Here is an 83,152-nt window from a genome sequence, read left to right as displayed (position 1 = left end):
CGGGTGCGAACCCGAGTTGTTTGGCCAAGGCCGCCACCGGAGCGGTCGCGTCCTCGTCGTCGCTCGACAGAAAGACGACCCGGTGCACGCCCTCGACGATCGGATCGGCAGCCAGGGTGGCCGCAATCAGGTGATTGAACCCTTTCACGAATTTGGCGCCGGTGAACGCCTTCGCGACGAAGGCGGAGGACGGGAGACCGTCCAGCTCTTCAGGGACTGGAAACGCGTTCATCGCGTCGATGACCGTCTTGCCTTTCCAACTCGGCAGGACCTTCGCAACCTCGCGATGCTCCCCGAACGGGACCGCCAAGATGATTGTGTCGGCCTCGAGTGCATCCCGCAGCGACTTGGCGACGACCGTGGGTCCAATCGCCCGAGCCTGCGGCGCCAGCGCCTCGGGCGGCCGGCGGCTCGCGACGGTCACGTCGATGTTTTTACGGGCGAAGGCGTGGGCGAGGGCCTGGCCTATCTTACCGAATCCTACAATTGCGTAGCTCATAATGCTTCTCCGATCCGTGTTGGTATTGATTCCCCGGCCTTCAACGGCGCTGGGTTATTCGTTCCGCTGTGTGGCGACCTTTGCGTGGTCGTTCCACCATGGACACGCTAGTTCCCGCCGGTCAGCCGCTTCCCGCGATCCGGCGCGATTTCAGATGGCCGAGAAGCCGCCATCGACAGACAACTCCACCCCATTCACGAAGCTCGAATCGTCGGAAGCAAGAAACAGCGCGGCCGTCGCAATTTCCTCAGGACGCCCCATCTTTCCCCGCGGGATCAGGGATTCGAACATCCGCTTCCCCTCCTCGTCGAGAACTTGGTCCTGCATCGGTGTGGCGATCGGCCCCGGGTGCAGCACGTTCACCCGGATATTCCTTCCCTTCAGCTCGTTGAGCCACCCGCGTGCGAATGCGTGCAACGCCGCCTTGCTCGCCGCATACACGCTGTAACCAGGAAAACCTTTCACCGAAGCAACTGATCCGGTCATGAAGATCGATCCGCCATCGTTGAACAGCGGCAACGCCTTTTGCACCGTGAACAGCGTGCCGCGCGTATTCAGGCCGAAGGTCGCATCGAAATGCTGCTCGGTAATCTCGCCCAGTGGGACGGCTTCGCCCGTGCCGGCGCTCGCATACAGGACGTCGATCTTGCCCTTTTCCCGCTTGACTGTATCGAACAGGCGGTCGAGGTCATCGAGATTGGCCGCATCGCCGCGCACGCCGGTCACGTTCCGGCCGATCAGCTTGACGGCCTCGTCCAGCGCCTCCTGTCTCCGGCCCGTGATGAAAACATAGGCGCCTTCTTCAACGAACCGCTTGGCGCTCGCCAGCGCCATGCCGCTCGATCCACCCGTGATGACTGCAACCTTACCCTCAAGCTTTCCCATGACTTCTCCTTTCGTGGTGTCGGGACAGCATCTGCCTCCGAGAACCTCGAAATGGGTCCGCCGGCGTCAGGTGTTGAGTGCGGAAGCGCGCACATCGGTGGTGCGAAATCGATCCGGCTGGACGACTGAGGCCAGCCGCGACGATCGGCGTCCGCCGTTCGAAATTGGGCCGCGCTCGTCGACATAGGCTATGATGACCGCCCGTACTGCTGTTCGATGTGTTAAATACGGGCTTTGGAAGGCGCACCGCGCGGTGCCGGATTGCACCATGATCGACTGGGATGACGTTCGCTACTTTCTTGCCGTCTCGCGCGGAGGCTCCGTGCGGGCTGCCGCCGAGCGCCTCGGTGTGAACCACTCGACCGTGCTGCGACGCGTCGCCCAGCTCGAGGAACGCCTCGGGGTGCACATGTTCGAAAAGCTGCCTTCGGGCTACCGCCTGACGGCTGCGGGCGAGGAGGTCCTCGAGTTCGCGGACCAGATGGAAGTGTCGTCGCACCTGCTGGAGACGCGCGTCTTCGGGCGCGACCAGAGCGTGCGCGGGCTTCTGCGGGTGACGCTGGCACCGCCCCTCGCGACACACCTGCTCATGCCGGATTTCGCCGATTTCGCGCGTCTGCATCCGGACATCGAGATGGAAATCTTGTCGTCCGGCGAGCTGGCAAATCTGACCAACCGGGAGGCCGACGTCGCGATCCGCGTCGTCTACGACCGCAAAACCCTGCCGCTCAATCTTCACGGCCTGAAGGGACCGGAGCTGTTCGGCGGCGTCTACATGTCTCGCGATCGACTAGCCGCGTGGCGTGCGGGCGCGCCTGATCCCATCCGGTGGATCGTCATAAGCATTCATGGCATCCCGGATTGGGCCAGCGAGGGTGAGGTTCGTACCACGGGGGTTCCGTTCAGGACCACGGACGGCGAGGCGCAGATCGTTGCAGTACGGCAAGGGCTCGGGATGACGACACTGCCGTGCTTCGTCGGAGATGCCGACCCCCTACTGGTGAGGGTGCCGGGCACCGACCTGCACATGTACGGAACGCTCTGGCTTCTCACACAGGGGGAGACACGCAAGACGAAGCGCGTGCGGCTCTTCACCGAGTTCGTATCCCGCAGGCTCGCCGCGTACGCGCCGCTTCTCGCGGGACGGTCCTTATCGCGTGACTGACGCGCGGCAGGTAGCCGATGGCGCTGTCTCGAACGTACCGCTGTATCAACTTACGCAGCCCGATGTAAATCTCGGGACGGACTCTGGTTGTAGACTGCCTCGTGACCGTCTTTTTCGTCTTAACGGTTGAAGATAGAAGAGTATCCCTGCCACGGGCGATGCGCGGAAAGCGACGCTGTGACCGGCAGGTGTCACAGCTTTCCTACTCCGGTGTGCTGGCTTTTTTTCTGCGCCGAATAGTGTGCGACTGCGCAACGGCCATTTTCAACTCGGGTGTGATCTCCAACGGCGCATTCTCTGCCCCATGTGGGTTCTGTAGCCCCTGGACCTGGACGGTCGGAAATGGGAGTTCGATGCCCTGCTCTTTGAAGACTTGGCGGAGGCGTACATAGAATTTGCGTTTCATACCGAAGGCGCCTCCCGGTTTGGTTGTGGCCTTGACCCTCAATACGATGCCGTATTCGCCGAACTCCTGTACGCCCTGCATCTTGATCGGGTCGAGCACCCAGTGTTTGAACTCGGGATCTTCCGCCAGTTCGAGGCCGATCCGCTTGATCAGCTTGCGAGCGAAGTCGATATCGGTGTCATAACCAACGGTGATGTTGAATTTGTCGATAACCCAGTCACGACTCTGGTTCTGGACTGCCCCGAGTTCACCGAAAGGTATCGTGAACAGCGGACCACGATGGTGGCGCAGCTTCACCGAGCGCAGCGAAAAGCTTTCCACAGTACCCTTGTAATTGCCCGATGAAATGTATTCGCCGACACGGAACGCATCATCGAGCAGGAAAAACACGCCTGAAATGACGTCCTTGACGATGGTTTGTGCCCCAAAGCCCACGGCGACGCCGACGACGCCAGCGCCGGCGATCAGCGGGCCGATCTGGATACCCAGCGAGGCGAGCATCATAAGCACCGCCATCACGATGATCGATGCGAGCAGAATGTTCTGGAGGATCGGCAAGAGCGTGTGCAGCCGCGCCTGCTGCGGATCGAGGACCGGGACATCCTCGTCGCTGATCACAGGGTGCGGTGTTTCGATGCCCAGCTTTCGTTCGATCAAAGCTTTGATGATCGACCAGCCGAAATCGGCTGCTAGGGCAATGACCACGACATTGACCAAGCCGCGCAATATGAACGTCGTCGTCGTATCGCTGTCCCGCATGGATTGCATGTCCAGACCCCAGACACGTGCGAGAAAGTAAGCCGCCGCCAAGATGAAAATCATTCGGATTGCGCGATCGATGACAGCGATCGTCACCGCCGGGATCGTAGGCCGGCCGACATCTTCCGAACCTGGTCGCAGAACGAAATTAACCCCGCGCTGCGTCATCACGATTGCAAAAGGCAGGAAGAATGCGGCGAAGGTAAACCAGAAGTATGTATAAAGGCCGGCGATGCGCTGCAGGAACAGGACGACGAAATAAGCAGTCAATAGCCATGTCGCTTCCGTGTGACCGATGTGGCGCGCACCGTCTCGCTGCGTTCTTGGCCGACGCCAAACCGCGAGCAGCAGGAGCACCAGCAGCACGAAGTCGGCGCCCAGTGACAGGACCATCATTCCGTCCTGATCGATGCCGAGACCTGGCAAGAGGATAAACGCGGCGCCGAAGAAGGCGAAGACGCCGACGATCCGGGGTAGCCAATAGGACCAATGGTCAGCCGCTTCGTTGGTGATCGGCAAAGCACGAACCTCGACGGCATTCTCGACATTCATGAAGGAAGGGACGAGCATGGCCATGACGTACATGCGCACACCCCATGTAACGACTGCCGCCATCAGAAATGTCAGTACAATCTCGCGGATAAGCATTGGCCAGTCGAACAACATGAACGCGCCGGCGCTGCCCAGTGCGAAAGAGACGATCAGCATGCTGGAATAAAGCATGCGACCACCAATCTTCTTGGCTCGCCCAATCGGCGTATCCTTCGGTTGCGCGATAATCCAAAGACGAAATGGACGGGTGAACTTGAACGTTGCCCAAGTGAGTGCCAGGCCGGCAGCGATGAACATCGCAATCAGCACAAATACGGCGGCTGACCCCTTGCTGGACATATCCTCCATCGTCTCTGCCCGAACGCGCGCGAACTGGCCTGGCAGCAAGGGCAAAGTTCGCACGATTCTTTCGATATGATGCCTGATCCCATCAAGCGTCGAGGATGCCATCGTATTCATCTGGCCGGGTGCGGCCACGGCGCCGGACGATGCGTCGGTCGGCGAAGCTCCTGTCTCGGCAGGCGCTCCCGTTGACCCGGCGTCCTGATTTCGCTGTTCGGCCACCCAGGCCTTCACTGATGGATCGTCGAGAAGCTCGAGCAGCTGTTTGACCCTTTCAGGCGGGGCGGTCGCCGGCGCCTGCGCCTGTGCCTGACCTGTCAACAAAAGGGCGATCCCAAAGACGAGCGGCCTGGCAATCAGGGCAAACATCGCAGTCAGGTCTCCGAGACGCCGTGCCAGGCGCGCCAGGTTCCTGGCCCCCAATCGTCGAATGATGCGTGGCATCGTGCTGTTAACCTTCCGGTCAGATCGGCTAGCAACGACATCTATGTCCGTTGTTGCCCTACCTTGAAGAAACCGATGTTGCGGTGCAAGACGTCATCGTTTCGACCCAGACCGTTACGCCGGGTACTTCGCGGTGTCTACTTAGCCGCCGGGGGAGGGCATTCCGACCTAGGCCCAGCCTCCAGCCGTTATATGAACTGCGCATCCGTGATGCTGGGCGTAAAAGACCCGGCACCAGGATCCCCCAGGCCAGAACGCGTATGCCGCGGTGGGCATCGCCGACCGAGGCTATGTGATGGAAACTGGGCGCATGACCGTGCAGGGAAGAACGATGGCGACGTCAGATATCAGGATCCGATTTCCCCCGGGAGCCGCCACATTCGCACACGACCTGTACCACGCAATTCCGTTTCCGCGAGTGGGTCGCAAGCAAAATTTGGTCCAAGCAGTTTGTGAGTTGCATCCGAAATACGGATTTCATCGGGCTCCGCGGACGTTTGGATACGTGCGGCGAGATTAACGGTGTCGCCCCATAGGTCATAGGCAAACCGCCTTGTGCCTATGACGCCCGCCACGATTGGTCCTGAGTGAATTCCAATTCTGAGTCTTATCGGTTCTCCTGCGAAGCGTTCGAGCTTAACCGCCTTCCGCAGTTCAAGTGCATAGTGCGCAAGGGCTTCCGCATGATCGGATCGCGCGGCGGGCAGGCCAGCGACCACCATCACACAATCGCCGATTGTCTTGATCTTTTCGCAGCCGTATCGCTCCGAGAGCAGATCCGCCGCCTTGAAGAAGTAATTTAAAATAGCGAGCGTCGTCACGGCTCCGACGTTCCGCGCTCTTTCCGTAAAACCGACGATGTCGGCAAAAAGCACACTCACCTCTGCGTAGTTGTCTGCAATTTCTTCGTGCGCTTTTAGCCGCTCCGCGATAGACGCCGGAAGAATGTTGAGGAGCAGGGCTTCGGCGCGCTGGTATTCACGCGACAATCCCTCTTGGCTCGCCCTCAACGCCTCGTTCATCGATTGTAATTTCTCGTTGAGTTGACGCTCCCTCTCTTGCAGGAGCGTCATTTCATAAGCCTTCTGTTGAAGTCGCTGCCTATTGTCGCGTTCGGCAGTGGCGTCAAGAAAGAGCAGCCACACGCAGGCATTGTCAGCAAAAAGATGGAGGTCCGCGACACGCCCGCTGGGCAGTTCGACCATGGCCATATGATATGGAAGCTCCGGGCAGGGCAGCAAACCTTCCATGAATTCAAGCTGCTCGGCAACAGGCTTACCTATGCGAACTGATGAGAGTCCGTAATGTTTAACGTTGCCGCCCTTCGCAGCTATGCAAAGCTGGGCGTCGATTTTCAGATATGCGACGGAGCGCTCGTTGTAGAAGAAATCGTAAATCCAGCTTCTGACTTCTCTTGGCAATTCATGCATGGTCTATTTTGCGACCATCGAAGCAAGCTGACGAAACGCATCATCAACATGTTCACCCGAAAGCGCACTTGTTAGATAGATTTGCCATCCAAGTTGCCTCAGTTCGTTAATTTCACTATCCGATATTGCCCACCGATCGGCCAGATCGGATTTGTTGAGCAGCAATACAAACGGCATAGCGCCGAATTCAGCCTCGGCCCGCTCGCGCAACGTGAGCGCCACGGCGAGAGTGGCGGCGCGGGTTCCATCGACGACAAGCACGAGCCCGCTCGCACCTCGCACATAGCTGACGCGGAATGAGCCGATATCGTCTTCGCCGGCCAAATCCCACAAAATCAGATCCACGGTTTTGTCCGGGAATGCGACACTCTTCTTGTCGATTTTCACTCCCACCGTGGTCAAGTAGGTTTCTGAAAAGATGCTTTGCACAAACCTGCGAACCAGACTCGTCTTTCCGACAGCGAACCCGCCCAACATGCAGATCTTCTTTTGCAATTTCCTGGGCTCCGCCCTAGTGGAAGTTTACCGTAACCGAAACTCTGCGGTTGGCGGAGTTCCCCGTTCGGCTATTTTCAATCTCCGCTGGCTCAAAGGTGCCCGCGCCGCGAACCAAGAGCAACTCCGGATCGACGCCGCGCTTCTTGAGAAGCGCACGAACTGTTTCCGCGCGCGCGGCGCTGATCGACAATTTGGCCGTTTCACGGCCCGTCTCGTCCGAATGGCCGGTCAACATGAACTGTGCTGTCACGCCTGCGTTGCGGGCGTCCTTGGCCAATTGCTTCAACTGATTCGCCAAATTGTCGAGAACCGGCAGTTGCTCTGGTCCCGGTACAGCCTTGCCAGAATCGAAGAAAATGTTGACCGCTTGAATAGCCTCCCTCGAATGAGTGAGTTGCGGAGGGGTCAACTCACGCAGCTCGGAGATTTCTAGAGAGAGTCCGTCCGCGGACAGCTGTTGGGCGGCGACCCGCGCCCGATCTATCCATGCGGCAGGAGCCTCACCCTGGGCAACAATGCGATCCTTGATGATCATAAGCCGAACCGATTTCGGCGGAGCCAGCGACGCCATCAGCCGCTTCAGCACGAACTTCGGATCAAGGCTTTGATAGAATTGCCACTGTGAATGAACGCGAGCAGGATCGACCCCTGTTCCGGACAGCAGAGCCTGCGGGTTGGCGGCCTGCGGGTCTCTCAGGCCGGAAATATAGAAATGTCCGCCCCTCACCGTTTGTTGGGCGACGATGATTCCCGCTTGGGCCTCCAGTCGCGACACATAAGTCTGCCAGTGCTCCGCCGCGCGTGCTTCGGGGCTCACATCACGAACCTTGGAGATGTCGAATTCCGGTCCGCCTGCCGAAAGCTGTCGGGCCGCTGCGCGCGCCCGATCTATCCAGGTGTCGGGAGCCTCACCCTCGGCAACGATGCGGTCCTCGACGATCGAAAGCCGAACTGATTTCGGCGGGGTCAGCGACACCATCAGCCGCTTCAGGACGAACTTCGGATCAAGGCTCTGATAGAATTGCCACTGCGAATGAACGCGGGCGGGATCGACCTCCGTTCCGGACAGCAGAGCCTGCGGGTCGGCGGCAAGCGGGTCTCTCAGGCCGGAAATATAGAAATGTCCGCCCCTCGCCGTTTGTTGGACGACGATGATTCCCGGTTGGGCCTCCAGTCGCGACACATAAGTCTGCCAGTGCTCCGCCGCGCGTGCTTCGGGGCTCACATCACGAACTCTGGAGATGTCGAATTCCGGTCCGCCTGCCGAAAGCTGTCGGGCCGCTGCGCGTGCGCGATCTATCCAGGTGTCGGGAGCCTCACCCTCGGCAACGATGCGATGATCGACGATCGAAAGTCGTACTGAATCCGGCGGAACCAGCGACGCCGTTAGCCGCTTCAACACGAACTCCGGATCAAGACTCTGATAGAATTGCCAGCGTGAATGAACGCGGGTTGGATCGACCTGCGTTCCGGCCAACAGCGACTGCGGGTCGGCGGCAAGCGGGTCTCTCAGGCCGGCAATATAGAATTGGCCATCGCGCACCTTTTGTTCGGCAACGATGATGCCCGGCTGGGTCCCCAGGCGCGACACATACGCCTGCCAGCGTTGCCCGGATTGCCAGGAAAGAAAGAACCAACCGCCTGCGGGAATCAAAACCAGCAGGACTGCAGCCACTACCAGCCACGGAAATCCCTGGTTTGATTCCTCCTGCTTCAGTTCAACGCAGGTCTGCAACTGCGTCTCTACGCCGGCCAACTGCGAACTGTCGCCGTCAAACTGCTCTAGAGCCTGTGAGTATTCATCATGGATGCGAAGCAATACATCGCGAATTATTTCATGTAATTCCTCCGGCGGATTTCCCCGGATCACCGCAACCAGGGTCGCAAACGGTCCAACTTCCGACCAGAGACGAAGCTCTCCGAAACGAATAGTGTCCAGGCCGCTCTGTTCTTTCTCGTTAAATGAGTCTTTTACAAAATCCTGAATTGCACTAAGCATCGAAGAGATCAGTTGAGGATCTTCGCTGGTTGCGTTTTCGGCAGTTACATGCTTGATCAAAAGCCCGGAATTGCGGTGAATGAGAAAGGCGTGTTCTACACGATAGACAAGAGAATGCCTGAGAACAACTTCTGAGAAGCTTGCCCCCGTTCTCCAAGCTTCAAATCTCCACTTGAGCCCATGCCAAGTAAATATATGTCTTAAAGTTTCATTCAGCGACTGAAAGGTTTGGTCGATCTTTTCGCCGATCGACTTGCGAATAGCCGGCAGAAACACCGGGTATAATATATCCGTCAGCGTGCGCGGGCTTTTCTGGATGGACCGTTGCACAGCCCTCTCGACAGCCGGCGCAAGGGCCTCTCCGAGTTGCGCATGAAGCGCACGTGCGGCTGCACTGGGGAGAACGCTCCCCAGTGCAGCCGCAAGCTGCTCGGGTTCGTCGAGCAGGTGCGTAACTCGTGAAAGCTCCGAAATTTCGCGACCGACCAGCAACTGGCGAAGCGTTTCCATGCGAGGATCGGCGGTTGGGATTCCGTCGAGACGCGCACGATAGTCCGGATCAACGTTCCGGGCAATTTCGATCAAAAGGCGAGCCAGAGCCTCGCGATCAATCTCTGTATCGTTCGAAGCTGCTCTTTGAGGAAGGCTGATTGGGTCGACGGTCGACGTCAAGTTCCGATCAACTCACTTTCCAGGTACGCTCCGAGTTGCTCTTGCTGCCGACGGGATCCTGATTTAGACATTTTGCAACCTCGACAAACAGGCCAGCCAAAAGATTTCGGTCGGTCTTGACATTGCCGAGATCGGAAAACATTTTCTCCATCAGCATCTGAATGCTTTCATTCTTTTGCTTGATTTCCTCACGCAGCAAATGGTCGTTTCGATTTATCCGGTCCGCAACTTCGCGCTCAAGCTCGCTCAACTGATCCGACAACGCGCGCACCTGCTTTTCAAGCGCCTGATTTTGCTCGCGAAGATTCCGGTCAATCTCCTTGTCGGCGTCGGCTCGCGCGTCTTTTTCGTTCCGCAATTGCGCGGCAAGCGAGTCGACCTGCTTCTTTGCATTTGACTCGTACATTTCAAGATTGCGCTTGGCCTCGGATTCGACATCCTTGAAGCGCTGCAAGACCCGTTCTTCAAGCTTGGAAAAGCGGCGGTCATAGTCCTGCATCTGGTTGCCGAACAGCAGATCACGTATCTTGTCGACACCTACAGCGTCGCCGGGGGCCCCGCTCTCGCGAGCCTGGCCCGCCACGAAGGTCAGCCCGTTTCCGTCTGCATTACTTATCAGATTTGCGTCCGCTTTATTTGCCGAAGAAGCGGTACTCGAAGATTCCTTGGCCATCCCATGCCCCTTCTTTTGAACATTGTCACAGCGCTAATTTAGCAACTGATAAACATGTCAGCAAAATAGCCGACCCGCAAGCCGGAATCTTCTCGGCTTAAGTCGTTTCGTGCGTCCCCATTCGGGTAGATTTGGACATGCGGCTCGATCCGGATCAGCTTACGCTCGCGTCTCGCCCGCGATCATCTTTTTGCAGATGAAATGCGGGAAAGGAAATGCCGCGGCGCATCGGCCTCAGTCTAAGCCGTCGGGCATGCGCGCTTGCCATTCGGCCTGTCTTCAAGTCTTTTTCGCCTGCCTCTAATTCGCCCCGATCTTGACAGGGCAGTGCTGCCAGCCGATGCCGTCATCCGGTTTTGACATTCGCCGACTCTTGCCGAAGAAAACGAAAGCTCGATGATCCAGGACAATGCTACCGCAAGGCGGTGTGGTACCGATGCTCAATGCCGAGCAAACCGTCGGCGCAACGCTTGTCGGCATCCGCCGGCAGACCTACCAGATACTGGATATAGTCGTGGTAGACGATGGGTCGATGGACTGATCGGCGTCGATTGTGACGGCCTATGCCGAGAAAGATCGACGCATCTTGTTCTACCTTCGAACCGGGCGCGAGTAAGACGGCGTGGCGCCTAATCCCTTGGTTTCAATCGTGGTTCCTGCGCACAACGCGGAGGTAACGCTGGCGCGCGCACTCGATTGCCTTCTCGATCAGGAAATAATGGACTGGGAGGCGATCATCGTCGACGACGCCTCCACGGACCGCACCCCCGCGATCATCGCCGGTTATGTGGAGCACGATGCCCGATTTCGGACGTTAAGCTCTTGCGCGTACAGCGCCGCCGGCGCGCGCAATAGCGGGATTTCGACAGCGCGCGGCCACTGGCTCATGTTTTTGGATGCGGACGATTGGGTGGATGCCAGCTTCCTTGCGAAAATGCTGGCCGCACTTGAAGCAGCGCCCGATGCGGTCGCCGCCTATTGCGGTTCTCGGCGCGTGATGCCCGATGGCGAACTCACCCCGTCGAGCATCGCAACGGAGGTTGCGATCCAGCCCTTCGAGACATTCGCCCGCCGGTGTGCCATCGCCATTCACGCGCTGCTGGTCGACCGGGAGACAATTGTCGAGTTGGCCGGTTTCGATGTGTCGCTGCGCACCTGCGAGGACTGGGATCTGTGGCAGCGCCTCGCACGTCTAGGCAAAAATTGGGTGATGGTCGACGCGCCGCTCGCTTTCCATCGGGTCAGCCCCAACTCGCTCAGCCGCAATTCGACGCAGATGCTGGCAGATGCGGAAATCGTGATCGCCCGCGGTTTTTCTGCTGATCCCAGGGTCAAACACCCAGCATCGGGTCACGCCAATGGAGCAATCGAGGCGAACGGCCGCACCGCTTCCGAAGCACTCGCGTGGTTCGCGTTGTGGAACGCCGCATCGGATTGCGGCTGCGGCTCGCGCTCGATCAACCCGCAGTCCCTGCGCGCGCTCCCGCCAGGACGTAAGTGGGCGCGTGAGATCGCCAAGGTGGTCTTCGATGGCCTTATGGCAGGAAGCCTATCGGTGCCAGCGCAATTGGCTGCCAAGTGGGACAGGTTCGGCGGCTCCCTCACCGAATTAATCATCGAACTCGGCAAGGTCTGGGACGATCCCGTAGCGGGTCGCCGCGTCCAGTATCACCTCGAGCAAATGCTTCTCGACTTCGACGATCTTGCCGCGCCGCGCAAACTGGCGCGGACACTCGGCATTCGCGTCGACGCTCGAAATCCGACCTCGATCGAGCTTCCGGAAGGAATCGATCAAATTTATGCTTATCTGATGATGGATGGCCAGATCGAGGCTTTCGTACAGTTCGGCGTACTCGGGAAAGTGACAAGGCGTCATTGGACTGAGTTGATCCTGAATTTCGTGCCCCCTGAGCGGCTTATGCACAGTGCCGCGCCGCTTGCGAGGCGATCACCTGTACATGCACCGCAAAAGGGCGTCGGTGCCGACAAGTCAGACATGTTTGCAGCCGAGGCATTGTTGTCCATAGCGGGACGCCGGTCTGATCGGGACAGCCATTTCGGCAAACTCGCGGGATTGGCCGCGGAAGCGCAGGCGCTGGTTGGGTCGAGCGCCGAAACTAAAGAGCCTCTTGCAGCGCCGCGCCGTGCACGGGCCGCGGATGGGCACGACAATGATCGCACGTCTTTCTGGAATCGCCATTTCGCGACCGAGGATCCCTGGAACTACGGCTCGCCCTATGAGCAGGAAAAATATGAGCGGCAGCTCGAAATTTTGCCTGTCGGTCCCATCGGACGGGCGCTTGAGCTGGGCTGCGCGGAGGGCCACTTCACGCGTCAGCTGGCGCCGCGGGTGGGCCATTTGACCGCAACCGACATCTCCGCCGTAGCCATCGGGCGGGCGCGCGCGCGATGCGGCGATCAGCCGAACGTTGAGTTCGGCGTACTGGATTTCTCCGCCGACACGCTGCCGGGTGAGATGGATCTGATCGTCTGTTCGGAAGTGCTCTACTACCTGGATGATCTCGCCGAGTTGCGGCGCATCGCCAAAAAACTCGTTGAGGCGTTGGCGCCTGGCGGCAGTTTCATCAGCGCACACGCGTTCGTGCTACGTGACAATATCGAAAGGACGGGCTTCGACTGGAACACATTCGGTGCACAAGCGATCTCAGAGACGCTGGCAGCGACCGACGGCCTCGTCCTCGAGCAATCGATCCAGACCGAGCTCTACCGCATAGACCGCTTCCGCCGCCTGTCACCAGGCGACGTGGCGACGGAACCGATGATTGATCACGTGCCAATCCGCGCGCCCGTCGAAATCGGGGTCGCGCGGAAAATCGTCTGGGGCGGGGCGCGGGCCTTGCGCCGCGACGTCGCACGTAGCGAGCGGCGACAGCGTATCCCTGTCCTCATGTATCACAGCGTCTCCGATGAAGGTCCAGCCGCGCTCGCCCGTTTTCGGCTCACGCCCGCCGCATTCGCCAGCCAGATGGCATGGCTGCGCGCCAATGGCTTTCACGCGATTAGGTCCGAGCAGCTGGAATGGTTCATCGCCAACCGTCAGCCTTTCGTTGGCCGCCCAGTGCTCATCACCTTCGATGACGGCTTCCAGAACTTTGCCGACCATGCCTGGCCGACCTTGCGCGCGAACGACCTGACCGCGGAAGTGTTCCTGGTGACGGACCTGGTGGGTGAAAGTGCACAGTGGGACGCCTACAGTGGCCCGCCGACGCAGCTTATGGACGCCAGGACAGTGCGACGCCTCGCCGGCGAAGGTGCGTTCTTCGGAAGCCATCTGGCGACGCATCGCGCGATCGATGGTCTGTCGAGCTCTGACTTGGCCGCCGAACTCCTGCGCTCTCGTATGTTCATCGAACGGTGGACCGGTCGGCCAACCACGGCGTTCGCGGCACCCTTCTCGGTCACCGACCGACGGCTTGGCAGGCTGGCCAAGGAGTGCGGCTATCGGATCGGCTTCGGCGGCAGACACGGGCCGGCGGACCTCGATTGCGATCCCATCGACCTTCCGCGGATCGAGATTCGCGGGGATCGCTCGCTCGATTACTTTGTTGCCCGTATCGAGGCCGTGCTCGAATGAACGGTGAGCTTGTCAGTGTCATCATTCCCGCTCACAATGCGCAAGATACAATCGACGAGACGCTCCGCAGCTGCGCGCTCTTTCGAGATTGTTGTTGTTGACGACAGCGTTCTGACGGTTGGAAGGGGTGCTGTCGCAGCCACCCCACGATACAGGAGCCATCCACAGAGGACATCGCTAGTCCAGAGGCGACAGAAAGCATTGCCAGGACCGTACATTCTGGCTCGTCGAGGCCAATGTTAGATTTGTAACAAATTGGTTCCGCTTTTTGTTCAGTGCCGCGCCCGTTTACCTCGTTCGCAAGTCTATTGGGCCACTTGGGACACGGCTGACATCAGCTCCTGCGGGCTTGGCGCCCCAAACATGTATCGCCCGCCCTCTGGAACCTCCGTGAAGCTCCAGCGGACGATCCCCTGCCGATCCAGTAGGAACTGACCGACCAGTTGTCCGTGTCCCGTTGCCATCATCTGCTCGTCGGCTTCGGTCAGTTCGTAATGGTCCCTCTTATTAAGGATTTCGCTGGCCGCAATGGGGTCCATAGGACCGGGCAACTCGCCTGGTATATCGACCCGCATATCCTTTGCCGCTGCCATCGAGACCTTGTACGGCCAGTTCGTCTCGTTTTGGGTGAATTCGAGATTGGGCAGTCCAAAAGCACGATGTGAAGCGCGTTCAGGGTCGGAGGCCGCAAGCAGATTCGGCATCGGATGGTAGCGGAAATAGAGACGCGCCCGTTCGATTGGCGTGTTGACCACCGTCAGGCTCTCCACGCCCTTTTCGCGCAGCTCCGGATCAAGCCGCGCCTGGGCGGCGATATGGCGCCGGCAAAACGCACAATGCAGACCTCGAAACAGGCCGACCAGCACCGGCTTTTGGCCGCGAAAGTCGTCAAGCGCGATCTTGCCTTCCTGGGTAATGGCGTCGAGTATCAAGTTCGGCGCACGGTCGCCCGGTTGAAGCGGTACCAAGTCACTACGCGCGGACATTTTCCACCTCCAACCCCGGCTAGTCGAGAAAAGGCAGCACCACAAGCGCTTCCGGGTCGAGCCCGTGCTGGGCGCATATACCCTGCGCCAGGGAAAAGTAGCGTTCGGCCTCGGCCAGATTGTCGAGGTCGAGATTAAGCGTTGCAAGACCATCATAGCACGGAAACAGCAGTTGGGGTTCGCCCGTTTCGCGGGCTACGTCCAGTGCTTCGTGGAACAAGCCAACCGCCAGCTCCGGACGCCCGTTGCACTGGTGGATCTGCCCAAGCACGATCAACGGCACCGGCAGGTGCTCGCGCTGGTCGAGCGCCCGGTCGATCTCGATGGCCTTCTCGGCAGCAGGTACGCCCTCCGTTGGACAGCGATCCGTGAAAGTACAACAAGCGACCGCCAGATTGGCGAGGAGGCGCGCCTGGAAACCCAAATCACCAATATGGCGCGCCACTTCAAGACCGCGCCGACAGACCTCCATCGCGTGCGCCGGATCGATGGTCGTGTAAAGCACGCCGAGATTGGTGTAGCCGCGGCAGGCCGCGCCCAGTAGACCGGCGGCTTCGGCCAATTCAATGCTATGCTCAACCTGACGCACGGCCTCACGGTTTCGCCCAAGGCGAGCCAGCGCAACAGCCTTGGTATTGAGTGCCTCGGCGGTCACAAGGGTGGCATCACGCCCTACCTCGGAGACATGCTCCGTTGTCAGAGTGCGTACGCAATCCAGCGCCGCGTCTGCCCATTTTGCCGCGAGAGCGTGATCTCCGCTACGGAACGCCTGTCGGCCACGTTCTTGCCAGAGATGCGCCTGCTCGATCGGGGCATCCGCTCCATCGAGGAGCGCTGCCGCTTCAGCATAGCGGGATTCTGCGTCGTCCCGCTTGCCGACGTCCCAGAGCAGCCGACCGATCTTGCGTAAAACTCGCGCCGACGCGACGCGATTGGCCGACTCGCGGTATACCTGCAACACCGTTTCGTAATGGTGGTGCGCGATCTCGCGGCGGCCTGCCGGGCCGCTCAAATCGGCAATGCGCTCTGCAATTGCCAGTTTGAGCGGTGTTTGCCCGATCGCGCCCAACGCAGTCAGTGCTCGCTCGTAGAAACGAAGGGCGTCGTCGTTGGCGTATATCATGCGAGCGCGATCGCCCGCCGCCTGCAGGTAATGCGCGCCCTTCTCCCGCTCGGCGCTCTGTGCGAAATGATGACCGAGCACGGTCAAATCCTCGAGCCGCTCCGGCTTGTCGCCGCACAGTTGCTCCAAGGCAGCTCCGACCCGCCCGTGGATGTCGGTCCGCCGTTGCAGGAGTAGATTCTGGTAGATCACGTCCTGCAGCAATGTTTGCGTAAAGCGGTAGCTTTGCGACGAGACCGAGCCTGATCCGGCAACTTCCTCGATGATTTCCGCATCGCAAAGCAGTTCGCAGCCGGCTTCGAGCCGGCCGGGGTCGGTTGTCACAGTTTTCAGAAGTGTGGCATCGAAGCGCGGGCCGATTACCGCGGCCTCCTGGGCCAACCGGCGCACCTCTTGGGGCAGCCGGTCGACGCGGGCAAGCAACATTGCCTGGATAGTGGCGGGGATGCCGGTTGCGACTTCGCCTGCCACAGTCCGCCATCGCTGGCCCTCTCGCATCAGTACACCGCGATCGATAAGGCCGCGAACGATCTCCTCTAAAAAAAGGGGGTTGCCGCCCGCGCGCTCGAGAATCTGGTCGAGAAGCCCTCCTGCGGAGTTTACCCAGCTCTCGCCGAAAAGCGCCGCCAGCAGGCTGCGTCCGTCATCACTGCTGAGCGGCGGAAGCCTGAGCGCTGTGTGACTGACCCGACTTGAGTCGAGCTGGTCGTTATCCGGCGCCGGACGATGCGTGACCAGCAACATCAACCGCGTGCGCTCCAACCTGTCCATCACGAAACGTAGTGCCTCAAGCGACACGGCGTCGGCCCAGTGCAGGTCTTCGACGACAATCAACAGCGGCGACAACGCAAGCCGCCGTTCGATGATTGTGCGGACTGCGTAGAGAATTTGCCGCCGCAGCTGCTCGGGTTCGACATGCTGCAAGGTGGCATCGGGGTCGCCAAGGCCGAGCACATGGTAGAGCAAAGGCATCAGCCGCTTCGCCTCCTCGCCCTGCAGGCCGAGATCGGTAAGCAAGCCTGCGAGCTTCCCCCGCATTTCGTCCCCATTGTCGTTTTGCATCATCCCGGCAGCGCTGCGCACCACTGCGCCCAAGGCGCCAAATGATTGTTCGCCCAGCGGTGAGCACGTGGCCAGCCGCACGGCGACGTTGCGAAAACGATCCTCGTCGCCGACGCGGGCGACGAACTCCTTCACCAGCCGCGATTTCCCGATACCGGCTTCTCCGACGAGGCGGACGAGTTGGGCCGAGCCGCTGCACGCCTGGTCAAGGCTCGCCATCATTCTACTGAGCTCCGCACCACGACCTATCATCGGCGCACTGAGGCCGAGCGCCTCGAGCCCACGCGCTGCACGCGGCGTCGCAAGCGGTGCATCCAGTCGATGGACGAGCACACTGCCAGCCTTGCCGCGAAACACGACATCACCCAGCGACTCGTAAGAGAAGGCATGCCGGGTCAGTCTGTGAGTGAGCTCGCCTACCAGCACCTCACCCGGTGCGGCCAGCGATTGCAGGCGTTGCGCCGTATTCACTGTGTCGCCGGTCACCGAATAGGATTTGGCGGTGCCGATGCCCAATCCGCCAGTAACGACCGGACCAGTGTTTATGCCGATGTGGAGCAACAGAGGCGAGCCGGAGTGGGGGGTGCTTTCGCCGAGCCGCGCCGTCCGGGCGATCATGTCGAGAGCGGCGCGAAGCGCACGTTCGGGATCGTCCTCATGCGCGACCGGCGCACCGAACAACGCGAGCAGTGCATCGCCGATGAATTTGTCGACGAAACCACCAAAGTTTCGCACGGCCGCCGTCAATTCCTTGAACAGTTTGTTCTGCAGCGCTTGCATGACCTCGGGGTCGAGCTGCTCGCTGAGCGTCGTGAAGCCGCAAAGGTCGGCGAACAGGACCGTTACCGTCCGGCGATCGGCGTCAGAGAAGGGATGCAGCCCTTCTTCGCTTTCGATGTCCGGAAGCATCGATGGAGTTCGAGAAGGCGGCACAATGGTCCGGCTTGGTGTCGGAGCAGGCCGTTCGACGACTTTTGCGGGCGCACCGACGTTTGCCCCACATTTCGGACAAAACTCGAAATCAGGTGCGCAGGGGTAGCCGCAACTGGCGCATGGCACGGGCTGGCGCCTGCCACACCTCGGACAGAAGGCGTAACCGCCCTCAACCTCGAAACCGCAGCCCGAGCAGTCCATCGAACAAGACCTCACTAGAGGCCGTCCCGGCGTGACCTCGCCACGCACTTCACGGCCAGGCTATTCGCAAGGATGCACCGATAGTCGTCGACCGGCAAGCGGCAGCGCAAATGGGCATCGAGCGATCAGTGTGGGTCCGGTGGCAGAGCGCTGCGGGCAGGCATTGTTGAAGGCGCAATAGTTGTCGGATCCGCGAACGCCGCCGAGACAGCCGCGCTTGCCGAAGGGGCTGTCGGCTCTGACGGGATTGGCGTAAGCTACAGTTAAGGGGGTGCACACATGCACCGCATCATCGCCATGGCGATCTTAGTTCTCGCGGCCGCGTTCAGCTCCGCGCGGGCGGAGGTGCTGATTGGGGTTTCATCTGCGATGACGGGACGGCTCGCCTGGTTCGGCGAGCAGGCGCAGCGTGGCGCCGAGATGGCCGTGGCCGACATCAATGCGACGGGTGGCGTACTCGGCCAGCAGATGAGGCTCATCACGGCCGACGACTTCTGTGATCCCGAGCAAGCGGTCGCCGCAGCCCAGAAACTGGTGGGTGATGGTGTGGTGCTCGTCGTCGGGCACTACTGCTCTGGAGCCTCGATCCCAGCATCGAAGGTGTACGAGGCGGCGGGCGTTTTGCAGATTTCACCAGGATCAACCAATCCGCTGTTGACTGAACAAGGCCGCGCCAACGTTTTTCGAGTCATTGGTCGCGACGACACGCAGGGGATCGTGGCCGGCAACTACCTGGCCGAGCATTGGAGCAACAGCAAGATTGCGATCCTTCATGACGGCACCACTTATGGAAAGGGTCTTGCTGACGAGACTCGAAAACAGCTGAACAAGCGCGGCGTAGTCGAAGCGATCTACGAGGAATACACACCCGCGAAGAACGACTATTCGGCCGAGATCGCTGCGCTAGAGGCTGCGAACATCGCCGTGGCATATGTCGGCGGATATCATGCCGAGGTCGCACTCATGGTTCGCGCTGCGCGCGACCGCGGCTACACGGTTCAGCTAGTCTCAGGCGATGGCATGGCGACCGAGGAATTTGCTTTGATCGCCGGCCCCGCGGCTGAGGGTACCCTCTTCACGTTCCCCGCGGACGCTCGCCGAAATCCCGAAGCCGCCTCGGTCGTCGAGCGGTTCCGGGCTGAAAACTTCGAGCCCGCAGGCTACACGCTGCTCAGTTACGCCGCCGTCCAGGCCTGGTCGCAGGCAGTGGACAAGGCCGGCTCACTAGAGCTCCAAGCCGTGATAGCGGCGCTGCGCGGCAATCAATTTGATACTGTGTTGGGCCGTATCGACTTTGACAACAAGGGCGATCTCACGAGCCAAAACTGGGTATGGTACGTCTGGCGAGGTGGAGAGTACGTGCCGGTCGAATAAGGACCGCCGATGCCGTCGCCGCTTGAGACAGCTGATGGAGATCGAGTTAGCTGGACCGTTCAGAGCTATGTGTCGCCGTTATGCTTGAACGCTTCGGCATACGTGGCCGTCTGTTGCTCGCTTTTTTCGGCATCAGCACCTTCGCCGTACTCGCGACAGCGGCCGCTCTCTATGCCTTCCTCCAGGTAGGAGAGGTCGTCGACCGCATCACCAAGGATCGGGTACCGTTGGCGCTCGCGTCCCTCCAGCTGTCGCGCCAGGCAGAGCGGGTAGCCGCCTCTGCGCCCGCCGTACTTACTTCGACCAGCAAAGCTCAGCACGGCGAGGTTTCCGCCGCGGTCGGGGTCGAGATGACGCGCCTCGAGGAACTGCTTGCCGCACTCAAAGGTGCCACGCTTAGCACCGCGGTGGTGGCTGAGATCGAGGCTGCAGTTCTTGGTCTGCGGCGCAACCTCAACGCCCTCGACGACCTTGTTGTCGCCCGCCTCACAGTGGTGGCGCGCAAAGAAGAACTGTTACGCCGCTTGTCGGCTACGACAAATGCAAGCCAGCGTCTTGTGGCGCCCGGTATCCTCGTGATGAATTCCAAGCTCCAGCAATGGCAGGCGGTTACAGCCGACACGTCGCTCGCGCCGGATCGCGGTGCGGCGGCGGCGGCCGACCTGGTCCAGGCAATTGCGGCCTACATTCCGCAGCAGAAAGCGCAGCAGGAGATATCGGCGGTCAATGACGTGCTGGTCAAGACGACGGACGCGCCAACGCCAGACGATCTGACGTTGATCCTGTTTCCGCTGCGCCGGTCGCTCGCCGTTCTCGACACGGTTTCCACCGAGATCGACGAGAGGCTGCGAACCCGTTTCCAACAGCGGGTCGGCGAGTTCAAGGCATTGATCGACGGCGGGAACAGCATCCCGAAGGCGCGCAAGGACGAGCTAGCAGTGCTCGCAGAGGGCGAAAAGCTTCTGGCCGAAAACAATCGGCTGTCGCGCAGTCTCACCGCTGCCGTCGATCGCCTGGTCGCCGCGGCAGACCGCGAGATCACCGCGTCCGGTCTCGAAGCCGCGACGGTCCAGCGCTACGGTACCGGAGTTGTCCTTGGCTCCGCCTTTCTCACCCTCTTGAGTTCCGTTCTGGTTGTCTGGCTCTATGTCGACCGTAGCCTTCTCGCCCGTCTGGGAGAGGTGAGCCAAAGCATGTTCGCAATCGCCGGCGGCGATCTTCGTGCGCCGCTGCCTGCCGCGGGCCGCGACGAGATCGGCCGGATGGCCGAAGCGCTTAGGCTCTTCCGGGACACCGCAGTCGAGGTCGAGGAAAAGAACCTGCGCGATGTCGCTGAGGCGCGCCAACGGCTCATCGATGCGATCGAGAGTATCTCCGAGGGATTCGCGCTGTACGACGGGGAGGACCGGCTTGTCCTCAGCAATAGCCGCTACCGCGAACTGCTCTACAGCGACCTTGCGATCGAACTGATGCCCGGCACGACATTCGAGCACATTATTCGCCGATCCGCTGAGCGCGGCTACATCAAGGATGCCGAGGGGCGGCTCGAGGAATGGGTCGCCGAGCGGCTCTCCCGGCACCGCAACCCAGGCGAACCGTGGGTGCAGCGGCGAGGCGACGGGCGATGGATCATGATAAGCGAGCGGCGGATCACCGCCGGCGGCACGGTCGCGGTCTATTCGGACATCACTGAGCTGAAGCAACGAGAGGAGAACCTCGCAGAGAAATCCACGGCTCTCGAGGCGCTTTCCAACAAGCTGGCCAAATACCTGGCGCCGCAAGTGTACAGCTCGATATTCGCCGGCCGCCAAGACGTTAGAATCGCCAGCCAGCGGAAGAAACTGACAATATGCTTCTCCGATATCGCCGGCTTTACCGAGACCACTGACAAAATGGAATCCGAGGATCTCACCCAGCTCCTCAATCACTATCTGACGGAAATGTCGAAAATTGCTTCGGATCACGGCGCGACGATCGACAAATATGTCGGCGACGCGATCCTGATGTTTTTCGGCGACCCTGAGACGCGCGGCGTCAAGGAGGACGCGCTGGCGTGTGTGCAGATGGCTCTCACCATGCAAAAGCGGATGAGCGAACTTGCCGAAATCTGGCGTGACATTGGAATTGAGACACCGCTGCGCTGCCGCATCGGCATCCATACCGACTACTGCACTGTCGGTAACTTCGGCAGCGAGGACCGGATGGATTACACGATAATCGGCGGCGCCGTGAATCTCGCCTCGCGCCTGGAACAGGAGGCGCCACCGGGGACCGTCCTCACTTCCTACGAGACGTTTGCGCAAGTGAAGAACACGATCGACTGTGAGGAGATGGGGCATGTCCAGGTCAAGGGGATCGCCTATCCCGTCGCCACCTACCGCGTCATCGATCTGAAGGCCAATCTAGCCGGCGCTTGTCACGCCGTTCGAACCGAGCTGCCGCACTTCAGGCTGGAACTTGAACCGGAGCTGATGTCCGCTGACGAGCGTGACGATGCCGCCACTGCGCTTCGAGACGCGCTGGATCGGCTTTCCCACAAGCCCGGGCAGTAGGGCTTGGTTCACAACGACCCTTCCATGGACGCAAGGAGTAGGATGTGGGACGCAGCTTATTGGCGCTGTCGATGCGAAGGCCACAGAACGGTCGCGGTCAGTCTTTGAACTCGGGCGGAACGTCCGCATCGGAGCCGAGACTTAACATTCACGGCATCACTGGCAAGGTCCGGATATGGCGCAAGTTGCCCGTTCCGGGGCGCCGCCTTAAACGGCAAAGTTTGACCCAGAGCGGCCGCTCGGCGTGACAGTGTCGAACGTCCGAAAGCATGATAGAGCAGTCATTGCCGATTTCGAACTCGCTGTGGACGGGTTCCGCAAGGCCGGTGTCGTGCAATGACAGGTGAGGCCATGTCAGGTCAGGCCTTGAACTGCAGACGGCTCTCAGGCAAGCCATATGACTGTCGAGGCGGAAGCCGTCGTCGAAATCCCAAAACGCATCAGCGTCAAGGAAAGCGGCCGGACCAGACGCCAGAGGCTCACCGATAGTCGCCGTCGCTTGCGGTTGCTCACCAGAAAATCAACCTGAAATAAGGCTTGAAGTGAGGCTCAGGTCGGCTTGATCTCTGCCCGGCCGATCTTGCGCCATCGGGCGTTTTCGCGAACCAGTTTCAGGTCGTCGGTCGTCTCGGCAAATGTCCACAAACGGTATTGTCGGAGCAGGTCCGGGAAGAGCGCCCCTTCCGGCAGGCCGGCAAGCTGCTCCCGGACCGAGATCTTTTCATCGATGACCCGCATGCCCCAGGCATTTTCCCGAACCTGCAGCTCAGCGGCCAGATCGCGCTCTTCCGGCGCGTTTTCGTCTAGCACGGCCAGAAGGATCGAGTGGAAAAGCGCTACATAGCCAATCTGTCTCAGGCCGCCCACGACCCGCACGCGCGGCAATATGGCAAGGACGAGGAACGTCAGGAACAAGTTCGGCAGCAGCACGCCGTCCAGCAGCCTCTGCTTGAGATGCAGCCGCTCGAACGGGATTAAAAGACCATGCGGCCTGTCAGGCTCGATCAGGTGCCCGTTCTCGAGGACGAGCTTGCGCACGCGCTCCTCGCGGATGCCCCAGAAATAGTCCGTGGCATTGGGCAGGAATCTGCCAAACGGGCTCGATGCGGCCTCTTGCAAGGCATGTTCGAGACGCTGGCGTCTTGCGGGTTCAATGAGCAGCCTGGAAAGAAGGCTGCCGTCATGTTCTAGATGCCGTGCCATGGCAGCCGCGGCGAGCCGATCATCGATGAAAACCGGCAGGGCCATGCCGGCACGATCCCAATTGGCGACCAGATCCTCGTTGAGGGCTGTCAGCGCATCGGCGGCGGTTCCAAACACCTTGTCCTGGCTGGCAAGCAGTGTGCCCAGCCAGCGGCTGGCATCCGTTTCATCGCCCACCGCCTCAAGCGCGCGCTTGTTGAGGGAAACGGGACCGGCCACGCAGGCGCTTTTGCGGCACAGTTTGTGGCGCCCGATGCCAAACAGGTTGACCTTGTCGTCGCCGACATCGAGCCATCCCGGCCCCTCCCGGCCAATTGTCTCCATGGTCATCGTCGTTCCCATGAAGCCGAAGAAGGCCGACAGCCCGTTTTCGACCGCGCCGAGCCAGGCAAGCAGGAGGGCATCGAAGGTGATCCGGTCCATCAGAAGCAGGCAGTGCAGGCCGGACTGAATCACCGGTCTGTACTCGAACTCGTCGAGGGTCTTGCCGATCTCGTCAGGCTGCATCATCACACCAAGGCGCTGATGCAAGACTTCGCGCAGGATCGATCGGGCAGCGATCGCCGGGGCCGATGCAGGCCTTGCCACCGGCCGCCACAGATGGCGGGCGTAATCGGAAACCGGTGCATTCCAGTTCTGCTCGATGTCGCGCACGACCTCCGGGCAGAGCAGCGACAGCACAGCCAGAATTTCCACCGGAGGCGTAGGCGTTGGGTCAAGGACGGCGGTCATTGGTCCCGTCTAGCCGCTTGCGGTGCAAACGCCAAGGGAGACCAGACTTGCTGGATGCGGCCGGCCCACACATAGATCGTCAACTCGATCAAGATGGTGTGAGCCGAAATGACCGTCTCCTACGGAGTTCTCCATAAGCAACCGCCTGTTCGCCGACTCGGCACGAATTGTTAGGTTGGCTAAACAGTTAAGGCCAAACCAGCGGATCTTAAAACCGCAGGCGGGCCATGCTCAGGAGGTCGTGGTACTGCCCGTCGGTAAAGCCGGCCTTCACATGCCGGCCTTCGACCTCAAAGCCGTGGCTTTTGTAGAGACGGAGGGCGGGTTCGTTGTCGGCATAGACGGTCAATTCGACCCGCTTCAGGGCGCGCCAGTTGTCGGCTACGTCAAGCAGCGCGCCAAGTATGGCGGAGCCGATACCTTTGCCGACAAAGGCATCGTCAAGGCCGATATTGATCTCGCCGATATGCGAACGGCGCGGCGAACCCTGCACGACCAGGCTGCCATGGCCGACGACCTTGCCGTCCAGCTCGGCAACGATCCAGGTGGTTTCCTGGCCGGACTTGGCGATACGCCGCGCCACCTGCTCCACCATCTCGAAAGGCATCCTGAGCGTGCCCCAGCGGAAGCCCGGCATGTTGAAGATAGCGCAAAGCGCCTCCGCATCGCTTGGCCGGACGGACCGGAGCTGCGGCTGGATTTTCTCGGAGGGTGGCGAGGTCGTGCTGGTCATGGCGTTCCCGGCGAAGGCAATCGGCCCGGTACGATGCACCGGACGTCACCTGAAAATCCAGCCGTCTCTGCAACCTATGATGCCGATTGCGAGCTAAAATACCGGGAGGCGGCGTAGAGTTTGAAGACGCCGCTGATGCCGATCCAGCCGAAAAGGACGAGCCAGCACAATGTCCCGGTCGCTGTCCAGTCGATCCGGTGCACCGCAGCGTCGGTGATGGCGACGCCGAGGATGGCAAGCAGGCCAACCAGAAACTGCGCCAAGCCGAGCACCAGCAGTTCCTCGCGCGGCGCGCTTCTCCAGACCAGATATATACCGCCCGCACCGGCGAGGAAGACGGCGCTGTAGACCTGAGCGTGGAAGGCATCGATCGGCCATGGCCAGATGCCACTGAATGTCAGGGGAAACAGCAACAGGCCGACGCCATAGAGCCCAAGGATCGCGGATTCCGCCGGCATGTAGCCGCGCCATGCGGGATTTAAGGTCACGCCTTTTGCAGAAGGACGGGCCCTGGCCCGCCACAGGAACAGCCCGGATACCGCGACCGAAGCAAGATAGACCAAAAACCACAGCCAGGGCGCTTTGCGCTCGAAGTTGAAATAACCGAGATTGATGAACGAAGCCACCGACACGATCACGGTGAAGATGAAGGCCATGACGAGCACGAGCCTGCCGGGCGACCAGCGATTCCAGACCAGCAGCGCCGCCATCACGACCATTTCGGCGGTGTAGAAGCCACCGAGGAAGCGCGCATTGAACGGCGTGACGGCCCAAGGCCAGCCCGGTTTGACCAGAACAGGCACGAAAAACAGGCCGGCGCCTACGATCAGGACGATGATGACCACCGCAGAGAAAAGGCGCAGGGCCGCGGGAAATGGCGGGTTGTTGGATGTCGGCATGGGAGAAAATCCCAAAGATGAATGCTCCATGGACCATCATAGTGCTGCTTGCGGCCGGTGAAAATCCGCCGAATGGAAATTGGACGGTCACCAGGCTTATCCATTCGAATGGCCGTACGATCTGTTTCGAAGTAAGATGGAGCACTCGGACCAAAGACCGGTCCGGTCAACCCGCCTCGGGGCGCATTTTCCGGAACCTGCACGATGAACGAAGCTCAGGATCTGTTCTCGCTTCTGCGACAATCGGCCGATGTCGATCCACAGGCGATCGACGCGATCAAGCGAACCATCGCGGAGGGCGAGGACCGAGAACTTTGCCGCATCAATGCGCCAGCCTTCGCCAGCAAGCATGGCCTCGACGAGGAGCGCGCCATAAGCGCCTTTCTCCATGCGGCGCGGGTGGGCATCTTCGACATTTCCTGGAATGTTCTGTGCCCCGGCTGTGGCGGCGTGCTCGACACCAACGCCACGCTGAAAACCCTGCAGAAGGACGAATACACCTGCGCGCTGTGCTCCGAGGGCTATTCGCCCACCCTCGACGAGATGGTCGAGGTGACATTCACCGTCAGTCCCCGCGTGCGCAGGATTGCCGCCCACAATCCACACGAATTGCCGGTGGCGGAATATTTCCGCCAGATCTACTGGGCGTCCGGCGTCGATCTGCCGGAAGAGGATTTCGCGGAAAAGATGGAAGCGTTCTCGCTGGAGGATATCGAGCTTGCGCCCGGTGAAAAGGCGGTTCTGCCCATACAGCTTCCGTCCGAATTCATCATCGTCTTCGAGCCGGTCACCCATTCAGCGCAGTTCATCGACGGGAAGGGCGAACCAACAAAGGAGCGCCGGAGCCTCTCTTTGGCCTTCGACCGCGACCATGTCCAGAACCAGACGCTGGAGATGCAACCCGGCCCGTTGCGCATTTCGCTGGAAAACAGGACCGACACCCGCGTGCTGCCGACGGTCTTCATAGCCGGCCAGGCATTGCATGATTTCCTGGGAAAACGCCGGCCCTTCCTGACCGCCAAGCGCCTGCTCACCAACCAGACATTCCGCGATCTCTATCGCACGGATACACTCGACATTAACCAGCGCCTGAAGATCACCAGCCTGACGTTCCTGTTCACCGACCTGCGCGGATCGACCGAGCTTTACGAGCGGGTGGGCGACCTTTCAGCCTTCGATCTCGTGCGCGTGCATTTCCAGGTTCTGCACGAGATCGTCGCAGCGGAGGCAGGCGCGGTAGTGAAGACGATCGGTGATGCGGTGATGGCGACCTTCGTGACGCCTGATCGTGCGATTGCTGCCGCCCTCAGGATGCGCGATGCCATGCGTACGCTCAACGACAAGAGCGGGCGCGAGGATCTGCTGCTCAAGATCGGAGTCCACGCCGGCCCCTGCATTGCTGTGTCTATGAACGACCGACAGGACTATTTCGGCCAGACGGTCAACATTGCTTCGCGGGTCCAGAACCTTGCCAACGCACAGGCGATCTTCGCCACTCGGGCGGTGGTCGACGACAATCTCACCGCCGATCTGTTGCACAGGAAGGCGCTGACGCCCGTGCCCCACGAGGTCTCGCTGCGCGGCATTGAGCGGGAGATAGCAGTATATACGATCCCCTGAAGGCTTGGCCCCTGAAGATTTGGATCGTCTCGGCCCCTCACACGCGCCTACAGATAAAATAACGATCGGCGGGCACCGAAGGCGGCGGCGGGAGGCGTTGCAACTGCGGATGATCTAACGGCATGCCGCTGACCGCGATGCCGCCGACGCGAAGCAGGCGCGCGGTCAGATCGGGAAGCCAGGTAAGGGTCACTGCATCGCGATCTTCATAGCCAGTGCCGATGTCGGCATGAACAAGAGCGGCGTCGATGCCAATGAACCTGCTCGCGGTCTCGCGTATTTCGCCGAGCACGAGATTTTCCGCTTCGGGAATTGAGCTGGCGTGTGCGGCAAGTGCGCGGTCGAACGCTACGATCCGGCGTCCGGGCAGGCGCTCGCGCAGATGGTGGAACGTCCGGCCATTGCCGAGGCCGAGCTCGAGCACAGGCCCCTCCATTTTCGCCACCTCGGCGCAGACATGATCGAGTATGTCGCGCTGTGCGGTCATCCTCCGGATGAAACTGTCGAGGCGACTCATGTGCGATTGTATGTCCTGAACCAGTCCACGAAATCAACTGCCCCCGACCAGAGCGTTTCGCGGCTGAAACCCGACGCCGACGTGTTAAACCCAGATCGAGTCTTGCCGAGGCGAACGATGAACATTGCAACAAGCGAACAGGCCGCTGACAAGGACCATACCGGGTCGAGTCGGCGGCACGGCGCGCGGCGGAATAGCGATCTCACTTGTAGGGGTCTGCGGCGTCCCGCAAGCCGTCGCCGAGGAAGTTGAACGCCAAGATGACGAGAATGACGGGGAGCATCGGCAAAAGCAGCCATGGATAGAACGCGATGACGCTGACGCTGCGCGCCTCGGTGAGCAGGATGCCCCAGCTGGTTATCGGCGCCCTCAGGCCGAGCCCGAGGAAGCTCAGCGCCGTCTCGCCCAGGATCATGCCGGGTATGGAGATCGTCGCCGTCGCGATCAGATGCGACATGAAGCCGGGAATGAGATGCCGCCCGATGATGCGGCTGCTTCTGGCGCCCATCAATTGCGCGGCCAGAACGTAATCCTCCTCGCGCAAGGCTAGAAGCTTTGAACGCACGGCCCGCGCCAGTCCGGTCCAGTCGAGCAGCCCGAGGATGACGGTGATGCCGAAATAGATCAGGATCGGACTCCAGGTTATCGGCATGATCGCCGCCAGTGCCAGCCATAGCGGAATGCTGGGGATCGATTGCAGAACTTCGATTATCCGTTGAACGATCAGGTCGAAGATACCGCCGTGATAGCCGGCCAGTCCGCCGATGACAATGCCGAGCAGGAAGCTGAAACTGATGCCGACGAGGCCGATTGTCAGTGAAATGCGTGCACCATAGATGATGCGCGAGAGCACATCGCGCCCCAGCCTGTCAGTGCCCGCCAGAAAGAGCTGGCCGTTTTCGGCAGGACAGACAAAATGCCTGTCACCTTCGATCAGGCCCCAGAACCGGTAACTGTCGCCCTTGCAGAAGAAACGGATCCGCTGAACATCATCCTGTTTCTCGATGTAGTTCCGCTTGAGCGTGTCCATATCCAGCGTCATCTGACGGCCATAGACGAACGGCCCGACGAGCTGGCCGTTGTGGAACAGGTGCACCCGCTGCGGCGGTGAATAGATGTAGTCCATGTTGCGCGTGTGCAGATTGTAGGGCGCCAGGAACTCGCAGATCAGTATCCCGAAATAAAGCGCCGCCAGGAATATGCCGGATATGACGGCAAGCCGGTGCTTCCGGAATTTCCACCACATCAGCCGCAACTGCGACGCCTGAAAGACCTTCGACTGCTCCGGCGTCATCACCTCGACCGACTGCAGGTCAAAGGGCGCGATGGAAACGTAGTGTTGCAGTGGGGCACCCGGAGCGGGCAGCGGCGATTGCGTGTTCATTTGGTGCTGCCGCCTTGCAAACGAATTCGCGGATCAAGTAGCGCCAGCGCCAGGTCGGAAATCAGGACGCCGATGACCGTCAGGAAGGCGAGGAACATCAGGAACGACCCTGCCAGATACATGTCCTGGCTTTGGAGCGCCTTGATCAGCATCGGCCCGGTCGTTTCCAAAGACAGCACGATCGCCGTGATTTCGGCGCCGGAGATGATGGCCGGCAGGATAGAGCCGATGTCTGAAATGAAGAAATTGAGCGCCATGCGCAGCGGATATTTGACCAGCGCCCTGAAGGGATGAAGGCCTTTGGCGCGCGCGGTCACGACATATTGCTTATGTAGCTCATCGAGCAGATTGGCGCGCAGCCGCCGGATCATACTTGCCGTGCCCCCGGTGCCGATGATCAAGACCGGGATCCAGAGATGGGCGAGGATCGACTTCGCCTTGGCCCAGCTCATCGGCTCGCCGAGATATTGCTGGTCCATGAGATGGCCGATGGACGTGCCGAACCAGATGTTGGCGAAATACATCAGGATCAGCGCCAGCATGAAGTTCGGAATGGCAAGGCCGAGAAGGCCGAACAAAGTCAGGCCGTAGTCGCCCCAGCTGTATTGATGCGTGGCGGAGTACATGCCGATCGGAAAGGCTATGAGCCAGGTAAAGATGATCGTGACCAAGGAAACCAGCACGGTCAGCCACATTCGGTCCCCGACGACGTCGCGAACCGGCAGCTCATATTCGAAGGAATAGCCGAAATCGCCGTGCAGCATCCCGCCGACCCAGTAGAAGTAGCGAATGACCGGTGGCTGGTCGAAACCATATTCCTTGCGCATCATCTCGATGCGATCGGAATCCACCGCTTCGCCCTGAGCCCGAAGCTCGGCAACATAGCTGTCGAAATAGTCGCCTGGTGGAAGTTCGATGATCGTGAACACCAGTGCCGATATGACCAGCAGCGTTGGAACCATCACGGCGATGCGCCAGACAAAATATCGAAGCACGCTCAGGACTCTCCAAGCCAGAATGTATCCGGCATGTAGACACCGAAATAGGCGGTCGGGTCGTAGCCGTAGAGCGCCTTGTCAGGCAGATTGCGCAGCCGCGAGGACGCCAGAATCGGCTGATGCGTTCCGTTCACCGTGCCGATCGAAAACACCTGATCGGTATAGATCGACAGCATTGAATTCCAGATTTCGGCGCGCTCCGTGGCTTCGGTCGATGCGTTCCAGCGCTTGAGTAAAGCCATCAACTCGACCACAGGCGGAAGATCGGGCGCTTCACCTACCTTGCCATGAGACAAGTAGTGAGCACCCCAGAGCGGCCATTGCAGCTGGTCGTCGACGGTGGGGGCCAGTTGGTACGGGTTCATGTCGGCGGTCGGTACGCCATTGTCGATGCCCGACCACATCGACATCACGATCTGGCCACCAAGCGCGCGGCTGCGGAAGATGTCGCGCTGCGAAGTCCGGATGAACAGGGCGATGCCGATCTTGCGCCAGTGATCGGTGATGAGCTCGAGCGCGTCGGTTTCCAGCGTGCTTTCGCCGGCCGTTTCCACTACGAGCTGCGCCGGGCGTCCGTCGGGAAGTATCCGCAGGCCGTCATCGTCACGCGCCTGAAGCCCGACCTCGTCGAGCAGGGCATTGGCCTGGTCGGGATCATGGGCGACCCAGGCTTTCGCGAATTCCGGCCGGTAGAGCGGGCTCTCCGGCAGGACCGTATCGGCACTTTCCTGCGCCAATCCGTAGAACACAGCCAAATTGATCTCGCGCCTGTCCACAGCGAGCGAAAGTGCGCGGCGCACTCGCACGTCACGAAAAAGGCCACGCCACACCTGGTCGGCACAATTCAGATTGGGCAGCAGCGCCAGCCGCGAACCCTGTGTGCGTTTCCAGAGATGCATCTTCACAGGGTAGCGCTTCTCCGCGTCTTTCAGGAAGGAGTAATCGCTGAAGTCAATTCCCATACATTGCAGGTCGCTCTCGCCCGCACCGGTCTTGGCGGAGATGATCGCCGACGAGCTGACATTCATGACGATCCGGTCAACATAGGGCAGTTGCCGGCCATTCTCGTCTATTCGATGAAAGAACGGGTTGCGCTCGAAGACGAATTGCTCGGCCGGCGGCTTGGTCCGGTTCTGCCAGGGATCGAGCGTCGGCAGTTCCGGGTTCTCCGGGCGATACTGCCGCGACATGCGGATATGCAGGAGCGTCCATTTCTGGGCCCGGTTCTCCTTCATTAGGCCGGCGAGCCGGAATGGATCCTGGTATTTCTTGTGGAACTGCTTGAGATAGGCGGCTGGCAGAACAAGCGATATCGGCGAAGCAGCGGCGAGCTTGGGCAGGAAGTCGGGATTGGGCGCATCCCAACTATAGCGGACCGTCGACGGATCGACGATCTCGAAGCGTGGCGGCTTGCCATCCGCCAGCAGGGCCGGGGCGAGCCCGCCTTGCGAAAGCTCATCGTTCAGCCAGACATCTTCCCAGCAATAGCGAAAATCCTCCGGCGTCAGCAGGCTACCGTCAGACCATTTATGTCCTTCCCGTATCTTGAAAGTGAAGACACGATCATCCGCTACATCGAAACTTTCGAGAATGTCGGCTTGCAAGTTAAGCTTTTCGTCATAGCCGACCAGGCGAGCGTACCCGTAGATCGTCATCATCCGGATATCTTTCTGGCTGCCGATGATCGTGCGCAGCGTGCCGCCATACTGGCCGGGCTGCCGACCCATCGCAGCGAGATTCAATGCGCGCGGGCGCTTGGGCAGGCGTTCGGCGAGGGCCGGCAGCGCCCTGGCCTTCAGCTGCGGCTGAAGAAATTCCGGCTCCAGATCGCCGGCGCGCAACGTGCCCGGCAGAAATGCCGAAGCCATGAGCCCAAGGACGGTGCGCCGGCTGATCAATGGCGTAGCTCGCTGACATCGGCCGAACGTCGGGCCAGCACGAGGTGGCCGCCGCCAAGATCGAGCGGCAACAGCATATCCTCGTCGCCCTCGTCGCGGAATTGCGGTCCCCATGCGCTGGTGTCGGAAGCGCCGCTGAGCTTCAGCGTCTTGAAATCCATCGGCCTGTCGAGATCGGGGAAAGGTACTGCGGCGACCAGTGAGCGCGTGTAGGGGTGGATAGGTTTCCTAAGCAGAATTTCGCGCGGCGCGAGCTCGACGATACGCCCGCCGCACATCACCGCGATGCGGTCTGCCATGTAGTCCACCACCGCCAGGTTGTGGGATATGAACAGGTAGGTCAGGCCCAGTTCCTTCTGCAGGTCCTTCAGAAGGTTCAGAATCTGCGCCTGGACAGAGACATCGAGTGCCGAAACCGGCTCGTCGCAGATCAGGAGTTCAGGTCCCAGCGCCAACGCGCGCGCGATGCCGATACGCTGACGCTGCCCGCCGGAGAAACTGTGCGGATAACGCTTTATGAAGCGCGGATCGAGCCCGATTGCCTGCATCAGGCTCTTGACCGTGGCGAGTCGGGACGCGGCATTGCCACGTTGATGGATTTCCAGCGGCTCGCTCAAGATGTTCTCCACCGTCATGCGAGGTGAAAGCGACGAAACCGGGTCCTGGAAGACCATCTGGATTTTCGCGCGCAGCAGGCGCAGGGCGTCTCCCTCGGCTTCCAAGACGTCGATCGGACCATCGCGGCCGTTGAAGATCACAGAGCCGCCGCTAGGGGTGACAGCCCGCATGAGGATCTTGCTGACCGTGGTTTTGCCGGAGCCGCTTTCGCCGACAAGACCCAGGCACTCACCCCGCCTGATATCGAAGCTCACGCCGTCCACGGCGCGAACAGGGGTTTGATGATCTCCGCCGAACCATCCGGACTTGCGGATCGTGAAGGTCTTTGTCAGATCGCTGACCGACAGCAGGATGTCGTCCGGCCCCTTCGATGCCAGCGCCGTCTGCTTGCCGAGCAGGTTCCCGACATTCACCGGCACCTCGCGGAGCGCCTTTAGCCTTTCGCCAGGCTTCAGGTCGAAATGCGGAACGGCTGCCATCAGGCCCTTCAGGTAAGGGTGACCTGGCCGGCGGAATATCGCCTCCACAGGTCCCGCTTCCATGATCTCGCCATGGTACATGACCACCACCTCGTCGGCGACATTGGCGACCACGCCAAGGTCGTGCGTGATCAGCAGCATCGCCATGTTCAGCTTCGTCTGAAGCTCGCGCAGCAATTGCAGGATTTGCGCCTGGATGGTGACGTCCAACGCCGTCGTCGGCTCGTCGGCGATCAACAGGGCGGGCCGGCAGATAAGCGCCATGGCGATCATTGCGCGTTGACGCAATCCTCCCGAAAGTTCAAAGGGATACATGTCATAGGCGCGCTTGGGGTTGGGAAAGCCGACAAGGCCGAGCATTTCCTTGGTCAGCGCCTTGCGCTCCACCCGAGCCATGGGCGTATGAATCTGCAGGGATTCGCTGACCTGATTGCCAATCGTGTGCAACGGCGACAGCGATGTCATCGGCTCCTGAAAGATCTTGCCGATGCGGCTGCCTCTCAACGCCCGGATTTCGGGTCCGTCACGCGGCATTTGCAGGATATCCTGCGTCGTGCCGGGCTTTTCAGGATCGGAAAACAGGATACGGCCGCGGACATGGGCTGTGTTCGGCAAAATGCCCATAACTGCCTGGCTGAGAACCGATTTTCCGGAACCGGACTCGCCCACAAGCGCGGTAACCTTGCCGGGCAGGACGCGAAGATTTGCACGCCTGACGGCATGCAACGGTCCCCCTATAATGGCAAAAGAGATGCCAACATCCTCGATCCGCAGCAGATCAACGCTCGAATTCATTCTCACACCAGCCCCACTCTGGCGGCCTGCCGGTCGGCAGGCCCAGAAAAGCGAGACTAGCGCATTGCCAGCCTAGAGCAACTTGGATTCGAAACGGTCGCCAGTTCCCCGGCGGAACCGGCGACCGGACTGCATACCAAAGGCGTTCGGATCAGATCGTGACGGTTACTGGAGCTTCCTCGGGTCGCCCGCCGACAGCCGCGCGGCATCGCGATGAAGCAGCATGACCTGCTCGGCGTCCGATATTCGGTCGTAAATCGGCTCCAGCGCACCGTCTTCATCGAGTGCAAGAGCACCCGACAAATCGGGTGAAAGCACCGTCAGCTTCTGCTTGATGCCCGCCAGTTCCTCCTTGCCGAGCGTCAGCCAGTTGTTGGCGCTGCAATAGCCGGCGAAATCTTCGCTGGCGAGAACGCTGTGCGAATATTTCTTGGTCAGGGTCTGAAGGCGCTGGACCTCGTTTACAGCCGAGCCGAAGACAGAGAATGTGAGCCGGTCGGAAAGCCCGACATTGCCGAACATCACATTGCCGACATGCAGGCCGATACCGAATTTAATGTCGCCCAACCGCTGCTCCTTTCTGCGCAGATTGAGATCCATCATGCGCCCGGTGGCCTTGTGCGCTGCCGCAAGGGCAGCCCGGCAGGCGATCTCGGACTGCGCACGGTGCCTTTCGCAAGGGTAGACGGCAATGAAGCCATCCCCCAGGAAACTCATGATCTGCCCGCCTCTGCGATTGAAAGGTGCAGCAATGGCATCGAAAAACTGATTCAGCGTATCGATATAGATTTCGCGGCCGGAGGTTTCGGCAAGCCTTGTCGACCCGCGCATATCGGCCATGACCAGTGCAGCCCGGATTGTGTCGCCCTCGCCGCGCTTGATCTGGCCGTCCAGCACCCGCCTGCCGGCGTCGCCGCCGAGATAAGTGGTCATCATGTTGTCGGCGAGCTTGGTGAGCACCGCCATCTTGGTTGCGATAGCGAGATGGTTCTGGATCCGCAGCAGCGCCGAAATCATGTTGTCACTGAAGCCTGCAGCACTGTCGGTGGACCAAGACCCGATCATGCCCTGACTGGTGTTGCCGCTGAAGGGATGGACGAAAGCCATGTAATCGGTGACGCCCATAAGCTTGAGGTCATCGAAAACAGGAAATTCAGACGGCACCGACGGGTCGAGCCGGCGCCGCAGATGGTCGAGTTTGTGGCTGAGCAGATGGTAGTATGGGCTGGTCAGGAATCTGTCGGAAGGAACGCCGTCGTCATGACGGAAGCCTTCTACTTCCAAGCCCTGGCCGCGAAGCCAGGTGAAGCCAAGCGCGTCATAAAGCGGATGAAGCATCGAAAAGCTCAAATGCACCCGCCTCAGCGGCAGGCCGGCAGCAGCCAGCCGTTCACAAAAGCCCTTTACCAATGTTTCCAGGTCGTCGCCCGCCAGCGCCGATTGGGTCAGCCAATCGGCAACCTTATCCATGAGAATGGCAGAAATTTCTGCTTGCGCTGTGCTCATGCTATCTCGAAATCTCCTTGATCCGCCACAAATTCGCCGGCTCGGACGCCGTCAGGCCTTCACCACCGTCTCTCGGGTTAGCCCGAGGCGGCCAAAAACATTGCGTGTGTCGACGATCAGAAGAGCGTGATCCGCGATCGCCTGATAGTCAATCGCGTCGTGGTCGGTTGCAACGACGACAGCATCGAAATCCTTCAAGGCCGCCTCGGTCAATTCGACCGAGCGACGCCCCTTGATCGCCATATGCTCCCGTGTGGTCGGGATCTCCGTAACATGCGGATCGTGGAATTCCGCCTTGCCGCCCCATTCCTCGATGAGTTCAATGAGCCGCAATGAGGGGCTTTCGCGGATGTCGGGCACATTCTTCTTATAGGCGAGCCCGATGATGAGAATGCGCGAGCGGCTGAGCGCCTTGCCGCAGCGCCGGTCCAGCGCCTTCGCCAGTTCATCGACCACATGACGCGGCATCGCCGTGTTGATCTCTGCCGCCAGCTCGATGAAGCGGGTCGGCAGTTCATATTCGCGCGCCTTCCACGTCAGGTAGAAGGGATCGATCGGAACGCAGTGGCCGCCAAGTCCGGGGCCGGGATAGAAAGGCATGTAGCCGAAGGGCTTGCTCTTTGCCGCCTCGATCACCTCCCAGATGTCTATGCCCATCGCACCGAGCACGACCTTCAACTCGTTGACCAGGGCTATGTTGACCGAGCGGAAGATGTTTTCCGTCAGCTTGACCGCCTCGGCGGTCGCCGTGGTGGAAACCGGAACAACGGTCTTGACCACGCCCTGGTAGAAAGCCTGAACGAGTGTCGCCGCTTCAATGCCGTCGCCTGCCACGATCTTGGGGATCGTCGCGACTTCAAAGCTTCGGTTGCCGGGATCCTCGCGTTCGGGCGAGAAGCCGAGGAAGAAATCTATCTTCGACCGCAAGCCGGTTTCTTCCAGTATGGGCTTGATCACGTCGTCGGTGGTGCCGGGATAGGTGGTCGATTCCAGCACGATCAGCTGGCCGAGACGCAGATGCTTCGCGATGGTGCCTGCCGTGTTCCTGACAAAGGAGAGGTCCGGCTCACGGTTTTTCGTCAGCGGTGTCGGAACGCAGATGATGATGACATCGCAGACGGCCAGTTCAGCAAAATCCGCAGTGGCGCGGAACCGTCCGCTCGCCACCTGGCCGGCAAGGGCTGTCGAGGTCACCGCCTCGATATAGGATTGGCCGTTGTTCAGGCTCTCGACCTTCTGGGCTTCGACGTCGAAGCCGGAAACCGGGAAGCCGGCGCGTGCGATCGCAACCGCCAGCGGCAGCCCGACATACCCCAGTCCGATCACGCCGACTTGCGCGGCGCGCGTCGAAATCCGGTTCAGAAGACGGTCATATGTCGATCGTGAGGCGTCCAAAAATCTGCTTTCCCTTAATTCGGACAGACCGTCCGCTTCCATGGCGAGGCTCACTTGGTCCCAAGAACCCCGAGGCATATTGCGGAAAATCGATGTCCGCAAGCTGTCAGACCGGCACCTTCGCCTTCAGGCTTGCTGCAGCCATCGCATAGCCGCCGGCGGCGCCATCGATGAAATGAACGTGATCGCGCTGCAGCGGCGAGGCGACGAGGCATGTCATCAAGGCCGATTTCTGGCGGTGCAGGCCATAGTTGCAGATGCCCGCCTCTTCCGCCTGTTTCAGCCGGTTCTCGATCCGTTGCAACACATCCGCGTCAACGTCGATGGTCATCTTCAAGCCGTCGTCGAACTTCCGGAAATCCGAATTGCTGGCCACGTCGCGTTTGTAGATCTTCGGATCGAATTTGCCGATCGTCCAGCCATATCTATCGGTAACAGCCGTAAGCGTCATCAGGAACACTATCCACAGCTTCGACAGCCATCGCCGTCCTGCCGGCGCCGTGGCGCGCGCCTCGATATCGAGGCCGGCGGGCAGCAAACTGTAGTCCGGTCCGTTCACCGGCACCGGGTGGCCATCGCGTTCCTGCCTGCCGGCAAGGGCGATGATGTCGGAAACCAGAAACTGAAAATCGCGCACGTCGCGCGACGCCCCCGGTATGGCTATGATCGAGACGATTTCGCCATGCCGGGCTTCGATCGGGTTCCAGCGGCACGAGAGGCCGGTCAGATCCGGCCGCGCGCCGGCCGGCGCAGGATCGATGCGGTAGCGCCCCGCTTTCATCTCGGCTTCCGCCCAACTGCCGCCACCGCCGGCGAACATGGCATAGAAGACCGCTTCGGAGGCCTGGAACCTCGCCACGCGAACGTCGAGGCCTTGCGCTCTGATATCCTTTATCGGCACGATTGCGGCACGCAAGGTCAGGTCGAGTTCGTCCGCCACCCATCTCTGGACAGCCGCCAGCGCGTTGCGGGTGATCTCCAGCGCCGAGCCGGGAAATGCCACGAGCGCGCCGTCGCCGCCGAAGACAAAGGGAAGATCTTGCCGACCCAGCGCATTGAGCAGCGCCGAAATGACGCTGGCACCGGCCATATTGACGGTTTTATAGCGCCCAGCCCCGATCGCCTTGGTCGAGCCGACGATGTCGGCGGTGGCCAGCGCCCAGCCATCGGGGAGAGGCCGATAGTTATCGATATCGGCAACGCTTTCGAACTTTGCGAAGACCGGCAGGGAAGCGACAAACGGATCGGACGCGGCAGCTGTTTCCATGAGCATCAGATAGCACATTCCACTGCTTGAAGGTGAAGTCGATCATGCTTCGAAATTGACTTGCGCAGGCTTTCCGATGATAGGGTCCGGCGATGCGAATTGCCTTCTACGCGCCGCTGAAGTCGCCCAATCATCCCGTTGCCTCCGGCGACCGCCAGATGGCACGGATGCTGGTCAAGGCGCTGGAGCATGGAGGGCATAGCGTCGAACTAGCATCCGAATTACGCTTCTATCTACGCGAACCGGATTCGAAAAGTTTCGACGCGCTCAAGATCGAGGCCCGGGAGGAAGCCGCGCGGCTGGCAAGGCTTTGGGATCGTGACGGCAAGCCCGATCTGTGGTTCACCTATCATCCCTATTACAAGGCGCCCGACCTGATCGGGCCCGAGCTGGCGTTGGCCTTTGGTGTCCCCTATGTGACAGCGGAAGCCTCCTATTCGAGGCGGCGCAACACCGGCTTGTGGGCCGATATACAAGCGTTGGTGGCGCGAGCCGTCGAACAGGCAGCGCTGAACATCTGCTTCACGCAAAGGGATCGTCAGGGACTGGCAGATGCGATTCCCGACGCCGCTTTCGGCATGCTTTCGCCCTTCATCGACACATCGGTATTCCGGGAAACGCCGGCACGGAGTTGTCCGACGCGCCTCGTTACCGTCGCCATGATGCGCCCGGGCGACAAAGTCGAAAGCTATCGCATGCTGGCGCAAGCGCTCGGTCCGATCGGCCACCTGCCCTGGACCATGTTGGTCGTCGGGGATGGGCCTGCCCGTGACGAGGTCAAAGCGCAATTCGCCGGCTTGCCCGCCGCCCGTATCGAATGGCTTGGCGCGATTGAGCCAGCCGCCGTGCCGGACGTCCTCTACAGTGGGGGAATTTACGTCTGGCCGGGTTGCGGCGAGGCCTATGGCATTGCCTATCTTGAAGCACAGGCCGCCGGCCTTCCGGTGGTGGCTCAGGACATCGCCGGCGTGCCGGAGGTCGTGCGGGATGGCCAGACCGGGTTTCTCACCCCGCCGGGCGATGTTGGGGCGTTCGCTTCTGCCATTGAAAGGCTTCTGGCCCGTAACGACGAAAGAACCATCATGGCCGCGGAAGCCAGACGTTTCATCCTCGAAGAACGTTCCCTCGGTGCTGCAGTGGCGCGGCTGGCCGAACTCCTTGCGAAGATCCGGGTTTCATGACACCCGATCAGATCTGGCAGCCCTTGGTGGAAGAACTGGCGTGCCGGCAACGGGCAGACCGCAAGGCAGAGTTCTGGCTGCGCGACGATGACGCCGTGGGTCCGACGCCTGCGCTTGATCGGCTGCTCGACCTCACCGGTGAATTCGCGGTTCCGGTGACTCTGGCCGTCATTCCGGCCCTGACTGATGAGAAGCTTGCCGTCCGGCTTGACGAGGCGCCGCATGCCACGGTCGCCATCCATGGCTGGGCGCACCGAAATCATGCGCCCGAGGACCAGAAAAAGCAGGAGCTCGGCGCGCATCGGCCACGCGAGGCGGTGCTCAATGATCTGGCTCGCGGGCTGTCGCACGTAACCGGCCTGCACGGCGCACGTACCGTTCCGATGCTGGTGCCACCCTGGAACAGGATTGACGCCGGCTTGGTATCCGACCTTGGATCGATAGGATTTGCGGCATTGTCGGTCTATGGGCCGCCGAGGCGCGCTTCACTGGCGGTCATCAACAGCAATGTCGACATCATGGATTGGCATGGCACGCGCGGCTGCCGCGATCACGGCCTATTGGTTCAAGCTATCATCGCGCAATTGCAGCATGCATTCGATGGCGGCGAACCGGTCGGTCTGCTCACCCACCATCTCGTACATGATGAATCGGCCTGGCTTTTCCTCGAACGGCTGTTCACCGTCACCGCACGGACTGAAGCCTGCGCATGGCTTCCGATCAGGACATTGATCGAGCGCAGCGCCGGTAGAGCAATTCCAGGAAAAGTGTGAACGGTTTTCCGTCCGGAATTGCGTCAAAACAAAGAGATAGAGCGCTTCGCCGTTTCTGTGAAACGGTGAAGCGCTCTAGAGGAAAATAGCTCAGCGCTTTTTGCGCAATGAGACTGGAAGTTTGAGCGTCTGGCCATCCCGCGCGGCAAAAGCGCCGGTAAACCTGTCCTTGGCCAGTTTCTCGATCTTGTCCAGTTCCTTGTCGGTGCGTGTCGGATCGTGGTGAAACAGCGCAAGCCCCCGCGCACCGGCCGCCTCACAGAGCTTGACGCCCTGTTGCCATGTCGAGTGCCCGTAACCGCGGCGGCGTTCCATTTCCTCCTCGGTGTAGGTGCAATCGTAAATGACGAGGTCGGCATCTTCGATCAGGCCGAGCACCGTCTGATCGAGTTTGTCCGGCTCGTGCTCAGTGTCTGTGATCACCGCCACGACGCGGCCGCCCCATTCGACCCGGTAGCCTATGCAGCCGCCCGGATGGATAAGACTGCCGGTTCGGACCACCACCCCTTCGCGCGGGCGAAGCACGTCTCCGGATACGAAATCGCGATAGTCGAGGCTTGCCTTGCTGATCTCCAGTTTCACCGGAAACCACGGCGGCCGCATGAACTCATCGACCATCTGCCGGGTGGTCATGTGTCCTGCAAGATGCCCGGACCAAAGCGTAACCTTGGCGCCCCGGTCATAGATCGGCGCAAAAGACGGCAGCCCGATGATGTGATCGTAATGGCAATGGGTGAAAAGCAGGTCGAAATCGGTGACGCCCAACGCCTGAAGCGCCGCGCCGGCAGGCCGTAGGCCAGAGCCTGCGTCGAACAGAAGCGTATGCTTACCGCATCGCATCTCGACGCAGATTGAGTTGCCGCCATAGCGAGAGAATTCTGGCCCTGATACCGAAATGCTGCCGCGGACACCCCAAAACCTGACCAGGAAAACGTTGTCGTCCATGCTACCCCTTCGCCCATCATATCCAAACAACTGCTGCTAGGCGAGACAGGCTTTCTCCGGGTGATCTTCTCAGCGAGAGGACAGTGCCGTCACGACGGCGAGGATCGAGCGCACGTCCTTCGTTATTTGGCGCTTCGTGCGTCGATCAGATCCGCGGTCGTATGGCTTAGGCGATCGGCAAGAACCCGCAATATCTCGATGGTCATTTCCGGGAACTCCCTCATAAGCCTCAGGAAATGATCCTTGCGGATTCTCAGGACTTCCAGCGGACTTGCCGCTCTGACGGTGGCAGTGCGGGAGCTGTTGCACAATATGGCGATCTCGCCAACGATCGAATTTGGCTCCAGTTCGGCAACTTTTATCGGTCCGCTGTCGGAATCGACAAGAATATCCGCCCTGCCTGAAAGGATGACATAGGCGGCGTCTCCCTCGTCGCCCTGCCGGAAAAGGATCTGGCCGGCGCTGTAGCTCACACGATCGGATGTGAACGCAAGCAGCTTGAGCTTTGTCGGCTCGATGGCAGAGAACAAGGGAACGCGTTGCAGCATTCCAACTTCATCCTTGAGCAGCATTGTCGCAAACCTTCCCAAAATTCGCGTTTGCCAGACTAGAGCAACGGACGCCCAGATGGAATCAATTCTCTTTCCGGGATGGCGAGACGAACCACGCGAAAGGTGGCGAGCCCGATGTCGTGCACCGGCAGAATGATCCCATCTGAATGTCCGTTGCTCTATGACAGCAGTTCCTTGAAGATACCGTTCCCTGCCAAAAGTGTCTCGTGTGTTCCGTCTTCCGCCAATTGACCCGAGTCGAAGACGATAACGCGATCGAACATCATCGCCATTGCCGGATTCGTCACGACCCACACAATTGCCGGCGAATGGCCGTCGCGCCTAGCTTCCTCGAGCACGTTTCGCAGCACCTTATCCTGCATGCGCTGGTCGAGCGCCGAAAGCGGCCGGTTGAGAATGAGAAAATCGGGACGCTTGAGCAGGGCCCGGGCAACATCGAGCTTCTGTCGCTGTCCACCGGTCAGCCGCCTGCCGCCGGAGCCGACGTTGAAGTCCAGGCCGACATCCAGAAGTTCGGCATAAAGCCCCAGTTCGTCAAGAATGTCATAGACGATGGAGCGTATGCGGTCCGGCGCGTCGGGATGGTTGTTGCCCACACGCCCGAACAGGACGTTATCCATGACGGTGGCCGCGGCAATGTATTTGGCAGGATCATACCGTTCGACCGCATTTTGCAGTTCGGGCGGCAGGTTTTCATAGAACTGGCTGCGTGCAGCGACGATCTTGCTCATCAGCTCCTCGCTCAGCAGGCCGAAGCGGTGCCGGGGCTCGATGTAGGCAAAGCTCAAGGTGACGATCATGGCGCGATCGTTCTCCGAAACCGCCTCGTGAGGACGGTTCTTGAGCCGTTGCAGCAAGGTTTCGTAGGCGGGTATCTCCTCGGCGCTCATGAAGGCGAGCTGCTGGAAGAACTGGTGATCGGGCGGCAGGTCGGCAAACAGCTCGATCGCCTGTTTGGCGATCTCCAAGCCCATTTCGTAGAGCGTGCGGTCGAGGCCCGCTTGCCTCAGCACAGAAGCAAAATAGGGATTGGCCGCCAGGGCCCTGTCGGCCAGTTCGGGGCCGGCGGCAGCGCCGAAGAGCAGGTTTTGGCCGATCGTTGCTTCCTTGTTGTAGGCGCCCGGTTCGAAAGGAACCACCAGTCCGCTCAGCCCCTCTTGTTCCAGCCGGGTTCGCAGCGCCGCACGCAGTTCGACGATCCGCCTGGCAAGCTCCGTGTGACGCGTGAGGTCGGCCGAAGAGCGCAAGCCAAGATCCAGAATGTCGCGCGACAGAACAACCGCGTCGAGCACCCGGCGCACGGCTTCAAAGAGGTCGTGCGGGCCGGTAGCGCCAGCGGAAGCATAGTTGATCCAGTCGCTGTGGATATCAAGATCCGGATTGCCCGACCGGCGCGCCTCGTGGATGTTCCAGCGGTGCTGGTCTGCCGCAGCACCGTCATAAGGCACCGATGTCAGCGGCGCATGCTTCAACCCGTAGAGCAGGTTGTCGCGGAGGCTTGCCTGGAACAGGAAAACATCCGACGAGGCATACGACATGCGCCGGCCGGTTACTGCTTCGGGGAGTTCAAGCAGGTCGTCGGTGCCCGAAGCGACCCTTCCGCTGTCCGGCCAGTTCAGCCGCGCGAAGGCTTCTGCAAGCGCCTCCGCTCCACCTGTTGCGGTACTGACCAGCGCCACCGTCTCACCCGGCTTGACCTGGAGGGAGATACGGTTGAGGAGCATTGCACCGCCATCGTCTGCTATGGACAGATTGATCGCCGACAGGGGATTGGTCATCGGATCGGGATCGTCGATCGTCAATGCCCCGATTTTCGGCGCGATGAGACCCTCGACGGTGAACTGTTCAACGACCTGTTGATATTTGACCTGGACATCCTGCCGATCCTGATCCCAGTCGATCAGTTCCTTCATCGGTCCGGGCAGGTCCTTGTAGGCGCCGATCACGGCCACGAGCTGGCCGACGTCCAGCCGCCCCTGGATGACCAGATACCCGCCGATCATGTAGAACAGAAAGGGCGTGACCTGCGCGAGAAAATTGTTGAGGAACTTCACCATGAATTTCCATTGGTAAAGATCGAAGCGGATCTTGAAGATGAGCCCGAGCCGGGCAGCTATGTCGGCGCGCTCGTAGTTTGATGTATCGTGGACGTGAACCGCGCCGATGCCGTCGACGATTTCGCCAACCCGGCCCGAAAGCGCGCGCGCCGTCAACTGCCGTTGGCGCCCGAGCACGATCAGCCGCCGCCGCATTCGCGGGATGAGCACGATCTGGATCACCACGATCACGACCGCTATCATTCCGAGCCAGACGTTCTGGATCATGATGAACAGCATGGCCGTCAGCGCCTGGCCGCCGAGCAGTACCGGCTGCAGGAAGGCGTCGCCGATGAAGCCGCCCAGCGGCTCTACCTCGTCCTTCACCATGGTCGCCACTTCGGCGGATTTCACCCGCTTGAAGTAGACCGGCGGAAAACGCAGCACACGGTCCACCAGATCGAAGCGGATACGTCGCAGCATGCGTTCGCCGAGGCGGCCCTTGTAGGTGTTGATGTAGAATTTGAACAGGCCGTTGATGACGACTAGCAAGAGGAACACAAGGCTCAGGGCAAACAGGGTCTCCTTGCGGTCGAGCTGAAAACCGGAGAAGAACTGGACCTCTCCAATGAACGGCAGGTTATAGTGTAGCCTCATGAATGGCTGGGTCGCGCCCGGTTGCTCGAAGCCCCTACCTTGGATCGGGCCGTTGACGATCAGCTTCGGTAGGTCGAAGGACATGAAATACGGGACCATCGAAAGCACGACGATCATCAATATCCAGAGCTGCTGCTTCTTGGTGTGCGTCCAGATATAGCGGGCTAGGCTGGGTTCCATATGCGACTGCGGACCCTTCAGTTGAAAGGATGCAGGATGTAAACGCACCTGCTGGCGAATGGCGTATCGGCAATTTCTTCGTCGCCAACGACAAAGTCGAAGCTGCAGTGCACGGACATTGTCCTGCGCTCAACGATGCAAGGAACCTGCGAGGCGGCGCGATCCAGTTCCGGCGCATGGTCGATGACAACGACATGGGCATTGTTGATCAGCGAAGAAGGCAGCTGGCCAGACGGTTCGCGGCTTCCGCAGGGCGTTGGCGAATAGCCGAGCAGCACGAGGCCGCAGCTGGGCGGCTGGTGCTGGCGGATGGACGCCGATGATCCGGACAGATGCAACAGGCTCTCTCCGGCACCGGGCAATAGCCAAGCGGCTTGCAGCATAATCACGTCCGCGGAATCAAACAGTCTTGCGGGAGGCAAGATTGCGTTGTGTCGCCCGAAATCCCAACATACAAGACAAATATGATGGATGTCACGCAACCACGCAATGCCGGTATGGACTGGCACGAGCAAGCCTTGGACCTCACGCGGGGAATTGCTGCTTATGTCAACTGCCCTCTCGTGGCAGGGCTGGCGCGCGTCGTCACCAAGCATCCGAAGGCCGATATCGCCAACGCCTTCAACCACAAGCAGGTCGCCTGCAAGATGTGGGCGCTCGACAGGCTGTTCGAAAGCTGCGGCGGCCGGTTCGGGCGCATATGGGTTCTGGGTGGATGGTACGGCGTATTGCCGGCAATGCTTTTCAACGACGCCCGCTTCGACATCGCGGCGGTCGATAGCATCGACATCGATCCCGAAGTCGCGCCGGTCGCCCGGACCCTCAACCGGGAAGCCGGCGACCGGTTCCGGGCGCTAACGGCAGATATGTACGCACTCGACTATGCGGCCGTCCGGCCCGACCTGATAGTCAATACGAGCTGCGAACACATAGCCGATCTGCGCGCCTGGCTTGCTCTGCTTCCGCGGGGCACGAATGTACTGCTGCAATCGAACGATTATTTCAGCGAGCCGACGCACATCAACTGCGTGGCTTCACTTGCAACCTTCGAAGCAATGGCGGCGCTACGGGAGGTGCGGTTCTCCGGCGAACTGCCGACAAAAAATTATACGCGCTTCATGCTGATTGGAACTGTTTAATGTATTTCACCCAAAAGTGCGTAGCGGTTTTCGGACAACGACATGCATAAAACAGGACTTGAAGCGCGTCGCACGAAACTCACCAGACGCGACGTGCGTTAGTCCTACTGAGTCAGTAACGCAGTAGGACTAGGATCTATCGTCTGTTTGATCATGAGCTTTTCCGAAACCGGGCTCCACTTTTAGGGACCATGTTCGATACCGCTCGTGCAGGATTTGCGCGGAGCGACGCGCGCCTTCCAGATCGAGACGATGCGCGGATGGCGTCGGTCTCACAAGCGCCTGTTCGATCGCTTGCGCCAAACCTTCAGGCGTTAGGTCCTTTTCCATCAGCACCGTTGCAAGACCGAGTTCTTCGAGCATCAGGGCGCGAACCGTCTGTTCGGTTTCCCCGCCGGCTGCAAATGGAACGAGCAGGGAGCGACAACCCGCGCGCAGGACATCGCAGACCGTGTTGTAACCCGCCTGCGAGACTGACAGGCGGGCGCCTGTCAGCAGGCTGGCGAAATCCTCGCGGAACCGGAAGATGGACAGGCCCGGCGTGGCATCGCGTGCGATCGCGTCAAATTCGTCTTTCGGCAGGTTTGGGCCGGTGATCAAACACCATTTCCGAGCGTTGTTGGCATTCCGCGCCGCTGCGATGGTGGAGCTGACAAGGCTCTTTCCGGCAGCCCCGCCGCCAACCGACACCAGAACGTCGAAGCGCTCGGAGGCCGCGGGCGAGGGCGGCGCGGCAACGAGCCCTGTGTAGGTGACCTCGGCCCTGATCGTCCCAGCCAGCGGAAATGTCTTGTCGATGGTTGCGAAAGCCGGATCGCCGTGGACCATAACAAGGTCGAAATGCCTGTTGATGAGATCGACCGTTTCCTCGTTTCGGCCCGGCTTGACGCGCTCCTGAAGGATATCACGGACGGACGTCGCCAGCAGCGGTCTGGGCGACGTCGCGTCGATGGCCTCGATCAGCGGCAAGAGTTCGAAACGCATCTGTCGGCGTCCAAATGGAAACGCCTCGAGAATGACGATATCAGGCCTGCAATCCCGGAATGCCTGCAGCAGCATCTCTGAACGCCATTTCTTGAAATCATCGTCGATCGGGTTGCCCTCCAGGTCGACAAGTCCGGAAAATCCTTCATCACCGGAGGTGACAGGTGGCAGGATTACAGATTTTGCACCGAGTCCCGGAAACCCGGCGATCGGCGCTCCGCCGGTCACGACGGTCACGTCAAACCCGTCATCGACCAGAGCCGCCGCAATGCGGCTGGCGCGCGCAAGATGGCCGATGCCGAGCAGGTGCTGGACATAGAAGAAAGCGCGCAGCCGCTTCATTCGGCGGCCCGCCACTCCCGCTCGAACAGTTCCTTGAGCTGTCCAATGCTTGCCATATGATCGAAATTGCCGCGCACGCGCCGCTCTGCGGCGTCGCCGAGGCGGGCGCGCAGTACGGGATCACGGATCAGGCGCTCCAGCGCCTGTGCCAGGGCAATTGGGTTTTCCGTCGGAACCAGCAGCCCGGTTTCATCCGGCGATAAAAGCTCCGGCACGCCGGAAATATCGGTCGACACGCAGGCAAGCCGCTGGCTGGCCGCCTCCACCAGAACATTCGGCAGACCGTCACGATCGCCATTTGCGGTGATCCTGCAGGCCAGGGCGAAGATGTCGGCGCGGCGGTAGTGCTCAAGCACTTCCTCCTGCGCAAGCGCGCCTTTCCAAGAGACGCGACCATCCAGTCCGAGCTTTTGCGCCAGCGCCTTGAACCGCTCCAGTTCCTCGCCACCGCCGATATGCTCGAAACGCCACGCCAAATCACCGGGCAACAGGGCAAGGGCCTGCAGCAACGTATCGTAACCTTTCTTTTCAACGGCGCGCCCGACACTCAGAACGACAACCGGTTCGTCCGGCGCCGAGCCGTCATGCTGCTTTCGCGCCTCGCCGAAACTGCCGAAGCGATCAAGGTCGAGCCCATGATAGCTCAGATGTATAGACGAGTTGCCGTTAGCGAGTTTTTTCAGACGGTCGAAGCCGGTTTTCGTGCAGGTGACCGTCCAGCGCGCCGAGGAAAGCTTGCCGGCCAGATCCCAGTCCGCCGAAGTCCAGATGTCCTTGGCATGGGCCGAGCAGGTCCAGGGCAGGCCACGAAGCTGGCTGGCATAGCGCGTCACCGATGCCGGTGTGTGCGCGAAATGTGCATGCAGCCAGCCCGCGTCTTCCGGCCATTCGGCCGCCAGCACGAGCGCTTGCCCGAAGCGGCGCGCGCGATTGCGCGTAAAGTCGTGGGGGAGATCGGCAGCCAGCGATCCGAGCGTGCGCCAGAAGCACGGCCGCAGCAGATAGGCAAACAGCGAACGAAGCACGCGCAGCGGCTCTTCATGCAGATATTCCGGCAGATAATGGACCGGCGCTTTGATCTCGTCATGCACGGGGTGGCGTTTTTCGTCGGTCGGCCGCCTGAGCGCGACGAGTATCAGGTCGAACCCTGCACGCTCCAGACCGAGCAATTCCTGCGCGATGAAGGTTTCGGACAGCCGCGGATAGCCCTTCAGAACCACGACGATCTTGCGATGTTGCAACTCAGGTCATTCCTTCAATGACCGAAAGGTGATGGCCGGCCCGCCGGTCGAGCAGTTCCGCGACGATTTCGGAAATATGAGGCAGCCCTTCCAGCGTCAGATGCGGATTGCTCTGTGATGGGTGGGGCCGGTCCGGCAGCGCCACCAGTGCATCGGCAAACCGCTGGGAATCCTTGGCTTCCTCCGGCAAAAGCATCTCGATGAGGCCAAGTTCGGCTGCGCGCCGAGCGCGGATCAGTTGTTCCTGGCGGGGCTCGACGCGCGGCACGATCAGCGCCGGCTTGTCGAAAGACAGTATCTCGCAATAGGTGTTGTAACCGCCCATCGCCACTACCGCCTTGGCGCCGGCAATCAGGTCTTCCATGCGGTTGTCGAACTCGATGATCTTGATGTAGGGGATCTTGGACCCCTTCTTGAGCAGCTTGTTGCGCTTGCGCGCCGGCATGTAAGGCCCAAGCACGATCAGGGCCCTATGCTGCAATTGCGGATCCTGCTGATAGGCATCGATGACGTCGTGGATCAGTTCGGCGCCGTCACCGCCGCCACCGGTGGTAACGAGGATATAGTCGCCCTCGGGCCGGTGGCCGGGCAACTCGTTCCGCTGCAGGCTCCGTTGCAGGAAACCGACGAACCTCATCTTTGCCCTGACAGCCGGCGGCACATCCAAGCCGGTCAACGGATCGTAGAAATCCGGCGGGCCATAGGCCCAGACCTTGTCGTAGAACAGGCCTATCTTGCGCATCACATCCCTGCGTGCCCACTCTGCTTCGAGCAGATGCGGCGCATCCATTACCTCGCGCAGGCCAAGCACGAGAGTGGTGCCCCGCGTCTTGAGGTAGGACAGCGTGTCCTCGATCTCACCGCGCAGGCCGAGCGGTTCCTTGTCGACGATGAAGATATCCGGCCGGAAGGTCTCAGCTGTATGGCGGATGATCGACTGGCGCATCCTTAGCGTCTCATGCAGATCGATGTCCTTTTCCAGCGAGGTGTATTCGCCGTTGCGCAGCTTGATGACGCTGGGGATCTTCACGAAGTCGACACGGGCGCGGTAGTCGAAGGCGCCAGCGATAGTCGCACCCGAAATGATAAGCACCTGAAGTCCGCGGAAATCCTCGACCAGCGAATGCGCGATAGTCCGGCAGCGCTGCAAATGGCCGAGCCCGAACGTGTCGTGGCTGTACATGAGAATTCGAGCGTTTTCTGCGTGCTGGGTCATTGTTGAACGTCTCTTAGAATTCTCGCTTTGAGGACCGTGAGCGACCCGCCGGCTTCGAAACCATCCTGGTTTTGAAACATGAGGCCGCAATTTTCAATTTGTATTACTTCTGTGGAATGCCTGTCAGATAACTTTCTGATTGCCTGAGTCCGAAACTAGATGGATTGGCGAATATCGCCTCGGCGGGAGCGGGTCGAGACTCCCTGTTGTTGTTTTGGGATGGATCGAAGGGGAAAGCGGTGTCCAAAAGATCGGCAGAAGTCATCGCTCTTGATTCCAATAAGGCCTCTCCGAACTTGATTGGTTTCCGAGCGGTGAAAGCGAATTCCGCTATCCTGCGCATATAGTCAATTGCTTGATCGGTATACGAAAGGACAGGGTCACCGGGCGTCGCACGGCGCATGTTGTTGTAGAACTCATTTCGCGCGCCATTGCTCTCGGTCTTGGGGGACCAAAAGTGCTGCCCATCAATCTCTTGACGGGCGGTCTGATTATGATTCACCGACCAGAACTGAGCCATCTATCGCCCAAGCTAGCCGGAATTTCGGCAGGAATCGAGTGGACGCCAGCGCTCACAACACACCGCCTGCGGCAGAGTGTGTGCAACACCGGTTACTTGTCGATCGCTATGGCCTCTGGCTAATGCCTTAGCTGGGGCGGTGACGGTCCTTTTTGAGACGACCTGAGCGCGTCGCCGAACGTCGCGAGGTGCGAAAATCGCTCGATTGGTCCCGATAGTTGGCGAAACCTCAATGAGTTTGATGATTGGCCTCGTAGGTTCACAGAGGGCGGCGACGATCTCGTCGGGGTTCTCTTCCGCCTAGTTGAAGATCCAGGCTGCCGACCGGGAGATCGACGACTTCATCACCGTCGCACGCTCGCGCCTAGCGTGACGAGAAGCTCGTCCAGTTGCTCGAACGTCTCGCCCATCGCATCCGCCGCCCCGGTGCCGGCAGCGTCGAGAGCTTCCTTTGAGGGATAGAGCTCGTGCATGACCAGCAGCGTCTTGCCACCTTTTTCCTCGAAGGTCACCGTGGTGATGGGTCCACCGTCACCACCTTCGTCATTGGTCCAGACGAGGCGCGAGTGCGGTGTCACTTCGATATACCTACCGAAGAACTCGTCAGGGTTTGAGGCATCGTGGCCGAATACCAAACGGTACCTGCCCCCGACACGAACATCCATCTCGCAGGAACGCAGGAACATGCCCATCGACTTCGGTGCCCACCACCGCATGAACAGCTCGGGCTTGGTCCAAGCCTCGAACACGGTGCGCGCCGGCGCGTCAAAGGTTCGCGTAACGACCAGCTCCCGGTCGGACTTCCGTTCCACCATCGTGCGGTTCTGCATGGGGGTGGGCTCACTAGCTCTTGTTTCGTCCATCGACTTTCTCCTTCCGTTTCAATTCCTCGACAACCTTGTCCAACTCGTTGAAGCGTGCGTCCCAGAGCTGGCGGTGCCTCTCGATCCATGCCGCCTCTTCCTCCAGTGCGCGTAGGCCAAGCTTGCAGGTCCGCACGCGCCCAACCTTCTCCGTGGTGACGAGCCCCGCCTTCTCCAAGACGCCGACGTGCTTCTTCATGCCCGTGAGGGTCATGTGGAACTTTTCGGCAAGGTCCGTGATCGAGGCGTCTGCTCGTCCGAGTTGCTCCAAAACGCCGCGCCGGGTGGCGTCCGAGAGCGCGGCGAATGAGGCATCGAGGTGGGGCATTAAATACTGAACCATATGGTTCAGTATTTAACAGGCGGGCTGGCGGCGTGCAAGGGGAGACCGAGTGGGCTGCGTTGCCGGCCGCCCCTTCTGGTAAATCGCAAGCGATTAGCGGATGTTCAAGTCGGAGCAGGGTCGGTGAGGAAGGGCATGATGTCCACGCCGTCTCCTGGGAAGACGGTGAAATGCGGGTGGTTCTCGAACAGGCGGGCGGCGGCATCGATGGTATCGGCCTCGACCACAATATAGCCGCAGAAAGGGTTCACGGCGTCGGCGATGCCGTCCCTGGTAACGCGCCTCGTCTTACCGACCATGCCGCCGCGATCGGGGAAAAATGCGGCATTTCTCTCCTCCCAGTCCGCCCACAGCTGTAAGCCGACGGCATCAATCGTATCCTGCTCGGGCTTAGGCAGGCTGCGAAAGCGGGCGAGGTCTTCGGGCTTCATGGTGTAGACGGCAAGAAAGCGGGGCATGCAGCGGTTTTTCTTCGTGCTGGCAGAAGCATGCTAGCTTAGACTCCTGGAGGGCCCAAGTCACTGCGCATTACCACCCTTTGGCGCTCCGTATCTTTCAGTCCGAAATGATGACCCGAGGCTAAGGTTGGCCATCTATTTTGAACGCTGACCTGGGCGGGCGGAACTGCTCCACCACCAGATCAACACGCACATCAAGCGTCATCCTCGCTGTTAAGCGCAGGCCGAAAGTAGTGTCGACGCCACAAACTCGCGATTCTCTGATGTGCTCGCGATTCTCTAAAGAACAGAATCACCGAGCAGCAGGCGCGACCCGACCTCCACGATAGACCTGATAGCCGGCAGCAGCTCCTGCCCCAACGAGGTCAGCTCATATTCCACCGTCGGCGGCGAGGTCACCATCACGTTGCGACCGAGGACGCCGCGCTCCTCGAGATCCCGCAGTCTGCTGGTCAGTACCTTCGCCGAAACGGCTGGGATATCGCGGCGGAGTTCCGAGAACCGACGCGGGCCTTCGCTCAGGGACCAGAGCACCTCGGGTGTCCAGCAGCCGCCAAGCAGCGCCATGCATCTCGACATGGGGCAGCCGGGGGGAGCCTTCACCTTCTTTCGCGCCTTGAGAACCATCGCACACCCTTCTCGAGGAGTTTCCAGTTGGTTACCGGAAAATGGCGGTAACCGCAAGATACGTGGTTTCCAATGGTAACGATGGCCGCTATTCGAAGGCTCTCCAATCACACAACCACGAAATGGACTGCACGATGTATGCAATAACTGGAGCAACAGGACAGCTTGGCCGTCTCGTGATCGAGGCACTGCTGAAGACCATTCCCGCCGACCGGATCGTCGCGGCGGTTCGCAATCCGGCAAAGGCCAGCGATCTGGCGGAGCTCGGTGTGATCGTAAGGGAGGCGGACTACGACCGTCCCGACACGCTCGCCGCGGCCTTCGCCGGCGTCCAGAAACTGCTACTGATTTCGTCGACCGAGGTCAGCGGCCGCCTGCCGCAGCATCGGGCGGTGATCGAGGCAACCCAACGCGCCGGAGTTTCGCTGATCGCTTACACCAGCATGCTGCATGCCGACACGTCTTCCGCAACGCTCGCAATCGAGCACCGGCAGACGGAGGAGGTCATCGCGGACTCGGGCGTTCCCGCCGTCATCCTGCGCAATGGCTGGTACACCGAGAACCACCTGCTGGCGCTTCCGGCGGCTCTGGAGCACGGCGCCTTCGTCGGCGCCGCGAAAGACGGGCGTTTCTCGTCCGCAGCGCGGCGGGACTATGCCGAGGCCGCAGCCGTGGTGCTGACGACCGACGACCATGCGGGAAAGACGTACGAGCTCGCCGCAGACCAAGCCTTTACGCTCGCCGAGCTTGCGGCGGAGGTCTCGCGGCAGTCGGGCAAGGCTATCGCCTACAACGATTTTTCCCAAGCCGCCTATCAGGATGTGTTGGCGGAGGCCGGGCTGCCGGCCGACCTCGCTGCGCTTCTGGCCGATACCGACGCCGCAGCCTCACGCGGAGCGTTGTTCGATGACGGAGGCGCCCTCGGGCGGCTGATCGGTCGTCCGACCACTTCGATGCAAAGCCTCGTCGCGGCCGCATTGCGCGGTTGAAGGCTGGGCTCAGCGACTTGAGGATGCGGTCTTTCTCGTAATGAGACCAATCAGCTTATCGATTTTCTCGGCCGGGTTCTCCTTTCGTCGCGCCGAGGCGGTTAAGCAGATTAAACGTGATCCTGCCGACATCGTTCATGGCGCCTGCGGCTGGCAGCGCGCCGCACCAGGCAACCGAGCTTGCCGAAAAGATCAAGCCGCCTGCTGCGAGCTTTCGCAGGGTCATTTCGGCGCAGCGGCGGGCGATGCGTTGCGTATCCCCGCCCTCGCACCAGCGCGTCGGATCCTGGAAGAAGCTGTCGGGAAATCCCGTCGCACGCGCGATCACGACGGTGTCCGCGGATGTGCCGAGGGCTGGATCCGTCGCATCCACTTCGTAGCCCGCGGCACCGCCCAGCACGATGCCGTCCGAACCGAAGGTCGCATTTTCAACGCCTTCGAACAGCCATGCGCATCCTGCTTCATGGCTTTCGTCAGTGCGCGTGAAGGGGCGTGCGCCTTCGAATCCCATCAGTGAGATCGCGCCACCGATCAGCGAGAATTCGCCGCGGCCACGGGAGCGGAGATAGCCGCCTGGTTCGTTGGTGATCGACAGCGCTTGTTCGGCGACCGGGCCGTCCCACGTGCGGCCGGCCTCCAGCGGCGAGCGCCGCAGCTCCATCAGATCGTCCTTGAAAGCCACAGTGGCGGCGAAGCCGTTTCCGCCGAGATAGGCGATGCTGCCGCCTTCGGCCACAAACTGCCGCAGCGCCTGCTCCATCTCGATCGACATATATTCGGGATGACTGCCGGTGACGACCGCTTGGTGTCCACGCAGACCGTCTATACCGCATTCGTGCAAATCATGATCGGTCATGACGTCAAACACGATTCCATTGTCGTGGCAGAATCGGAGGAAGTGCAGATCGACCGGCAAATTGTGTGGGCAGCCGCAGAGGGGATAATCGTAATCGTCCCTGAGCGTCACTTTCGGCTTTTTGTAGGAGCAGATAGAAACGCCGCTAAGGTCGGAGTGGTAGTCGTAAAGAGACTTCAGATTGTTGGCGACCGCGAAGCGATGTCCCCGGTCGTCGCTTTTCCATTCATAAAGATGATCTGGGAGATATTCGTCCGCATAAGCGAGATAGGTGGCCGTCGGCACGAGATACAACAGCGGCGACGAAACCTGTGATGAGGTGACGAAGAACACCACGCGTTCGTAGCTATCCTCCCATTCGATCTGGAACGCGTAGACGCCTGGGCGTGCGTTTTCAGGGATTGTCACGCAGTGCGATGCCGGCCACTCAAGCGGGCCGATGTCGTCGTCGTGGCAATGGATAGCGTCGTAGTGCGACGGCACGAAGCGAGGTTCGAAGCTCGATCCGTCCCAGCGTGCCGAAGTCATGCAGAAGGCTGGCTGATTGATCACATCGAGGAGCAGCGGATCTGCTCTGCCCGACGACAGGATCGGCTGCGTTGGTAACAGCGTCGGGAAATCCCAGGCAATGGTCCCCTGCGGTGTCTCGAGCCGGATCGCGGCAAATTTCGCGTTGAGGGTAGGTTCGTGGTGAGTAGCACTTGCGCCGAAATGGATGCCGTGCGCTTGAAGGTTCCGCGCAGGGCTGCCAAAACCTTCACGAAGTTCGTAAGGCGCGAGGAGATCATGCGATTTGATCCGCAGACGCGGCTGCTCCTGCCGCAGATCCAACTCGACAGTGAGCCACACACCAGTTGGCGCCTTCCTCTCGACAAAGGTTTCGCCGCCGATTTCCAGGGCAAATGCGCCGTCGCGGAGGCGCAGCCCGAGGGCGCCTGCTTCCAGGATCGTACGCGCACCTCCGTTGCGCGTGAGGAACAGCTCAAAACGAATGCCGTGGACGGCTTGTACTTTGGCCAGTTCGCCGGCTCGCACGAACAGGAACGACCCTTGGTCGAAATGCCGATGCCGTGGTTCACCCACCGCTTCGATGGGCCAGGCCAGAAATTCCGGAGCCGGCTTGTCGAGTCGGCAAATTCGTGTGGCCTTTATCGGCCGATCGCATGACAGGCTGAGGTTGATCTGCTGGCCTGCTTTGGCACTCCAGGGGGTGGTATAACCAACCACGCTCATCGCGTCGTGGTCTACTGCGCGCTTCATCTATCCTCCCGATGAACTCCAGATGGGCTGCGGCGAACCGCGCAGACCGGTCCGATGCCGGCCAATACGCTGCCGCTCTGACAAGCAAAGTTCCGCATGGCGCACTACCGCCATGATGTACATGCTTGTATAGATAAGCTGCATTCGGATAGTCTCGACGCGATCGGTCCAAGCGCGACATTACCAAGGAGGATGACATGCGCAACGCATCTCTCTTCGACCTGTCAGGCAGGAAGGCGCTTGTAACCGGCGCAAGCCGTGGCATCGGGCGCAGCATCGCCGAGGCGCTCAGCGCAGCCGGCGCCGACGTCGCGATCACGGCGCGCAGCGTGGCCTCGCTCGAGGAGACGGTGGCCGCCATCCGCACTGCCGGCGGGGCCGCGCATGCCATCGCCCTGGACGTCACCGATGTCGACCAATGCCGGGCGGCGACAGCCGAGGCCGGCAGCCTGCTCGGAGGTCTCGATATTCTCGTCAACAATGCGGGTGTGGAAGAGGTCCGGCCCTCGCTCGATGTCGACGAGGCCTTGTGGGACAGGATTGTCGATACGAATCTCAAAGGCGCCTTCTTCTGCGCCCAAGCCGCCGCGCGGCAGATGAGAGACGCCGGACGGCCCGGCGTCATTATCAATCTCTGCTCGTTGACCTCCGAGGTCGGGATTCCCACGGCGGTGCCTTACGGCTCGTCGAAATCAGGCCTCCTCGGCATGACGCGGGCGCTTGCGGCGGAGTGGGCCGATCTCGGGATCCGGGTCAACGCCATCGCGCCTGGCTATTTCAGGACAGCGATGACAGACGTGTTCTACAGCAACGAGGCATGGCAGCAATCGATGCTCGCCAAGATTCCGCAGCGCCGTTTTGGTGATCTCTCGGACCTGCACGGAATCGCGGTGTTCCTCGCTTCGGATGCGGCAGCCTACATAACGGGCCAGTCCATTCCCGTGGATGGAGGCTTTCTCGCATCGATTTGAAGGCTTCAGGGACTGGAGACGTGTCCCAGAAGTGATCGACAAGCGCTAACCGTGATTGCGTACTAAGAAAAGGAGCCGCCATGTCTGACGTCAGCTTCCACCGCCTGTCATCCCTCAGTGTCGATCAGCGCGCCAATTTACTTAAACGCGCCGAAGGAGATCTGTCTTCCTTCATCGAAAAGGTCCGTCCAATCATCCAGGCCGTCAAGAATGAAGGTGACGCGGCCTTGCTCCGGTTTGCGCGCGAGCTCGACAAAGCCGATGTTGCCGACGGTGGACTGAAAGCTTCGGAAGCGGAGTTCGATGCGGCATTCGACAAGGTCGACAAGGATGTCGTGGAGAGTATCCGGTTTGGCATCGAGAACATAAGGCATTTCCACGAGGAGCAGCGCCCGGAGACGATGTGGCTCAAGGAAGTTCGGCCTGGCGCCTATGCGGGTGACCGATACACACCGATCGCTTCGGTTGCGCTTTATGTTCCGCGCGGCAAAGGCGCCTTCCCCTCGGTGACGATGATGACCTCGGTTCCGGCGGTGATTGCCGGGGTTCCGCAGATCGCGATCGTGACGCCTGCGACTTCGGATGGTTCCGTCGATGCCGCGACGCTGGTTGCCGCCCGCCTCGCCGGCGTGGAGACCGTGTACAAGTGCGGCGGCGCCCATGCGGTTGCCGCTGTCGCCTATGGAACCGAGACTGTGAAGCCCGCCGTCAAGATCGTCGGACCGGGGAGCCCGTGGGTAGTGGCGGCAAAGAGCGTGTTGTCCCCGATCGTCAACACGGGTCTCCCCGCCGGTCCGTCCGAAGCGATCATCTTTGCCGATGACAGCATCGACGGCGGCCTGGCCGCTCTTGACCTGTTGATCGAGGCCGAGCACGGGCCGGATTCGTCCGCCTATCTGGTGACGCACAGCCGCAAGGTCGCCGAAGCCGCGTTGATTGCGATACCGGAACACTGGTCCCGGATGACCGAACAGCGCGTGGAGTTCTCGCGCGCCGTGCTCACCGGAAAACGCGGCGGTATTGTGCTGACCGAATCGCTGGAGGACAGCTACCGCTTCATCAACGACTATGCGCCGGAGCATCTCGAGATTCTGTCAACGGAGCCATTTGCGCATCTCGGACGTATCACAGAAGCCGCCGAGATCCTCATGGGGCCGCATACCCCGGTGACCCTCGCCAACTTCGTCCTCGGGCCCAATGCGGTGCTGCCGACCAGCCGGTGGGCGCGAACCTTCGGACCGCTTTCCGTAACGGATTTCGTCAAGAGATCATCAGTCGGCTATGTGACCTCGGCCGCCTATCCGGAACTCGCACTGCATGCCCGCAGGCTCGCCCGTTACGAAGGGTTCAGCTCGCACGAGAACGCGGTTTCGGAGATCCGCGATCGCTATCTCGCCGGCTGAGCGGAAACGATGACGATGAGGGCGGCACGACTCCATGGACCCGGCGACTTGCGCGTCGAGAATATCGCCGCGCCAGGCGGTCCCGAGGTGGGCTGGGTGAAGCTGAGGGTCGATGCCGCAGGCATCTGCGGTTCCGATCTCCACAACTTCCGCACGGGCCAGTGGATAAGCCGGTCGCCTTCGACGGCAGGCCATGAACTGACAGGCACGGTGATCGCCATCGGCGAGGGCGTGGACACCGTAGCTGTTGGCGACCGAGTGGTCGCCGATTCCCGCTTCTGGTGCGGAGAGTGCGCGCAATGCCATGCAGGCAGGCGGCATCTTTGCTCGTCGCTGGGCTTTGTTGGCGAAATATGCGACGGCGGATTTGCCGAACAAGCGGTCCTGCCCGCACGCCTGCTGCACGTCGTCGATACCGCGCTTGACGAACGGGTCGCGGCGATGGCCGAGCCGCTGGCTGTAGCGTTGCATGCAGTGCGGCGTCTGCCGAAAACGGTCGGCTCCGTTCTTGTCGTCGGCTGCGGCACCATTGGCGGTCTTGCCGCGCTGCTGCTCTCTCGAACCTTCGCAGGTACCGTGCTCGTCGCCGATCGCAACCCTGGCCGATGCGCCCGGGTGGCGCGGGTGACAGACGCCAGCATCGTCGACTTGAACCGGGACGCCATTGCCGCGGCGACCGCGGATGCCCCCTTGCTCGCTGCCGTCGAAGCGACCGGCAGTATCGCAGTACTCTGCCAGCTGCTCGGCGTTCTCGATGCCGGCGGCACCGTTGCGATGGTCGGCATATTCCATGGGCGCCTCGATATCGATCCCAACATCCTGGTTGAACGCGAAATCACATTGCTGGGATGCCACGCCTTTGCAGATGAGCTTCCCGACGCCATCCGGATGCTCGGCGAATTGACCGAGCCCATGGTCGAACTGATCGACCGCGAGATCGGTCTGGATGATGTTCCCGCAGCCTATGAGCGGCTGTTGGCGGGGCAGGGCGATGGCTTGAAAACAATCATCCGGATGCGGTCTGCCGGGCGCGTGTGATTTCCGAACGTTGCCGGAAAGGATTTTTGAAATGATCTCTTTGCCCGACACCGCCAGCCCTCTTTACGAGAAGGTCAAGGACTACATCCTGACGAACATCGGAACGGGGCGATGGAGCAAGGATCGGAAGCTGCCGTCCGAAAATGAATTCGTGGCGACACTCGGCGTGTCTCGGATGACGGTTCATCGTGCCTTGCGGGAGTTGACCTCTGCGGGTTTTCTGATCCGGCTCCAGGGCGTCGGCACATTCATCGCGCCACCTCGACCGCAATCCGCACTGATCGAAATCAACAACATCGCAGCGGAAATTGTCGCGCGGGGAAACAGGCATCGCTCCGCGGTTATCGTCCTCGAAGAGATCATGCCGACAAAGGAACTCGCGCTTTCGTTCGAGTTCGCAAAGCGCGCGTCGATCTATCATTCCATTGTCGTCAACTTCGAGAACGACCTGCCTGTGCAACTGGAAGAGCGCTTCGTCAACCCGGGCCTGATACCCGACTATGACAAGCAGGATTTTTCCAGGACAGCAACCTACGACTATCTCATGCAGAAAACCCCGGTGACGGAGGTCGAGCATATCATTTCGGCGACCCCTGCCGATGCCGAAACGGCGCGGCATCTGGGCATCGATGCCGGCAGCTGCTGCCTGCTTCTGCATCGCCGGACATGGACGGGCGCCGTCGTTGCCACGATCAGCAAGCTGACTTACGTTGGAAGCCGCTACTCGCTTGGCAGTCGGTATTCTCCGTCCAAAAAAACCTGATCGCAGTGAAGCGATTCAGAGAGGTCTGACTTGTATATGCATGTATGTATTTAGCCTTGACATCCGCTGTTGCTGACGTTGAAGTGTCGTCGCACTTCGGTTGAACTGACGCTAAGATGCCGAGGCACGGTGCCGCAAGAGCAGAAGCCCGCATTCTCACCAGGCCGGATGTTTGGTTCAAAAAAAGCGGCCTGATCATCAAGGGGAACAAGACGATGCGTAACCTAGCAGGACAATTTCGGGCACTCGTTATGGCTGCTGCCGTCGGGTTCGCCCCGGCGGCCTACGCGGCCGATACAACCATTCCGGCGACGCCTGAGGCAGGAACATTCAAGATCGGCATCGAGCCATGGCTTGGCTACGGCCAGTGGCACGTCGCCGAAGCCAAGGGTCTGTTCAAGGCAAACGGGCTGTCCGACGTACAGATCGTGAACTTCGCCGAGGACAAGGACATCAACGCCGCCTTGGCCAGCGGCCAGCTCGATGCCGCCAATATCGCGACCCACACGGCCATGGGCATGGTTGCGGCCGGCCTGCCGGTGAAGATCGTGCTTCTGCTCGACGTCAGCATGACGGCGGACGCCATGATCGCCGGCAAGGACATCGCGTCCGTCGCAGACCTCAAGGGAAAGCAGGTCGCTTTCGAGGAAGGCACGACGAGCGACATCCTGCTCAAATACGCGCTGGCCAAGAACGGCATGTCCATCGCCGATGTCCAGCCGGTTCCGATGCCGGCGGCGGATGCCGGCAGTGCGTTGATCGCTGGCCAGGTGCCGGTCGCGGTTACCTATGAGCCCTATCTCACCGCGGCCAGGGCGCAGAACAAGGATGTCAAGCTGCTCTTCACCGCGGGCGAAGATCCCGGCCTGATCAGCGACGTGTTCGTGGTGCGCGATGAGGTGATCAAGTCGCGTCCCGGCCAGGTGCTTGCCATGATCAAAACCTGGGATGCGGCCCTGAAGGCCTACAACGCCGACACGCCCGACGGCCGGGCGATCATCTCCAAGGCGGTCGGTTCGAGCGTCGAAGACCTCAACACCGCCTTTGATGGCGTGCGTTACTATACTCTCGCCGAAAACAAGGATGCGCTGACGGGCGAATTTTCCACCAAGACATTCGCCGAGGTCGAGGCGGCCGCCAAGAACGCCGGGCTGCTTCAGGCGGACGTGACGCCGGAGCAGATGATCGACCCGTCATTCGTCAAGGCCGCGAAATGACGAGGGCCGGCTCGCGGTGGTGACGCAAATGTCCGAGCAGCGTGCGACCAAGCCAAGCCCGTCTCACGCAGCACCGGGGCCGGTGACCAAACAGCCGATGCGCCGTCGCCGATCCTCCGGGATCGGCGCGCCTATCGCACGCTCGCGCTTCCTGATGATAGCGGTGGCCGTCTTTGCCGGCCTCGGCCTCGCCTGGTGGGCGGCAACGGGGCTTGGGCTGGTAAAGCCGATTTTCCTGCCCTCGCCGGGAAGCGTGGTGACCCAACTCGGCAAGCTCGCGGGTGACGGCACGCTGTGGCTGGATCTCAGGACCTCGATATACCGTATTTCCATTGGCTTCCTCATCGCCTCGGCCCTGGCGATTCCGATTGGCGTGCTGATCGGCAGCTTCCGGACCTGGGAAGCGGCGATCGAGCCGCTTGTGGATTTCATCCGCTACATGCCGGTGGTCGCGTTCGTGCCCCTCTCCATCCTGTGGTCCGGGACGGGCGATGCGCAGAAGTTCCTGATCATCTTCATCGGCACCTTCTTCCAGCAGGTGCTGATGATCATGGACAATGTGAAGCGGGTTCCCGCTGATTTCATTGGCCTTGGCAGGACGCTCGGCCTGCCGGATCGCAAGATCCTGACGCGCATCGTGGTTCCCAGCGCCTTGCCAGGCATCTGGGATACGCTGCGCATCAGTCTCGGCTGGGCATGGACCTGGCTGGTGTTGGCGGAACTTGTCGCGGCGACATCAGGCCTCGGCTACCGCATCACCGTGTCCCAGCGCTATTTCCAGACAAACACCATCATCGGCTACATCCTGCTGCTGGGCGTGCTTGGTCTCATCACCGACCAGGTCATGAAGGCACTGGGAAAAGTGTTGTTCCGGCAGGAGGGCCACGTGCAATGAGGCCGGGCCGATGAGTTTGCCCAAATTGGGGATCAAAGGTCTCCACAAGAGCTTCGGCACGGGCGCGCGGCGCACGGAAGTGTTGCGCGATATCAATCTCGATCTTGCCGACAACGAGTTCGTCTCGCTGGTAGGCACGTCGGGTTGCGGCAAGAGCACGCTGCTGTCGATCGTTGCCGGACTGCAGGATTTCGACGCAGGAGATCTTGCCATCGATGGCTCGCCGATCCTGCAGCCGGGTCTCGACCGCGGCGTCGTCTTCCAGTCCTACACCCTGCTTCCCTGGCTGACGGCGCAGCAGAATATCGAGTTCGCGCTCAAGGCCGCGGGTCATGATCGCGCGACCTGCCGCAGGATAGCACGCGAGCATCTCGATCTGGTCAAGCTCCCGCACAGCGCCAATCGCTATCCGTCTGAGCTTTCGGGCGGCATGAAGCAACGTGTGGCTATAGCGCGTGCTCTTTCCTATCGACCCAAAATGCTTCTGATGGACGAGCCCTTTGGCGCGCTCGATGCCTTGACCAGGCATCATATGCAGGAACTCCTGACGCAGATCTGGGAGGAGCACAGGCTGACCGTGCTTTTCGTCACCCATGATGTGGAAGAAGCCGTCTACCTGTCGGACCGCATCGTTGTGATGGGGATCGGCCCGGGACGCATCATGCAGACCTTCAATGTCGACATCGAGCGCCCGCGCCGGGAAGAGGTCATGGAAACCCCGGCTTTCATGGATTTGCAGCGCAGCGTGCACAAGGCGATCCGCGAGGCTTCAAAACGTCCCGAAATGGTTTAGGCGGGTCACTCATGCGTGTCAGGTCCAAGAGCAGCGCAACGAACGCGGCTGGGTGCGGGGATCGTCTCGGAAGACGGAGTTTCAGCCGGATGACGCCTGATGCCGCTACGGATTGCCGATCACAAGCCGGTTCACAGGTTCATTCGCGGCCGTCTGAAGGGTAGCAGGAGCTTCGCCCGATCAAGGCATTCATGAAACTCGTGTTCGAGCTTGTGACTCGGGCGCCCGTCAAGCGCCCAATCTCAATATCGCACCGTCGCGATTCCTGACCCGGAAGCGGCCATTGGCGTCCCGCGCCTCAACCGTCGAAAAAAATTTGCAGGACAATGTCGATTTCCTAAACTTCGTTCGTCGTTCCGATGCCGGCCTATGAGGCCGGCTCAAACAAGGAGACAGACGATGCGTGTGATGGTGCTCGTGAAGGCCACCGAGGACAGCGAAAAGGGCTTTCTCCCCACGCCCGAGGCTAAGGAGGCGATGGAGGCGATGGGCACATTTAACGATGAGCTGCGCAATGCCGGCATCTTGCTCGACGCCGACGGCCTCAAGCCCTCCTCGCAGGGCAAGCGCGTTGCGTTTGATGGTTCCCGCCGCACCGTCATCGACGGGCCTTTCGCCGAGACCCGCGAGCTGGTCGCCGGCTTTTGGCTTTGGGAAGTCAAGGATATGGACGAGGCGGTCGCCTGGGTGAAGCGCTGCCCCAATCCCACGCCGGGACCGAGCGAGATCGAAATCCGGCCGCTGTACGAGATGGCTGATTGGCAATGAAAATCTGATGCCGGAGGTCACGGAAATCCATGACCGAACGCGCGAGAAGCTCAGCGGCAACCGAGACTGTCGGCCGCAATCTGCTTGCCTCCGTTATGGCTTTGGCCGACAAGGCAGCATGACTGCAGGCGAGACGCACCAGGCGATCGAAGCGATTTTTCGCATTGAACGGGCCCGACTCATCGCGGGTCTGGTCCGCCTCGTGCGCAATGTCGACCTTGCAGAGGAACTGGTGCAAGACGCCCTGGTCATAGCCCTGTCCGAATGGTCCAAGGCCGGCGTGCCGGCCAATCCCGGCGCTTGGCTGATGACGGCCGCCAAACGCCGCGCCATCGACGCGATCCGTCGCGACAAGATGCGCGGGCGCAAGCATGAGGAGATCGCGCGGGAGCTTGACGGCGAGTGCAACGGCGCGGCCGAGGTGATCGAAATGGCTATCAACGACGATCTTGGCGACGAGCTGCTGGGCCTCATCTTCACAGCCTGCCACCCCGTACTTTCGGCCGACGCCCGCGCGGCGCTCACGCTGCGTGTCATCGGCGGTCTGACGACGGACGAGATCGCCCGTGCTTTCCTGTCGAGCGAGGTGACCATCGCCCAGCGCATCGTCCGCGCAAAGAAGACGATCGGAAAGGCCGGGCTCAGCTTTGAGGTGCCGCGCGGTGCCGAGCGTGCGGCGCGTCTGTCCTCGGTGCTGGAGGTCATCTATCTCATCTTCAATGAAGGCTATGCTGCCACGGCCGGCGACGACCTTGTCCGGCCGGGCCTGTGCCTGGAGGCACAACGGCTGGGCCGTATGCTGGCGGGGCTGATGCCCGAGGATGCCGAAGTGTTCGGCCTGCTGGCTCTGATGGAAATCCAGGCATCGCGCCTGCCCGCACGCATCGGGCCGGACGGCGCCCTCTTGACCCTGACCGAGCAAAACCGCGCACGCTGGGACCAACTGCTGATCCGCCGAGGCCTTGACGCGCTGGCCCGCGCCGAAGCTCTCGGGGGCGATGGCCCCTATGCGTTACAAGCCGCGCTTGCAGTCTGCCATGCGCGGGCGCGCAGTCCGGCCGATACCGATTGGCCCCGCATCGCAGCGCTCTACGACCGGCTGCGAGCAGTGATGCCCTCGCCGGTGGTCGATCTCAATCGAGCGGTCGCCCACAGCATGGCCTTCGGGCCTGAGGCGGGCCTGCGGCTGGTAGACGAGATTGCCGGCGCCGCCGCCCTGCGCAACTATGCGCCATTGCCGGCAGCGAGGGGCGACTTTCTGTTTCGGGCCGGCCGGCTGGCCGAGGCCCGCGCCGAATTCGAGGCGGCGGCCAAGCTCACCCGCAACGTACGTGAAGCGGCCTTTCTCCTCGCCCGCGCCGACGCTTGTGGTTGAAGCATCGCCCTCGGTGCCTGAAACGCCGCTCGGCAAGGCCGAAAGCCGCCTTCAATGAGCGAGATCAACCCGCAACGCGAAAGGGATTAACGATGCGCAAGCCATCGCCGAGCGCCATTCCGTGCTGCATATCCTCTGACAAAAGTGTATCGCAGCCAGCGTGAATCGCCGCGGACGCGATCATCGCGTCATAGGTAGAAAGGCTGTACCGCTCGGCGAGCCTCAATCCTGTTTCGTGGGTCTCGAGCGTGAGCGGATGAACCGTCAACAGGCCGCGCAGCGTGGTCAGCAGCGCATGCGTGTCGGTCCATGACATTTGCATCTTCCGACGCGCGACGTTGGCGAGTTCGTTGAGAACCTGCACGCTGATCGCCCCGCCAGCAGCGATGGCCGCCTCGGCCCGATCAGCCTTCGCCGTATCGCTTGACGCGATATAAAGTAGGACATTGGTATCAAAAAAACTAACGGGCATTCGCCTTATCCCGATCGAATTTGAAGTCAGCGGGGAGCCGACCACGGAAGGCGCGGAGACGCTTCAGCAACTCCTCGCGCCCGGGCTTCCGCGCCACGCCAAGCTGGCGGGCGTCAGCGACATGGATTTCGATCTCATCGCCTTCCCTGAGTTCAAGCGCTTCGACCACAGCGGCGGGAAGGCGGACCGCAAGACTGTTTCCCCATTTGGCGACCTGCATGCCACTTCCTCTCCTAGATATACGCCAGGAGAAATGTATATCCAGAAGTGGTCGAGATCAAGGCAACTTGGGATATATGCATTTGAAGGAGGAGCCTTGATCATGCCAGCAACTGCGTCGGCACGCCGAGTATCGGCCCTGCCTCGGCGAGCCGCTGGTCGAGGGTTCGCACCGTGGCGCCATGCTCGGATGCCGTCGCGAGGTGCAGGGCGTCGCCAGCACGAAGCCCGAGCGTATGCTGATCGGCGAATTTCGCGGCGACCCGAAAATGCCCGCCCGTCACCGGCAGCACGGTGAAGCTCTCGGCGACCAGCTTGTTGAACATCGCGAGCGCTGCTGCGCGCTGCTCCAGGTCAATCTGTCCGGTCCGAAGCTTGATCGCCATGGCGGAGGACATCTCGGTGATGGTCCAGTCGCTGATCACAAGTTGCGCTGGGTCCTGCTCCGCCAGCCAGCCCTGAACGCGCGCGGTCATGGCTTCGTTGGATAGCGCTGCTACGATCAGCGAAGTGTCGAGATAAAGCATCAATAGCGATCGCCATCTCGCATCGATCGCACCAGATCGGCGGCGGCCTGAGCCTGCAGAGGCATGGTTGCGGTCAGGGATTGGAGCAGGACGGCGTCGATCCGCCTGCGGGGGCGGGCCACGGCCGTGAGTCGGGCGACCGGCTTGCCACGCCGGGTGATGTCGATCGAGTCTCCAGCCTCGACCCGGTCGACGAGCTCGCTCAGATGTGCCTTGGCGTCCGCCAGATTGACCACGTCCATGTCACGCTCCTGACCATGTAGATGGTCATATAGCGCATCACGCTTGACGATTCCAGCGCAGAGTACGGCGAATGAGCAACTGGCTGCGTGAGCGAAGCAGGTGATCGCTCCTGCAACGAGAATTATGCCGCTTTCCGCTTGACTAATACATATCCCAATGGTTATACATCGATCAATAGCCGAAGGGTTATCGATCCCAATGCCAAACGCTCACGATGTACTCTTCAGAACGCTTGCCGATCCGACTCGGCGCGCTATTTTTGAGCGACTGTGTCGCGAAGGAGAGCAGACGGTCGGGGCTCTGACGGCTCAGGCCGGGATCTCGCAACCGGCCGTGTCGAAGCATCTCGGGGTTTTGAGGCAGGCGGGGCTGGTGCGCGACCGCCATGCAGGACGACAGACCCACTATAGCGCGCAGCTTGCTGCGCTTGCCCCCCTGATCGACTGGACAAGCCAGATGACCGGGTTCTGGCAGAGCCGGTTCGACGACCTCGAAGACCTGCTCAAAAGGATGGACCAGTGAACCGAACGTCGACCGAAACACTCTCCGTTATTGTCGAACGGGAGATCGCTTATCCGCCCGAGAAGATCTGGCGCGCGCTCACGCAACCACACTTGATCGAGGAGTGGCTCATGAAAAACGACTTCAAGCCTGTCGCGGACCACCGTTTTAATCTTCACGCAGCCTGGGGCTCCGTCGAATGTCAGGTCCAGACGGTCGAGCCGAACAGAACGCTGACTTACACGTGGGATACCAAGGATCTCAAGAGTGTCGTCTCCTGGACCCTCACCCCCACGAGTACCGGGGTCCGCTTGCGCATGGAGCAGTCGGGCTTCCGGCCGGATCAGCAGCCTTACTTCCGGGGTGCCAAAGTCGGCTGGCCGAGGTTCTTTGACGATCTGGAGCAGGTTCTGGCGCGGACGGACTGAGGTCCGCGGGCGCTATTCAAGCACGGGCTCTGTTACAGAGCGGCAGATGGCGGGGCGATAATGGAGGCAAGCCAATGAAGATCAAGTTGACCAAAGTATACGTGGATGACCAGGAAAAGGCTCTGGGCTTTTACACCGAAACGCTCGGCTTTACGAAGAAGGCCGATTTCAGCAATGGGCCGTTTCGCTGGCTGACCGTCGCATCACCCGACGAGCCGGACGGTGCCGAGCTGCAACTCGCGCTCAATGACAACCCGGCCGCAAAGACCTACCAGAAAGCCATGTTCCAGCAGGGCCAGCCCGCGGTCATGTTCTTCAGCGACAACATCAAGAGCGACTACGAGCGTATCAAAGCGCGCGGCGCCGAATTCACCATGCCGCCGACCGAAGTAACCGGCTCGACCATCGCCCAGCTGAACGACGGCTGCGGCAATGTCGTTCAAATCACCCAGCTGGCGCGCTGGTAAGGCACGCGTTCAGTGGCGTGGCTGCCCGGCGGGAGTCGCCAAACGGGCCGCCGATCCGCTTCGGTTCGTCTTCAGAGGAGGTCTCAATGGATTGGAACAAATGGGTTCGGCAGATCCACCGCTGGCTGTCGATTATCTTTGCGGCGGTCGTCGCCGCTATCTTCATCAGCCTGGGAGCAGGCAAGGAACCCGCCTACTGGGTATACCTTTTGCCGCTGTTTCCGCTCGGCTTGCTCCTGCTTACCGGTCTGTACATGTTCGTGCTGCCTTACGCTCCCAAGTGGCGCAACGCAGGGGGCACCGGCGCATTGGAGTGAACGCATGGCCAACAAGACGTCCATCAGGTCATTGGCGGTCGCGAAGAAGCCCGCCGCCAACCCTGCCGCTGCCAAGCCGGTCCTCCTCGCAGGCGGCAACCCGCAGATAGCGAAGGCCGATGGCGACGCCCCTGTGCAAGCCTACATCGCGGCCATGCCGGGCTGGAAACGCGACGTCGGGCGCCGCCTCGACGCGCTCATCGTGCGCAGCGTGCCCAACGTGCGCAAGGCCGTCAAATGGAACTCGCCCTTCTATGGCGTAGAGGGTCAAGGCTGGTTCCTCAACTTCCATTGCTTCACAAAGTACATCAAGCTGGCTTTCTTCCGCGGCGCGTCGCTGCATCCTGTCCCTCCAGGCGAGTCCAAGCACAAGGACGTGCGCTACCTCGATATCCGCCAGGACGACCAGCTGGACGAAACTCAACTGGCCGCCTGGGTGAAGCAAGCCAGCCAATTGCCGGGCGAGCGAATGTGAGTGGGAATGCCAGTCATTCCCGCAAACCAGGTGCCGACTAGCGGTATTCATGTGACGGGCGAGCGGCAACAACCCTAGGGAAAGCGACAATGACGATGAAGAGTGGCTCGATGGAAGGAAATGCAGGCAACTCTCCCTCTCAGCTGATAGATGCGAGGATCAGCGAGCTGGGCGATTGGCGAGGCCAGACGCTTTCGCATGTCCGCGCTCTCGTCAAGCAGGCCGACCCGGAAGTGGTCGAGGAGTGGAAGTGGCGAGGCGTTCCGGTGTGGTCGCACGCCGGAATAATCTGCACTGGCGAGACCTACAAGAACGTCGTGAAAGTGACCTTCGCAAAGGGCGCCTCGCTGCAGGACCCTTCAGGCCTGTTCAACTCCAGCCTCGAAGGCAACACCAGGCGCGCCATCGATATCCGTGAGGGCGAGGCTATAAATGAGAATGGGTTCAAGGCGCTGATACGCGCTGCTGCCGCCCTGAACGCTGCCCGATAGTCAGCTCCGGCCGATATGGTCGGCTAGCGGGCCGAGAGCGGCGAGCAAAGCTTCGCCGCTGGTCTGCGTTGCATTCTCGTGCGGCGCGCGCAGGTTCAGCCAGCGCCTGTCGCCCGATCGTGCTGACAGGACCGCCTTCATCGCAGCGATGAGGCCGGCATCCTGGATGATTTTGCGGAACGCCTTGATGCCGGCCTCCGCGTCAGTAATGTCCTCTCCCGCCAGCGTTGCGTCATAGAGGGCCCGGATCGCTGCCGCATTCAGATTGACCGTCGCCGAGATGCACCCCGCAGCACCGTTGGCGAGGCCTTTCGTCAGCTGTGCTTCCGAGCTCGGAAACACCGCGACCTTTGGGGCTGCCGCAATGACCGCCGCGGTGTTGTTCCAGTCACCGGCACTGTCCTTGTAGGCCACCACGACATCGGGAAACGCTTCGCTCAGCCGGGCGGTCAGCGCCGGGCTCACCGGTACGCCGGAATTCTGCGGGATGTGGTAGAGGATCATCCTCATCGCCGGGTTCGCCACCCGTTCGATCAGCTCGCTGTAGTAGCGGGCCTGTCCGTTGTCGCCGGCGGCCGTATAGAAGAACGACGGCAGCACCATCACCCCGGCACAGCCGAGACCGACCGCATGCGCCGTCAGCTCGACGGTTTCGGCAAGTGCTGTGACACCGGTGCCGGGCATCAGATGGCTTGGCGAAATGCCGGCCTCGACCAGCCACTCCAGCGCTTGCATGCGCTCGCGCAACGAGACGGACAACGCCTCGCCCGTGGTACCGAACGGCGACAGGAAATGCGCTCCCTGATCCAGCACCCACTTGGCGTGTGATATCCAGAGGTCGCGGGCAATGCGGCCGTCGTTTTCGAACGGCGTCAGGATCGGTGCGATGGTTCCTTGTGGGCGGATCATGTGCGTCCTTCTACCGGTGAAAATCGGTGCAGTGCTCAACGCCGGCATCAAGAATGTCGAGCAAGCTACATGAAGCAGTGTTGCTGAGTACCGGGCGTTCGACCTCGAAAGCAAGCGGCTCGCGCATAGGCGCGCGATTGTGATCGGGCCGCGGTTCTGAGGCTCTCGAGGTAAATCCTTTTCACGGGACAACATCGCCTGGCCGAAAAGGGGGTGACAAACGAGTTCTGCTGTTTCATCAATGCCGCCTTTTGAGGAGAAGCCCATGCGGAGGATCGGTGTCGGCATCATTGGCTGCGGCAACATTTCAGACGCCTATCTGAAGGCGTCGCCACAATTCCCGGTGCTCGACATTGTCGGCGTCACCGACATCAACCGGACGGCAGCTGAGGCCAAGGCAGCGGCCTACGGCCTGGCTGCCATGCCGATCGAGGCGCTGTTAGCCGATCCCCGCGTCGAGATCGTGCTCAACCTGACCACGCCGCAGCATCACGTGCCGGTCGGTTTGCAGGCTGTCGGGCAAGGCAAGCACGTCTACTCCGAGAAGCCGCTAGCAACGACGCTCAGCGACGCGGAGCGGCTCGTCGCGGCCGCACGCGAAAAGGGCGTGCGTATCGGCTGCGCACCCGACACCTTTCTTGGCGGCTCCCACCAGACGGCGCGGCGGCTGGTCGATGAGGACACCGTTGGAAGCATTGTCGCCGGCTCTGCCTTCATGCAGGTGCCCGGCCACGAGCTCTGGCATCCCAATCCAGATTTCTACTATCAGCCCGGCGGTGGGCCGATGCTCGACATGGGACCTTACTATCTGACCTGCCTGGTCAATCTCCTAGGCCCGGTAAAGTCGGTGACCGGGCAGGCGAAGTCATCCTATGCCACTCGTACCATCGGTTCTGGACCGCGCCAGGGCGAAACCATCCAGGTCGAGGTGCCGACCCATATTTCCGGCCTGCTCGCATTCGAGAACGGGGCGGCGGTTTCGATCACCACCAGCTTCGACGTCTGGAAGCATGAACACAATCACATCGAACTCTACGGAACCACGGGCTCGATGATCGTCTCCGATCCTAATCAGTTCCAGGGCGACATCAGGACCAGCCAGCGCAAGGGCGACTGGAAGGTGGCCGATCAGATCCATTCCTATGGCGACGGCAATTACCGGGGCCTCGGCCTTGCCGACATGGCGCAGGCGATCGTCTCCGGCAGGCAACACCGCGCCAGTCTCGAGCTTTCCCTCCATGTCCTGGAAATCATGGAATCGATCATCTCTTCAGCAGAGATAGGGCAGCGTATCGACCTCAGATATGGCTGCGCCCGGCCGGCGCCGATGCGCGCCGACCTGCCTTTCGGAATTCTGGAATAGGGAATAATGCGATGAGCAAGACGGCATTGATTTTCTGGGGCGGCTGGGAAGGTCACACCCCGGCCCGAAGCGCCGAAATCGTCAAGGAGATGCTGGCCGGCAACGGCTTCGACGTGCAGCTGGAACAGGGGACTTCGGCGCTTGCCGATCCGCAGTTGGGCAAGCTCGATCTCATTGTCCCGGTGATCACCATGTCGACGATCGAAAAGCCGGAGCTGCAAAACCTGACCAGCGCCGTCGGGGCCGGCACCGGCCTTGCGGGCTTTCACGGCACGATGTGCGACAGCTTCCGCAACGAGCCGGAATACCAGTTCATGACCGGCGGCCAGTGGGTCGCCCATCCCGGCAACATCATCGACTATCACGTCGATATCACCAGGCCAGACGATCCGATCGTGCAAGGCATCGATAGTTTCGCCTACCGTTCTGAGCAGTATTACATGCATGTCGATCCGACCAACGCGGTGCTGGCGACAACGACGTTTACCGGCGAGCATCTCGACTTCATCGCCGGCGTCGTCATGCCGGTCGTCTGGAAGCGCCGCTACGGCAAGGGCCGCGTCTTCTACAGCGCGCTCGGCCACACCGCCGATGAGTTCGCCGTGCCGCAAATGCGCACGATGTTCGAACGCGGCGCGATTTGGGCCAGCCGAAACGCGGACCTTGCGTAGCCGTTCGATCTGAACGCCACATCTCGTTGCAGTCTTTTCGAGGAGCAAAGCCGCCCCGACGGTACGCTGGGGTTACCGAACTGCAATCGATTGACTGCCATGGTAGCATCCAATACACCGGCGGTCATCGGGGAATTCCGTAGCTGGAGGTCGAATGGAGCAGACGTGGCGATGGTTTGGCCCGGGCGATGCGGCAACGCTTGCCCATGCCAGGCAGGCCGGCGCGACCGGCATCGTGACGGCACTGCACGACATCCCTTACGGCGAAGTCTGGCCGATCGACGCCATCAGGCAGCGTCAGGCGCTGATCGAGGCGGATCCGGCGATGGGGCTCAAATGGAGCGTCGTCGAGAGTGTGCCCGTGCACGAGGACATCAAGCTCGGCCGCGGCGATCTTGACCGGCTCTACGACAATTTCAGGCAGACCTTGCGCAATCTCGGCGCCTGCGGTGTGCGCACGGTCTGCTACAACTTCATGCTGATCCTCGACTGGACCCGCACAGACCTGGCTGCGCCGCTGCCGGGCGGCGGACGGGCGCTCCGCATGAACATGCATGAGCTTGCCGCATTCGATTGCTACATGCTGCAGCGCAAGGGATCGGAGCGCGACTATGCGTCCGATGTTCTCCAGCGGGCAAGCGAATGGTTCGAGACGACGCCGGACACGGCAAAAGAGCGTCTGCTCGCCAACATCATGGCCGGCCTGCCGGGCGCCTTCAAGCGCTACGATATAATGGAATTGCGCGAAGTGGTGGCCGAGCAGTCGAGCCTGTCGCATGAGCGGCTGCGCGAGAACCTCGTCTGTTTTCTCGAAAACGTGCTGCAGGCGGCCGAAGAGGCGGGCGTCACGCTGGCGATCCACCCGGACGATCCGCCGCGCGATCTCGTCGGCCTGTGCCGGATCGTCAAGAACGCCGACGACATTGCCTTTATCCTGGATGCCGTGCCATCGGCCCATAGCGGCCTTACTTTGTGCACAGGGTCGCTGGGCGCCAATCCGGCCAATGACCTGCCTGCCATCGCCAGGCGCTTTGCGCATAGGGTCAAGTTCGTGCATCTGCGCAATGTCAGCAAGGACCCGGACGGCTCGTTCATGGAATCCGAGCATCTGAACGGCGATGTCGACATGGTTTCGGTGGTCTCGGTCTTGCTCGACGAGCAGCAACGCCGTCGCGACGCCGGTGAACCGGCGGCGCTGCTGCCGTTTCGCCCGGATCATGGCCACGAGCTGATCGATGACGCCGCGCGGCACACCCATCCCGGCTACCCCGTGATCGGCCGTCTTCGCGGCCTTGCCGAACTGAGAGGCGTGATGACGGCGATTGCCCATCAGCGCGGCTACCGGCTGCAATGACGGCGCCCCGCCTGCTTTGTGTCGGCGCGCTCACCTACGACACGATCTTGCGCCTCGATGTCCTGCCCTCCGGCGCCGGCAAGTTCCTGCCAAGCGAGGCCGTGCAGATCGCGGCCGGCATGGCGGCCAGCGCCGCCGCGTCGGCCAGCCGCCAGGGCGGACAGGTCTGGCTATGGGCAAGCGTCGGCGACGATGCCGTCGGCCGCGATGTCATTGGCCAGATGGAGGCGGAGCGGGTCGACTGTTCGCTGGTGCGCAGGGTCGAGGGCGGCCGCTCGGCCATTGCTACGATCCTGGTCGACGCCGCCGGCGAACGTATGATCGTGCCCTTCTACGATGCCGTCACGCAAGCCGATCCGGACCGCCTTCCACCCGCGGATTTTTCCCAGTTCGACGCCGTGCTGGTCGATGTCCGCTGGCCCGGAGCCGCCGCCCTGGCGCTGGCGAAAGCTCGTGAATACGGCATTCCGGCGGTCCTTGACGCAGATGTCGCGTCGCGACCGGTGCTCGACCGGCTGCTGCCGATCGCCTCGCATGTCGTTGCTTCGCTGCCGGCGGCACGCATCCTTTGCGGTCCGGAGATATCCGCCGGTTCTGCCGTTGCTATCCTCGGCGAACGGACCGGCGCCTTCGTGGCCGTCACCGATGGGGCGAACGGCACCGCGTTCCAGCACCCGGGTGGCAATGATGTCCGTCACCTGCCGTCGCCGCGGGTCGAAGCCGTCGACACCCTGGCGGCAGGCGACGTGTTTCACGGCACCTTCGCCCTCGGTCTGGCCGAAGGTTGGGACGAAGAGCGGGCCATAGCAGTGGCCAGCGCCGCCGCCGCTCTGAAATGCCTGCGCTTTGGCGGACGTCTTGGCGCACCGACGCGCGCGGAAACGCTGGCTTTCCTACAAGGATCTGCATGATGCCGAACACGCTTGGGCCGGCTCGTGGGAAAAGAGCACGTCAAGTGGCGATCGACTACCATGGTAGTCGATCGGCAACTCTTGGGAGGATAAATGGCTGAATTCAGAAAACGCGCGCTGGTTACCGGCGCGGCCATGGGCATCGGCCGTGCCGTCGCCGAAAGGCTGGCCGAGCAAGGCGTCGACCTGATCCTGTTCGACCGGGCGGGCGATCAGCTAGACGAGGTCGCGACGCAGCTTTCAGCGCGCGGCGTGACCGTGCACACCGTGCTTGGCTCGACCGCCAACGCCGAGGCCTGCGGCCGCGCCGTCGAGCTTGCCCGGTCCGCGTTCGGCGGGCTCGACATGCTTTCCCACAATGCCGGCATCCAGCGTTACGGAACGGTGGAGACCACAGACGAGGCGCTTTGGGACGAGGTGATGAACGTCAACCTCAAGGCTGCCTACCTGCTGTCGCGTGCGGCGATGCCGCTGCTGCGCCAAAGCCGCGGTGCCATCGTCCATATGAGCTCGGTGCAGGGCCTGGCCAGCCAGGAAGGGGTTCTGGCCTACAGCACGGCCAAGCACGGCCTGATCGGCCTCGTCAAATCGATGGCCGTCGACTACGCCCCCCTCGGCGTGCGCGTCAATGCCGTTGCTCCGGGCGCCGTCGACACGCCGATGCTGCGGGATGCGGTCAAGCTCAACGACAACCCCGACGAGATACTGCGCATCCTCGACAACATGCATCCGCTCGGCCGCACCGCCCGGCCGCAGGAGATTGCCGCCGTCGTTGCCTTCCTGCTGTCCGACGACGCTTCCTTCGTCACCGGCGAGGTCGTGCGCGTCGATGGCGGCCTGCTGGCGCGCATCGGCGGTTCTCCGCGCAAGGAATAACGCCGGCGCGGCTGCTCGCAGGCATTTCATGAACGGCTTGAAACTGCAGAGCCTATAAGGGGATCGCCGATGGCAGGGCTTTTGGGAATGCGGACCCTCACCGAGGGGCGGCTGGGCGAAACCGGCCCCGGCGCTTCAGTTGCGGCCAGGACGTTCGAGGTCCTGCTCGACCAGATCCTGACCTTCCGCCTGAAGCCGCACGAACTGATTTCTGAAAAGGCGATGTCGGAAGCCCTCGGCGTGAGTCGCACACCTGTTAGGGAGGCGCTCGCCCGGCTGGCCGGTCTTGGCTTGATCGACATCTATCCGCAGCGCGGCAGCATGGTGGCGCCGCTCCGGATCGCCGATCTCGAGAAATCGCAGTTCCTGCGCGAATCGATCGAAGTCGGCCTGATCAATCGTGCGGTCGAGAGCCCGCGCCGTGCCGACCTGCTTGCCGTGCTCAAAGGCGAACTGGCTGTCCAAGAGACGTTCGCCTCCATTGCGGACGACAGGCGCTTCTTCAAGTCGGACGAGCTGTTCCACCAGCACATCGCCAGCCATGCCGGGTTTCCCGGAATCTGGGCCGACATCAGCGCGGCGAAGCTGCACATGGACCGCTTCCGCTTTCTGTCTTTCCCGCGCCTCGACAGCATGTCGGTGGTCCTCGGCCAGCATCGGCGGATTGTCGATGCGCTCGAGCAGGCCGACGCGCTTGCGGCAGAAGAAGCAATGCGAACGCATCTTCGCCGTATCTTCGAGGTGCTCGAAATCGTCCAGCAGCGCTATCCCTATTATTTCGAGGCAAACGGCAGCGTGAGCCCGCTGTCAGCCGGCTCAATCCAAGCCTGAGCCTTTCTTGCGCGCTTCCGAAGGCGTCTTGGTCTTGCTGCCGGATTTGTCGGAAGCTGGCTCGGCTTTGCGATTTTGACCCTCGCCGCCTTGCTCCTTGCGGAGCTGCTTTTCCACTGTCGATCGCGATCCTTCGGCAGGGTCCTGTTCAGGATGAGTATCGGTTCCCGCCATGTCAGCTCCTATCCATTCTGATCTATTGCATGCGGCGTGGGCTGAGCTCCGCCACTGGTTCTGTCGCGTCCGATCATCAGCCAGGCGGCGAACAGCACGACCAGTACGACCACGATCCAGGCGACGAGACGAGGCATTGGACCTCACTTCCCCCGCCGCTTGCTGCCGCGCGCCTCTGGATTGGAGCCGGCCCCGACCGTTGGATCGGGCACGACCGGACCGCGTTCGGCCTCGGAACCCTCAGCTTCGATCTCCTGCACGGCCTGATCCCAATGCTCGCGCTCGCGTCCTTGCGGACGGCCTTCGCGATCCCAGATCTCATGGGCTCGCTGCCTGATACGCTCTTCCCTGTCCATGGCCTTTGCCTCCTCGTCACCTAATCCGGCGATCGCTGGTTTGTTCCGCGCTGCCAGCGCCGTTCATCCGGTTCAGTTGACGTGATTACCGGGCGCTCTAGATCAAACTTCACGCCGAAGTCGCTTGGTGCGGGGAGAACAATCGTGTGGCAGCAACGCTACAAGCACGTATTGTAAATGCCGTTACAGCCGTCGGTCTTCGACCAGACCGCCTGTGCTTGCTGCTGATAATATCTGTACTGACGGCATGCACGCCTTCCGACCAGGTCGAGCAGCAGTCGAAAATCGCGGCTTCCGCCACACAGACCGCATCGCTGGTCCTGGAGGCTTGGGTCGCTGGGGCAGCCCCTTCGAAATACACGTCGCGCACGTTGCAATCGGTCGGCAAGGCGCTCGCCGATGCCGGTGCGCAAATCCAGTCCGCCAAGTCGCCTGAGCCCAGCGAGCAAGCCGGTCTGACGACGGCGGTCGGACGGCTTTCGGCGGCGGTGACACGCGCAGCGACCGCAGTGCAGGACGGCAACCGCTCGGACGTGGAACACGCGCAGCAAGACCTTCGGGCCGCCGCCGCCGATCTGAGCGCGTCCTACGCCAGATATTTCGCGCCGAAACCATGAAGAAGCTGCTCGAAATATCGCTTGGCGTCGTCACCAGCGTTGGCGGCTTTCTCGAGGTCGGATCGATGGCGACCGCCGCTCAGGCCGGCGCGGCGTTCAAATTCCAGCTGATCTGGGCCGTCGTTCTGGGCGTGATCTGCATCATCTTCCTGGTCGAGATGGCCGGCCGCTTCGCCGCCGTAAGTCATCACACCATAGCCGACGGGATCCGGGAACGGTTTGGCTTCAACGCCTTTCTGTGGCCCTTGCTTGCGACTTTGCTGGTCAACTTCCTGGTCATGGCAGCCGAAATCGGCGGTGTTGCCATTGCGCTCGAGCTCGCCACCGGCATCGGCTTTCAGTGGTGGGCGCTGCCGGTCGCTTTTCTGGCATGGCTGTTCCTTTGGAAAGGCACGTTCGGATTCATCGAAAAAGGCGTCGCGGTCCTCGGGCTGGTCACGCTGTGCTTCGTGGTTGGCGCCGTCATGCTGAAGCCCGATTGGGGGCAGGTTGCGGCCGGTGCCGTGCCCACTCTGCCCGAGCACGACGCGGCCAATTACTGGTTCATGGCGGTCAGCATTCTTGGTGCGTCGATCTCGCCCTATTTGTTCATGTTCTATTCGTCGGGAGCGATCGAGGACCAATGGGACAAGAGCTATCTCGGAGCCAATCGGGCCATTGCCGGCTTGGGCATGTGTTTTGGCGGCACAATCGCTATCGGTGTGTTGATCGTGGCAGCGCTGGTGCTGGCAGCGCACGGCATTGAGCAGATCGATGACTACCACCAACTGCCGCTGATGCTGATTCCGATCTTCGGTTTCTGGGGGTTCGTCCTGTTCGTTGCTTCACTAGGCATAGCTTGCTTCGGTGCCGCGCTCGAAATCGGGCTGCAGCAAGCGTACCTTGTGGCGCAGGGTTTCGGCTGGACCTGGGGCGAGGACCTGAAACCGCGCGACGATCCCGGCTTCAGCACCGTCTATACGATCTCGTTGTTTCTCGCCGCCATTCCGATCGCATTGGGTCTCGATCCGCTGAAGCTCACCATCTTTTCCATGGCTCTGACGGCCGCCAGCCTGCCGCTGACCGTGGTTCCGTTCCTCTTCCTGCTGAACGACGAGCGTTATGTCGGCGAGCACCGCAATGGCCTGATCGCGAATGCCGCGGTCATCTTCATCATAGCGCTCGGTTTCGTGCTCGCAGTCGTGACTATTCCTTTGCAGATATTCGGAGGCACTTGATGGATTTGCTGCGCGACATCCTGGACAAGCAAGTGGTCGACCGCGAGCAGGTCAAGATCGGCAAGGTGGACGGGCTGGTGGCCGAACTCAGGCCAGGCAAGCCGCCAAAAATTATTGCGGTCGAGCTCGGTTCGATCACGCTGGCGCGCCGGCTTGGCGAGCGGCCCGGGCGCTGGATGGCGCGGCTTGCGGCAAGGCTCGGCGGCAGGCGCCATGCCGAGCCGCACCGCATCGCATGGAACAAGGTGCGCGACATCGGCGTCGACATCGAGTTCGATATCGACGTCCGCGAAACGGCGATTTTCGACTGGCAGGACTGGCTGCGCGATCATGTCATTGGGCGTATCCCGGGAGCTGGATGATGGCCACCGTCAATCTTGAGCAATTGGCTGGCAGGAATGTGCTTTCGCAGCGCGGCAAAAGCATCGGCCATATCGAGGAGATACGCGCCGAACCGGATGGCGATGACCTCGTGGTTACCGAGTACCATGTCGGCATCTACGCGGCATTCGAGCGCCTGTCCGCTTCGGCCATCGGCATTGCGGTCCTCGACGTCTTTCGAATGCGCAGTCGCGACAGCATGTACCGCATTCCCTGGGACAAGCTCGACATCTCCGACCCGGCGCGGCCGCGGTTGTTATGCACGGAGGAAGAACTTTCCGCTATGAAGGGGAGTATCGAGGGCGATAAGCGGGAATGAACGATACTGTCCCGCCGTCGGAGAATGGGGTCCAGTGTGAAAGTTCTGGTTGCCGGCGCCACCGGCCTGATCGGTGCCTCGGTCGTCGCACGCCTTCTTTCCGAAGGGCATGAGGTGATCGGCTTGGTCCGCAGCCCCGGCGCAAACCGGGCCGGCAATTATCAGTTGCTGGTGCTGGACATGGCGGTGGCGCTGCAGCCCGAAGACTGGTTGCCGCATCTCACGGGCATCGACGCCGTCGTCAATTGTGCCGGCGTTCTGCAGGACAGCCCCCGTGAAAAGACGCGGGAAGTCCATCGCGATGCGGCGGCAGCACTCTTCCTCGCCTGTGCGAGGGCAGGGGTTGCCCGGGTGATCCACTTCTCGGCGATAGGCGTCGATCGGGCGCAGCCTTCGACGTTCTCGGCGACGAAACTGGCCGGCGACCAAGCGCTAATGGCGCTTGATCTGAACTGGGTGATCCTGCGCCCGTCCGTGGTGCTCGGGCGGCCGGTGTTTGGAGCCAGCGCATTGTTTCGGGGTCTCGCCTCGCTGCCGGTGCTGCCGTCCATGCCCGACACCGGCGGGCTCCAGGTGGTACAACTCGACGACGTTGTCTCAACCGTCGTCTTCCTTCTCGCTCCCGCCAGTCCGTCTCGCGTCGTGCTGGAACTTGTCGGTCCCGAACAGCTGACTATGGACGAGGTCGTCGGCAGCTATCGCCGATGGCTCGGTTGGGCTCCGGCAGTTAGCTTTGTCTTGCCGGCGGCTGTTGCAAGGCTTCTCTACCGCCTCGGCGACCTTGCCGCGATGTTCGGCTGGCGCCCACCGATGCGCACCAACGCGGCCAGGGAGATCGCCCGAGGGGCGGTTGGAGATCCCTCCAACTGGGCCGCCTTGACCGGCATACGGCCGCAAACCCTGGCGGGTTTCCTCGCGCTCAATCCGGCAACGGTGCAGGAAAAATGGTTTGCCCGGCTGTATTTCATCAAGCCTGCGATCTTCGTCGTCTTGCCCTTCTTCTGGATCGTGACGGGTATTGTGTCGCTGACCACCGGCTATAACGGTGGCATCGATCTGATGCAAAGCACTGGGGCTGGCATCTTATCGGCGCCTACCGTGATCGTCGGCGCTCTGGCCGACATCGCCATTGGCGCGCTCATAGCTTGGCGGTCGACGACGCGAAAAGGCCTCTATGGCGGCATCGCGCTCTCGCTCCTCTACTTAGCCGTCGGAAGTTTCCTGCGCCCGGAGCTGTGGAACGAACCGCTTGGGCCGTTCCTCAAAGTGTTGCCGATCCTGGTGCTGCACTTTGTAGCCTTGGCAGTGCTGGAGGAGCGTTGATGCACTATTTCCTGCTGAAATTTCTGCATGTCATCGGCGCGGCCGTGCTGCTTGGCACCGGCGCCGGCATCGCGTTCTTCATGCTGCTCGCCCACAGGACGGGCAATACGGCAACGGTTGCGGCGGTGGCGCGCATGGTTGTCGTAGCCGACTTTCTTTTCACAGCGACGGCCGTCGTCGCGCAGCCGCTGACGGGCGCTGCGCTCGCCTGGCAGGCAGGCTACTCGCTGTCGGAGGGCTGGATCGTGCTTTCGATCGCGCTCTATGTCTTCACCGGAATGTTCTGGCTCCCGGTCGTCTGGATGCAGATGGAGATGCGCAAGCTGGCCTCGCAAGCCGCCGCTGCAGGCGCGCCGTTGCCGCCACGCTATCATCGGCTCTTCTGGCTGTGGTTCGCCTTCGGCGTCCCCGCCTTCGCTGCCGTACTCGGAATTTTCTGGCTGATGATCGCGCGGCCAGCAATCGAGTGGTAGGTCGCAGGCAGGTCCCACTGCGATAATGCGCAGTCAAGGCACTGCGGAAAAATTCCGGCCCATGCAGCACGAATATCTGCTGGAAAGGAACTGCGCCTCGACCCGTAAGTCGCACCGGAGTCCGGTCCCGTATCATTCCCAACCGCGCGCTCACCGCCATCGGCACAGGACAAGATCCCGTCTTGAGGCGGGTTAGGCTTCGCTTACCAAAAAAGATGACGTCCGAGGGAACACGGGAAGCACAGGCAAGTTCGGTGCGCAGTGGAGGAGATTGCGCCATGAACAGTGTTATTTATCTCATCGGCCTCGTCGTCGTCGTGCTTGCGATCCTCTCCTTCCTCGGATTCCACTAGGAGACACCATGCAGGACCAGGACGATCAGGGCCGTCAGCCGGCCGATTTCGAGACAGCCAGAAGCGAGCTTTCGGAAAGACTACAACGGGAAAAGCAGACCGCGACGGAAGCGCTCCACGATGCGCGTGACGAGATCACCAGGAAAGCCGGAGATTACGCATCGGAAGCAAAGCAAGCATTGTTCAACAAGGCGGAGGGAACGCAGCGCGACGTGAGCGCCAACCTCAAGGCCTTCAGCGGCGCATTGCGCGCGGCAAGCGAGCATCTTGCCAACAATGATCAACGGACCGCTTCGAAATTCGCCCTTGACGCCGCAGGCGGGCTCGAGCGGCTTTCCTCGTCCCTGAAGGATAAACCGTTCGACGAGGTGCTTGGCGAAATTCAGTCGTTCGGCCGCGAAAACTCGGGCGCGCTGATCGCCGGTTCGGTATTGGCAGGCCTGGCGTTGGGACGGTTCATCAAGAGCTCGCCACCCTCTGCCCAAACCGGAGCACCGGGCCAGTCGGAAACAGGCCGGGCGCCCGAGACGGGTCCTCGCTCGAATGAGTTCGGATGGCAATCGGCAGAGGCAGTTGAGCCGGCCCCGCTAGGATCCGATCAGTCCGGCGATGACTGGGCCAATGCAAGCCTGGAGCGAAACCCATGACTGACAATCAGGACACTCGCAGCCTGACAACCCTTGTCAGCGATCTGGCACAGCAGGTCACAACACTGCTTCAAACCGAAAGCAGGCTGTTGCGGGCTGAAATGTCGGAAAAGGTAAGCAAGGTCGGCGCCGGCGCCGTGGAGGTAATGGGAGGCGTCATTTGCCTGCTTGCCGCCCTGATGGTGCTTTTGCAGGCGCTGGTGATTGCCTTGGCGAGCGCCGGCCTGGGAGCCGGATGGTCCTCGCTGCTCGTCGGCGTCGTGGTGGCAGTACTGGGCGTCATACTCTTGCGCTCGGGCAAGGCAAGCATGGCTCCCTCCGAGTTGACCCCCGACCGGACACAAGACCAACTTAAACGCGACGCACGCGTGATCAAGGAACAGATAAGATGACCGAGAAATCCGCAGCCGAGTTGGAACGCGATGCTGATATTGCGCGCGCCAGAGTGGCAGATACCGCAGACACGATCCGCAGCAAGATGACACCGGGCCAACTGATCGACGAATTCACCGGGATGTTCAGCGGCGAGGGATCCGCCATGCTCAGCAATCTTAAGACTCAGGTCAGGGACAATCCGTTGCCGCTTACATTGGTCGGCGCGGGCCTAGCCTGGCTGATGCTTGGCAAGGGCACGTCGGTAGACAGTTCAGCACTTGATGCCTATTCGACCGGCAGGGAGCCTGACGGCACCCGAAACTTCTCTGACCAGAGGGGCTTGGGCGGGGCCTGGCAGGACTCACGCGGCGATGAGTACGGTGCCGAGGGCGAAGGTTCCGCCGGCTCCATGCTCTCCGATGCCGCTCGTTCGGTTGCGTCCGTGGCAGGCGGTGCGACTGAGGCTGTGGCAGACGTTGCGAGCGGCGCCAAAGAAAGATTGAGAAGCACAGCCGGGCACGTCGGCTCGGCCGCCGCCGATATGACGGGGCGGGTGCGGCAGTCGGCGCAGGACCTGTTCCAGCGCGAACCTCTGGCAATGGCCGCGGTGGGCCTTGCCGTGGGCACAGCCATCGGCGTGATGCTGCCTCACACCGCCGCGGAAGACGCGCAACTCGGCCCTTACCGCGACAAGCTTCGTGACAGTGCCGAAGAAGTCTTTGAAGAAGGCGTGGAGCAAGCCAAGCAGGTTGCCGCCGAAGCATATGAGACTGTAAAGGAAGAGGCTGACCGACAGGGTTCCAGCGGCGACGCCGAGACGTTGGTCGACCGCGTCGAGAAAGTCGTGAAAAAGACGGCAAGCAAAACCGAGGAAGCCATTCGCGATCGTTTGCCGGAGACCGACGAGTCTCCCAAATCGACGTCATAGCGCTGCCCGGTCGTTCCTGGTGATTTCGACCGCGGGTCGCCTTGCGGTGGGAACATCGAAGTCGGCCAGGAGTCCGCAACCTTCCGCAGACAAATGGGATCGCGGCGTTCAAGCCATCAGAACCGGGGCGCTCCGATCCGTTCGGATTCTTAGCTCTGAATCCGTTCGGTTCTTCGGGCTCCAAGGAAGCGTGTCTGGCCGACGCGTGGCGCGCGGTCCTTAGCAGCACTTCCGATCCCAGAAAAAACAACCACATGGGGTAATCGCGGGAGCGACGCGCCCTGGAACCGATCATAGCCTTGGAGGGTGGCTGTTCCCCGATAAGATGAAATACG

Annotated in this window: 80 protein-coding genes; 40 read left to right on the top strand and 40 right to left on the bottom strand. The window is 61.0% G+C overall.

Annotation, left to right across the window (positions count from 1 at the left end; translation table 11 throughout):
• On the bottom strand, positions 1-499 hold a 499-nt coding region (locus tag NKH29_RS27520), incomplete at its 3' end, for an NADPH-dependent F420 reductase (RefSeq protein ID WP_352845740.1).
• Between the two features lie 150 nt (positions 500-649).
• Positions 650-1,384 (bottom strand): SDR family NAD(P)-dependent oxidoreductase, encoded by a 735-nt coding sequence (locus tag NKH29_RS27515; RefSeq protein ID WP_023716505.1) that lies wholly within the window; start codon positions 1,382-1,384, stop codon positions 650-652.
• 268 nt (positions 1,385-1,652) lie between these two features.
• Here NKH29_RS27515 and NKH29_RS27510 point away from each other — a divergent pair, with 268 nt between their 5' ends.
• Positions 1,653-2,549, top strand: a complete 897-nt coding sequence (locus NKH29_RS27510; RefSeq protein ID WP_023716506.1) for a LysR family transcriptional regulator — start codon at positions 1,653-1,655, stop codon at positions 2,547-2,549.
• 202 nt (positions 2,550-2,751) lie between these two features.
• Here the strand turns inward: NKH29_RS27510 and NKH29_RS27505 are convergent, their stop codons facing one another.
• From NKH29_RS27505 to NKH29_RS27485, 5 genes are all read right to left on the bottom strand, one after another.
• The gene (locus NKH29_RS27505) at positions 2,752-5,052 is read right to left on the bottom strand and encodes a mechanosensitive ion channel family protein (protein WP_245278482.1); all 2,301 of its coding nucleotides are present in this window, start codon (positions 5,050-5,052) and stop codon (positions 2,752-2,754) included.
• Positions 5,053-5,399: 347 nt separating this feature from the next.
• Complete coding sequence (locus NKH29_RS27500; RefSeq protein ID WP_023716508.1) at positions 5,400-6,482, bottom strand: adenylate/guanylate cyclase domain-containing protein; 1,083 nt, start codon at positions 6,480-6,482, stop codon at positions 5,400-5,402.
• 3 nt (positions 6,483-6,485) lie between these two features.
• Positions 6,486-6,977: a Rab family GTPase gene (locus NKH29_RS27495; protein WP_023716509.1), complete on the bottom strand. Its 492-nt coding sequence runs from the start codon at positions 6,975-6,977 to the stop codon at positions 6,486-6,488.
• 16 nt (positions 6,978-6,993) lie between these two features.
• Positions 6,994-9,651, bottom strand: coding sequence for an OmpA family protein (locus tag NKH29_RS27490; protein ID WP_353001025.1), 2,658 nt, complete (start codon positions 9,649-9,651; stop codon positions 6,994-6,996).
• A gap of 7 nt (positions 9,652-9,658) precedes the next feature.
• Positions 9,659-10,324 (bottom strand): DUF3450 domain-containing protein, encoded by a 666-nt coding sequence (locus NKH29_RS27485; protein ID WP_031193285.1) that lies wholly within the window; start codon positions 10,322-10,324, stop codon positions 9,659-9,661.
• A gap of 409 nt (positions 10,325-10,733) precedes the next feature.
• Here NKH29_RS27485 and NKH29_RS27480 point away from each other — a divergent pair, with 409 nt between their 5' ends.
• Both NKH29_RS27480 and NKH29_RS27475 read left to right on the top strand, forming a co-directional pair.
• A complete protein-coding gene (locus NKH29_RS27480; RefSeq protein ID WP_352791327.1) occupies positions 10,734-10,865 on the top strand; it encodes a glycosyltransferase family A protein in 132 nt (43 codons plus the stop codon).
• A gap of 81 nt (positions 10,866-10,946) precedes the next feature.
• Complete coding sequence (locus tag NKH29_RS27475) at positions 10,947-13,919, top strand: trifunctional glycosyltransferase/class I SAM-dependent methyltransferase/polysaccharide deacetylase (RefSeq protein ID WP_352791325.1); 2,973 nt, start codon at positions 10,947-10,949, stop codon at positions 13,917-13,919.
• 305 nt (positions 13,920-14,224) lie between these two features.
• Here the strand turns inward: NKH29_RS27475 and NKH29_RS27470 are convergent, their stop codons facing one another.
• Positions 14,225-14,905 (bottom strand): redoxin domain-containing protein, encoded by a 681-nt coding sequence (locus NKH29_RS27470; RefSeq protein ID WP_023716514.1) that lies wholly within the window; start codon positions 14,903-14,905, stop codon positions 14,225-14,227.
• 19 nt (positions 14,906-14,924) lie between these two features.
• On the bottom strand, positions 14,925-18,224 hold the full coding sequence (locus NKH29_RS27465; protein ID WP_353001024.1) for an ATP-binding protein: 3,300 nt from the start codon (positions 18,222-18,224) through the stop codon (positions 14,925-14,927).
• Between the two features lie 279 nt (positions 18,225-18,503).
• On the opposite strand from NKH29_RS27465, the gene NKH29_RS27460 reads away from it, so the two are divergent.
• Positions 18,504-19,598, top strand: a complete 1,095-nt coding sequence (locus tag NKH29_RS27460) for a branched-chain amino acid ABC transporter substrate-binding protein (protein ID WP_352482327.1) — start codon at positions 18,504-18,506, stop codon at positions 19,596-19,598.
• A gap of 80 nt (positions 19,599-19,678) precedes the next feature.
• Positions 19,679-22,150 (top strand): PAS-domain containing protein, encoded by a 2,472-nt coding sequence (locus tag NKH29_RS27455; protein WP_353001023.1) that lies wholly within the window; start codon positions 19,679-19,681, stop codon positions 22,148-22,150.
• 549 nt (positions 22,151-22,699) lie between these two features.
• Here NKH29_RS27455 and NKH29_RS27450 read toward each other — a convergent pair.
• The 3 genes from NKH29_RS27450 to NKH29_RS27440 all read right to left on the bottom strand — a co-directional run bounded on the left by NKH29_RS27450 (position 22,700) and on the right by NKH29_RS27440 (position 25,717).
• Positions 22,700-24,085, bottom strand: coding sequence for a hypothetical protein (locus NKH29_RS27450; protein WP_353001022.1), 1,386 nt, complete (start codon positions 24,083-24,085; stop codon positions 22,700-22,702).
• Positions 24,086-24,293: 208 nt separating this feature from the next.
• Positions 24,294-24,818, bottom strand: a complete 525-nt coding sequence (locus tag NKH29_RS27445) for a GNAT family N-acetyltransferase (RefSeq protein ID WP_023716519.1) — start codon at positions 24,816-24,818, stop codon at positions 24,294-24,296.
• A gap of 74 nt (positions 24,819-24,892) precedes the next feature.
• Complete coding sequence (locus NKH29_RS27440) at positions 24,893-25,717, bottom strand: hypothetical protein (protein ID WP_352547379.1); 825 nt, start codon at positions 25,715-25,717, stop codon at positions 24,893-24,895.
• A gap of 204 nt (positions 25,718-25,921) precedes the next feature.
• On the opposite strand from NKH29_RS27440, the gene NKH29_RS27435 reads away from it, so the two are divergent.
• The gene (locus NKH29_RS27435; protein WP_352493869.1) at positions 25,922-27,337 is read left to right on the top strand and encodes an adenylate/guanylate cyclase domain-containing protein; all 1,416 of its coding nucleotides are present in this window, start codon (positions 25,922-25,924) and stop codon (positions 27,335-27,337) included.
• Positions 27,338-27,374: 37 nt separating this feature from the next.
• Here NKH29_RS27435 and NKH29_RS27430 read toward each other — a convergent pair whose 3' ends face one another.
• The 8 genes from NKH29_RS27430 to NKH29_RS27395 all read right to left on the bottom strand — a co-directional run bounded on the left by NKH29_RS27430 (position 27,375) and on the right by NKH29_RS27395 (position 38,194).
• A complete protein-coding gene (locus NKH29_RS27430) occupies positions 27,375-27,854 on the bottom strand; it encodes a class I SAM-dependent methyltransferase (protein WP_352493870.1) in 480 nt (159 codons plus the stop codon).
• Positions 27,855-28,056: 202 nt separating this feature from the next.
• Complete coding sequence (locus tag NKH29_RS27425) at positions 28,057-29,238, bottom strand: ABC transporter permease (RefSeq protein ID WP_352482321.1); 1,182 nt, start codon at positions 29,236-29,238, stop codon at positions 28,057-28,059.
• Complete coding sequence (locus NKH29_RS27420) at positions 29,235-30,233, bottom strand: ABC transporter permease (RefSeq protein WP_353001021.1); 999 nt, start codon at positions 30,231-30,233, stop codon at positions 29,235-29,237. The genes NKH29_RS27425 and NKH29_RS27420 overlap by 4 nt, the downstream gene beginning before the upstream one ends.
• Positions 30,234-30,235: 2 nt before the next feature.
• Positions 30,236-32,134, bottom strand: coding sequence for an ABC transporter substrate-binding protein (locus tag NKH29_RS27415; protein ID WP_023716524.1), 1,899 nt, complete (start codon positions 32,132-32,134; stop codon positions 30,236-30,238).
• On the bottom strand, positions 32,131-34,026 hold the full coding sequence (locus tag NKH29_RS27410) for an ABC transporter ATP-binding protein (protein WP_352715995.1): 1,896 nt from the start codon (positions 34,024-34,026) through the stop codon (positions 32,131-32,133). The genes NKH29_RS27415 and NKH29_RS27410 overlap by 4 nt, the downstream gene beginning before the upstream one ends.
• Before the next feature lie 165 nt (positions 34,027-34,191).
• Positions 34,192-35,532, bottom strand: coding sequence for an adenylate/guanylate cyclase domain-containing protein (locus NKH29_RS27405; RefSeq protein ID WP_352590470.1), 1,341 nt, complete (start codon positions 35,530-35,532; stop codon positions 34,192-34,194).
• 51 nt (positions 35,533-35,583) lie between these two features.
• Positions 35,584-36,927 (bottom strand): nucleotide sugar dehydrogenase, encoded by a 1,344-nt coding sequence (locus NKH29_RS27400; protein WP_031193288.1) that lies wholly within the window; start codon positions 36,925-36,927, stop codon positions 35,584-35,586.
• A 106-nt stretch (positions 36,928-37,033) separates the two neighbouring features.
• Entirely contained in the window at positions 37,034-38,194 is a 1,161-nt protein-coding gene (locus NKH29_RS27395) for a DUF3095 domain-containing protein (protein WP_352791329.1), read from the bottom strand.
• 92 nt (positions 38,195-38,286) lie between these two features.
• Here NKH29_RS27395 and NKH29_RS27390 point away from each other — a divergent pair, with 92 nt between their 5' ends.
• Both NKH29_RS27390 and NKH29_RS27385 read left to right on the top strand, forming a co-directional pair.
• On the top strand, positions 38,287-39,375 hold the full coding sequence (locus NKH29_RS27390) for a glycosyltransferase family 4 protein (RefSeq protein ID WP_352791318.1): 1,089 nt from the start codon (positions 38,287-38,289) through the stop codon (positions 39,373-39,375).
• Positions 39,372-40,148 (top strand): polysaccharide deacetylase family protein, encoded by a 777-nt coding sequence (locus NKH29_RS27385; protein WP_023716530.1) that lies wholly within the window; start codon positions 39,372-39,374, stop codon positions 40,146-40,148. The genes NKH29_RS27390 and NKH29_RS27385 overlap by 4 nt, the downstream gene beginning before the upstream one ends.
• 90 nt (positions 40,149-40,238) lie before the next feature.
• Here the strand turns inward: NKH29_RS27385 and NKH29_RS27380 are convergent, their stop codons facing one another.
• From NKH29_RS27380 to NKH29_RS27365, 4 genes are all read right to left on the bottom strand, one after another.
• Entirely contained in the window at positions 40,239-41,093 is an 855-nt protein-coding gene (locus NKH29_RS27380) for an MBL fold metallo-hydrolase (RefSeq protein ID WP_352715985.1), read from the bottom strand.
• A gap of 122 nt (positions 41,094-41,215) precedes the next feature.
• A complete protein-coding gene (locus NKH29_RS27375) occupies positions 41,216-41,665 on the bottom strand; it encodes a cyclic nucleotide-binding domain-containing protein (protein ID WP_254023581.1) in 450 nt (149 codons plus the stop codon).
• A 158-nt stretch (positions 41,666-41,823) separates the two neighbouring features.
• Positions 41,824-44,538, bottom strand: a complete 2,715-nt coding sequence (locus NKH29_RS27370) for an ABC transporter transmembrane domain-containing protein (protein ID WP_352791316.1) — start codon at positions 44,536-44,538, stop codon at positions 41,824-41,826.
• 17 nt (positions 44,539-44,555) lie between these two features.
• Positions 44,556-45,020: a hypothetical protein gene (locus NKH29_RS27365; protein WP_352482312.1), complete on the bottom strand. Its 465-nt coding sequence runs from the start codon at positions 45,018-45,020 to the stop codon at positions 44,556-44,558.
• Between NKH29_RS27365 and NKH29_RS27360 the strand changes: the two genes are divergently transcribed.
• Positions 45,006-45,677 (top strand): class I SAM-dependent methyltransferase, encoded by a 672-nt coding sequence (locus tag NKH29_RS27360; RefSeq protein WP_031193291.1) that lies wholly within the window; start codon positions 45,006-45,008, stop codon positions 45,675-45,677. The genes NKH29_RS27365 and NKH29_RS27360 overlap by 15 nt on opposite strands.
• Before the next feature lie 129 nt (positions 45,678-45,806).
• Here the strand turns inward: NKH29_RS27360 and NKH29_RS27355 are convergent, their stop codons facing one another.
• The 8 genes from NKH29_RS27355 to NKH29_RS27320 form a co-directional block, all read right to left on the bottom strand.
• Complete coding sequence (locus NKH29_RS27355) at positions 45,807-47,003, bottom strand: glycosyltransferase family protein (RefSeq protein ID WP_353001020.1); 1,197 nt, start codon at positions 47,001-47,003, stop codon at positions 45,807-45,809.
• On the bottom strand, positions 47,000-48,244 hold the full coding sequence (locus NKH29_RS27350) for a glycosyltransferase (protein ID WP_352482310.1): 1,245 nt from the start codon (positions 48,242-48,244) through the stop codon (positions 47,000-47,002). The genes NKH29_RS27355 and NKH29_RS27350 overlap by 4 nt, the downstream gene beginning before the upstream one ends.
• 1 nt (position 48,245) lies before the next feature.
• The gene (locus tag NKH29_RS27345; protein WP_023716538.1) at positions 48,246-49,460 is read right to left on the bottom strand and encodes a glycosyltransferase family protein; all 1,215 of its coding nucleotides are present in this window, start codon (positions 49,458-49,460) and stop codon (positions 48,246-48,248) included.
• 103 nt (positions 49,461-49,563) lie between these two features.
• Complete coding sequence (locus tag NKH29_RS27340) at positions 49,564-49,980, bottom strand: hypothetical protein (RefSeq protein WP_352493877.1); 417 nt, start codon at positions 49,978-49,980, stop codon at positions 49,564-49,566.
• A 344-nt stretch (positions 49,981-50,324) separates the two neighbouring features.
• A complete protein-coding gene (locus tag NKH29_RS27335) occupies positions 50,325-50,843 on the bottom strand; it encodes an SRPBCC family protein (RefSeq protein WP_023716540.1) in 519 nt (172 codons plus the stop codon).
• Positions 50,824-51,186, bottom strand: coding sequence for an ArsR/SmtB family transcription factor (locus NKH29_RS27330; RefSeq protein ID WP_023716541.1), 363 nt, complete (start codon positions 51,184-51,186; stop codon positions 50,824-50,826). Before NKH29_RS27330 ends, NKH29_RS27335 begins: the two co-directional genes overlap by 20 nt.
• 104 nt (positions 51,187-51,290) lie before the next feature.
• Positions 51,291-51,644 (bottom strand): hypothetical protein, encoded by a 354-nt coding sequence (locus NKH29_RS27325; RefSeq protein ID WP_023716542.1) that lies wholly within the window; start codon positions 51,642-51,644, stop codon positions 51,291-51,293.
• Between the two features lie 279 nt (positions 51,645-51,923).
• Complete coding sequence (locus NKH29_RS27320; protein ID WP_352791313.1) at positions 51,924-52,211, bottom strand: winged helix-turn-helix transcriptional regulator; 288 nt, start codon at positions 52,209-52,211, stop codon at positions 51,924-51,926.
• 194 nt (positions 52,212-52,405) lie between these two features.
• Between NKH29_RS27320 and NKH29_RS27315 the strand changes: the two genes are divergently transcribed.
• A complete protein-coding gene (locus NKH29_RS27315; RefSeq protein WP_353001019.1) occupies positions 52,406-53,260 on the top strand; it encodes an SDR family oxidoreductase in 855 nt (284 codons plus the stop codon).
• Between the two features lie 55 nt (positions 53,261-53,315).
• Here NKH29_RS27315 and NKH29_RS27310 read toward each other — a convergent pair whose 3' ends face one another.
• The gene (locus tag NKH29_RS27310) at positions 53,316-55,376 is read right to left on the bottom strand and encodes a N,N-dimethylformamidase beta subunit family domain-containing protein (RefSeq protein ID WP_352791310.1); all 2,061 of its coding nucleotides are present in this window, start codon (positions 55,374-55,376) and stop codon (positions 53,316-53,318) included.
• Positions 55,377-55,573: 197 nt separating this feature from the next.
• Between NKH29_RS27310 and NKH29_RS27305 the strand changes: the two genes are divergently transcribed.
• From NKH29_RS27305 to NKH29_RS27265, 9 genes are all read left to right on the top strand, one after another.
• Complete coding sequence (locus tag NKH29_RS27305) at positions 55,574-56,347, top strand: SDR family NAD(P)-dependent oxidoreductase (RefSeq protein WP_023716546.1); 774 nt, start codon at positions 55,574-55,576, stop codon at positions 56,345-56,347.
• Between the two features lie 80 nt (positions 56,348-56,427).
• Complete coding sequence (gene hisD / locus NKH29_RS27300) at positions 56,428-57,750, top strand: histidinol dehydrogenase (RefSeq protein ID WP_352482878.1); 1,323 nt, start codon at positions 56,428-56,430, stop codon at positions 57,748-57,750.
• Between the two features lie 15 nt (positions 57,751-57,765).
• Positions 57,766-58,788, top strand: coding sequence for a zinc-dependent alcohol dehydrogenase (locus NKH29_RS27295; RefSeq protein ID WP_352791308.1), 1,023 nt, complete (start codon positions 57,766-57,768; stop codon positions 58,786-58,788).
• A 31-nt stretch (positions 58,789-58,819) separates the two neighbouring features.
• Positions 58,820-59,551 carry a histidine utilization transcriptional repressor HutC gene (hutC, locus tag NKH29_RS27290; RefSeq protein ID WP_023716549.1) on the top strand — a complete coding sequence of 244 codons (732 nt, stop codon included), beginning with the start codon at positions 58,820-58,822 and terminating at the stop codon, positions 59,549-59,551.
• Between the two features lie 215 nt (positions 59,552-59,766).
• Positions 59,767-60,768, top strand: a complete 1,002-nt coding sequence (locus NKH29_RS27285) for an ABC transporter substrate-binding protein (protein ID WP_502898267.1) — start codon at positions 59,767-59,769, stop codon at positions 60,766-60,768.
• Between the two features lie 97 nt (positions 60,769-60,865).
• A complete protein-coding gene (locus NKH29_RS27280) occupies positions 60,866-61,663 on the top strand; it encodes an ABC transporter permease (protein ID WP_245278504.1) in 798 nt (265 codons plus the stop codon).
• A gap of 10 nt (positions 61,664-61,673) precedes the next feature.
• The gene (locus NKH29_RS27275; RefSeq protein ID WP_352482875.1) at positions 61,674-62,456 is read left to right on the top strand and encodes an ABC transporter ATP-binding protein; all 783 of its coding nucleotides are present in this window, start codon (positions 61,674-61,676) and stop codon (positions 62,454-62,456) included.
• Between the two features lie 399 nt (positions 62,457-62,855).
• On the top strand, positions 62,856-63,224 hold the full coding sequence (locus tag NKH29_RS27270) for a YciI family protein (RefSeq protein ID WP_353001018.1): 369 nt from the start codon (positions 62,856-62,858) through the stop codon (positions 63,222-63,224).
• A 118-nt stretch (positions 63,225-63,342) separates the two neighbouring features.
• Positions 63,343-64,599: an RNA polymerase sigma factor gene (locus NKH29_RS27265; protein WP_352816945.1), complete on the top strand. Its 1,257-nt coding sequence runs from the start codon at positions 63,343-63,345 to the stop codon at positions 64,597-64,599.
• 64 nt (positions 64,600-64,663) lie between these two features.
• Here the strand turns inward: NKH29_RS27265 and NKH29_RS27260 are convergent, their stop codons facing one another.
• From NKH29_RS27260 to NKH29_RS27245, 4 genes are all read right to left on the bottom strand, one after another.
• The gene (locus tag NKH29_RS27260) at positions 64,664-65,071 is read right to left on the bottom strand and encodes a PIN domain-containing protein (RefSeq protein WP_352482870.1); all 408 of its coding nucleotides are present in this window, start codon (positions 65,069-65,071) and stop codon (positions 64,664-64,666) included.
• Positions 65,061-65,291: an AbrB/MazE/SpoVT family DNA-binding domain-containing protein gene (locus NKH29_RS27255; protein WP_023716557.1), complete on the bottom strand. Its 231-nt coding sequence runs from the start codon at positions 65,289-65,291 to the stop codon at positions 65,061-65,063. The genes NKH29_RS27260 and NKH29_RS27255 overlap by 11 nt, the downstream gene beginning before the upstream one ends.
• A gap of 100 nt (positions 65,292-65,391) precedes the next feature.
• On the bottom strand, positions 65,392-65,817 hold the full coding sequence (locus NKH29_RS27250) for a type II toxin-antitoxin system VapC family toxin (RefSeq protein WP_352482869.1): 426 nt from the start codon (positions 65,815-65,817) through the stop codon (positions 65,392-65,394).
• Complete coding sequence (locus NKH29_RS27245; RefSeq protein ID WP_352493885.1) at positions 65,817-66,059, bottom strand: type II toxin-antitoxin system Phd/YefM family antitoxin; 243 nt, start codon at positions 66,057-66,059, stop codon at positions 65,817-65,819. The genes NKH29_RS27250 and NKH29_RS27245 overlap by 1 nt, the downstream gene beginning before the upstream one ends.
• A 199-nt stretch (positions 66,060-66,258) precedes the next feature.
• Here NKH29_RS27245 and NKH29_RS27240 point away from each other — a divergent pair, with 199 nt between their 5' ends.
• The 6 genes from NKH29_RS27240 (at position 66,259) to NKH29_RS27215 (ending at position 68,739) form a co-directional block, all read left to right on the top strand.
• A complete protein-coding gene (locus NKH29_RS27240; RefSeq protein ID WP_023716560.1) occupies positions 66,259-66,582 on the top strand; it encodes an ArsR/SmtB family transcription factor in 324 nt (107 codons plus the stop codon).
• The gene (locus tag NKH29_RS27235; protein ID WP_023716561.1) at positions 66,579-66,989 is read left to right on the top strand and encodes an SRPBCC family protein; all 411 of its coding nucleotides are present in this window, start codon (positions 66,579-66,581) and stop codon (positions 66,987-66,989) included. The genes NKH29_RS27240 and NKH29_RS27235 overlap by 4 nt, the downstream gene beginning before the upstream one ends.
• Positions 66,990-67,063: 74 nt before the next feature.
• Positions 67,064-67,456, top strand: coding sequence for a VOC family protein (locus NKH29_RS27230; RefSeq protein ID WP_352482865.1), 393 nt, complete (start codon positions 67,064-67,066; stop codon positions 67,454-67,456).
• An 86-nt stretch (positions 67,457-67,542) separates the two neighbouring features.
• The gene (locus NKH29_RS27225; protein WP_023716563.1) at positions 67,543-67,773 is read left to right on the top strand and encodes a hypothetical protein; all 231 of its coding nucleotides are present in this window, start codon (positions 67,543-67,545) and stop codon (positions 67,771-67,773) included.
• A gap of 4 nt (positions 67,774-67,777) precedes the next feature.
• Positions 67,778-68,248, top strand: coding sequence for a DUF1801 domain-containing protein (locus NKH29_RS27220; RefSeq protein ID WP_023716564.1), 471 nt, complete (start codon positions 67,778-67,780; stop codon positions 68,246-68,248).
• An 89-nt stretch (positions 68,249-68,337) separates the two neighbouring features.
• The gene (locus NKH29_RS27215) at positions 68,338-68,739 is read left to right on the top strand and encodes a DUF1801 domain-containing protein (protein WP_352792011.1); all 402 of its coding nucleotides are present in this window, start codon (positions 68,338-68,340) and stop codon (positions 68,737-68,739) included.
• Here NKH29_RS27215 and NKH29_RS27210 read toward each other — a convergent pair whose 3' ends face one another.
• Entirely contained in the window at positions 68,740-69,648 is a 909-nt protein-coding gene (locus NKH29_RS27210) for a dihydrodipicolinate synthase family protein (RefSeq protein WP_352590435.1), read from the bottom strand.
• Positions 69,649-69,913: 265 nt separating this feature from the next.
• On the opposite strand from NKH29_RS27210, the gene NKH29_RS27205 reads away from it, so the two are divergent.
• From NKH29_RS27205 to NKH29_RS27180, 6 genes are all read left to right on the top strand, one after another.
• The gene (locus tag NKH29_RS27205) at positions 69,914-71,011 is read left to right on the top strand and encodes a Gfo/Idh/MocA family protein (protein ID WP_352792012.1); all 1,098 of its coding nucleotides are present in this window, start codon (positions 69,914-69,916) and stop codon (positions 71,009-71,011) included.
• Between the two features lie 11 nt (positions 71,012-71,022).
• Positions 71,023-71,682 (top strand): ThuA domain-containing protein, encoded by a 660-nt coding sequence (locus NKH29_RS27200; protein WP_352792013.1) that lies wholly within the window; start codon positions 71,023-71,025, stop codon positions 71,680-71,682.
• A gap of 154 nt (positions 71,683-71,836) precedes the next feature.
• The gene (gene uxuA, locus NKH29_RS27195; RefSeq protein ID WP_352547408.1) at positions 71,837-73,036 is read left to right on the top strand and encodes a mannonate dehydratase; all 1,200 of its coding nucleotides are present in this window, start codon (positions 71,837-71,839) and stop codon (positions 73,034-73,036) included.
• Positions 73,033-73,947 carry a PfkB family carbohydrate kinase gene (locus tag NKH29_RS27190; protein ID WP_352482857.1) on the top strand — a complete coding sequence of 305 codons (915 nt, stop codon included), beginning with the start codon at positions 73,033-73,035 and terminating at the stop codon, positions 73,945-73,947. The genes uxuA and NKH29_RS27190 overlap by 4 nt, the downstream gene beginning before the upstream one ends.
• 93 nt (positions 73,948-74,040) lie before the next feature.
• On the top strand, positions 74,041-74,823 hold the full coding sequence (locus NKH29_RS27185; RefSeq protein WP_023716570.1) for an SDR family NAD(P)-dependent oxidoreductase: 783 nt from the start codon (positions 74,041-74,043) through the stop codon (positions 74,821-74,823).
• A gap of 69 nt (positions 74,824-74,892) precedes the next feature.
• The gene (locus tag NKH29_RS27180; RefSeq protein WP_352547413.1) at positions 74,893-75,654 is read left to right on the top strand and encodes a GntR family transcriptional regulator; all 762 of its coding nucleotides are present in this window, start codon (positions 74,893-74,895) and stop codon (positions 75,652-75,654) included.
• Between the two features lie 182 nt (positions 75,655-75,836).
• Here NKH29_RS27180 and NKH29_RS27175 read toward each other — a convergent pair whose 3' ends face one another.
• Together NKH29_RS27175 and NKH29_RS27170 are read right to left on the bottom strand one after the other, a co-directional pair.
• Positions 75,837-75,965 (bottom strand): hypothetical protein, encoded by a 129-nt coding sequence (locus tag NKH29_RS27175; protein WP_280940403.1) that lies wholly within the window; start codon positions 75,963-75,965, stop codon positions 75,837-75,839.
• 6 nt (positions 75,966-75,971) lie between these two features.
• The gene (locus NKH29_RS27170) at positions 75,972-76,184 is read right to left on the bottom strand and encodes a DUF2934 domain-containing protein (RefSeq protein ID WP_352482854.1); all 213 of its coding nucleotides are present in this window, start codon (positions 76,182-76,184) and stop codon (positions 75,972-75,974) included.
• Between the two features lie 218 nt (positions 76,185-76,402).
• On the opposite strand from NKH29_RS27170, the gene NKH29_RS27165 reads away from it, so the two are divergent.
• From NKH29_RS27165 to NKH29_RS27125, 9 genes are all read left to right on the top strand, one after another.
• Positions 76,403-76,801: a hypothetical protein gene (locus tag NKH29_RS27165; protein WP_352482853.1), complete on the top strand. Its 399-nt coding sequence runs from the start codon at positions 76,403-76,405 to the stop codon at positions 76,799-76,801.
• Positions 76,798-78,018: an NRAMP family divalent metal transporter gene (locus tag NKH29_RS27160; RefSeq protein ID WP_352482851.1), complete on the top strand. Its 1,221-nt coding sequence runs from the start codon at positions 76,798-76,800 to the stop codon at positions 78,016-78,018. The genes NKH29_RS27165 and NKH29_RS27160 overlap by 4 nt, the downstream gene beginning before the upstream one ends.
• Positions 78,018-78,380, top strand: a complete 363-nt coding sequence (locus NKH29_RS27155; protein WP_023716576.1) for a hypothetical protein — start codon at positions 78,018-78,020, stop codon at positions 78,378-78,380. The genes NKH29_RS27160 and NKH29_RS27155 overlap by 1 nt, the downstream gene beginning before the upstream one ends.
• Positions 78,380-78,718 carry a hypothetical protein gene (locus NKH29_RS27150; protein WP_023716577.1) on the top strand — a complete coding sequence of 113 codons (339 nt, stop codon included), beginning with the start codon at positions 78,380-78,382 and terminating at the stop codon, positions 78,716-78,718. The genes NKH29_RS27155 and NKH29_RS27150 overlap by 1 nt, the downstream gene beginning before the upstream one ends.
• A 36-nt stretch (positions 78,719-78,754) precedes the next feature.
• Positions 78,755-80,041 carry an SDR family oxidoreductase gene (locus tag NKH29_RS27145; protein ID WP_023716578.1) on the top strand — a complete coding sequence of 429 codons (1,287 nt, stop codon included), beginning with the start codon at positions 78,755-78,757 and terminating at the stop codon, positions 80,039-80,041.
• On the top strand, positions 80,041-80,514 hold the full coding sequence (locus NKH29_RS27140; protein ID WP_023716579.1) for a DUF2269 family protein: 474 nt from the start codon (positions 80,041-80,043) through the stop codon (positions 80,512-80,514). Before NKH29_RS27145 ends, NKH29_RS27140 begins: the two co-directional genes overlap by 1 nt.
• 271 nt (positions 80,515-80,785) lie before the next feature.
• Positions 80,786-81,514 carry a hypothetical protein gene (locus NKH29_RS27135; RefSeq protein ID WP_245278485.1) on the top strand — a complete coding sequence of 243 codons (729 nt, stop codon included), beginning with the start codon at positions 80,786-80,788 and terminating at the stop codon, positions 81,512-81,514.
• Positions 81,511-81,906, top strand: coding sequence for a phage holin family protein (locus NKH29_RS27130; RefSeq protein ID WP_352590405.1), 396 nt, complete (start codon positions 81,511-81,513; stop codon positions 81,904-81,906). The genes NKH29_RS27135 and NKH29_RS27130 overlap by 4 nt, the downstream gene beginning before the upstream one ends.
• Entirely contained in the window at positions 81,903-82,817 is a 915-nt protein-coding gene (locus NKH29_RS27125) for a hypothetical protein (protein ID WP_353001014.1), read from the top strand. Before NKH29_RS27130 ends, NKH29_RS27125 begins: the two co-directional genes overlap by 4 nt.
• Positions 82,818-83,152 lie beyond the last annotated feature (335 nt).

The organism is Mesorhizobium sp. M1295, assembly GCF_040318135.1.
Classification (GTDB): Bacteria; Pseudomonadota; Alphaproteobacteria; order Rhizobiales; family Rhizobiaceae; genus Mesorhizobium.
The sequence above is the reverse complement of the archived record's forward strand: the minus strand, read 5'-3'. Positions and strand labels throughout refer to the sequence as shown.

What these genes read in the sequence shown, in the direction of transcription:
- NKH29_RS27280 (WP_245278504.1), top strand. Translation starts at nt 60,866, where the DNA reads ATGCGCCGTCGCCGATCCTCCGGGATCGGCGCGCCTATCGCACGCTCG.
- NKH29_RS27255 (WP_023716557.1), bottom strand. Translation starts at nt 65,291, where the DNA reads ATGCAGGTCGCCAAATGGGGAAACAGTCTTGCGGTCCGCCTTCCCGCC.
- NKH29_RS27425 (WP_352482321.1), bottom strand. Translation starts at nt 29,238, where the DNA reads ATGAACACGCAATCGCCGCTGCCCGCTCCGGGTGCCCCACTGCAACAC.
- NKH29_RS27330 (WP_023716541.1), bottom strand. Translation starts at nt 51,186, where the DNA reads ATGGTTCAGTATTTAATGCCCCACCTCGATGCCTCATTCGCCGCGCTC.
- NKH29_RS27200 (WP_352792013.1), top strand. Translation starts at nt 71,023, where the DNA reads ATGAGCAAGACGGCATTGATTTTCTGGGGCGGCTGGGAAGGTCACACC.
- hisD (WP_352482878.1), top strand. Translation starts at nt 56,428, where the DNA reads ATGTCTGACGTCAGCTTCCACCGCCTGTCATCCCTCAGTGTCGATCAG.
- NKH29_RS27445 (WP_023716519.1), bottom strand. Translation starts at nt 24,818, where the DNA reads ATGACCAGCACGACCTCGCCACCCTCCGAGAAAATCCAGCCGCAGCTC.
- NKH29_RS27225 (WP_023716563.1), top strand. Translation starts at nt 67,543, where the DNA reads ATGGATTGGAACAAATGGGTTCGGCAGATCCACCGCTGGCTGTCGATT.
- NKH29_RS27215 (WP_352792011.1), top strand. Translation starts at nt 68,338, where the DNA reads ATGACGATGAAGAGTGGCTCGATGGAAGGAAATGCAGGCAACTCTCCC.
- NKH29_RS27285 (WP_502898267.1), top strand. Translation starts at nt 59,767, where the DNA reads ATGCGTAACCTAGCAGGACAATTTCGGGCACTCGTTATGGCTGCTGCC.
- NKH29_RS27355 (WP_353001020.1), bottom strand. Translation starts at nt 47,003, where the DNA reads ATGAAGCGGCTGCGCGCTTTCTTCTATGTCCAGCACCTGCTCGGCATC.
- NKH29_RS27240 (WP_023716560.1), top strand. Translation starts at nt 66,259, where the DNA reads ATGCCAAACGCTCACGATGTACTCTTCAGAACGCTTGCCGATCCGACT.
- NKH29_RS27505 (WP_245278482.1), bottom strand. Translation starts at nt 5,052, where the DNA reads ATGCCACGCATCATTCGACGATTGGGGGCCAGGAACCTGGCGCGCCTG.
- NKH29_RS27205 (WP_352792012.1), top strand. Translation starts at nt 69,914, where the DNA reads ATGCGGAGGATCGGTGTCGGCATCATTGGCTGCGGCAACATTTCAGAC.
- uxuA (WP_352547408.1), top strand. Translation starts at nt 71,837, where the DNA reads ATGGAGCAGACGTGGCGATGGTTTGGCCCGGGCGATGCGGCAACGCTT.
- NKH29_RS27295 (WP_352791308.1), top strand. Translation starts at nt 57,766, where the DNA reads ATGAGGGCGGCACGACTCCATGGACCCGGCGACTTGCGCGTCGAGAAT.
- NKH29_RS27310 (WP_352791310.1), bottom strand. Translation starts at nt 55,376, where the DNA reads ATGAAGCGCGCAGTAGACCACGACGCGATGAGCGTGGTTGGTTATACC.
- hutC (WP_023716549.1), top strand. Translation starts at nt 58,820, where the DNA reads ATGATCTCTTTGCCCGACACCGCCAGCCCTCTTTACGAGAAGGTCAAG.
- NKH29_RS27410 (WP_352715995.1), bottom strand. Translation starts at nt 34,026, where the DNA reads ATGAATTCGAGCGTTGATCTGCTGCGGATCGAGGATGTTGGCATCTCT.
- NKH29_RS27480 (WP_352791327.1), top strand. Translation starts at nt 10,734, where the DNA reads ATGCTACCGCAAGGCGGTGTGGTACCGATGCTCAATGCCGAGCAAACC.
- NKH29_RS27345 (WP_023716538.1), bottom strand. Translation starts at nt 49,460, where the DNA reads ATGACCCAGCACGCAGAAAACGCTCGAATTCTCATGTACAGCCACGAC.
- NKH29_RS27470 (WP_023716514.1), bottom strand. Translation starts at nt 14,905, where the DNA reads ATGTCCGCGCGTAGTGACTTGGTACCGCTTCAACCGGGCGACCGTGCG.
- NKH29_RS27465 (WP_353001024.1), bottom strand. Translation starts at nt 18,224, where the DNA reads ATGGACTGCTCGGGCTGCGGTTTCGAGGTTGAGGGCGGTTACGCCTTC.
- NKH29_RS27340 (WP_352493877.1), bottom strand. Translation starts at nt 49,980, where the DNA reads ATGGCTCAGTTCTGGTCGGTGAATCATAATCAGACCGCCCGTCAAGAG.
- NKH29_RS27315 (WP_353001019.1), top strand. Translation starts at nt 52,406, where the DNA reads ATGTATGCAATAACTGGAGCAACAGGACAGCTTGGCCGTCTCGTGATC.
- NKH29_RS27385 (WP_023716530.1), top strand. Translation starts at nt 39,372, where the DNA reads ATGACACCCGATCAGATCTGGCAGCCCTTGGTGGAAGAACTGGCGTGC.
- NKH29_RS27275 (WP_352482875.1), top strand. Translation starts at nt 61,674, where the DNA reads ATGAGTTTGCCCAAATTGGGGATCAAAGGTCTCCACAAGAGCTTCGGC.
- NKH29_RS27360 (WP_031193291.1), top strand. Translation starts at nt 45,006, where the DNA reads ATGGATGTCACGCAACCACGCAATGCCGGTATGGACTGGCACGAGCAA.
- NKH29_RS27245 (WP_352493885.1), bottom strand. Translation starts at nt 66,059, where the DNA reads ATGGACGTGGTCAATCTGGCGGACGCCAAGGCACATCTGAGCGAGCTC.
- NKH29_RS27160 (WP_352482851.1), top strand. Translation starts at nt 76,798, where the DNA reads ATGAAGAAGCTGCTCGAAATATCGCTTGGCGTCGTCACCAGCGTTGGC.
- NKH29_RS27390 (WP_352791318.1), top strand. Translation starts at nt 38,287, where the DNA reads ATGCGAATTGCCTTCTACGCGCCGCTGAAGTCGCCCAATCATCCCGTT.
- NKH29_RS27455 (WP_353001023.1), top strand. Translation starts at nt 19,679, where the DNA reads ATGCTTGAACGCTTCGGCATACGTGGCCGTCTGTTGCTCGCTTTTTTC.
- NKH29_RS27185 (WP_023716570.1), top strand. Translation starts at nt 74,041, where the DNA reads ATGGCTGAATTCAGAAAACGCGCGCTGGTTACCGGCGCGGCCATGGGC.
- NKH29_RS27140 (WP_023716579.1), top strand. Translation starts at nt 80,041, where the DNA reads ATGCACTATTTCCTGCTGAAATTTCTGCATGTCATCGGCGCGGCCGTG.
- NKH29_RS27210 (WP_352590435.1), bottom strand. Translation starts at nt 69,648, where the DNA reads ATGATCCGCCCACAAGGAACCATCGCACCGATCCTGACGCCGTTCGAA.
- NKH29_RS27460 (WP_352482327.1), top strand. Translation starts at nt 18,504, where the DNA reads ATGCACCGCATCATCGCCATGGCGATCTTAGTTCTCGCGGCCGCGTTC.
- NKH29_RS27380 (WP_352715985.1), bottom strand. Translation starts at nt 41,093, where the DNA reads ATGGACGACAACGTTTTCCTGGTCAGGTTTTGGGGTGTCCGCGGCAGC.
- NKH29_RS27515 (WP_023716505.1), bottom strand. Translation starts at nt 1,384, where the DNA reads ATGGGAAAGCTTGAGGGTAAGGTTGCAGTCATCACGGGTGGATCGAGC.
- NKH29_RS27170 (WP_352482854.1), bottom strand. Translation starts at nt 76,184, where the DNA reads ATGGACAGGGAAGAGCGTATCAGGCAGCGAGCCCATGAGATCTGGGAT.
- NKH29_RS27175 (WP_280940403.1), bottom strand. Translation starts at nt 75,965, where the DNA reads ATGCCTCGTCTCGTCGCCTGGATCGTGGTCGTACTGGTCGTGCTGTTC.
- NKH29_RS27270 (WP_353001018.1), top strand. Translation starts at nt 62,856, where the DNA reads ATGCGTGTGATGGTGCTCGTGAAGGCCACCGAGGACAGCGAAAAGGGC.
- NKH29_RS27180 (WP_352547413.1), top strand. Translation starts at nt 74,893, where the DNA reads ATGGCAGGGCTTTTGGGAATGCGGACCCTCACCGAGGGGCGGCTGGGC.
- NKH29_RS27150 (WP_023716577.1), top strand. Translation starts at nt 78,380, where the DNA reads ATGGCCACCGTCAATCTTGAGCAATTGGCTGGCAGGAATGTGCTTTCG.
- NKH29_RS27335 (WP_023716540.1), bottom strand. Translation starts at nt 50,843, where the DNA reads ATGGACGAAACAAGAGCTAGTGAGCCCACCCCCATGCAGAACCGCACG.
- NKH29_RS27485 (WP_031193285.1), bottom strand. Translation starts at nt 10,324, where the DNA reads ATGGCCAAGGAATCTTCGAGTACCGCTTCTTCGGCAAATAAAGCGGAC.
- NKH29_RS27430 (WP_352493870.1), bottom strand. Translation starts at nt 27,854, where the DNA reads ATGAGTCGCCTCGACAGTTTCATCCGGAGGATGACCGCACAGCGCGAC.
- NKH29_RS27435 (WP_352493869.1), top strand. Translation starts at nt 25,922, where the DNA reads ATGAACGAAGCTCAGGATCTGTTCTCGCTTCTGCGACAATCGGCCGAT.
- NKH29_RS27265 (WP_352816945.1), top strand. Translation starts at nt 63,343, where the DNA reads ATGACTGCAGGCGAGACGCACCAGGCGATCGAAGCGATTTTTCGCATT.
- NKH29_RS27325 (WP_023716542.1), bottom strand. Translation starts at nt 51,644, where the DNA reads ATGCCCCGCTTTCTTGCCGTCTACACCATGAAGCCCGAAGACCTCGCC.
- NKH29_RS27190 (WP_352482857.1), top strand. Translation starts at nt 73,033, where the DNA reads ATGACGGCGCCCCGCCTGCTTTGTGTCGGCGCGCTCACCTACGACACG.
- NKH29_RS27125 (WP_353001014.1), top strand. Translation starts at nt 81,903, where the DNA reads ATGACCGAGAAATCCGCAGCCGAGTTGGAACGCGATGCTGATATTGCG.
- NKH29_RS27305 (WP_023716546.1), top strand. Translation starts at nt 55,574, where the DNA reads ATGCGCAACGCATCTCTCTTCGACCTGTCAGGCAGGAAGGCGCTTGTA.
- NKH29_RS27375 (WP_254023581.1), bottom strand. Translation starts at nt 41,665, where the DNA reads ATGCTGCTCAAGGATGAAGTTGGAATGCTGCAACGCGTTCCCTTGTTC.
- NKH29_RS27250 (WP_352482869.1), bottom strand. Translation starts at nt 65,817, where the DNA reads ATGCTTTATCTCGACACTTCGCTGATCGTAGCAGCGCTATCCAACGAA.
- NKH29_RS27155 (WP_023716576.1), top strand. Translation starts at nt 78,018, where the DNA reads ATGGATTTGCTGCGCGACATCCTGGACAAGCAAGTGGTCGACCGCGAG.
- NKH29_RS27370 (WP_352791316.1), bottom strand. Translation starts at nt 44,538, where the DNA reads ATGGAACCCAGCCTAGCCCGCTATATCTGGACGCACACCAAGAAGCAG.
- NKH29_RS27405 (WP_352590470.1), bottom strand. Translation starts at nt 35,532, where the DNA reads ATGAGCACAGCGCAAGCAGAAATTTCTGCCATTCTCATGGATAAGGTT.
- NKH29_RS27500 (WP_023716508.1), bottom strand. Translation starts at nt 6,482, where the DNA reads ATGCATGAATTGCCAAGAGAAGTCAGAAGCTGGATTTACGATTTCTTC.
- NKH29_RS27220 (WP_023716564.1), top strand. Translation starts at nt 67,778, where the DNA reads ATGGCCAACAAGACGTCCATCAGGTCATTGGCGGTCGCGAAGAAGCCC.
- NKH29_RS27230 (WP_352482865.1), top strand. Translation starts at nt 67,064, where the DNA reads ATGAAGATCAAGTTGACCAAAGTATACGTGGATGACCAGGAAAAGGCT.
- NKH29_RS27450 (WP_353001022.1), bottom strand. Translation starts at nt 24,085, where the DNA reads ATGACCGCCGTCCTTGACCCAACGCCTACGCCTCCGGTGGAAATTCTG.
- NKH29_RS27440 (WP_352547379.1), bottom strand. Translation starts at nt 25,717, where the DNA reads ATGCCGACATCCAACAACCCGCCATTTCCCGCGGCCCTGCGCCTTTTC.
- NKH29_RS27320 (WP_352791313.1), bottom strand. Translation starts at nt 52,211, where the DNA reads ATGGCGCTGCTTGGCGGCTGCTGGACACCCGAGGTGCTCTGGTCCCTG.
- NKH29_RS27130 (WP_352590405.1), top strand. Translation starts at nt 81,511, where the DNA reads ATGACTGACAATCAGGACACTCGCAGCCTGACAACCCTTGTCAGCGAT.
- NKH29_RS27260 (WP_352482870.1), bottom strand. Translation starts at nt 65,071, where the DNA reads ATGCCCGTTAGTTTTTTTGATACCAATGTCCTACTTTATATCGCGTCA.
- NKH29_RS27510 (WP_023716506.1), top strand. Translation starts at nt 1,653, where the DNA reads ATGATCGACTGGGATGACGTTCGCTACTTTCTTGCCGTCTCGCGCGGA.
- NKH29_RS27395 (WP_352791329.1), bottom strand. Translation starts at nt 38,194, where the DNA reads ATGGAAACAGCTGCCGCGTCCGATCCGTTTGTCGCTTCCCTGCCGGTC.